Origin of the sequence: Amycolatopsis sp. lyj-108 (genome assembly GCF_046549005.1) — a bacterium.
GTDB lineage: Bacteria > Actinomycetota > Actinomycetes > Mycobacteriales > Pseudonocardiaceae > Amycolatopsis.
This window is the reverse complement of record NZ_JAJPWQ010000005.1, coordinates 112872-223828: the sequence shown is the minus strand read 5'-3', so window position 1 is coordinate 223828 and position 110957 is coordinate 112872. Positions and strand designations below refer to the sequence as shown.

The 110957-nt window shown below is 68.8% G+C and carries 110 protein-coding genes and 1 riboswitch (2 of these 111 cut by a window edge); of the genes, 44 read left to right on the top strand and 66 right to left on the bottom strand.

Annotation, left to right across the window (positions count from 1 at the left end):
* The 3 genes in view from ACLJO0_RS20420 to ACLJO0_RS20410 are tightly spaced (each overlapping or abutting the next) and all read right to left on the bottom strand, a layout consistent with a single transcriptional unit that may run on beyond the window.
* Window positions 1-597, bottom strand: partial view of a thiolase family protein gene (locus ACLJO0_RS20420; RefSeq protein WP_410580063.1) — the 5' portion only. 582 nt of this gene lie to the left of the window's left edge; 597 of the gene's 1179 nt are visible here — the first part of the coding sequence; it begins with the start codon at window positions 595-597; its stop codon lies beyond the left edge, outside the window.
* Window positions 594-1349, bottom strand: coding sequence for a CoA-transferase subunit beta (locus ACLJO0_RS20415; protein WP_410580062.1), 756 nt, complete (start codon window positions 1347-1349; stop codon window positions 594-596). The genes ACLJO0_RS20420 and ACLJO0_RS20415 overlap by 4 nt, the downstream gene beginning before the upstream one ends.
* Window positions 1346-2155 carry a CoA transferase subunit A gene (locus ACLJO0_RS20410; RefSeq protein WP_410580061.1) on the bottom strand — a complete coding sequence of 270 codons (810 nt, stop codon included), beginning with the start codon at window positions 2153-2155 and terminating at the stop codon, window positions 1346-1348. The genes ACLJO0_RS20415 and ACLJO0_RS20410 overlap by 4 nt, the downstream gene beginning before the upstream one ends.
* A gap of 211 nt (window positions 2156-2366) precedes the next feature.
* Here ACLJO0_RS20410 and ACLJO0_RS20405 point away from each other — a divergent pair, with 211 nt between their 5' ends.
* A complete protein-coding gene (locus ACLJO0_RS20405; RefSeq protein WP_410580060.1) occupies window positions 2367-3332 on the top strand; it encodes a 2-hydroxyacid dehydrogenase in 966 nt (321 codons plus the stop codon).
* On the top strand, window positions 3329-4453 hold the full coding sequence (locus ACLJO0_RS20400; RefSeq protein ID WP_410580059.1) for a glycerate kinase: 1125 nt from the start codon (window positions 3329-3331) through the stop codon (window positions 4451-4453). Before ACLJO0_RS20405 ends, ACLJO0_RS20400 begins: the two co-directional genes overlap by 4 nt.
* A gap of 235 nt (window positions 4454-4688) precedes the next feature.
* Here ACLJO0_RS20400 and ACLJO0_RS20395 read toward each other — a convergent pair whose 3' ends face one another.
* On the bottom strand, window positions 4689-5000 hold the full coding sequence (locus tag ACLJO0_RS20395) for a hypothetical protein (protein WP_005153325.1): 312 nt from the start codon (window positions 4998-5000) through the stop codon (window positions 4689-4691).
* Between the two features lie 81 nt (window positions 5001-5081).
* Window positions 5082-5297 (bottom strand): hypothetical protein, encoded by a 216-nt coding sequence (locus ACLJO0_RS20390; RefSeq protein WP_410580058.1) that lies wholly within the window; start codon window positions 5295-5297, stop codon window positions 5082-5084.
* A gap of 172 nt (window positions 5298-5469) precedes the next feature.
* Between ACLJO0_RS20390 and ACLJO0_RS20385 the strand changes: the two genes are divergently transcribed.
* From ACLJO0_RS20385 to shbA, 4 genes are all read left to right on the top strand, one after another.
* Entirely contained in the window at window positions 5470-5925 is a 456-nt protein-coding gene (locus tag ACLJO0_RS20385; protein ID WP_125792637.1) for a GtrA family protein, read from the top strand.
* Between the two features lie 10 nt (window positions 5926-5935).
* Entirely contained in the window at window positions 5936-6286 is a 351-nt protein-coding gene (locus tag ACLJO0_RS20380) for a YidH family protein (RefSeq protein WP_410580057.1), read from the top strand.
* Window positions 6283-6585, top strand: a complete 303-nt coding sequence (locus ACLJO0_RS20375; RefSeq protein WP_410580056.1) for a DUF202 domain-containing protein — start codon at window positions 6283-6285, stop codon at window positions 6583-6585. Before ACLJO0_RS20380 ends, ACLJO0_RS20375 begins: the two co-directional genes overlap by 4 nt.
* 250 nt (window positions 6586-6835) lie before the next feature.
* Entirely contained in the window at window positions 6836-7492 is a 657-nt protein-coding gene (gene shbA / locus ACLJO0_RS20370) for an RNA polymerase sigma factor ShbA (RefSeq protein WP_410580055.1), read from the top strand.
* 39 nt (window positions 7493-7531) lie between these two features.
* On the opposite strand, the gene ACLJO0_RS20365 is transcribed toward shbA, so the two are convergent.
* From ACLJO0_RS20365 to ACLJO0_RS20355, 3 genes are read right to left on the bottom strand one after another with little or no spacing between them, the layout of a single operon-like run.
* Window positions 7532-8431, bottom strand: coding sequence for an amidohydrolase family protein (locus ACLJO0_RS20365; protein WP_410580054.1), 900 nt, complete (start codon window positions 8429-8431; stop codon window positions 7532-7534).
* The gene (locus tag ACLJO0_RS20360) at window positions 8428-9399 is read right to left on the bottom strand and encodes an aldo/keto reductase (protein ID WP_410580053.1); all 972 of its coding nucleotides are present in this window, start codon (window positions 9397-9399) and stop codon (window positions 8428-8430) included. The genes ACLJO0_RS20365 and ACLJO0_RS20360 overlap by 4 nt, the downstream gene beginning before the upstream one ends.
* Entirely contained in the window at window positions 9396-9698 is a 303-nt protein-coding gene (locus ACLJO0_RS20355; protein WP_410580321.1) for an L-rhamnose mutarotase, read from the bottom strand. The genes ACLJO0_RS20360 and ACLJO0_RS20355 overlap by 4 nt, the downstream gene beginning before the upstream one ends.
* 106 nt (window positions 9699-9804) lie before the next feature.
* On the opposite strand from ACLJO0_RS20355, the gene ACLJO0_RS20350 reads away from it, so the two are divergent.
* Window positions 9805-10515 carry a FadR/GntR family transcriptional regulator gene (locus ACLJO0_RS20350; RefSeq protein ID WP_125792631.1) on the top strand — a complete coding sequence of 237 codons (711 nt, stop codon included), beginning with the start codon at window positions 9805-9807 and terminating at the stop codon, window positions 10513-10515.
* A gap of 105 nt (window positions 10516-10620) precedes the next feature.
* On the opposite strand, the gene ACLJO0_RS20345 is transcribed toward ACLJO0_RS20350, so the two are convergent.
* From ACLJO0_RS20345 to ACLJO0_RS20320, 6 genes are read right to left on the bottom strand one after another with little or no spacing between them, the layout of a single operon-like run.
* Window positions 10621-11640, bottom strand: coding sequence for an ABC transporter permease (locus tag ACLJO0_RS20345; RefSeq protein ID WP_410580052.1), 1020 nt, complete (start codon window positions 11638-11640; stop codon window positions 10621-10623).
* Window positions 11637-13160, bottom strand: a complete 1524-nt coding sequence (locus tag ACLJO0_RS20340) for a sugar ABC transporter ATP-binding protein (RefSeq protein WP_410580051.1) — start codon at window positions 13158-13160, stop codon at window positions 11637-11639. Before ACLJO0_RS20340 ends, ACLJO0_RS20345 begins: the two co-directional genes overlap by 4 nt.
* On the bottom strand, window positions 13157-14200 hold the full coding sequence (locus tag ACLJO0_RS20335) for a sugar ABC transporter substrate-binding protein (protein WP_410580050.1): 1044 nt from the start codon (window positions 14198-14200) through the stop codon (window positions 13157-13159). Before ACLJO0_RS20335 ends, ACLJO0_RS20340 begins: the two co-directional genes overlap by 4 nt.
* 27 nt (window positions 14201-14227) lie before the next feature.
* The gene (locus ACLJO0_RS20330) at window positions 14228-14986 is read right to left on the bottom strand and encodes an SDR family NAD(P)-dependent oxidoreductase (protein ID WP_410580049.1); all 759 of its coding nucleotides are present in this window, start codon (window positions 14984-14986) and stop codon (window positions 14228-14230) included.
* The gene (locus tag ACLJO0_RS20325) at window positions 14983-16284 is read right to left on the bottom strand and encodes an enolase C-terminal domain-like protein (RefSeq protein ID WP_410580048.1); all 1302 of its coding nucleotides are present in this window, start codon (window positions 16282-16284) and stop codon (window positions 14983-14985) included. The genes ACLJO0_RS20330 and ACLJO0_RS20325 overlap by 4 nt, the downstream gene beginning before the upstream one ends.
* On the bottom strand, window positions 16284-17144 hold the full coding sequence (locus tag ACLJO0_RS20320) for a fumarylacetoacetate hydrolase family protein (protein ID WP_410580047.1): 861 nt from the start codon (window positions 17142-17144) through the stop codon (window positions 16284-16286). The genes ACLJO0_RS20325 and ACLJO0_RS20320 overlap by 1 nt, the downstream gene beginning before the upstream one ends.
* Before the next feature lie 230 nt (window positions 17145-17374).
* Here ACLJO0_RS20320 and ACLJO0_RS20315 point away from each other — a divergent pair, with 230 nt between their 5' ends.
* Complete coding sequence (locus tag ACLJO0_RS20315) at window positions 17375-18628, top strand: Bcr/CflA family multidrug efflux MFS transporter (RefSeq protein ID WP_410580046.1); 1254 nt, start codon at window positions 17375-17377, stop codon at window positions 18626-18628.
* A gap of 77 nt (window positions 18629-18705) precedes the next feature.
* Here the strand turns inward: ACLJO0_RS20315 and ACLJO0_RS20310 are convergent, their stop codons facing one another.
* Window positions 18706-19929 (bottom strand): NAD(P)/FAD-dependent oxidoreductase, encoded by a 1224-nt coding sequence (locus ACLJO0_RS20310; RefSeq protein WP_410580045.1) that lies wholly within the window; start codon window positions 19927-19929, stop codon window positions 18706-18708.
* Window positions 19930-20126: 197 nt separating this feature from the next.
* Here ACLJO0_RS20310 and ACLJO0_RS20305 point away from each other — a divergent pair, with 197 nt between their 5' ends.
* The 3 genes from ACLJO0_RS20305 (at window position 20127) to ACLJO0_RS20295 (ending at window position 24300) form a co-directional block, all read left to right on the top strand.
* Window positions 20127-20345, top strand: coding sequence for a hypothetical protein (locus tag ACLJO0_RS20305; protein ID WP_039922712.1), 219 nt, complete (start codon window positions 20127-20129; stop codon window positions 20343-20345).
* A gap of 58 nt (window positions 20346-20403) precedes the next feature.
* Window positions 20404-22377: an SDR family oxidoreductase gene (locus tag ACLJO0_RS20300; protein ID WP_410580044.1), complete on the top strand. Its 1974-nt coding sequence runs from the start codon at window positions 20404-20406 to the stop codon at window positions 22375-22377.
* A 114-nt stretch (window positions 22378-22491) separates the two neighbouring features.
* Window positions 22492-24300 (top strand): hypothetical protein, encoded by a 1809-nt coding sequence (locus tag ACLJO0_RS20295; RefSeq protein WP_410580043.1) that lies wholly within the window; start codon window positions 22492-22494, stop codon window positions 24298-24300.
* Window positions 24301-24331: 31 nt separating this feature from the next.
* Here ACLJO0_RS20295 and ACLJO0_RS20290 read toward each other — a convergent pair whose 3' ends face one another.
* Complete coding sequence (locus tag ACLJO0_RS20290) at window positions 24332-25648, bottom strand: PLP-dependent aminotransferase family protein (protein WP_410580320.1); 1317 nt, start codon at window positions 25646-25648, stop codon at window positions 24332-24334.
* A 128-nt stretch (window positions 25649-25776) separates the two neighbouring features.
* Between ACLJO0_RS20290 and ACLJO0_RS20285 the strand changes: the two genes are divergently transcribed.
* Together ACLJO0_RS20285 and ACLJO0_RS20280 are read left to right on the top strand one after the other, a co-directional pair.
* A complete protein-coding gene (locus ACLJO0_RS20285) occupies window positions 25777-26604 on the top strand; it encodes an ABC transporter ATP-binding protein (RefSeq protein WP_410580042.1) in 828 nt (275 codons plus the stop codon).
* A 75-nt stretch (window positions 26605-26679) separates the two neighbouring features.
* Window positions 26680-27336, top strand: a complete 657-nt coding sequence (locus ACLJO0_RS20280) for an O-methyltransferase (RefSeq protein ID WP_410580041.1) — start codon at window positions 26680-26682, stop codon at window positions 27334-27336.
* A gap of 31 nt (window positions 27337-27367) precedes the next feature.
* Here ACLJO0_RS20280 and ACLJO0_RS20275 read toward each other — a convergent pair whose 3' ends face one another.
* The 13 genes from ACLJO0_RS20275 to ACLJO0_RS20215 form a co-directional block, all read right to left on the bottom strand.
* Entirely contained in the window at window positions 27368-29302 is a 1935-nt protein-coding gene (locus tag ACLJO0_RS20275; protein ID WP_410580040.1) for a transglycosylase domain-containing protein, read from the bottom strand.
* 155 nt (window positions 29303-29457) lie between these two features.
* Window positions 29458-30180, bottom strand: a complete 723-nt coding sequence (locus tag ACLJO0_RS20270) for a FadR/GntR family transcriptional regulator (protein WP_410580039.1) — start codon at window positions 30178-30180, stop codon at window positions 29458-29460.
* An 80-nt stretch (window positions 30181-30260) separates the two neighbouring features.
* Entirely contained in the window at window positions 30261-31634 is a 1374-nt protein-coding gene (locus ACLJO0_RS20265; protein ID WP_410580038.1) for an L-serine ammonia-lyase, read from the bottom strand.
* Window positions 31635-31650: 16 nt separating this feature from the next.
* Window positions 31651-32652, bottom strand: coding sequence for a lipoyl synthase (gene lipA / locus ACLJO0_RS20260; RefSeq protein ID WP_410580037.1), 1002 nt, complete (start codon window positions 32650-32652; stop codon window positions 31651-31653).
* Complete coding sequence (gene glyA, locus ACLJO0_RS20255) at window positions 32649-33917, bottom strand: serine hydroxymethyltransferase (RefSeq protein WP_410580036.1); 1269 nt, start codon at window positions 33915-33917, stop codon at window positions 32649-32651. The genes lipA and glyA overlap by 4 nt, the downstream gene beginning before the upstream one ends.
* A gap of 1 nt (window position 33918) precedes the next feature.
* Window positions 33919-34296, bottom strand: coding sequence for a glycine cleavage system protein GcvH (gene gcvH / locus ACLJO0_RS20250; RefSeq protein ID WP_016336369.1), 378 nt, complete (start codon window positions 34294-34296; stop codon window positions 33919-33921).
* A gap of 17 nt (window positions 34297-34313) precedes the next feature.
* Complete coding sequence (gcvT, locus tag ACLJO0_RS20245; RefSeq protein ID WP_410580035.1) at window positions 34314-35405, bottom strand: glycine cleavage system aminomethyltransferase GcvT; 1092 nt, start codon at window positions 35403-35405, stop codon at window positions 34314-34316.
* Window positions 35406-35413: 8 nt separating this feature from the next.
* Window positions 35414-38245 (bottom strand): aminomethyl-transferring glycine dehydrogenase, encoded by a 2832-nt coding sequence (gcvP, locus tag ACLJO0_RS20240; RefSeq protein ID WP_410580034.1) that lies wholly within the window; start codon window positions 38243-38245, stop codon window positions 35414-35416.
* A 43-nt stretch (window positions 38246-38288) separates the two neighbouring features.
* Window positions 38289-38389: riboswitch (glycine riboswitch) on the bottom strand.
* A gap of 257 nt (window positions 38390-38646) precedes the next feature.
* Window positions 38647-39021 carry a hypothetical protein gene (locus ACLJO0_RS20235; protein ID WP_410580033.1) on the bottom strand — a complete coding sequence of 125 codons (375 nt, stop codon included), beginning with the start codon at window positions 39019-39021 and terminating at the stop codon, window positions 38647-38649.
* Between the two features lie 297 nt (window positions 39022-39318).
* On the bottom strand, window positions 39319-40086 hold the full coding sequence (locus tag ACLJO0_RS20230) for a 3-oxoacyl-ACP reductase (RefSeq protein WP_125799122.1): 768 nt from the start codon (window positions 40084-40086) through the stop codon (window positions 39319-39321).
* Between the two features lie 2 nt (window positions 40087-40088).
* Window positions 40089-41453 carry an aldehyde dehydrogenase family protein gene (locus ACLJO0_RS20225; RefSeq protein ID WP_410580032.1) on the bottom strand — a complete coding sequence of 455 codons (1365 nt, stop codon included), beginning with the start codon at window positions 41451-41453 and terminating at the stop codon, window positions 40089-40091.
* Window positions 41450-42163, bottom strand: coding sequence for a gamma-glutamyl-gamma-aminobutyrate hydrolase family protein (locus ACLJO0_RS20220; protein WP_410580031.1), 714 nt, complete (start codon window positions 42161-42163; stop codon window positions 41450-41452). The genes ACLJO0_RS20225 and ACLJO0_RS20220 overlap by 4 nt, the downstream gene beginning before the upstream one ends.
* Window positions 42144-43508, bottom strand: coding sequence for a glutamine synthetase family protein (locus ACLJO0_RS20215; protein WP_410580030.1), 1365 nt, complete (start codon window positions 43506-43508; stop codon window positions 42144-42146). The genes ACLJO0_RS20220 and ACLJO0_RS20215 overlap by 20 nt, the downstream gene beginning before the upstream one ends.
* Window positions 43509-43735: 227 nt before the next feature.
* Between ACLJO0_RS20215 and ACLJO0_RS20210 the strand changes: the two genes are divergently transcribed.
* A complete protein-coding gene (locus tag ACLJO0_RS20210; RefSeq protein WP_125792606.1) occupies window positions 43736-44260 on the top strand; it encodes a general stress protein in 525 nt (174 codons plus the stop codon).
* 52 nt (window positions 44261-44312) lie between these two features.
* Here the strand turns inward: ACLJO0_RS20210 and aspS are convergent, their stop codons facing one another.
* From aspS to ACLJO0_RS20195, 3 genes are all read right to left on the bottom strand, one after another.
* Window positions 44313-45566, bottom strand: a complete 1254-nt coding sequence (gene aspS, locus ACLJO0_RS20205; RefSeq protein WP_410580029.1) for an aspartate--tRNA(Asn) ligase — start codon at window positions 45564-45566, stop codon at window positions 44313-44315.
* Between the two features lie 418 nt (window positions 45567-45984).
* Entirely contained in the window at window positions 45985-47214 is a 1230-nt protein-coding gene (locus ACLJO0_RS20200; RefSeq protein ID WP_410580028.1) for a DUF1700 domain-containing protein, read from the bottom strand.
* On the bottom strand, window positions 47211-47534 hold the full coding sequence (locus tag ACLJO0_RS20195) for a PadR family transcriptional regulator (RefSeq protein WP_034323457.1): 324 nt from the start codon (window positions 47532-47534) through the stop codon (window positions 47211-47213). Before ACLJO0_RS20195 ends, ACLJO0_RS20200 begins: the two co-directional genes overlap by 4 nt.
* A 164-nt stretch (window positions 47535-47698) precedes the next feature.
* On the opposite strand from ACLJO0_RS20195, the gene ACLJO0_RS20190 reads away from it, so the two are divergent.
* From ACLJO0_RS20190 to ACLJO0_RS20175, 4 genes are read left to right on the top strand one after another with little or no spacing between them, the layout of a single operon-like run.
* Complete coding sequence (locus ACLJO0_RS20190) at window positions 47699-48076, top strand: GntR family transcriptional regulator (protein ID WP_005160428.1); 378 nt, start codon at window positions 47699-47701, stop codon at window positions 48074-48076.
* The gene (locus tag ACLJO0_RS20185; RefSeq protein WP_410580027.1) at window positions 48073-48966 is read left to right on the top strand and encodes an ABC transporter ATP-binding protein; all 894 of its coding nucleotides are present in this window, start codon (window positions 48073-48075) and stop codon (window positions 48964-48966) included. Before ACLJO0_RS20190 ends, ACLJO0_RS20185 begins: the two co-directional genes overlap by 4 nt.
* On the top strand, window positions 48963-49652 hold the full coding sequence (locus ACLJO0_RS20180; RefSeq protein WP_410580026.1) for an ABC transporter permease: 690 nt from the start codon (window positions 48963-48965) through the stop codon (window positions 49650-49652). Before ACLJO0_RS20185 ends, ACLJO0_RS20180 begins: the two co-directional genes overlap by 4 nt.
* 27 nt (window positions 49653-49679) lie before the next feature.
* The gene (locus ACLJO0_RS20175) at window positions 49680-49889 is read left to right on the top strand and encodes a DoxX family protein (protein WP_410580025.1); all 210 of its coding nucleotides are present in this window, start codon (window positions 49680-49682) and stop codon (window positions 49887-49889) included.
* Here the strand turns inward: ACLJO0_RS20175 and ACLJO0_RS20170 are convergent.
* From ACLJO0_RS20170 to rsmD, 13 genes are all read right to left on the bottom strand, one after another.
* A complete protein-coding gene (locus ACLJO0_RS20170; protein WP_410580024.1) occupies window positions 49886-51070 on the bottom strand; it encodes an MAB_1171c family putative transporter in 1185 nt (394 codons plus the stop codon). The two genes, ACLJO0_RS20175 and ACLJO0_RS20170, sit on opposite strands and share 4 nt — an antisense overlap.
* Window positions 51067-51630 (bottom strand): hypothetical protein, encoded by a 564-nt coding sequence (locus ACLJO0_RS20165; protein WP_410580023.1) that lies wholly within the window; start codon window positions 51628-51630, stop codon window positions 51067-51069. Before ACLJO0_RS20165 ends, ACLJO0_RS20170 begins: the two co-directional genes overlap by 4 nt.
* A gap of 9 nt (window positions 51631-51639) precedes the next feature.
* Window positions 51640-52071 carry an XRE family transcriptional regulator gene (locus ACLJO0_RS20160; RefSeq protein ID WP_410580022.1) on the bottom strand — a complete coding sequence of 144 codons (432 nt, stop codon included), beginning with the start codon at window positions 52069-52071 and terminating at the stop codon, window positions 51640-51642.
* Between the two features lie 67 nt (window positions 52072-52138).
* On the bottom strand, window positions 52139-52999 hold the full coding sequence (gene mutM / locus ACLJO0_RS20155; protein WP_410580021.1) for a bifunctional DNA-formamidopyrimidine glycosylase/DNA-(apurinic or apyrimidinic site) lyase: 861 nt from the start codon (window positions 52997-52999) through the stop codon (window positions 52139-52141).
* A gap of 80 nt (window positions 53000-53079) precedes the next feature.
* Window positions 53080-53826 carry a ribonuclease III gene (gene rnc / locus ACLJO0_RS20150; protein ID WP_199748877.1) on the bottom strand — a complete coding sequence of 249 codons (747 nt, stop codon included), beginning with the start codon at window positions 53824-53826 and terminating at the stop codon, window positions 53080-53082.
* Between the two features lie 15 nt (window positions 53827-53841).
* The gene (rpmF, locus tag ACLJO0_RS20145) at window positions 53842-54024 is read right to left on the bottom strand and encodes a 50S ribosomal protein L32 (protein WP_005160412.1); all 183 of its coding nucleotides are present in this window, start codon (window positions 54022-54024) and stop codon (window positions 53842-53844) included.
* 72 nt (window positions 54025-54096) lie between these two features.
* Window positions 54097-54714, bottom strand: a complete 618-nt coding sequence (locus tag ACLJO0_RS20140) for a YceD family protein (protein WP_410580020.1) — start codon at window positions 54712-54714, stop codon at window positions 54097-54099.
* Between the two features lie 266 nt (window positions 54715-54980).
* Complete coding sequence (locus ACLJO0_RS20135; protein ID WP_410580019.1) at window positions 54981-55706, bottom strand: DivIVA domain-containing protein; 726 nt, start codon at window positions 55704-55706, stop codon at window positions 54981-54983.
* 124 nt (window positions 55707-55830) lie between these two features.
* Window positions 55831-56637, bottom strand: a complete 807-nt coding sequence (locus tag ACLJO0_RS20130) for a hypothetical protein (protein ID WP_410580018.1) — start codon at window positions 56635-56637, stop codon at window positions 55831-55833.
* Window positions 56637-57152, bottom strand: a complete 516-nt coding sequence (locus tag ACLJO0_RS20125; RefSeq protein ID WP_410580017.1) for an RNA polymerase sigma factor — start codon at window positions 57150-57152, stop codon at window positions 56637-56639. Before ACLJO0_RS20125 ends, ACLJO0_RS20130 begins: the two co-directional genes overlap by 1 nt.
* Before the next feature lie 67 nt (window positions 57153-57219).
* Window positions 57220-57912, bottom strand: coding sequence for a ribonuclease domain-containing protein (locus ACLJO0_RS20120; RefSeq protein ID WP_410580016.1), 693 nt, complete (start codon window positions 57910-57912; stop codon window positions 57220-57222).
* Between the two features lie 99 nt (window positions 57913-58011).
* Window positions 58012-58494, bottom strand: coding sequence for a pantetheine-phosphate adenylyltransferase (coaD, locus tag ACLJO0_RS20115; RefSeq protein ID WP_125792591.1), 483 nt, complete (start codon window positions 58492-58494; stop codon window positions 58012-58014).
* 53 nt (window positions 58495-58547) lie between these two features.
* Window positions 58548-59102, bottom strand: a complete 555-nt coding sequence (gene rsmD, locus ACLJO0_RS20110) for a 16S rRNA (guanine(966)-N(2))-methyltransferase RsmD (RefSeq protein WP_410580015.1) — start codon at window positions 59100-59102, stop codon at window positions 58548-58550.
* Window positions 59103-59224: 122 nt separating this feature from the next.
* On the opposite strand from rsmD, the gene ACLJO0_RS20105 reads away from it, so the two are divergent.
* Entirely contained in the window at window positions 59225-61339 is a 2115-nt protein-coding gene (locus tag ACLJO0_RS20105; RefSeq protein ID WP_410580014.1) for a HelD family protein, read from the top strand.
* A gap of 253 nt (window positions 61340-61592) precedes the next feature.
* Here the strand turns inward: ACLJO0_RS20105 and ACLJO0_RS20100 are convergent, their stop codons facing one another.
* Window positions 61593-65381, bottom strand: a complete 3789-nt coding sequence (locus ACLJO0_RS20100; RefSeq protein WP_410580319.1) for a helix-turn-helix domain-containing protein — start codon at window positions 65379-65381, stop codon at window positions 61593-61595.
* A 195-nt stretch (window positions 65382-65576) separates the two neighbouring features.
* Between ACLJO0_RS20100 and ACLJO0_RS20095 the strand changes: the two genes are divergently transcribed.
* From ACLJO0_RS20095 to ACLJO0_RS20040, 12 genes are all read left to right on the top strand, one after another.
* Complete coding sequence (locus ACLJO0_RS20095; protein ID WP_199746407.1) at window positions 65577-66572, top strand: LLM class flavin-dependent oxidoreductase; 996 nt, start codon at window positions 65577-65579, stop codon at window positions 66570-66572.
* A 494-nt stretch (window positions 66573-67066) separates the two neighbouring features.
* Window positions 67067-67861 carry an MlaE family ABC transporter permease gene (locus ACLJO0_RS20090; protein WP_037311541.1) on the top strand — a complete coding sequence of 265 codons (795 nt, stop codon included), beginning with the start codon at window positions 67067-67069 and terminating at the stop codon, window positions 67859-67861.
* Complete coding sequence (locus ACLJO0_RS20085; protein ID WP_125792589.1) at window positions 67861-68715, top strand: MlaE family ABC transporter permease; 855 nt, start codon at window positions 67861-67863, stop codon at window positions 68713-68715. Before ACLJO0_RS20090 ends, ACLJO0_RS20085 begins: the two co-directional genes overlap by 1 nt.
* Window positions 68712-69977, top strand: a complete 1266-nt coding sequence (locus ACLJO0_RS20080) for an MCE family protein (RefSeq protein ID WP_410580013.1) — start codon at window positions 68712-68714, stop codon at window positions 69975-69977. Before ACLJO0_RS20085 ends, ACLJO0_RS20080 begins: the two co-directional genes overlap by 4 nt.
* Window positions 69974-70981, top strand: coding sequence for an MCE family protein (locus ACLJO0_RS20075; RefSeq protein WP_410580012.1), 1008 nt, complete (start codon window positions 69974-69976; stop codon window positions 70979-70981). The genes ACLJO0_RS20080 and ACLJO0_RS20075 overlap by 4 nt, the downstream gene beginning before the upstream one ends.
* A complete protein-coding gene (locus ACLJO0_RS20070; protein ID WP_410580011.1) occupies window positions 70978-71967 on the top strand; it encodes an MCE family protein in 990 nt (329 codons plus the stop codon). The genes ACLJO0_RS20075 and ACLJO0_RS20070 overlap by 4 nt, the downstream gene beginning before the upstream one ends.
* On the top strand, window positions 71964-72956 hold the full coding sequence (locus tag ACLJO0_RS20065) for an MCE family protein (protein ID WP_410580010.1): 993 nt from the start codon (window positions 71964-71966) through the stop codon (window positions 72954-72956). Before ACLJO0_RS20070 ends, ACLJO0_RS20065 begins: the two co-directional genes overlap by 4 nt.
* Entirely contained in the window at window positions 72956-74011 is a 1056-nt protein-coding gene (locus ACLJO0_RS20060) for an MCE family protein (protein WP_410580009.1), read from the top strand. The genes ACLJO0_RS20065 and ACLJO0_RS20060 overlap by 1 nt, the downstream gene beginning before the upstream one ends.
* A complete protein-coding gene (locus ACLJO0_RS20055; protein WP_410580008.1) occupies window positions 74011-75204 on the top strand; it encodes an MCE family protein in 1194 nt (397 codons plus the stop codon). The genes ACLJO0_RS20060 and ACLJO0_RS20055 overlap by 1 nt, the downstream gene beginning before the upstream one ends.
* A complete protein-coding gene (locus ACLJO0_RS20050) occupies window positions 75189-75692 on the top strand; it encodes a hypothetical protein (protein ID WP_410580007.1) in 504 nt (167 codons plus the stop codon). Before ACLJO0_RS20055 ends, ACLJO0_RS20050 begins: the two co-directional genes overlap by 16 nt.
* Window positions 75689-76261 (top strand): hypothetical protein, encoded by a 573-nt coding sequence (locus ACLJO0_RS20045; protein WP_410580006.1) that lies wholly within the window; start codon window positions 75689-75691, stop codon window positions 76259-76261. The genes ACLJO0_RS20050 and ACLJO0_RS20045 overlap by 4 nt, the downstream gene beginning before the upstream one ends.
* A gap of 50 nt (window positions 76262-76311) precedes the next feature.
* Window positions 76312-76968, top strand: a complete 657-nt coding sequence (locus ACLJO0_RS20040) for a hypothetical protein (protein WP_410580005.1) — start codon at window positions 76312-76314, stop codon at window positions 76966-76968.
* A gap of 315 nt (window positions 76969-77283) precedes the next feature.
* On the opposite strand, the gene ACLJO0_RS20035 is transcribed toward ACLJO0_RS20040, so the two are convergent.
* Complete coding sequence (locus ACLJO0_RS20035; protein ID WP_410580004.1) at window positions 77284-78204, bottom strand: RCC1 domain-containing protein; 921 nt, start codon at window positions 78202-78204, stop codon at window positions 77284-77286.
* A 345-nt stretch (window positions 78205-78549) separates the two neighbouring features.
* On the opposite strand from ACLJO0_RS20035, the gene ACLJO0_RS20030 reads away from it, so the two are divergent.
* The 3 genes from ACLJO0_RS20030 (at window position 78550) to ACLJO0_RS20020 (ending at window position 81242) form a co-directional block, all read left to right on the top strand.
* Window positions 78550-79176, top strand: a complete 627-nt coding sequence (locus ACLJO0_RS20030) for a DUF6801 domain-containing protein (protein WP_410580003.1) — start codon at window positions 78550-78552, stop codon at window positions 79174-79176.
* A 70-nt stretch (window positions 79177-79246) separates the two neighbouring features.
* Window positions 79247-79867, top strand: a complete 621-nt coding sequence (locus tag ACLJO0_RS20025) for a DUF6801 domain-containing protein (RefSeq protein WP_410580002.1) — start codon at window positions 79247-79249, stop codon at window positions 79865-79867.
* 16 nt (window positions 79868-79883) lie between these two features.
* The gene (locus ACLJO0_RS20020; RefSeq protein ID WP_410580001.1) at window positions 79884-81242 is read left to right on the top strand and encodes a DUF6801 domain-containing protein; all 1359 of its coding nucleotides are present in this window, start codon (window positions 79884-79886) and stop codon (window positions 81240-81242) included.
* Window positions 81243-81269: 27 nt separating this feature from the next.
* Here ACLJO0_RS20020 and ACLJO0_RS20015 read toward each other — a convergent pair whose 3' ends face one another.
* The 5 genes from ACLJO0_RS20015 to ACLJO0_RS19995 form a co-directional block, all read right to left on the bottom strand.
* Window positions 81270-82550 carry a PucR family transcriptional regulator gene (locus ACLJO0_RS20015; protein ID WP_410580000.1) on the bottom strand — a complete coding sequence of 427 codons (1281 nt, stop codon included), beginning with the start codon at window positions 82548-82550 and terminating at the stop codon, window positions 81270-81272.
* A gap of 220 nt (window positions 82551-82770) precedes the next feature.
* Window positions 82771-83565: an arginase family protein gene (locus ACLJO0_RS20010; RefSeq protein ID WP_410579999.1), complete on the bottom strand. Its 795-nt coding sequence runs from the start codon at window positions 83563-83565 to the stop codon at window positions 82771-82773.
* Window positions 83566-83658: 93 nt separating this feature from the next.
* A complete protein-coding gene (locus ACLJO0_RS20005; protein ID WP_410579998.1) occupies window positions 83659-87036 on the bottom strand; it encodes a pyruvate carboxylase in 3378 nt (1125 codons plus the stop codon).
* Window positions 87037-87124: 88 nt separating this feature from the next.
* Window positions 87125-88048, bottom strand: coding sequence for a S8 family peptidase (locus ACLJO0_RS20000; RefSeq protein ID WP_410579997.1), 924 nt, complete (start codon window positions 88046-88048; stop codon window positions 87125-87127).
* 45 nt (window positions 88049-88093) lie between these two features.
* Complete coding sequence (locus tag ACLJO0_RS19995; protein WP_410579996.1) at window positions 88094-89254, bottom strand: erythromycin esterase family protein; 1161 nt, start codon at window positions 89252-89254, stop codon at window positions 88094-88096.
* Window positions 89255-89285: 31 nt separating this feature from the next.
* On the opposite strand from ACLJO0_RS19995, the gene ACLJO0_RS19990 reads away from it, so the two are divergent.
* Complete coding sequence (locus tag ACLJO0_RS19990; RefSeq protein WP_410579995.1) at window positions 89286-89894, top strand: TetR/AcrR family transcriptional regulator; 609 nt, start codon at window positions 89286-89288, stop codon at window positions 89892-89894.
* 48 nt (window positions 89895-89942) lie between these two features.
* Window positions 89943-90221 (top strand): hypothetical protein, encoded by a 279-nt coding sequence (locus tag ACLJO0_RS19985; RefSeq protein WP_410579994.1) that lies wholly within the window; start codon window positions 89943-89945, stop codon window positions 90219-90221.
* A gap of 298 nt (window positions 90222-90519) precedes the next feature.
* On the opposite strand, the gene ACLJO0_RS19980 is transcribed toward ACLJO0_RS19985, so the two are convergent.
* Complete coding sequence (locus ACLJO0_RS19980) at window positions 90520-91773, bottom strand: DUF222 domain-containing protein (protein ID WP_410579993.1); 1254 nt, start codon at window positions 91771-91773, stop codon at window positions 90520-90522.
* Between the two features lie 195 nt (window positions 91774-91968).
* Here ACLJO0_RS19980 and ACLJO0_RS19975 point away from each other — a divergent pair, with 195 nt between their 5' ends.
* Window positions 91969-92376: a hypothetical protein gene (locus ACLJO0_RS19975; protein ID WP_125792568.1), complete on the top strand. Its 408-nt coding sequence runs from the start codon at window positions 91969-91971 to the stop codon at window positions 92374-92376.
* On the opposite strand, the gene ACLJO0_RS19970 is transcribed toward ACLJO0_RS19975, so the two are convergent.
* The 5 genes from ACLJO0_RS19970 to ACLJO0_RS19950 all read right to left on the bottom strand — a co-directional run bounded on the left by ACLJO0_RS19970 (window position 92366) and on the right by ACLJO0_RS19950 (window position 99188).
* Window positions 92366-92869: a GNAT family N-acetyltransferase gene (locus tag ACLJO0_RS19970; protein ID WP_410579992.1), complete on the bottom strand. Its 504-nt coding sequence runs from the start codon at window positions 92867-92869 to the stop codon at window positions 92366-92368. The genes ACLJO0_RS19975 and ACLJO0_RS19970 overlap by 11 nt on opposite strands.
* Before the next feature lie 2 nt (window positions 92870-92871).
* Entirely contained in the window at window positions 92872-94971 is a 2100-nt protein-coding gene (locus ACLJO0_RS19965; RefSeq protein WP_410579991.1) for a caspase, EACC1-associated type, read from the bottom strand.
* Window positions 94968-95348: a hypothetical protein gene (locus ACLJO0_RS19960; protein ID WP_410579990.1), complete on the bottom strand. Its 381-nt coding sequence runs from the start codon at window positions 95346-95348 to the stop codon at window positions 94968-94970. The genes ACLJO0_RS19965 and ACLJO0_RS19960 overlap by 4 nt, the downstream gene beginning before the upstream one ends.
* Before the next feature lie 98 nt (window positions 95349-95446).
* The gene (recG, locus tag ACLJO0_RS19955) at window positions 95447-97600 is read right to left on the bottom strand and encodes an ATP-dependent DNA helicase RecG (protein ID WP_410579989.1); all 2154 of its coding nucleotides are present in this window, start codon (window positions 97598-97600) and stop codon (window positions 95447-95449) included.
* A gap of 4 nt (window positions 97601-97604) precedes the next feature.
* Window positions 97605-99188: a DAK2 domain-containing protein gene (locus ACLJO0_RS19950; protein ID WP_410579988.1), complete on the bottom strand. Its 1584-nt coding sequence runs from the start codon at window positions 99186-99188 to the stop codon at window positions 97605-97607.
* A gap of 133 nt (window positions 99189-99321) precedes the next feature.
* On the opposite strand from ACLJO0_RS19950, the gene rpmB reads away from it, so the two are divergent.
* Complete coding sequence (gene rpmB, locus ACLJO0_RS19945) at window positions 99322-99513, top strand: 50S ribosomal protein L28 (RefSeq protein ID WP_007031450.1); 192 nt, start codon at window positions 99322-99324, stop codon at window positions 99511-99513.
* A gap of 198 nt (window positions 99514-99711) precedes the next feature.
* Here the strand turns inward: rpmB and ACLJO0_RS19940 are convergent, their stop codons facing one another.
* The 3 genes from ACLJO0_RS19940 to ACLJO0_RS19930 are packed head-to-tail and all read right to left on the bottom strand — an operon-like array spanning window position 99712 to window position 101410.
* Complete coding sequence (locus ACLJO0_RS19940) at window positions 99712-100389, bottom strand: uracil-DNA glycosylase (protein WP_410579987.1); 678 nt, start codon at window positions 100387-100389, stop codon at window positions 99712-99714.
* 20 nt (window positions 100390-100409) lie between these two features.
* Window positions 100410-100931, bottom strand: coding sequence for a gamma carbonic anhydrase family protein (locus ACLJO0_RS19935; protein WP_125792561.1), 522 nt, complete (start codon window positions 100929-100931; stop codon window positions 100410-100412).
* A gap of 8 nt (window positions 100932-100939) precedes the next feature.
* The gene (locus ACLJO0_RS19930; RefSeq protein ID WP_410579986.1) at window positions 100940-101410 is read right to left on the bottom strand and encodes a GNAT family N-acetyltransferase; all 471 of its coding nucleotides are present in this window, start codon (window positions 101408-101410) and stop codon (window positions 100940-100942) included.
* Window positions 101411-101462: 52 nt separating this feature from the next.
* Between ACLJO0_RS19930 and ACLJO0_RS19925 the strand changes: the two genes are divergently transcribed.
* Window positions 101463-102209, top strand: coding sequence for a GNAT family N-acetyltransferase (locus tag ACLJO0_RS19925; RefSeq protein ID WP_410579985.1), 747 nt, complete (start codon window positions 101463-101465; stop codon window positions 102207-102209).
* Here the strand turns inward: ACLJO0_RS19925 and ACLJO0_RS19920 are convergent.
* The gene (locus ACLJO0_RS19920) at window positions 102206-103162 is read right to left on the bottom strand and encodes a thiamine-phosphate kinase (protein WP_125786685.1); all 957 of its coding nucleotides are present in this window, start codon (window positions 103160-103162) and stop codon (window positions 102206-102208) included. The two genes, ACLJO0_RS19925 and ACLJO0_RS19920, sit on opposite strands and share 4 nt — an antisense overlap.
* Window positions 103163-103295: 133 nt before the next feature.
* Here ACLJO0_RS19920 and ACLJO0_RS19915 point away from each other — a divergent pair, with 133 nt between their 5' ends.
* Entirely contained in the window at window positions 103296-103529 is a 234-nt protein-coding gene (locus tag ACLJO0_RS19915; protein WP_005160289.1) for an Lrp/AsnC ligand binding domain-containing protein, read from the top strand.
* Between the two features lie 19 nt (window positions 103530-103548).
* Window positions 103549-104091 carry a DUF3515 domain-containing protein gene (locus tag ACLJO0_RS19910; protein ID WP_410579984.1) on the top strand — a complete coding sequence of 181 codons (543 nt, stop codon included), beginning with the start codon at window positions 103549-103551 and terminating at the stop codon, window positions 104089-104091.
* On the opposite strand, the gene ACLJO0_RS19905 is transcribed toward ACLJO0_RS19910, so the two are convergent.
* Window positions 104092-105060 carry a zinc-binding dehydrogenase gene (locus tag ACLJO0_RS19905; RefSeq protein ID WP_410579983.1) on the bottom strand — a complete coding sequence of 323 codons (969 nt, stop codon included), beginning with the start codon at window positions 105058-105060 and terminating at the stop codon, window positions 104092-104094. It lies immediately after the preceding gene.
* Between the two features lie 33 nt (window positions 105061-105093).
* Entirely contained in the window at window positions 105094-106452 is a 1359-nt protein-coding gene (locus ACLJO0_RS19900; RefSeq protein WP_410579982.1) for a PLP-dependent aminotransferase family protein, read from the bottom strand.
* An 89-nt stretch (window positions 106453-106541) separates the two neighbouring features.
* On the opposite strand from ACLJO0_RS19900, the gene ACLJO0_RS19895 reads away from it, so the two are divergent.
* A complete protein-coding gene (locus ACLJO0_RS19895) occupies window positions 106542-107195 on the top strand; it encodes a pyridoxamine 5'-phosphate oxidase family protein (protein ID WP_410579981.1) in 654 nt (217 codons plus the stop codon).
* A 110-nt stretch (window positions 107196-107305) separates the two neighbouring features.
* Here ACLJO0_RS19895 and ACLJO0_RS19890 read toward each other — a convergent pair whose 3' ends face one another.
* The gene (locus ACLJO0_RS19890) at window positions 107306-108742 is read right to left on the bottom strand and encodes a sensor histidine kinase (protein ID WP_410579980.1); all 1437 of its coding nucleotides are present in this window, start codon (window positions 108740-108742) and stop codon (window positions 107306-107308) included.
* Complete coding sequence (locus ACLJO0_RS19885) at window positions 108739-109434, bottom strand: response regulator transcription factor (protein WP_410579979.1); 696 nt, start codon at window positions 109432-109434, stop codon at window positions 108739-108741. Before ACLJO0_RS19885 ends, ACLJO0_RS19890 begins: the two co-directional genes overlap by 4 nt.
* A gap of 136 nt (window positions 109435-109570) precedes the next feature.
* On the opposite strand from ACLJO0_RS19885, the gene ACLJO0_RS19880 reads away from it, so the two are divergent.
* On the top strand, window positions 109571-110926 hold the full coding sequence (locus ACLJO0_RS19880; protein WP_410579978.1) for a ferric reductase-like transmembrane domain-containing protein: 1356 nt from the start codon (window positions 109571-109573) through the stop codon (window positions 110924-110926).
* 17 nt (window positions 110927-110943) lie between these two features.
* Window positions 110944-110957, top strand: partial view of an FMN-binding protein gene (locus tag ACLJO0_RS19875; protein WP_410579977.1) — the 5' end (the start) only. It continues 403 nt past the right edge of the window; the window shows 14 of its 417 coding nt (coding positions 1-14); it begins with the start codon at window positions 110944-110946; its stop codon lies off the right edge, out of view.

Genomic DNA, 110957 nt, shown 5'->3' with positions numbered 1-110957 from the left:
GAACCCCTCGTCCCAGGCGCGGGCGGCGTTGACGTGACTGCGGACGGCGAACGCGTCCTGCTCGTCGCGGCCGATGCCGTAGCGCTCGGCGAGCTGTTCGGTGGACTCGCCGAGCGACACCGTCCACTGTTCGGGCATCTTCGGGTTGACCATGCGCCAGCCCAGCGCGGTGGAGTACAGCGTCTGATTGCCCGCCGGGAAGGCTTTCTCCGGCTTCTGCATGACCAGCGGCGAACGGCTCATCGATTCCACCCCGCCGGCGACGGCGAGTGAGGCGTCGCCGACCTGGACCGACCGGCTGGCCTGCATGACCGCGTCGAGGCCGGAGCCGCACAACCGGTTGACCGTGGCACCCGGCACCGTGGTCGGCCAGCCTGCCAGCAGCGCCGCCATCCGCGCGACGTTGCGGTTGTCCTCACCGGCGCCGTTGGCGTCGCCGAGCACGACCTCGTCGACGGTGGCCGGGTCGAGGTCGTTGCGTTCGGCCAGCGCCCGCAGCACGGTGGCGGCGAGGTCGTCCGGGCGGACCCCGGACAGGGCGCCGCCGTATTTGCCAAACGGGGTACGGATGGCGTCGAACAGGAAGACGTCGGTCATGCGCTCGCCCTTGTGAGGTCTCGGAGTATGCGGAGTTCTGCCTCGGTCGGCGCCGGGGTGGTCGCCAGGTCGCCGGACACCTTCAGTTTCCACCCGGTCGCTTCGACGACCTGATCGACCTCGACGCCGGGGTGCAGTTCGGTGAGGGTGAGCTCGGCGGTCGCCGGGTCGGGCCGCAGCAGGCCGAGGTCGGTGACCACCAGCGTCGGCCCGGCGCCGGGGAGGCCGAGGCGCTCGCGGTCGCCCTTGCCGGTGCCGTGGCCGAACGAGGTCACGAAGTCGACCTTCTCGACGAAGGTGCGGGTGCTCTGCCTGAGCACCACGAACACCTCGCGGCAGGAGGCGGCGATCTCCGGCGCGCCGCCCGCTCCTGGCAGGCGCACCTTGGGGTTGGCGTAGTCGGGGCCGATCACGGTGGTGTTGATGTTGCCGAACTTGTCCAGCTGGGCGGCGCCGAGGAAGCCGACGTCGATCCGGCCGGGCTGGAGCCAGTAGTTGAAGACCTCGGGGACGCTGACCACGGCGTCCGCGGTGTCGGCGAGTTCGCCGTCGCCGATGGACAGCGGGAGCCTGGTCGGTTTGGCGCCGAGGCAGCCGGATTCGTAGATCAGCGTGAGGTTCGGCGCGTGCCCGCGGCGGGCGAGGTTGGCGGCCGTACTGGGCAGGCCGATGCCCACGAAACAGGACGTCCCGTCGCCGAGGGCGCGAGCGGCGGCGACGCTCATCATCTCGTCGGAGGTGTACTCGGTCATGCCTTCACTCCCGTCAGCTCGTCGAGCCAGCGGGTGAAGCTCTCCCTGTCCCGGCCGATCTCGTCCCATGCCTGGTAGGCGTCGTTGTCCCGTTCGTAGTACCCCGCCGCGTACGACGGCTTCGCGCCGCCGGGAACCTCGGCGACGGCGGTGACCGCCCACGACGGCAGCACGATCGCGCCCGGCCGGGGTTCCAGCTCGTCCACGATCTCCTCGACGGTGACCAGCGAACGCTTCGCCGCGAGCACCGCCTCCTTCTGTACGCCCGTGATACCCCAGATCTGGACGTTGCCGGAGCTGTCGGCCCGCTGTGCGTGCACGATCGTGACGTCCGGGTTGAGCGCGGGGACGGCGGCGAGCCGCTCACCGGTGAACGGGCAGGTGATGGGCTTGATCGTGTCGGTCTGCGCGGGGAGATCGGTGCCGGTGTAGCCGCGCAGGACCGCGAACGGCAGGCCCGAGGCGCCGGCGACGTAGCGATTCGCCATGCCGGCGTGACTGTGTTCCTCTATTTCCAGTGGCACGGGCCAGGCGTGCTGGACCGCGTCACGGAAGCGGTGCAGCGAGCCGACACCGGGATTACCGCCCCACGAGAAGATCAGCTTGCTCGCGCAGCCCGCGCCGATGAGCTGGTCGTAGACGATGTCGGGGGTCATCCGCACCAGCGTCAGGCCGGTGCGGCGCTGACGGATGATCTCGTGGCCTGCGGCGACCGGGATGAGGTGCGTGAAGCCCTCGAGCGCGACAGTGTCCCCGTCGCGCACCAGCCGCGCCACGGCATCCTTCAACGACAGCAGCTCCGCCATCCCCACTCCCGGCTTGTTCGTATCGCGCACACATGTTCTGCATATGAACATAGCATGGTTCGACGAGGCCGCGCACTCCTTCTTCGGGCGGGGATCGCGCGACGACGCGAGCCCTGGACCGTGACGGCTCCCCCATGCAGGGGAAGCGCCTCCCTCACTTCGGGGATTCTCACGTTTGGGATACCAACCACTGCCCACTAGGCTGAGGGGCGTGACCTCGACGATCGCGGTGACCCGGTGGATCCCCGACGAAGCGCTGAAAGTGCTCGCCGAAGCCGGGGAGGTGAAACTGTCGCGCGCCGACCGGCCGCTGACGCCGGACGAACTGCGCGAGTTCGTGCGGGGCGCGTCCGCGATCGTCGGCATGCTGCACGACCGGATCGACGGCGAGGTCGCCGACGCGGCGGGCCCGGATCTGCGGGTCGTCGCGAACGTGGCCGTCGGCTACGACAACATCGACGTCCCGGCGCTGGCCGGACGCGGGATCACCGTCACCAACACGCCCGGCGTGCTCACCGGCGCCACCGCGGATCTGGCGTTCGGGCTGATCCTCGCGGTCACGCGGCGGCTCGGCGAGGGCGAACGGCTGATCCGCTCGCGCACCCCGTGGTCGTTCCATCTGGGTTTCCTGCTCGGCTCCTCCCTTCAGGACAAGACGCTCGGGGTCGTCGGGCTGGGCCAGATCGGGCAGGCGGTCGCGCGGCGGGCGCTCGGTTTCGGCATGCGGATCGTCTACTCAGGGCGGTCGCGGGCCGCCGAGGACGTCGAGAAGACCCTGGGCGCGAAGTACGTTCCCTTCGGCGAACTGCTGGAAAGCTCCGACGTCGTTTCGCTGCACTGTCCCCTGACGCCCGAAACCCGGCACCTCATCGACGCGGCCGCGCTGAGGTCGATGAAACCGGGCGCGTACCTGATCAACACCACGCGCGGCCCCGTCGTCCACGAAGCCGCGCTGGCGGACGCGCTCGAAGCCGGAGAGATCGCCGGCGCGGGACTCGACGTGTTCGAAGCCGAACCCGAGGTCGAGCCGCGCCTGCTGGACCGCGAAAACGTCGTCTTGACGCCTCACCTCGGATCGGCGACGGTCGAAACCCGAACTGCCATGGCCGTGCTCGCGGCCGAAAACGTCGCGTCGGTGCTCGCCGGCGGGAATCCGCTGACGGAGGTTCGTCCATGACTCGTGTGGTCATCGCGCCCGACAAGTTCAAGGGAAGTTTGACCGCGGTCGAGGCCGCGGAGGCGATCGCCCACGGCGTCCGCGACGCGCTGCCCGAGGCCGAGGTCTCCTCCTGCCCGGTCGCCGACGGCGGCGAAGGAACGCTCGACGTCCTCGTCGCGGCGGGCGGGCGCCTGGTGGAACTCCCGGTCCGCGGGCCGCTCGACGAAACCGTCGACGCGCGCTACGTGATCCTCGACGGAACGGCTTACATCGAATCGGCCCGCGCGTGCGGGATCGAGTTCGTCGAGCCGAGCCCGGAGGTGGCGCTCGCCGCGCACACCTGGGGTGTCGGCGAACTTCTCGCGCACGCGCTCGACAACGGCGCGCGGCGGCTGGTGCTGACCGTCGGCGGAACGGCGAGCACCGACGGCGGCGCCGGGATGCTGGCGGCATTGGGCGCCGGGGTCTTCGACGCGTTCGGCGCGCCGGTCGGACTCGGCGGCGGCACGCTGGGCCGCGTCGCGCTGGCCGAACTCGGCCCGGTGCGGGACAGGCTCGGCTCCGTCGAGGTCGCCGTCGCCACCGACGTGACGAACCCGTTGCTCGGCCCCCGTGGCGCGGCCGCGGTCTTCGGCCCGCAGAAAGGCGCGGGCCCGCGCGAGATCGAGCAACTGGACGAGGCCCTGTCCCGCTGGGCACAGGCGTTGCGGAACGCCGGGGCACCGGACGTCTCGGACCTGGCCGGCGCGGGGGCAGGCGGCGGAGTCGCCGCCGGCGCGATCGCGGGGCTCGGCGCGAGCGTCGGATCCGGTTTCCAGCTCATCGCCGGGCTCACCGGCGTCGCCGACGCCATCGAACGCGCCGACCTGGTCATCACCGGCGAGGGCTCGCTGGACGAACAGAGTCTCGACGGCAAGGCCCCGGCGGGCATCGCGGCCCGCGCACAGGAACACGCGGTACCGCTGATGGTGCTGGCCGGACGGATCCAGCTGGACCAGAGCCAGCTCGCCGGCCTCGGAGTCGTGGGCAGCGCCGCCCTGATCGATCACGCGCCTTCGCTCGACCACGCACGTGCGCACGCGGCGGAACTCCTGCGCGAGCGCGCCGGCGAACTGGTCCGCGCCTGGGCCCGCGGTTAAGCGGGAGAAGGTCAAAGGTGTCGTGACCCGATCTCTGTCGCTCCGCGGTACGCGTCCAACCAGGTCCGAAGGCGTCCATTTGCCTTACCCCTCATGAGTACATGAAGGGGCGCCTGGCGGCAGCTATTCAGTCGTCGCGAAAGCCACTTTCGCGACGTCGGACGTCCCGAAAGTGGCTTTCGCGACATCATCGTCGGAGGGCGACCAGGCTCGGCAAAGCCTGAATCCGCCGGGCTCAGCTGCCAGGCTGAGGCTGAGCCTGCGGGAGTACGGCGAAAGCGACTTCGCCGGTTTCGTCCTGCTGGACGTCGAGCACCTTGTCGTCGAGCAACGCGGCCGCTTCCGGCTCCAGGAACACCTTCGGGCCGCCGTCGGCGCCGAGCACCTTGTCGCCGCTTTCGGGTTCGGGAGCGACGGAAACCGCGAGCTGGGGACTGTCCCCCTGCTGGGAGTGCATCGCGAACCGCAGCCCGCCTCCGTCTTGCCCGTTCTCCTGCCCGGTCAGTGCCGTGATCGCCTCGGCGGCGGCTTCGGTGACTGTCAGCATCTCTGCCCTTCCTTCGTCGCGGTCTTGCACTTGACGGACCACGCTAGGGGGTCCCGGCGCGGCCTGCCGTCTGAGTGAAGATCATTTTTCGCCGACGTCGGGCACCTCCTCGGCCAGCCGCATGGCGTGCGACTCCCCCTCGCGGATTTCCGCGGGGGTGGTCCCGAACCGGTCGGCCCCGCTCCAGTGTTCGGGCGGCTCGACACCCTCTTCGAGCGGATCGACGCGGAGTTCGTCCTCGTCGAGGGCTTCGCTGGGATCCAGCGTTTCCGGCTCCGCGCTCTCACGGTCGTTCATCGGCCGCTCCCTCCTGGTCGGACGTCGACCGGGGCGTGCTGTACTCGACCCGGCTCCTGTGGCTTACCCGACGTCTCCGCAGGCCAAACAGCGGCGCTGTCGCGGGGATCACAGTTTCTCAGGTAGTTCATTAGCTTCACAAGTTTGTGAAACAAGGAGTAGCGTCGTCGGTATGACCACCACCAGGTGGGCGCCAGGGCACCGGATCATCCGGCGCGCGCCGGAGCGACACCACGAACTCGGCAACCATGCCGCTTGGTACGTCGTCGCCGGGGTGGCCGCCACCGGCCTGCAGGCCGTGCTGTTCCTTTTCCTCCAGTCGATCCTCGGCGCCCAGGTGGCCAATCTGGTCGCGCTCGCGGTCACCACCGTCGGCAACACCGAGTTCCATCGCCGGGTCACCTTCGCCGGCCGCAAGAGCAATGCGGGCAAACGGCACTTCCAGGACCTGGTGACGTTCGCCTTCTACGCCGCGTATGGCTCGATCGTGCTCGCATCCCTCGACGCGGTGATCACCGAGCCGACCGCGCTCGAGCAGACAGGCGCCCTGCTCGCGGCCAGTGTCGTGGGCGGCATCGCGCGCTTCGCGGTCCTTCGCTGGTGGGTCTTCGCGCGCCGGAGCGCCTAGGCTTCGCCGCGTGGCAGAGATCAACGGACCGCACGACGGCGGTTCGGAACCCGACTACCGATTCACGCTCGCCAACGAACGGACGTTCCTCGCCTGGCTCCGGACGGCGCTGGGCCTGCTCGCGGGCGGTGTCGCCGTCCATCAACTGGTGCCCGACCCGAGCACGCTGAGCACCGTCCTCGCGGGAATGTGCGTCATGCTGGCCGCCGTACTCGCGGCGAGCGCGTATCCGCGCTGGCGACAGGTGCAGGCCGCGATGCGCGCGGGACGGCCGCTGCCGAAGAGCGGGATGCTGATCCTGCTGAGTGCCGGAATCCTCGCGATCACGCTGACGGCCGCGGCGCTGGTGGTCTTCTCGTGAACGCCGGCGATCACGGAGCGCAAGCGGAGCGGACCGGGCTGGCCTGGCGCCGGACCGCGCTCGCGGCTACTGCCTGCACACTCCTGCTCTTGCACAGCTCGGCCCGGCAAGGCTGGGGGACGACGGTCATCCCGGTCGCGTTCGGCGGCGCCATGGTGATCACCTTCATCGCCGCGGGCGCGTTCCGTGAACGAGCACTGCGCCGTCCGGGATTCCCGAAATCTCTTAACCCAACCCTTGCTGTCACAACGTCGGCACTCGTCGTAGCGACAGCGGTCGCCCTGATCGCGGTGCGCTAACCGGCGCGCACATCCTGCAATCCCGGGAACCTTTTCCGCGACGCAGCGTCTCGGTTGTATTAAGCCGACTCCGGCGAATGGGCTATCTCTAGTTGAAATCTTTACTGCCGTCCGATCGGCGCCTACGATTACGCTGCGTCGCAACGGCGGCAGATGTATCTGATCTTACGGAGCATCTGCCGCCCTCAATCGTTACGGAGTGTCGACCCCTCGACTGCGACGGTCACAGGGTCTGCCGGGGAGGACGACCATGCAATCAATCTCCAGCGCGTCCAGAACCGTCACCCCCGATGCGGTCCCCGGATACACGACTCCGGAGAACCTGCCTCGACCGGGCGGACGGCTGACGAAGGAGGATCTCGATCCTCTCGTCAAGGACGCGGGCGACGGGAATCCCGCCGCCATCCAAGCATTGCTGCGGATGATCGGGCCGGTCGTGGTCCGGTACTGCCGCGCCAGAATGGGTGGGCGCGACCTGTCCTACCTGTCGGCGGACGACGTCGCGCAGGAAGTGTGCATGGCCGTATTGAAGGCGCTGCCCGGTTACCAGGATCGTGGCGGTTCGTTCCTCTACCTCGTGCACGCCATCGCGGCCAACAAGGTCGCCGACGCCTACCGCGCGGTCTCCCGCGACCGGTCGGAGCCGGTACCGGAACTGCCGGAACGGCCCATCGGCGACAACGAACCCGAAACGCACGCCCTGCACCTGGATCTCGGTGCCCGGCTCAGCCGCCTGCTCTCCACCCTGCCGCGGGTGCAGCAGGAGATCCTCGCCCTCCGCATCGCCGTCGGGCTCTCCGCCGCCGAAACCGCCGAGGCGCTCGGAATCTCCGCCGGCAACGTGCGCGTGACGCAGCACCGCGCACTGGCCCGCCTGCGGACAATGGTCAAGCAGGACGAATTCTGACCTTTTCTCCCCCTGCCGAAGGTCGTTGACCGGCGGCTCTCAGGCGCCAGGACCCCGCGCCTCCCACCTTCTTCCCTCCGGCTTCCGGCCGGGTCTCTGTCGTGAAGTCAGCTTGGGTCGTGAGTGGTAAGCGCGCTTCGCGGTGCCGTCGAAGAAATCGAGCCGCTCGGCGTCGCTCAGCGAGCCCGTCAGCGAGAACGCCGTGTCCACGACGACCTCGTACGCGGCCGCGAGTTCGCAGACCGGCCAGTCCGAGCCGAACATCAGCCGCGAAGCCCCGAAGGACTCCAGCACGTGCTCGGTCCAGCGCGCCAGCTGTCCGACCTTCCAGCGCGCCCAGTCCGCCTCGGTCACGAGCCCGGAAAGCTTGCAGTACACGTTGTCCAGCTCCCCCAGCGCCGCGACTCCGTCCGCCCACGGCTGCCATTCGCCCGAGGCGATCGGCGGCTTCGCGGCGTGGTCGAGCACGAACACCTGATCAGGCAACGCCTTCGCGGCGGCGAGGGCAGCCGGAAGCTGCGGTGACTTCACCAACAGGTCGTACGCCAGCCCGGCCTCTCCGAGAGCCGCGAGTCCGCGCAGGACCTCGGGTCGCGTCAGCCACGACGGGTCCGGCTCGTCCTCCACTTGATGCCGGATCCCCACCAGCGGCCCGGAAAACGAGGCCACGCGCTCGGCGACGTCGGGGGCGGTGAGGTCGGTCCAGCCGACGACGCCCGCGATGAGTGGTTCGGCCTGAGCCAGGGAAAGGAATTCGCGTGTCTCCTCCTCCGACGAGACCGTCTGCACCAGCACGGTCCCCTTCACCCCCGCCGCCTTCGTCACCGTGCGGAGATCGTCCACTGTGTACGGACGGCGGATCGGCTCCAGTGCCGTACCGGTCATCCACGGGTAGTCGCGCCGTGAGGGGTCCCACAGGTGATGGTGCGCGTCGATCACGGCTGTCCTTCCGGTCGCAGCACGGTGTCCTCACGTAACAGTCCCGCACGGATCAGGTCCGTCCACAACTCGCGCGGCACCGGGCGCCGGAACCGTTCGGCGTTGAGCCGGACCTGACCGGGATCGTGCGCGCCGACGACGACGGACACCACCGACGGATGCGCGGCGGGCAGCGCCAAGGCGGCCTGCGGGAGTTCGACGCCGTGCCGCGCGCACACCTCGGCGATCCGCTGGGCGCGCTCGACGAGTTCGGCCGGGGCCTCGGCGTAGTCGTACATCGTGCCGGGTGACGCGGTGGCGAGGATCCCGGCGTTGAACGCGCCGCCCGCCACCACGTCCACTCCGCGTTCGGTGCACAGCGGGAGGAGATCGTCGAGAGCGGGCTGGCTGAGCAGGGTGTACCGACCGGCCAGCAGGATCACGTCGAGATCGAACCGGCGGACGAACTCCGTGAGCATCGGCGCCTGGTTCATCCCGGCCCCGATGGCGTCGATGACGCCCTGCTCCCGCAATTCGAGCAACGCGGGGAACGCGCCGTTGACGGTGTCCTCGAAATGCTCGTCCGGGTCGTGTACGTAGACGACGTCCACGCGGTCGAGCCCGAGCCGCTCCAGACTGTCCTCAAGCGACCGGAGGATCCCGTCGCGGCTGAAGTCCCAGCGGCGTTTGTACGCGGCGGGAACGACGAATCCCTGCGAGTCGGTGCGCGAAGCACCGGCGGGATCGGGTTCCAGCACGCGGCCGACCTTGGTCGACACCACGAAATCCGCGCGGTCGTACGCCGAAAGCGCCGCGCCCAGCCGCCGTTCCGACAGCCCGAGACCGTAGTGCGGGGCGGTGTCGAAGTACCGGATGCCTTCGTCCCACGCCTGCCGGACGGTCGCTTCGGCCGTCTCGTCGGCGATGGCGTGGTACAGGTTGCCCAGCTGCGCGCAGCCGAGCCCCAGCGGGGACAGGGGGATCTTCACGGAAGCTCCCACACCAGGCCGAGGCCCGAATCGTTGCCCGAGTAGTCGTCTTCGACGTCGAGCAGTTCCGACATCCGCGCCTGCCACGGGATGTTGGCCGGATGATCGCGCAGGACCGCGCGCATCTTCGCGTAGTCCTCGACCTCCACGACGTGGAAAAGGTCGAGTCCGTCCCGCCAGATCCGCCACGAACGCACGCCCGCACCGCGCAGGGCTTCGTCCAGTTCAGGCGGGATGACGGCGTGGACGGACTCGTATTCGGCCTCCTTGCCCGGCTTCAGCCGGGTGTGGAGTGCCACTCTTTGTAGTGCGACATCGTGGGTCACCGCGCCTCCTCAGTTCGAAACATGGCACTCTGTCAATTGACACTCAAACATCCGAGGTCTTCGGGGAGGGCGGTGGAACATGCCGGTCACCGATGTCGCGATCGACAAGATCAAGGACATGATCATCTCCGGTGAGCTTGCTCCTGGCGACAGGCTGCCGAAGGAGGCCGAACTGGCCCAGCGGCTCGGCCTGTCCCGCAGCTCGCTGCGCGAAGCGGTGAAGGCGTTGTGCCTGATCCGCGTGCTCGACGTCCGCCAGGGCGACGGAACGTACGTCACCAGCCTCGAACCGAATCTCCTCCTCGACGCGATGACGTTCGTGGTGGACTTCCACCGGGACGACACCGTGCTGGACTTCCTCGCCGTCCGCCGGATCCTCGAACCGGCGGCGACGGCGATGGCCGCGATGCACATGAACGACGAGGACATCGCGGAACTAGGCCGCCTGCTCGACGAACTGGCCGACTCGCCGACGGTGGAGGCGCTGGTCGCGAACGACCTGCAGTTCCACCGCAAGATCGCCGACGGCTCCGGTAATCCGGTGCTGTGCTCGCTGCTGGACAGCCTGTCCGGCCCCACCGCGCGCGCCCGCATCTGGCGCGGCCTCACGCAGGAGGGCGCGGTCGCGAAGACCCGCGAGCAGCACACGGCGATCTACGAGGCCATCGCCGCCCGCGAACCCGAACTCGCGCGTTCGTGGGCGACCGTGCACGTGGCGGGGGTGGAGCAGTGGCTCCGCAACGCCCTCGGCACCGCCGACGACCCCACCACGGCCGCCGAAGCTTCCTGACACCGCTTCCTCCTCTGACGTCCTCGAACCGGCCTCCGGCGCGCTAGGAAAGGTCCTTTCCTGGCAAATTTTGCAAGGAAAGGACCTTTCATAGCGTCGGCAGGGCTACGTCTGCGCCTTCCCTCCGGCATAGCGGGAGATGATCAACGCGACCAGGATGATCACGCCGTAGATCGCCTTCAGCCATTCCGGCGGCACCTGCGCGACCTGCAGCAGGTTGGTGACCGTCTGCAGGAGCAGCACGCCGGTGAGCGCCCCGACAAGAGTGCCCTTCCCACCGTCGAGTGAGACACCGCCGATCACCGCAGCGGCGAACACCTGAAGGATCAATCCGTCGCCCTGATCGGCGCCGAGCGCACCGACGTAGCCGGTGAACGCGAGCCCGCCGAGCGCGGCCAGCACCCCGGCAACAACGAAGACACCCCACGAGATCCGGTCGACGCGGATACCGGCGGCCCGCGCGGCCTCCCGGTTGCCGCCGATGGCGTACAGCGAGCGGCCGATCCGGTGATACCGCAGCCCCAGCCCGAACACGGTGAACAGCGCCGCGGCCAGCCACACCGACATCGGCAGCCCGATGAACGTCGTCGTGGCCAGCGCGGTGAACACGTCCAGCTGGTCGAACAGCGTCTTCCCTTGGGTGGAGCCGATCTGCGTGCCGCGCAGCACCGTCAGCATCGCCAGCGTGACGATGAAGGCGTTCAGCTTCAGCTTGACGATCAGGAACCCGTTCACGAAACCGACCGCGGCACCGGCCACCAGCACGGCGAGGATCCCCGCGAAGCCGGGGATCTCCGTGCCGAAGCCCGAAGCCGCCACCGGGATGACCAGCATCGCGCCCAGCGCGGGCGCCATGCCCATGGTGGATTCCAGCGACAGGTCGAACTTCCCGGTCAGCAGCACGAGCGATTCGCCCAGCACCACCATCGACAGCGCCGCCGAAGCGGACAGGATCCCGACGATGCTGCCGAAGGTCAGGAACGTGTCACTGATCAGTCCTCCGATGATCAGCACCACGATCAGCGCCGGCACGAGGGCGAGTTCGCGCAGCCAGCGGAACTTCCGGCGGTTCGGCGGTGGTGGCCCCAGGGAGGCCGATTTCGGATCCGTCATCAGTTCGGTCATCCGCGCTCGACTCCTTCGATGTCGGCCACCAGGTCGCCGTCCGACCAGCCCGCCCGGTGTTCGGCGACCACCGCACCGGCGCGCAGCACCAGCACCCGGTCGCTCAGGCGGAGATCGTCGAGCTCGTCGCTGACGATCAGCACCGCCTTGCCCTCCGCCCGCACCCGGTCGACGACCGCGAGCAGCGCTTCCTTCGACTTCACGTCCACGCCCGCGGTCGGGTTGATCAGCACGACCAGGCGCGGATCACCGGCCAGCGCACGGGCAAGGACGACTTTCTGCTGGTTGCCACCGGAAAGGTCGGACACCGGCTGATCGGCGTCGGCCGCGACGATGTCGTAGTCCGTCAGCGCTTTCGACGCCTTCGAGTACCGGACGCCCGGTGGCGCGAGGCCACCCTTGCCGAGGCGATCCAAAATGGACAGTGTGGCGTTGTCCATGATCGAGTGTTCGAGCACCAGTCCTTCGTGGTGCCGGTCTCTCGGCACACAGCCGATCCCGGCGCGGATCGCGGCCGGGATGTCTCCCGGCTTCAACGGTTTCCCGTCCACCCTGATCGTGCCGGAGGCCGGGGAACGCAGTCCGTACACGGTTTCGGCGACCTGGTGTTTTCCGCTGGCATTGCTGCCCGCGAGGCCGATCACCTCACCGCGGTGGATTCGGAAGGTCACGTCGCCGAACCCGTCACCGGAAAGCCCGTCGACGGTCAGCACCTCGTCGGCGTCCGGCGCCAGCGCCTCCCGCGTCGAAGCGTCGCGGACGGAAAGTCCGCCCTGCTCGCCGGTCATCGCGTCGATCAGCTCGGCGCGGCCGACCTCCGAAACCGGCGCGGTCAGGATGTGCTTCGCGTCGCGCAGCACGGTGACCGCCTGGCACACCTCGTACACCTCGTGGAGGTGGTGCGAGATGAACAGGAACGTCACCCCGCTGTCCTGCATCTGGCGCATCCGCGCGAAGAGCCGCTCGATCGCCTGGCTGTCCAGCTGCGCCGTCGGCTCGTCGAGCACGATGAACCGGGCACCGTAGGACAACGCCCGCGCGATCTCGACGAACTGCCGGTCCTCGACCGAAAGCTCGCCGGCCGGGGTGTCGACGTCGACGTGGACGTCCCACGAGTCGAGCAGTTCCCTGGCCTGGCGGCGCAGACGCTGCCAGCCGATCGCGAAACCCTTGCCGGACTGGCGGTTGAGGAACAGGTTCTCCGCGACGGTCAGCTGCGGGACGACCATCGCGTGCTGGTAGACACAGGCGACCGCGCGTTTCCAGTCGTCCTGTTTGGACAACGGCGGCGCGGGCACGCCACCGAACTCGACGTGACCGGTGTCCGTTTTGGACAGTCCGGTGAGGATGGAGACGAGCGTCGACTTCCCCGCACCGTTGCGGCCGACGAGCGCGTGCGACTCGCCGGGATACACGGTGAGGCTGACGTCGGACAGCGCCACGGTCGGGCCGTAGCGTTTGCCGACGCCCTGTGCGCTGACCACCGGCACGGCGGCGGATCCGGCGGGCAGCGCGCTCACAGGTTGTTCCCCCAGAGGGCCTTGTCGTCCACGTTGTCCTTCGTGACGACGGGCGCGGGGAGCTGGTCTTCCAGTATCCCCGGCCGGACCTCGACGACGGTGCTGCCGTGATCGGTCGGCCCGGCCTTGAAGGTCTCCCCCGCCATCGCCTTCTTGATCCAGTACATGCCGTACTTGGCGTAGTCGTCGGCGGGCTGGGAGACGGTCGCGTCGAGTTCGCCCGCGCGGATCGCGGCGAGCTCCTGCGGGATGCCGTCGTTGCTGACCAACACGACATGCTTCGGGTCGCCGACCGGGAAGTAGAGGTTCTTGCGCTTGAGCGCCTGCTGTGTCGGCGCCAGGTAGACGCCGCCCGCCTGCATGTACACGGCCTTGATGTCCGGGTTCGCGGTCAGCAGACTGTCCAAACCGGACGAAGCCTTGTCCGCCTTCCACTCCGCGGCGACCTCCAGCACCTGGACCTGCGGGTACTTGGTCTTCATGCACTGCCGGAACGCCTCGGAGCGGTCGCGGCCGTTGACCGAAGCCAGGTCGCCCATGACCTGCACGACCTTGCCCGACGTGACCTTCGCGCCGATCGCCTCGCAGGCCTTGGTGCCGTACGCCTTGTTGTCCGCGCGCACCACCATCGCGACCTTGCCGCTCTCCGGCGCGACGTCGACCGCCACCACCGGGACACCCTTGTTCTCCGCCGCCTTGAGCCCCGCGACGACGGCGGCGGAGTCGAGCGGCGTCACGACCAGACCCTTGATGCCCTGGTTGAGCAGGGTGTTGATGTCGGTGATCTGCTTCGCCGGATCGCTGTCCGCGTTGACCGTCGGCAGCGCTTCGACGCCCTGCTCCTTGGCCTTCTGCGGTACGTAGTTGTTGTAGGCCTGCCAGAACGGCGAGGTCAGCAACGGGATCGTCGCGCCGACCTTGCCGCCCTGCGCCCCGCCGGACCCCGGCTTCGGCGCGTTGTCCTTCGTGGATCCACAGGCCGACAGGGCCAGCCCGAGCGCGGTGGCCGCGGCGGCCACCTTGATCACCCTCGTACGCACCGCATCCTCCTTGATGGCAGCGAAAACCTACTGCTGGACCGGACCGCGCGGACGCAGCCCGTACATCCCTCCGTCGACGGCGAGCGCCGTTCCGGTGGTCGAAGCCGACAGCGGACTGGCGAGGTACACGACCGCGTTCGCGACCTCGTCCGCGGTCACCAGCCTGCCCATCGGCTGGCGGGCGGCCAGCGCGGCCCGTTCGGCCTCCGGGTCGCCCGCGGCGTCGAGCAGCCTGCCGACCCACGGGGTGTCGGCGGTGCCGGGGCAGACGCAGTTGACCCGAATGCGGTCGGCGAGGTGGTCGGTCGCCATCGCCAGGGTCAGCGACAGCACCGCGCCCTTGCTGGCCGAGTACAGCGCGCGGTTGGGCAGGCCGGCCCACGCGGCGATCGAACAGGTGTTGACGATCGCGGCCGACGGCGAGTTCTTCAGCTGCGGCAACGCCGCCCGCGCCAGCCGCACCATGCCGACGACGTTGATGTCGAGCACGCGGTGCCATTCGTCGTCGCTGTTGGCGGTGACGTCACCCTGAGCGCCGATCCCCGCGTTGTTGACCAGGACGTCGAGCCTGCCGAAGCGCTCAGCGATCGCGTCGATCGCGGACCGGACCTCGTCGTCGGAACCGACGTCGCAGCGGAATCCGGTCAGGCCTTCGGGAAGGTCGCCGGGATTCAGGTCGAGCACCGCGACCTTCGCCCCGCGTGAGGCGAGCAGATCCGCGGTGGCCCTGCCGATTCCCGACGCGCCTCCGGTGACGGCCGCGACGAGGCCTTCGAACTCACTCACTTGCTTGTCTCCGTCCATTCAGGACCGTCGGGGAAGGTGAACCGGCGCAGCGTCGCGTCGTGCATCCGTGCCGAGAAGCCCGGCGCGGACGGGGCGACGTAGCGGCCGTCGATCACGGCTGCCGGGTCGGTGAAATGCTCGTGGAGGTGGTCGACCCATTCGATGGACCGGTCCACGTCGGAAGCGGACACGGCCACGTAGTCGAACATCGACAGATGCCGGACGAGTTCGCACAGCCCCACACCGCCTGCGTGCGGGCATACCGGGACACCGAATTTGGCCGCCAGCAACAGGATCGCCAGGTTCTCGTTGAATCCGCCGACCCTGGCGGCGTCCAGCTGCAGCACCGAGATCGCGCCCGCCTGCAGCAGCTGCTTGAACATCACGCGGTTCTGGACGTGCTCACCGGTGGCCACCCGGATCGGGGCGAGCGCCTTGGCGATCGCGGCGTGCCCGAGCACGTCGTCCGGTGAGGTGGGCTCCTCGATCCAGTACGGGTCGTACGGCGCCAGTGCGGTCATCCAGGTGATCGCGGTCGAAACGTCCCAGCGCTGGTTCGCGTCGACGGCGACCCGGATGTCCGGGCCGACAGTCTCGCGGGCGAGTTTCATCCGGCGGACGTCGTCCTCGAGATTGCCGCCGACCTTCAGTTTGATCATGTCGAAGCCGTCCGCGACCGCCTGTTCGGCGAGCCGGACGAGTTTCGCGTCCGCGTAGCCGAGCCAGCCGGGGGAAGTGCTGTACGCGCGGTACCCGTCACGCTCGATCCGGGCGATCCGCTCCGCGCGGCCCGGTTCGGCGGCGCGAAGGATGTCGAGCGCTTCCTGCTCGGTCAGCGCGTCGGACAGGTAGCGGAAGTCGACGAGGGAGACGAGGTCCTCGGGCGACATCTCGGCGGCGAACCGCCAGACAGGGAGCCCGGCGACGCGCGCGGCGAGGTCCCAGGCGGCGTTGACCACCGCGCCGATCGCCATATGCGCGACCCCCTTTTCCGGGCCGAGCCACCGCAGCTGCGAGTCACCGACCAGTGCCCTCGACAGGTCACCGAGCTCGGCGGCGCCGGTGGGCACCTCCCTGCCGACGACGTGTGATTCCAGCGCGCGGATCGCCGCGGCCTGGACGTCGTTGCCGCGGCCGATGGTGAAGGCGAGTCCGTAGCCGTCCGGGCCGCCGTCGGTGTGCAGCACGACGTACGCGGCCGAGTAGTCCGGGTCCGGGTTCATGGCGTCCGAACCGTCCAGCTCCCGAGAGGTCGGGAAGCGGACGTCGAGCACCTCCATGCCCACGATCTTGGCCATCACGCCTGCCTGACGGTCTGGCGCTGGCGGCCGAGGCCGTCGATCTCGAGCTCGATGACGTCCCCTTCGCGCAGGTACGGCTTGGGGTCCGGCTGCCCGAGGGCGACGCCCTGCGGAGTGCCGGTGTTGATGAGGTCGCCGGGGCGCAGCACCATGAACCGGCTCAGGTAGTGCACGATCTCGGCGACCGCGAAGATCATGTCCTTCGTCGACGAGTCCTGCTTCTTCTCGCCGTTGACCCACAGCCGCAGGCCGAGGGCCTGCGGGTCGGCCACCTCGTCGGCGGTGACCAGCCACGGGCCGAGCGGGTTGAAGTTCTCGCACGACTTGCCCTTGTCCCACTGGCCGCCGCGTTCGAGCTGGAACTCACGCTCGGAAACGTCGTTCGAGACGGTGTAGCCGGCGACGTATTCGAGGGCTTCTTCGACGCTTTCGAGGTAGCGCGCGGTCTTGCCGATGACGACGCCGAGCTCGACCTCCCAGTCGGTCTTGGTCGAACCGCGCGGGACGAGCACGTCGTCCTCCGGGCCGACGACCACGTCGGAAGCCTTCATGAAGACGACCGGCTCGGTCGGGACAGGGGCGCCGGACTCCTCGGCGTGCTGCCGGTAGTTGAGGCCGATGCAGACGACCTTGCCCGGTCGCGCGATCGGCGCGCCCACCCTGGCCCGCGTGGCTTCGGGACCGGCTTCGGGCAGCTCGCCGGCGGCCAGCGCGGCCGCGACCCTGGCGACGCCGTCACTCGCGAAGAAGCCGCCATCGATATCGGCGGTCAGCCCCGAGAGGTCGCGCAGCGTGCCGTCTCCAGCACGTACGAACGGACGCTCACTTCCCGGCTCCCCGAGACGCAACAGCTGCACGGATTTTCCCTTCCGGCCGAACCGCCAACAATCAACGGCTCCAACAGCAACGAACAGACATCCGATGTATACCCGACGACCTTCGACCAGATCTAGAGGTCGTCTCGATTTGGCTGGAAAATTGATCGGATCAGTCGCGACAACCCGGAGTGCCATGGGTCACAGCGGGAATAGTTACCTACTCTAAGCAAGTTGTTGTCGGCGGAACCATCCCTGGGGAGAGGAAGAGCATGACCATCGCGCCCGAGCGAGTGGAAGAGTCCGTCGCGCGACCGAACGTGACCGGCCGCGCCCGATTCGTTCTGATCCTCGGCGGCCTGTCCGCCTTCGGGCCCCTGTCCATCGACATGTACCTGCCCGCGCTGCCGCAGATGGCGGGAGAACTGCGCGCGGCGGACGCGACCGTCCAGCTGACGCTGAGCGCGTTCATCATCGGGCTCGCCCTCGGCCAGCTGGTCCTCGGACCGCTGTCCGACGCCATCGGCCGCCGCAAACCGCTCGTGGCAGGACTCGCCCTCTACATCGTCGGCTCGATCCTGTGCGCGGTCGCCCCGACCGCCGACCTGCTCATCGCCGCCCGCGGTGTCCAGGCCTTCGGCGCGGCCGCGGGCATCGTGATCGCCAGGGCGACCGTGCGCGACCTCTACTCCGGCACCGCGATGACGAAGTTCTTCTCGCTGCTCATGCTGGTCAACGGGCTCGCCCCGATCGTGGCGCCGATCATCGGCGGCCAGATCCTGAACTGGACCTCGTGGCGCGGCGTGTTCGTCTGCCTGACCGTGTTCGGCGCGATCCTGCTCGCCGTCGTCTTCTTCCTGCTGCCGGAACCCCTGCCCGAGGAACGCCGCACGCCCGCGCGATTCGGCTCGGTGATGCGGAAGTACGCGAGTCTGCTCCGCGACCGCAGCTTCCTCGGTTACGCGCTGGCTTCCGGGCTGATGTTCGGCAGCCTGTTCGCCTACATCTCCGGTTCGTCCTTCGCCCTGCAAGGCGTCTACGGCCTGAGCCCGCAGGCGTACAGCCTGGTGTTCGGGCTCAACGGCATCGGCATCGTGGCCGTCGGACAGCTGAACGGCCGCATCGTCGGCCGCTTCCCGGAACGGACCCTGCTGACCGTCGGCCTCGTCATCGCGGCGGTCGCCGGCTTCGGCGTACTGGCCGCGGCGATGCTGGACCTCGGCCTGATCGGGCTGCTGATCCCGCTGTTCATCCTGGTGTCGAGCATCGGCATGGTGGCGCCGAACGCGAGTTCGCTCGCGCTGGCCGAGCAGGCGCGGTCCGCCGGTTCGGCGTCGGCACTGCTGGGCGTGCTGCAGTTCGTCGTCGGCGGGCTGGCGACGCCGCTGGTCGGGCTGGGCGGCGCGGGCACCGCCGTCCCGATGGGGATCACGATGGCGGCCTTCGGCGTTCTCGCGCTGCTGGCCTTCGGGACCATGACGCGGCCTTCGCGTGCTTCGCGGGCCTTGGTCGCCCAGGAGGCCTAAGCCGCTTTCAAACGCTAGGAAAGGACCGTTCCTTGCAAAATTTGCAAGGAACGGTCCTTTCCTAGCATCCCGAGGGGTCAACCGAGCGACTTGAGGTCGCCGGTCCTCAACTGTTCCGCCGTCACCGCCGCGCGTCCCTCGACGAGGGCCTTCAACGCGTCCCCGTCGTCCCATTGGTTGACGTTCATCGCGGCGGTCACCTGTCCGTCCCGCAGCCAGAACGCCGTGAAGTCCCGCGCCGCGAGGTCGCCCCGCACCACGAGTTCGTCGCTTTCGGGATCGGCGAGGCCCCGGTATTCGCAGCCCAGGTCGTACTGATCCGAAAAGAAATAAGGACTCCGCAGGTACGGCTCGTTCTCCCCCAGCAGGTTCCCGGCGACGTGCTCACCCTGCCACTTCGCGTTCGACCAGTGCTCGACGCGGACGCGTTTTCCGTAGCGGGGATGGAAATGCGCGGCGATGTCGCCGATCGCGTAGACGTCGGGCGCCGCCGTCCGTAGGCCGGCGTCGGCGCAGACACCGCCGTCGTCGGACAGTTCCAGCCCGGCGGCGTGCGCGAGGTCGACCCGCGGCGCGGCGCCGACGGCCACCAGCACGACGTCCGCGGGAAGCTCGTCACCACTCTGCAAACGAACGCCCGTCACCCCGTCCGGGCCGCCGGTGAACCCGGCGACACCTTCACCCATCCGCCAGTTCACGCCGTGCTCCGTGTGCAGCTCCTTGAAGACCCCGGACACCTGGTCGCCCAGCACCGCGAGCAGCGGTGAACCGACCTGGTCGACCACCGTCACCTCGGCGCCGTGTTCCCTGGCGGCCGCCGCGGCCTCGGTCCCGATCCAGCCCGCGCCGACGATCACCACCCGTCCGGCGTCCTTGAACGCCGAACGCAGCGCCAGCGCGTCGTCGAGGGTGCGCAGGGTCCGCAGTCCCGGCAGGTCCCCACCGGGCACCGGCAGCGATCGCGGCCGGGAGCCGGTCGCGAGCACGAGACGGTCGAACTGGTGCTCGCCGCCCGCGTCGTCGAGCACGTGCCGCGCGCCGAGTTCGATCTTGGTCGCGGTCGCGCCGCTCTTGAACGCGATGTCCTTCTCTTCGTAGAAACCCGCGTCGTGCACCCAGTCGGGTTCATCGGTGTTGCCCATCAGGAGCCCTTTGGACAAGGGCGGCAGTTCATACGGGCGGTGCGTGTCGGTACCGAGCAGCAGGATCTCGCCCGGGTAGCCGCGTTCTCGCAGTGTCCCGGCGGCCGTCGCTCCCGCGAGACCGGCCCCGACGATGACGATTTTCCTGGGTTCGGACATCCATGACCTCCCAAGCAGTCCCCTCCCCCGGACGCTACTCCCGTTCCTCCCCTTCCGGCCTAGCGAGAGCGGAAGTCGATCACGATACGAAGGATCGGTTAACCCATCAGTAGGAATGTCGGGTAACCCGCGTCACGGGCCCGAAACCGCCCCGTCCCAGCCTCGGACGAGAAAGGGAGATCATGGGATACGGGAGGATGAGGACGTTGGCACCGCGGGACGAATGGTCGGTCGGCTGCCGGGATCTCGCGGGCAGGCGCAGGGACGTGACGGTGTTCGTGAGCAGCGACAAGATCGTGCTCGTCGCGCCGCCCGGCGAGGCCGCCGTGCTCGGGCCGCTGGACGTGGGGCGCCTGCGCGCCGCGCTCCGCGACGCCGTGGTCGCGGTGGCCGAACATCCGGATCACAGTGAATGACAACTACCGTTCCTACTTCTGAGTAGGTAGAGTCGGCCCCCTTCGGAAGGAGCCGGCCATGACCACCTACTTCGTGACGGGCGCGACGGGTTTTCTGGGCAAACGCCTGGTCGCGCGCCTACTACGGCGACCTGAGACCGTAGCCGTCCATGTTCTCGTGAGGGAGACCTCACGCGGGAAGCTCCCGAGCCACGAGAAGCTCGTTCCCGTCACCGGCGATCTGACCGAACCCTCGCTGGGCATCGATCCCGCCCGCGTGGGACCACTCGACCACGTCGTGCACCTCGGCGCGATCTACGACCTCACCGCGGACGAAGCGGCGAACCGCGCGGCCAACGTCGACGGCACCCGCAACGTCCTGGAGTTCGCCGCCGCCGCGAAGGCCGGGCTCTTCCACCACGTCTCGTCGATCGCGGTCGCCGGGAAGTACGCCGGACGCTTCACCGAAGCCGACTTCGACCTCGGCCAGAGCTTCGCGTCGCCGTACCACGCGACGAAGTTCGAGGCCGAGAAACTCGTGCGACGGCACGGGAAAACGCCGTTCCGCGTGTACCGGCCGTCCGCCGTGGCCGGTGATTCGCGCACCGGCGAGATGGACAAGATCGACGGCCCGTACTACTTCCTTCCCGCGATCTCGCGGCTCGCCACGCTGCCCCGCCGTCTTCCGCTGGCCGCCCCGGATCTCGGCGCCACGAACATCGTGCCGGTCGACTACGTCGTCGAAGCGATGGAACACCTCATGCACGTCGACGCGCCCAGTGGCAGCACGTACCACCTCGCGTCGCCGCGGCCTCAGCCCCTGCACGAGGTCTACAACGCCTTCGCGCGGGCCGCGGGCGCGCCGAAGATCTCCGCTGTCCTTCCCCCTCGTCCGTCCGGAGCGTTGAAGCGCGCCGGAACCCGGCTGGCGAAATCCGCGGCGGCCGGGTTCGACCGCGTTCCCGGCGGGCGGTCGGCCCGGGCGGCGGTACTGACCGAACTCGGCATCCCGCTCGAAGTCCTGCCCCATCTGAGCATGGACGTGGACTTCGACACGAGCGCGACCACGGCCGCGCTCGAAGGCAGCGGGATCACCTTGCCCCCGTTGAAGGAGTACGCCGGTCCGCTCTACCGATACTGGCTCGGGCACCTGGACCCCGATCGCGGCCGCCGCCGTCCGGGCCCGGAACCGCTCGACGGCCGCAAGGTCCTGATCACCGGCGCCTCGTCGGGCATCGGGCGCGCGTCCGCGCTGGCCGTCGCCGCGAAGGGCGGCGAAGTGATCCTCGTGGCCAGGCGCGCCGACGAACTCGAAGAGGTCCGCGAGCAGATCGTCGCGGCGGGCGGGAAGGCGTCGGCGTATCCGTGCGACCTCACCGACGGCGGCGCGGTCGACGCACTGGTCAAGGACGTACTCGCCGCGCACGGCGCCGTCGACATGCTGGTCAACAACGCGGGCCGCTCGATCCGGCGCTCGCTTTCGCTGTCCACCGAACGGTTCCACGACTTCGAACGCACGATGGCGATCAACTACTTCGGCCCCGTGCGGCTGACGCTCGGCCTGCTGCCGTCGATGACCGCGCGCGGGTTCGGCCACGTCGTCAACGTGACCACCCAAGGACTCCAGACCGACACCCCGCGGTTTTCCGCTTACCTGGCCTCGAAGGCCGCGCTGGAGGAGTTCGGGCTGACCGCCGGCCGGGAAACGCTTTCCGACGGCGTCACCTTCACCTCCGTCCGGATGCCGCTGGTACGCACCGACATGATCACGCCGACCGGGTCCTATCGCGGTATGCCGTCGAGCTCTCCCGAACGCGCCGCCGCGCTCGTGGTGAAGGCACTGGAGAAACGGCCCGAGATCCTGAACCTGCCCGAGGGCACGGCCGCCGAACTGGTGACGCTCGTCGCACCCAGGACGGCGCGGTTCTTCGCACACCTCGTCTACCGTGCGATGCCCGAATCCGCGCCGGAAACCCGTGGCCTGCCCCGGAAGGCTCCGCTCGCCTCGGTGGCGGGCGCGGTCACCAGGCTGGTCTGGCGCCGCCACCCCTGACGTCCTCGCCGCCGGGCTCGATCGGGGGACGCCCCCGGCCGCTACCATCGGTTTCCGATACGCCGGGGGGTCGGCGGACTCGGGCCGAGGCAGGACGAGGAGGGAAGGGGCAGTGTGGACGTCGCCAGTCCCCCGCTGACGACCGGACCGGACACCGGGGTGGTACGTCCGTCCAGGACAGTGCTGCGGCTTTCCCTGCACGTGGCGTGGGTGCTCGCGCTCGCCGTCGCCACCGAACTCCGGGTGGGGCGCTTCGGTTTCCACCCGTCGGACCAGGGTTTCATCCTCGCCCAGGCGTGGCGCGTGCGGCACGGCGAGGTCCCGCACTCCGACATCATCTCCGCACGGCCACTGGGTTCGGCGTACCTGCACATCGTCGACTTCGTGCTGCCCGGCCCGCTGTTCTTCGTCTCCAGCGTGCTCAGCATGCTGGAGATCATCCTGGCGACCATCGCGTTCGCCGTACTGGTCACCCGCCGCCGCGTCCGTGACTGGGGGCCGGGGCTCACCGGGCTGACGGCGGCCGCGTCGCTGCTGAACCTCAACGCCTTCCCGCTGATGGCCTGGCACACGATCGACGGGATCTTCCTGACCGCCTGCGGTGCCTGGGCGCTGGATTCGGGGCTGCGCAACGGGAAGGCGTGGCCGCGGCGGCTCGGCCTCGTACTGCTGGGCACCGCGGTGTTCGTCAAACAGAGTTTCGCGCCGGTGCCGCTGATCGCGTTGTGCTGGTTGCTGCTGCACCCGTCGCTGCGGGAAGGCGCGTTCCGCACCGGCCGCTGGTGGGGGCGCCTGGCCTGGGATCTGCTGGCGCTGGGCGCTTTTCTGGTGTTCTACCTCGGAATCGTCACGTTCGACGGTGGGCTCGGCGCGATGGCCGAGCAGCTCACCGGCGGTCTGCCCGCGTATGGCGAGCGGCTTCTCGGTCTGTGGCTGGAAAATCCCGAGACCCTGCTACAGCCGCCGGTGCGGGGCCTGACCTTCTTCGCGATCGCCGGGGTGCTTCTGGCCCTGCTCGGGGTCTTCCGCGAACGCGCCGGATTCGCCGGGGCGATCCTCGCGCGGCTGCTGCTCCTGGCGGGGGTGGCGGTGGTGGTCGGCACCGTCGTGGATGGACACTTCACCGGTGCTTCGCGCTGGGCGGACGTCCTCTGGTGGATCCTCGGTGTCGCGCTGCTGGTGAACTGGACGGCGAAACGGCGATTCCCGCGAATGGGCGCGCTCGTCTTCGCGACCGGCTTCATGACCAGCCTGTCCTGGGGGAACGACACCCCGACGCTGTTCACCGGAACGCTGGCGCTGACGGCGATCCTGGAACTGTCGGACGCGCTGCCCCCGCTGCCGGATCCGCCTCGCCGGATCGCCTTGGCGGGCGCCACCGCGATGGGCCTGGTCGCGGTGCTGGCGTCGGGCTGGGCCGTGGTCGTGCACCACGACGAAGCCGCGTACCTCGACATGGCGCGCGAGAAACTGACCGGTGACCTCGGCACGGTGACGCCGTCGATGCGCGGCATCCGGACGAACCCTGGCACTTTCACCTACATCTCCCAGATCCAGGACTGCGTCACGCGCTATCCCGCGGGGCGTACGGCGGTCCTGCCCGACAACCCGTTCGCCTATCCCGCCTTCGGCCTGCGCAACCCGTTCCCGCTGGAATGGCCGCTGCCGCTGGAGATCGTCGCCGACGCACCGCAGCGCATGCTCGCGAGGGCCGACGAGCTCAACCGCGAAGGCGACTACCTGGTGCTGTTCCAGACCGTGAGCATGCCGGTCCTGGCCAAGGGCGGTCCGGTGCCCGCCGAGGTCGCGGGCGACGCGCCGATCTTCGACTACCTCGGGCTGGAGAACGCGCTGCGGTCGCGGCTCACCGGGCAGACCGTCGCCTGCGGCAGCTTCGTCGGCAAGTGGGCTCCGCGCCCCTGACGCAATTCGTCACCTACTTGCGCTTGTCGGGTTACTCGACGCCGGCGTCCTCCGGGCGGCCGGAAGCGAGACCGGCGAGGACGTCCAACGCTGCCCCGAGTGTGTCGAGGGGCGGCGACGAGACGGCGAGGCGGACCGCGTTCGGCGCGTGGCCCGGAACGACGGCGAACGCGGCCGCCGGGGTGACCGCGATCCCGCGCCGCGCGGCCGCGGCGACGAAGGTCTCGGCGCGCCAGTGTTCGGGGAGTTCCCACCAGCAGTGGTACGCCTGGGGATCGGCGCGCACCGTGAACCCGGCCAGCCGCGCCGCCGTCACCCGCTGGCGTTCGGCGGCGTCGAGCCGTTTCGCCCGTTCGACGGTTTCCAGGGTGCCGCCGGTGATCCACCGGGTGGCGGCTTCGACGGCGAGCGTCGGCGCGACCCAGCCGCCCGAGCGCACGGCCGCGGCCAGCCGTTCCGTCCATTCCGCCGGGACGGCGAGGAATCCGGTGGTCAGCCCCGGGGCGAGCCGTTTCGACATGCTGTCGGCGAACACGGTGCGTTCCGGCGCGTATGCCGCGAAGGGGCGGACCTCGGGCCGGAGGAAGGTGTAGATCCCGTCCTCGATCACCGGGATGTCCATCCGCCGCACGGTTTCCGCCAGCTCGACGCGCCGTGCTTCGTCCATTGTGGACCCGAGCGGATTGTGCAGCGTCGGCTGGACGTACAGCGCGCGGACGGACGCGGCTTCGAGTGCCTCGGGAACGATCCCCATGTCGTCGGTCTCGATGGGCACCAGCTGGACGCCGAGCCGTCCGGCGAGCGCCTTGACCACCGGGTACGTGATGGCTTCGACGGCGAGCCGTTCCCCCATCGGCACGAAGGCGGCGATGGCGGCCGCGATGGCTTGACGCCCGCTTCCGGCGAAGAGGATTTCCGGCGCCCAGCCGTCCTTCGCGAACAGGCCGGCGGCGGCGTCCCGCGCCTGCTTCGAGCCGGACACGGCCCCCGGTCGTAGCGCCGCTGTCAGGACGTCTTCACGCAGCAGCGACTCCAGTGCCTTCCCGACCAGCGCCGTTTGCTCAGGCAGGACGGCGAAGTTGAGTTCGAGGTCGACGGTCGCGCCGCCCGGTTCGGCGAGCGCGGTCTCCAGCGGCGGCCTCCCGGCGCGGACGAACGTGCCGCGGCCGACCTCACCGACCACGACGCCTCTCCGGACGAGTTCGCCGTAGACCCTGGCCGCGGTCGAGTTGGCGATCCCGCGTTCGCGGGCGAACCGCCGCTGCGGGGGCAGCCGGTCACCAGGGCGGAGCCTGCCCGCCTCGACGTCGGCGGAGATCTCGTCCGCGACTATCCGGTAGTCCTCCATGCCGTCCTTCGATCGCACCGAGTGCATTCAGGGGATTGCACTGGGGATGATGCCATCGAAGACCGTTGTGAGCCGACTGCGACCTACGGAACATCACAACGGCGGAGTCCTAGGTTAGCCTAACCTGCGTGGAGACCGTGGAAACCCTCACCGAGCAGAGCACGACGTCCCGCCTGCACGCGGACGCGCTGACGCTCGCCTACGACGGCCGGACCGTGGCCCAGGACCTCGGGGTGGTCATCCCCGACCGGTCGTTCACCGTCATCGTCGGCCCGAACGCCTGTGGCAAGACGACCCTGCTGCGCGCGCTCGCGCGGATGCTCAAACCCCGCCAGGGTTCGGTGTTCCTCGACGGCCAGGTGATCAGCTCGTTCCCGGCCAAGGAGGTCGCCCGGCGGCTCGGCCTGCTGCCGCAGAGCTCGATCGCGCCCGACGGCATCACCGTCGCGGACCTCGTCGCGCGCGGCCGGTACCCGCATCAGCGGCTGCTGCGCCAGTGGTCCCTCGAGGACGCCACCGTGGTCGCGGAATCCATGCGCGCCACCGGGGTCGACGACCTCGCCGAGCGGCTGGTCGACGAACTGTCGGGCGGCCAGCGGCAGCGCGTGTGGATGGCGATGGCGCTCGCCCAGGAGACCGATCTCCTCCTGCTCGACGAGCCGACGACCTATCTGGACATCGCGCATCAGATGGACATCCTCGACCTGTGCGCGCAACTGCACCAGGAGCAGGGCCGGACGCTGGTCGCGGTGCTGCACGACCTCAACCACGCCGCCCGGTACGCGACGCACATGATCGCGATGCGGGACGGAGAGGTACTGGCGACCGGCGCACCCGAAGAGGTCGTCACCGCCGCCAACGTCGAAAAGATCTTCGAGCTGCCCTGCCGCGTCATGCCGTGCCCCGAGACCGGGACTCCGCTGGTGATCCCGAAAGCCGGGCGCCGCGCCGCCTGAGGTTCGTCCGGACGGTCGCCCCGATGGACGCTTTCATGACCGGCGGGCGGCATTAGGTTTGCGCGGGGAGGTTCCATGACTCAGGAAATCTGGTCCAAGGTCGACGAATACATCTTCGACGCGCTCATCCCGGCCGACCGCACCCTCGACGAGGCTCTTCTCGCCTCGGACGAGGCCGGGATGCCGCCCATCGCCGTCGCCCCCAACCAGGGCAAACTGCTCCATCTGCTGGCGAAGATGGTCGGTGCCCGCTCGATACTGGAGATCGGCACGCTCGGCGGCTACAGCACCATCTGGCTCGCCCGCGCCCTGCCACCCGAAGGGCGTCTCGTGACGCTCGAGTACTACCCGAAATTCGCCGAGGTCGCGCGGAAGAGCATCGACGCCGCCGGTGTCGGCGAGCTCGTCGACATCCGGATCGGGGAAGCACTGGACCTGCTGCCCGGAGTCGAAGGCCCGCTCGACCTGACGTTCATCGACGCGGACCGGGTCAACAACCCGGCCTACTTCGAGGCGGCGCTGAAGCTGACCAGGCCGGGCGGGGTGATCGTGATCGACAACGTCGTCCGCGCCGGGGCGGTGGCCGACCCGGCGAACACCTCCGACGAGATCGAAGGACTCCGGCGGATGCACGAACTGATCGCCGCCGAACCGCGGGTCGACGCGACCGCGTTGCAGACCGTCGGCAAGAAGGGGTACGACGGGCTGACGATCGTCCTCGTGACGTCCTAGCGGATGGCAGACACGTGAGATCGCCTTGGCGTCAGCGCGGGCGGGGAGCTGCCGTGGTCGCGGGGACCGGCCATCGCACCGGCAGTCCCTGGTGGAAGCCGTTCATGAAACGCTGCCACATCTCGGCCGGGATCGTCCTGCCGGTCAGCTTCTCCCCGGCGGCGTCCCGCATCCGGCGTGGTTCGTCGGAGCCGACCCAGACCGCGGTCGCGAGCTGGGGCGTGTACCCGACCGCCCAGCCGCCCGCGTTGTCGTCCGTCTCGTTGTACTGGAAGTCGCCGGTCTTCAGCGCCGCCGGACGGTCTTTCAGCCCGGTGGTCAGCACCTGGCTGATCGTGCCAGCGACCCGGCGGCTCAGCGCCTCGTCGCCCTTGAACGCGGGCGTCTTGTCCGGAGGCCGTTCCCAGACGATCTCACCGTTCTCGTCCCGGATCTTCGACACCAGATGCGGGGTGGCGCGCAGGCCGTCCGCGGCGAAGGTCGCGTAGGCACCGGCCATGTCGCTGGGGCGCAAGGGATACCGGCCGACCGCGATCCCGGGCCCGATCAGGAATCCGTCCTTTTCGCGCAGGGTGACGGCGCCGTCGACGGCCTCGGGGATCCCCGCCGCGCGGGCGCCGTTCCGGACCGTTTCCGCGCCGAGTTTCTTCGCCAGATCGACGAAGGGACCCTGCGCGTCCCGGCTCATAGCCTCACGCAGCGTGCATTTGCCGGTCTCGCCGCACTGGTCCTGGAACTTGAAGGTCTCGCCGAGGAAATCGACCTGCGCGGGCGCCTTCAGCGGTTCGTCCACGTTGACGCCCTGTTCGAGTCCGGCGGCGAGGGTGAACGGATGGAAGGCCGAGCCGGTGCCGTACGGGGTGCCGGCGTAGTCGTGCACGCTCCAGCCGCCGCCGTTGTAGGCGCGGATGGCACCGGTCCCCGGTTCGACGGCGACCAGCGACGCGCGGAAGTGCTCCGGCTGCCCCTGCAACCGCTCCTTGACCGCTTTCTCGGCTTCGGCCTGGGCACGCGGATCGATGGTCGTCTCGACCTTCATCGCGCCGCCGCGGAGCCGGTCCAGTGGGTAGCCGACCTGCTCCAGCTCGGCCAGGACCTGCTGCTTGACGTGGTACTTCTCGTAGGTGACGCGACCGGCGCGGGTCTCCGACGGCGCCTGGATCGCGTCCTCCGGATAGGTCATGCCGACCGCTTCGGCCTGGCTGACGTAACCCCGCGCGACCAGCTTGTTCACCACGTAGGACCAGCGCTTCATGGCGTGCTCGTGGGTGGAGGCATACGGGTCGTGCACCGACGGCGACTGGATCATGCCGGCGAGGAAGGCCGCCTCGCTCCAGGTCATCGAGTCGTCGAGTTTGCGGCCGAAGTAGGCGTTCATCGCCGACACCGGGCCGTAGGTGCCACGGCCGAACGAGATGATGTTGATGTAGCTCTCGAAGATCTCCTTCTTGGTCTGCTGCTGGGTGATCTTCGTGGCGAGCACCAGTTCGGAGAACTTGCGGGTGAGGGTGGCGTCCTCGTTGCCGGTGGATTTCTTGATGTACTGCTGCGTGATCCCCGAGCCGCCGCCGACGCCGGTCACCAGCGCGCGGCCGAGTCCGGTGAGATCGAAGCCCTCGTTGTCCCAGAAGGTCGGGTCCTCGGTCGCGACGATCGCGTCACGCAGCTTCGCGGGGATGGCGTCGTAGGGCACGAACAGCCGGTCTCCGGCGGGCGGGATCACCTTGAGCAGTTCGGAACCGTCCGCGTTCTGCAGGATGACGGTCTTGTCGAGCCCGGCGAGCACCTCCTCCGGGCTGCGGACGTCGAGCACGACGTACGCGATCCCGAACGTGACCACCGGGATGCCGATGAGCAGGCCGAGCGTCCAGGCGGCGATCCGGCGCCACCTGAGCTTCTTCCCTTTCGGCTCGGGGGTGGCCGTGGTCTCCGACTCGGGTGCGACTGACTCATCCGGGTTCTCCACGCCAGGTAAGACGCCCGAACGAGTGAAAAGGTTGTGGGAAAATCACCGAACCGTGTCCGGCTCTCCGCATTTCGTCACCTACATGCGGTAGTTGGCGACACGAACCACCGCAAGTAGGTGACGAATTGCGGGGGGTGAACTCCGCGCAAGTCACCTCAAGCGAGGAAGGCGCGAAGCAGCGAAGCCGTCCCTTCGACGTGCTCCGTCATCGCGCGCCGGGCCGCCTCCGGATCACCGGCCAGGATCGCGTCGACGATGGCCTCGTGCTGGGCGTTGGAATGCTCCAGATTCGGTTCGAGCAGCGGGATCATGTCGAGCAGCTGGTTGACCCGCATCCGCGCGTCGGCCATCGCCGTGGTCAGCGAGCCGGACGCGGTGACCTCGGCGATCGCCAGGTGCAGCCGCGAATCCTTGCGCCGGTAGTCGCCGACGTCGGCCGCCGCCGCCTCGGCGAGCGTGCTGGTCAGATGCTGCCGGTCGGCCGGGCTGAGGGACCGCGAAGCCGCCATCTCGGCGGCGCCGGTTTCCAGGACGTGCCGCAGGCCGAGCGCGTCTTCCAGGGTGGCGTTGTCGACCTTCCGCCCATCGGCGGCGGGCGGGTCGGGCAGGACGTCGTTGACGAAAGTGCCGCCGTAACGGCCACGCCGCGACTCGACGTAGCCCGCGTCGGACAGCGCGCGGATGGCCTCGCGCAGCGTCACCCGGCTGACCCCGAGCCGCTCGGCGAGCTCACGCTCCGACGGCAGCCGTTCACCCGCGCCCACCACTCCGAGCCGGATCGCCTGGAGCAGCCTTTCGACGGTCTCCTCGAAGGCGTTGCCCGCGCGCACCGGGCGGAACAGCGCGTCACCCGCGTTCGCGACCGTGCTCGTCTCCACTCTTCGAGTTTAGGCCGCCCGCAATTCGGCACCTGGTTGCGCACACGTGTATCGCAACCAGGTGCCGAATTGCGGAGCGGTCAGCACTCGATGACGTTCACGGCGAGGCCGCCGCGCGAGGTCTCCTTGTACTTCACGCTCATGTCGGCGCCGGTCTCACGCATGGTCTTGATCGCCTTGTCCAGCGTCACGATGTGCGAACCGTCGCCGCGCATCGCCATCCGCGCGGCGTGGATCGCCTTCGACGCGCCGACGGCGTTGCGTTCGATGCACGGGATCTGCACCAGCCCGCCGACCGGGTCGCAGGTCAGCCCCAGGTGGTGTTCGACGCCGATCTCGGCGGCGTTCTCCACCTGCGCCGGCGACCCGCCGAGGACCTCCGTGAGCGCGGCGGCGGCCATCGCGCTGGCCGAACCGACCTCGCCCTGGCAGCCGACCTCGGCGCCCGAAATCGAACCCGTCTGCTTGAGGATCGAGCCGATCGCGCCCGCGGTGAGCATGAACGTCACGATGCCGTCGTCCGACGAGCCCCGGATGAACCGCTGGTAGTAGTGCAGAACGGCCGGGATGATCCCCGCGGCGCCGTTGGTGGGCGCGGTGACGACGCGGCCGCCCGCGGCGTTCTCCTCGTTGACCGCCAGCGCGTACAGGCTCACCCAGTCCATCGCGTACAGCGGGTCGCCGACGCCGTCCTCGGCGAGCAGCTTCTCGTGCAACGCCTTCGCGCGCCGCGGTACCTTCAGCCCACCCGGCAGGACACCTTCGTGCTCGCAGCCGTTGCGCACGCATTCCACCATGACCTGCCAAATCTCCAGCAGACCTTCGCGGACCTCCTCGCGCGTGCGCCAGGAGAGTTCGTTGCGCAGCATGATCTCGCTGATCGGCAGCCCGGTGTCCTCGCAGTGTTTCAGCAGGTCCGCGCCGGTGCGGAACGGGAATTCCAGCCGCGTCGAGTCCTCGACGACGACAGTGTCGGTCTCGTAGGACTCATCGCGGACGAAGCCGCCGCCGACCGAATAGTAGGTCCGCTCGCGCAGCACCTTCCCGTCGGCGTCGAACGCGCGGAAGATCATCCCGTTCGGGTGCGCGGGCAACGACTTCCGCCGGTGCATGGTCAGGTCGGTGTCCTCGGTGAACACGATCTCGTGTTCACCGCGCAGCTTCAGCAGACAGGATTCGCGGATCTCCGCGATCTTGCCTGGCACCGTGTCAGTGTCGATCTCCTCCGGACGTTCCCCGGACAGCCCGAGCAGCACGGCCTTGTCGCTGCCGTGCCCGAACCCGGTCGCGCCGAGCGAGCCGAAAAGCTCACTCTGGACACGTGTCGTGGCCGTCAGGTCACCGTCCGCGGCCAGACCGTCCACAAAGGTCAATGCCGCCCGCATCGGGCCCACCGTATGGGAGCTGGAGGGGCCTATGCCGATCGAAAACAGGTCGAAGACGCTGATCGCCATTGATCTGCCCTCCTTCCTATCTGGCCAGCAGTGAGCTGGCTTCTTGGGCCGCGGGCCCTTCGGCGGCGAGATGGGCCAAGTTCTCCGACAGCGCTTCGCCGCGGTGGGCCTTCGTCTGCGCGAACAGCCGCCCGGCGCGGTACGAGGAGCGGACCAGCGGCCCGGCCATGACGCCGGCGAAGCCCATCGCCTCTGCGGCGTTCGAGTGCTCGACGAACTCTTCGGGCTTGACCCACCGGTCCACCGGGTGATGCCGGGGCGACGGACGCAGGTACTGGGTGATCGTCAGGATCTCGCAGCCCGCGTCGACCAGGTCCTTCATCGCCGGAGCCACCTCCTCCGGAGTCTCGCCCATGCCCAGGATCAAGTTCGACTTCGTCACCAAACCGGCCTCACGGGCCCGCGTGATCACTTCGAGCGACCGCGCGTACCGGAAACCGGGCCGGATCCGCTTGAAGATCCGCGGCACCGTCTCCACGTTGTGCGCCAGCACCTCGGGCCGCGAACCGAACACCTCGGCCAGCTGATCCGGATCCGCGTTGAAGTCCGGGATCAGCAACTCCACACCGGTACCCGGGTTCAGCGCGTGAATCTGCCGGACGGTTTCAGCGTACAGCCACGCGCCGCCGTCTTCGAGGTCGTCGCGCGCCACACCGGTCACCGTCGAGTAGCGCAACCCCATGGCCTGCACCGACTCCGCCACCTTGCGCGGCTCGGTCCTGTCCAGCGCCGCCGGCTTGCCCGTGTCGATCTGGCAGAAATCGCACCGACGGGTGCACTGGTCCCCACCGATCAGGAACGTGGCCTCACGGTCTTCCCAGCATTCGTAGATGTTGGGGCAACCGGCCTCCTCACACACGGTGTGGAGGCCTTCACGTTTGACCAGGCCCTTGAGCTCGGTGAACTCGGGGCCCATCCGCGCGCGGGTCTTGATCCACGGCGGCTTCTTCTCGATCGGGGTCTGCGCGTTGCGGACTTCGAGCCGGAGAAGTTTGCGCCCCTCGGGGACCGCGCTCATCGGTTGAGGTCCGCGTACAGCGGGTGCTTCTTGGCCAGCAGTTCGACCCTGGCGGACAGCGACTGGCGCAGGTCCTCGTCGAAGTCGGGGCGCAGCGCCTCGGCGATGATGTCGCCGACCTCGGCGAAGTCCTCGGCGCCGAAGCCGCGGGTCGCCAGCGCCGGGGTGCCGATGCGCAGGCCCGAGGTGATCATCGGCGGGCGCGGGTCGAACGGGACGGCGTTGCGGTTGACCGTGATGCCGACCGAGTGCAGCCGGTCCTCGGCCTGCTGACCGTCCAAAGTGGAGTTGACCAGATCGACGAGCACCAGGTGCACGTCGGTGCCGCCGGTCAGCACGCGGACACCGGCTTCGGCGCAGTCCGTGCGCGAGAGGCGGTCGGCCAGGATCTTCGCGCCTTCGAGCACACGCTGCTGACGCTCGCGGAACTCCTCGCTCGCGGCGATCTTGAGCGCGACGGCCTTGGCGGCGATGACGTGCTCCAGCGGACCGCCCTGCTGGCCGGGGAACACCGCCGAGTTGATCTTCTTGGCGAGTTCCTGACGGCACAGGATGATGCCGCCGCGCGGGCCGCCGAGGGTCTTGTGCGTGGTCGTGGTGACGATGTCCGCGTACGGCACCGGGCTGGGGTGCAGCCCGGCCGCGACGAGACCGGCGAAGTGCGCCATGTCGACCATGACCTTCGCGCCGACCTCGTCGGCGATGCGGCGGAACTCGGCGAAGTCGAGCTGACGCGGGTACGCCGACCAACCGGCGATGATCAGCTTCGGCTTGTGCTCCTTGGCGAGGCGCTCGATCTCCTCGACGTCGACGATCCCGGTCTCCTTGTCGACGTGGTAGGCGACGACGTTGTAGAGCTTGCCGGAAAAGTTGATCTTCATCCCGTGTGTCAGGTGCCCGCCGTGGGCGAGATCGAGACCCAGGATGGTGTCGCCGGGGTTGAGCACCGCGACCATGGCGGCGGCGTTGGCCTGCGCGCCCGAATGCGGCTGGACGTTGGCGTGCTCGGCGCCGAACAGGGCCTTCGCACGGTCGATCGCCAGCTGCTCGATGACGTCGACGTGCTCGCAACCGCCGTAGTAGCGGCGGCCGGGGTACCCCTCGGCGTACTTGTTGGTCAGCACCGAACCCTGTGCCTCGAGCACGCCCACCGGGGCGAAGTTCTCCGAGGCGATCATCTCCAGGGTCGACTGCTGCCGGTCGAGTTCGGCCGCGACGGCGGTGGCGACCTCGGGGTCCACATCGGACAAGGCAGCGTTGAACATCTCAGTTCTCCTGGGTCAGGACGGCGTAAGCCTGGGCGTCGAGCAGGGCGGGCACGTCGCCGGACAGACGCACCTTCAGGAGCCATCCTTCGGCGTACGGGTCCGAGTTGATGAGCTCGGGGGTGTCCGTTGTGGCCTCGTTCACCTCGACGACCTCGCCGTCCACGGGCGCGTACAGCTCGCTGACCGACTTGGTCGACTCGACCTCGCCGAACACCTCGCCCGCGGTGACGGTGTCGCCGACCGAGGGAAGCTGGACGAACACGATGTCACCGAGCGACTCGGCGGCGAAGGCGGTGATGCCCACGGTGGCGACGCCGTCGGCGACGTTCAGCCACTCGTGTTCCTTCGTGTACTTCAGGTCCTGGGGGATGCTCATGATCTCGGAAGGGCCTTTCAGGCGCGGGAGTAGAAGGGCAGGGCGACGACCTCGACAGGCTCGATGCGGCCCCGGATGTCGACGGAAAGCTCGGTGCCGGGCTCGGAGTGCTCCCGGTCCACATAGGCCATGGCGATCGGGTAACCCAGGGTCGGCGACAGGGCACCGCTGGTGACCTCGCCGATCTCGGTCTCGCCCGCCAGGACGGTGTAGCCGTGGCGCGGGGCGCGGCGGCCGGAGCCCTTGAGCCCCACACGCACGCGGGGAACGTCCTTCTTGGACAGTTCCTCGAGCGCTGCCTTGCCGACGAAGTCGCCGGGCTTCTCGAACTTGACGACGCGGCCGAGACCGGCTTCGAACGGGCTCAGCTGGAGGCTGAGTTCGTTGCCGTACAACGGCATCCCGGCTTCGAGGCGCAGGGTGTCGCGGCAGGCGAGACCGGCCGGGAGCAGACCGTGCGGCGCACCCGCGTCGGTCAGGATGCGCCAGACGGCGGGGGCCTCACCGGCCGGGACGTACAGCTCGAAGCCGTCCTCGCCGGTGTATCCGGTGCGGGCGAGCAGGACGTCGTGACCCTTCACGACGGCCGGGACGCTCGCGTAGTACTTGAGCGCGCCGAGGTCGGCGTCGGTGACGGCGCCGAGGATCTCGACGGCCTTCGGGCCCTGGACGGCGATCAGCGCGACGTCCTCGGACTTGTTCTCGACGACGGCGTCGAAGCCGGAGACCCGCTCGGCCAGTGCCTCCGCGACCACGGAGGCGTTGCCCGCGTTGGCCACGACCAGGAACTTCTCGTCGGCGAGGCGGTAGACGACCAGGTCGTCCAGCACGCCGCCGTTCTCGTCGCAGATCATCGTGTAGCGCGCCCGGCCCGGCTTGACGCCGGACAGGTTGCCGACCAGCGCGAAGTCGAGGGTGTCGGCGGCCTGCGGGCCGGTCACCTCGATCTCGGCCATATGGGAGAGGTCGAACAGGCCCGCGGTCTCGCGGACGGCCTTGTGCTCCGCCAGTTCGCTGCTGTAGCGGATCGGCATCGACCAGCCCGCGAAGTCGGTGAACAACGCACCCAGTCCTTTGTGGACTCCGTGCAGGGACGTCTCTTTCGACATCAAGTGCCTCAGTTCTCGTAGGCGTTGAGCGGCGGGCAGGAGCAGACGAGGTTACGGTCCCCGCGCGCACCGTCGATGCGGCGCACCGGAGGCCAGTACTTGGCCTTGCGATTCACTCCGGCGGGGTACACCGCCAGTTCGCGGTCATACGGCAGGTCCCAGTCGCCGACCAGGGTCTCGGCGGTGTGGGGGGCGTTGCGGAGCGGGCTGTTGTCCGCGGCCCAACGGCCCTGCGCGACGGCGTCGATCTCCGCGCGGATGGCGATCATCGCGTCGCAGAAGCGGTCGATCTCGCCGAGGTCCTCGGATTCGGTCGGCTCGACCATCAGCGTGCCCGCGACCGGGAACGACATGGTCGGCGCGTGGAAGCCGTAATCGATCAGGCGCTTCGCGACGTCGTCGACGCTGACGCCGGTCTCCTTGGTGAGCCCGCGCAGGTCGAGGATGCACTCGTGCGCGACAAGGCCGTCCTGGCCGGTGTACAGCACCGGGTAGTGCTGGTTGAGGCGTTTGGCCACGTAGTTCGCGGCGAGAACTGCGACCTGCGTCGCGGCGGTGAGCCCGCCCGCGCCCATCATGCGGACGTACGCCCACGAGATCGGCAGGATCGACGCCGAACCGAACGGGGCCGCGCTGATCGGGCCGACACCGGTTTCGGGGCCCGCCTTCGCCAGCATCGGGTGGTTCGGCAGGTACGGCGCGAGGTGCGCGCGGACCGCGACCGGGCCGACGCCGGGGCCGCCGCCACCGTGCGGGATGCAGAAGGTCTTGTGCAGGTTCAGGTGCGAGACGTCGCCACCGAACTCGCCCGGCTTGGCGAGACCGAGCAGGGCGTTGAGGTTCGCGCCGTCGACGTAGACCTGGCCGCCCGCGTCGTGCACGATCTTGGCCAGCTCGTCGATGCCGTGCTCGTAGACGCCGTGCGTGGACGGGTACGTGACCATGATCGCGGACAGCGTGTCGCGGTTGGCCTCGACCTTGGCCCGCAGGTCTTCGAGGTCGACGTTGCCCTCGTCGGTGCACTTGACCACGACGACGCGCATGCCCGCCATGACCGCGGAGGCGGCGTTCGTGCCGTGCGCGGACGAGGGGATCAGGCAGACCTCGCGCTCCTGCTGGCCGTTCGCGTGGTGGTACGCGCGGATCGCGAGCAGACCGGCGAGCTCGCCCTGGCTGCCCGCGTTCGGCTGCAACGACACCTTGTCGTAGCCGGTGACCTCGGCCAGCCAACCGGACAGCTGCTCGACGAGGACGTGGTAGCCCTCGGCCTGGTCAGCGGGGGCGAACGGGTGGATACCCGCGAACTCGCGCCAGCTGATCGGCTCCATCTCGGTGGTGGCGTTGAGCTTCATCGTGCAGGAGCCGAGCGGGATCATGCCGCGGTCGAGCGCGTAGTCGAGGTCGGACAGGCTGCGCAGGTACCGCAGCATCGCGGTCTCGGAGCGGTGCGAGTGGAAGACCTCGTGCGTGAGGTACTCGCTCTCACGGTGCAGCCCGGCGGGCAGTGCCTGTGCTTCGGCGGCCGGGTTGTCGATACCGAAGGCGTTGAGCACCTTGGCGATGATCGCGGGTGTGGTGACCTCGTCGACGGCGATGCGGACGTGGTCGGCGTCGACCGGGCCGAGGTTGATCCCGTTCTCGCGGGCGACCGCGACGACCGCTTCGGCCTGACCGGGCATGCGAGCGAGGACGGTGTCGAAGAAGCCCTCGTGGACGACCTCGACGCCGCCCGCGCGGAGGGCGTCCGCCAGGCCGCCGGCGAGTTCGTGGACGCGGGTCGCGATGCGCTTGAGGCCGTCCGGACCGTGGTAGACCGCGTACATCGCGGCGAGCACCGCGGGCAGCACCTGCGCGGTGCAGATGTTGGAGGTCGCCTTCTCGCGGCGGATGTGCTGCTCGCGGGTCTGCAGGGCGAGGCGGTACGCGGAGTTGCCGTCGGCGTCGACCGAGACCCCGACCAGGCGGCCCGGCAGCGAACGCTCGAGCCCGGCGCGGACGGCCATGTATCCGGCGTGCGGACCGCCGTAACCGAGCGGGACACCGAAGCGCTGGGTGGAACCGGCGGCGATGTCGGCGCCGAACTCACCCGGCGCGGTGATCAACGTGAGGGCGAGCAGGTCGGCGGCGACGGTGTACAGCGCGCCGGCGGCCTTCGCGGTCTCGGAGATGGCGGAGTAGAAGCCCGCGCCGCGCAGCACGCCGGAAGCGCCCGGGTACTGGACGACGACGCCGAAGAACTCGTCCGGCAAGCCGGTGAGCAGGTCGCGGACCTCGACCTCGACGCCCATCGCCTCGGCGCGGGTGCGGACGACGGCGATGGTCTGCGGCAGGCATTCGGCGTCGAGGACGACCTTGTTGGACTTGGACTTCGACACGCGGCGCATCAGCATGACGGCCTCGGCGACGGCGGTGGACTCGTCGAGCAGGGAGGCGTTCGCGGTGGTGAGACCGGCCAGCTCGGAGACCATGGTCTGGAAGTTGAGGAGGGCTTCGAGACGGCCCTGCGAGATCTCCGGCTGATACGGCGTGTACGCCGTGTACCAAGCCGGGTTCTCCAGCACGTTGCGGCGGATGACCGCCGGAGTGACCGTGTCGTGGAAGCCGAGGCCGATCATCTGCGTCATCGGCTTGTTGAGCGCGGCGAGCGCGCGAAGCTCCGCGATGGCGTCCTCTTCGGACGCGGCGGGGGGAAGTTCGAGGTCACGCGTGACCCGGATCGCGGACGGCACCGCGGCCTGCACCAAGGCGTCGAGGCTGCCGTAGCCGACCTCGGCGAGCATCTTGGCCTGCTCGGACTCCGAGGGGCCGATGTGCCGGTCGTCGAACGACGTACTGGTCAAGGGAGCTCCTTGGGTCAGGCGCCGGATAGACCGGTGCGCTGGGAACTCCCCCTCTGTCATGGCACCTGAGAGTTTCACCGCACGTGATGCGGCTTTCACCTTGGGTGAGGCGCACTTGCGCGCCTGCTTTCCAGAGTGGCCTCGCGGAAGCGGTAGTGAGTACCTGAGAGATTCCGGGGAGTTTGCTCCTTCGGTGCCCCACCACGTTCGTGAGGGCTCTCCCGCTCCAGCTCAACGGCCCTGTCTGTAGTTGTGCGCACACCGTACCTGGCGTGTTCAACGCACGTCTACTTCGACCCGACGACGTCACTTGCGTGTCCGGAGCCGTAACTCGCGTGCTTGGAGCCGTCACTCGTGAGTTACGCCTCCGATCACGCGAGTTACGGCTCCAAGCACGCGAGTTACGCGTTCTCCATCATCATCTCGGCGGTGATCGTGCCGCAGAGCTCGGCGCACCGCATCATCATGTCGGCCGCGTCGGCGAGTTCGGTGTCACCGGTCTTGGCGCACTCCTGGGCGCACATACGCATCATCTGGGAGGCGAGGCCGCACATCTTCGCGCACATGCGCATCATCTCGAGGTCGGCGACCATGGCGGAGCAGCGCATCATCATGTCGGCGCACATGCGGGACATGTCCGCGCAGGTCACCATCATCATCCCGAGTTTCGCGCCGCCCATCTCCATGCAGCGCGTCAACATCTCCTCGCACCTGACGTGGCACTCGTTGCACAGGTCGATGCAGTCACGCATGGCGGTGCTCATCTGCCGGGTCATTCTTCGGGCCTCCCGCGCTTTCGGATCGTGGAACCGTGCGGCTCCGCGTCTCAGGACTACAGCGCAGGTCAGCGGCCCGCCATCCCAGCCACCGGGACGAGTGACGGGGTGGCGGGCCAGCGGCCGCAATCAGGTGACGAGTTGCGCCGGGGGGTGGCGCCGCCGCCGAGGCTCCTGAGAGGACCGCACGTGCGGGAAGTCCGTGAGGGCCTCCTTCCCTACTCTCAAGGTAGGGAAAGAGGCCCTCACGGACAGCGCGACCGTGGGTGCCGCAATTAGGTGACGAATTGCGGACGGTCAGAGCGGAGTGACGTAGGCGCCCGAGATGCCGCCGTCCACCAGGAACTGCGAAGCGGTGATGAACGAGGCGTCGTCGCTCGCCAGGAAGGCGACCGCGGCCGCGATCTCCTCCGGCTCGGCGAACCGCCCGACCGGCACGTGCACCAGCCGCCGCGCCGCCCGCTCGGGGTCCTTCGCGAACAGTTCCTTCAGCAGCGGGGTGTTCACCGGACCCGGGCACAACGCGTTGACCCGGATGTTCTCCCGCGCGAACTGCACGCCCAGTTCCCGGCTCATCGCCAGCACCCCGCCCTTGGACGCGGTGTAGGAGATCTGCGACGTCGCCGCGCCCATCACCGCGACGAACGACGCCGTGTTGACGATCGAGCCCTTGCCCTGCCGTCGCATATGCGGCAGCGCCGCCTTGCAGCACAGGTACACCGAGGTCAGGTTGACCTTCTGCACCTTCTCCCACGCGTCGATGCCCGTGGTCAGGATCGAGTCGTCCTCGGGCGGGGAGATGCCCGCGTTGTTGAACGCGACGTCGACCGAGCCGAAAGTGTCCACTGTGGTCTGGAACAGGGCATCGACCTGTTCGGCGTCGGTGACGTCGGCCTGCACGAACAGGCCGCCGACCTCGTCGGCCGCGGCTTTGCCCGCCTCGGCGGAGATGTCGCCGATGACGACCTTCGCGCCCTCGCTCGCCAGCCGCCGCGCGGTGGCGAGGCCGATGCCGCTGCTGCCGCCGGTGATGACCGCGACGCGGCCTTCGAAACGCTGAACCATTCCTATTCCTCCGTGCTGATGAAGACGTTTTTGGTCTCGGTGAAGGCGTCGACGGCGTCCGGGCCGAGTTCCCGGCCCAGCCCGGACTGCTTGAACCCGCCGAACGGTGTCCAGTACCGGACGGACGAATGCGAGTTCACCGAAAGGTTCCCGGCCTCGACACCACGGGCGACGCGGAAGGCACGGCCGACGTCGCGCGTCCAGATCGAGCCGGACAGGCCGTACTCGGTGTCGTTGGCCATGGTCACCGCGTCGGCCTCCCCGTCGAACGGGACCACCGCGACGACCGGGCCGAAGATCTCCTCCGAGGCCAGCGGATGCCGCAGATCCGGCGGGGTGACGACGGTCGGCGCGAACCAGTACCCGGGGCCGACGGGCGCGTTTCCCCGGAAGGCCACCGGCGCGGCGTCGTCCACATAGGACGACACCTTCGCGTGGTGCCCCGCCGAGATCAGCGGCCCCATCTCGGTCACTTCCAGCCGCGGATCCCCCACGACCACACCGTTCACCGCGGGTTCCAGCAGTTCCATGAACTTCTCGTACACGCTCGACTGCACCAGGATCAGCGACCGCGCACAGCAGTCCTGCCCGGCGTTGTCGAAGACGCCGTACGGCGCGGTGGCCGCGGCCTTCTCCAGGTCGGCGTCGGCGAAGACGATGTTCGCGTTCTTGCCGCCGAGTTCCAGCGTCACCCGCTTCACCTGCGCGGCGCAGCCCGCCATGATCTGCTTGCCGACCTCGGTCGAGCCGGTGAACACCACTTTCCGCACCGCGGGATGGTCCACGAACCGCTGTCCCACCACGGATCCCTTGCCGGGGAGCACCTGGAAGACGTCTTCGGGGATCCCCGCTTCACGGGCGAGTTCGCCGAGGCGGATCGCGGTCAGCGGAGTGAGCTCGGCGGGTTTGAGGACGACGGTGTTCCCGGCGGCGAGCGCGGGCGCGAATCCCCAGCCCGCGATGGGCATCGGGAAGTTCCACGGCACGATCACCCCGACCACGCCGAGCGGCTCGTGGAACGTCATGTTCACTCCGCCGGGTACCGGGATCTGCTTGCCGCTCAACCGTTCGGGCGACGCGGAGTAGTACGTCAGCACGTCGCGGACGTTGCCGGCTTCCCAGCGCGCGTTGCCGATCGTGTGACCGGCGTTGGCGACCTCAAGCTGGGCGAGGTTCTCGATGTCGGCGTCGACGGCGTCGGCGAACCGGCGCAGCAGCCGCGCCCGGTCGCCGGGGGCCACCGCGCGCCATGCGGGGAACGCCGCGTGCGCGCGGGCGATCGCCGCGTCGGTCTCCTCGGCCGAGGTCAGCGAGACCGACCTCACCACCTCTTCGGTGGCGGGGTTGATCACCTCGAACGTGGTCATGCGCGCTCCTTAGCTGCTTCCACCAGCGCCTCGAAAAGCCTGATGTCGTCGGGATTCTGTTCGGGATGCCATTGGACGCCGAGGACGAATCCGTCACCGGGCAGTTCGGCCGCCTCGATGGTCCCGTCCGCCGCCCAGCCGACCGGGACCAGCCCGTCGCCGAGCTTGTCGATCGCCTGATGGTGGTAACACGGCACCTTGGTCTCGGTGCCGAGGATCGCCGCGACCCGGCTCCCCTCGGCAAGCGTCACCGTAGTGGTGCCGAAGGTCCCTGGCGCGGGCTGGTGATCCGCACTGTCCAAAGTGTCCGGCAGGTGCTGGGCGAGCGTGCCGCCCAGCGCGACGCTGAGCACCTGTAGACCGCGGCACACGCCGAGCACCGGTTTTCCCGTGTCCAAAGCGGACCGCAGCAGGCCGAACTCGAACGCGTCCCGGTTCGGCCTCGTGTACGTCGTCGCGTGTTGCTCCTGGCCGTAGCGCGCCGGGTCGACGTCGGCGCCGCCGACCAGCACGAGCCCGTCCACGGCGGACATCAGTCGATCGTGTGCCCCGCTCACCGGCGGCAACAGGACCGGGATCCCGCCCGCCGCGACGATCCCGTCGACGTAGACCCGGTGCAGCAGCGCTGCTTCGGTCTCCCAGACGAGGAACTTCGCGGGCTCCAGATAGGACGTGAGACCGATTATGGGGTCACAGCCGTTCGAAGCCACGGATCCTCTCCCAGTCGGTGACGGCGGCGTCGTACGCGGCGAGTTCGACCTTCGCCGCGTTCAGGTAGTGGTCGACGACCTCGTCCCCGAACGCGGTCCTGCCAAGTTCGCTCTTGTCCAGTAGCGCCGCGGCTTCCCGCAGAGTCGTCGGCACGGTCGGCTTGTCGGAACCGTAGGCGTTGCCGTGGAACTCCGGCTCCAGCTCCAGTTCGTTCTCGATGCCGTGCAAGCCCGCCGCGATCAGCGCGGCCACCGCGAGGTACGGGTTCACGTCGCCGCCGGGGACCCGGTTCTCGGTGCGCAGCGAGTCCCCGTGCCCGACGACGCGGAGCGCGCACGTGCGGTTGTCGGTGCCCCACGCGACGGCTGTCGGCGCGAAGCTGCCGGGGACGAAACGCTTGTAGGAGTTGATGTTCGGCGCGAGGAAGTAGGTCAGCTCACGCAGCCCGGCGAGCTGACCGGCGAGGAAGTGCTCCATCAGCGGCGAGAACCCGCCGGGACCGTCGCCTGCCAGGACGGGCTCGCCCTCGGCGGAGCGCAGGCTGATGTGGATATGGCAGGAGTTGCCCTCGCGTTCGTTGTACTTCGCCATGAACGTGAGGCTCTTGCCCTCCTGCGCGGCGATCTCCTTGGACCCGGTCTTGTAGACACTGTGGTTGTCGCAGGTGGTCAGCGCGTCGGCGTAGCGGAACGCGATCTCGTGCTGGCCGGGGTTGCACTCGCCCTTGGCCGACTCGACGTACAGTCCCGCCCCGCCCATGTCGTTCCGGATGCGGCGCAGCAGCGGCTCGATCCGCGAGGTGCCGAGCATCGAGTAGTCGACGTTGTACTGGTTGGCCGGGCGAAGGTCCTGATAACGCTTGTCCCAGGCCGCTTCGAAGGTGTCGTCGAAGACGATGAACTCCAGTTCGGTCCCGACGTACGCGGCGAGACCACGCGCGGCGAGCCGGTCGAGCTGACCGCGCAGGATCTGGCGCGGCGAAGGGGCCACGGCGCCGCCCTGCACCCGTTCGAGGTCGGCGAGGACGAGCGCGGTGCCCTCCTGCCACGGCAGCAGGCGAAGCGTGTCGAAGTCCGGGCGCATGACGAAGTCGCCGTAGCCGGTCTCCCACGACGACATCGCGTAGCCGTCGACAGTGTTCATGTCGACGTCGACGGCGAGCAGGTAGTTGCACGCTTCGGTGGCGTGCTCGACGACCTCGTTGAGGAAGTACTCGGCGGCGCAGCGTTTGCCCTGCAGCCTGCCCTGCATGTCGGTGATCGCCACCAGCACCGTGTCGACCGTGCCGTCCTCGACCAGTTCCCGGAGCCGATCCAGCGTGAGCATGCCGCGCCTGTTCGCCATCAGCCTCACCTAAAGGTTCGAAGCGGTACCTTTGCGGCTTCTTCCTACCGGGTGGGCCCGACCTGGTCAACTCGACCAATGGTCTGCTTCGTTACCCATTGCGGACTGTAGTTGATCCCTGGGCGGATTGTCTGCGATGCCCGGCTGAGAAGATGCTGTGAATCCCGCCGGACGGGAGGAGATCCGCACACCCGGAACGTTGTACGGATCAAGAGAGGTGAGAAGGAATGACACAGGCATTCACGCAGCAGACCACGTTCACCGAGCCCCAGGGGCGGGCTCAGCTCCCGACGCTGCCCAGCGGGTGGCCGATCGGCTCCTACGAGTCGTACTCCGAAGCGCAGCGTGCCGTCGACCACCTCGCGGGAACGGACTTCCCGATCACGGACGTCACCATCGTCGGTGTCGAGCCGATCCTGGTCGAGCGGATCGCCGGGCGGATGGGCTGGAGCAAGGTGCTGACCAGCTCGGCACTGTCGGGCGCGATGTTCGGTATGTTCCTCGGCCTCGTGCTGAGCCTGCTGAACCCGGGCGCCGGACTGGTGCCGATCCTCGTCGGCCTCGTCGGCGGTATCGCGTTCAACCTGCTGTTCGGCGCGTTGGGGTACGCGACTTCGAAGAACAAGCGCGGGTTCATCTCGCAGAGCCAGCTGGTCGCCCGGCGTTACGACGTCCTGGCCCAGCCGCGCAACGCCGAGAAGGGCCGCGCCCTGCTGGCCGACCTGGCCGCTAGGAGCGCGTTCCTCCACTGAGCCTCACCCCCACGCGAGCCGGCACCTCAGCACGAGGTGCCGGCTCGCGGCTTTACGGGGTCAGGCGGTGGAGGTCGCGTGGGAACAGCGTCGCCTGGCGGACGTTGGGCAGCCCGAGCAACCGGGCCGTCCAGCGTTCGAGCCCCAGCGCGAACCCGCCGTGCGGCGGCATCCCGTGCGCGAAGACGGACAGATAGTCCCGGTACGGCTCGGTGGACTCACCGCGCGCCGCCAGCGCGGCGACGTAGTCGGCGTGCCGATGCAGCCGCTGGCCGCCGGTCACCAGTTCCAGCCCGCGGAAAAGCAGGTCGAAACTGTTGGAATACCCGGGCCGCTCCGGGTCCGGATGTGTGTAGAACGGCCGCTTCACCATCGGATAGCCGGTGACGAACAGGAATTCCGATCCGTGTTCGCGCAGCGCCCACTCCGAAAGCAGCCGCTCGTGCGCGGGCGCGAGGTCCGGCTCGCCACGCGGGTCTTCGCCGGACAGCCGCGCGATCAGGTCCTGCGCCTCCGCGAAGTGGATCTCCGGAATCTCCTCGGGCACCACGACTTCCACCTCCGGAACCGCGGCGGCCATCCCGGCGACGACCTCCCGCAGCACCGCCATCACGTCGTGGTGGCCGTCGATGAAGCCGAGTTCGGCGTCGAGGCTGGTGTACTGCGCGAGATGCCGCGCCGTGTCGTGCGGTTCGGCGCGGAAGACCGGGCCGACCTCGTACACCCGCTCGAAGACCCCGACCAGCGCCTGTTTGTAGAACTGCGGCGACTGCGCCAAGAAGGCCCGCTTGCCGAAGTAGTCGATGCCGAAGACGTTCGCGCCGGATTCCGTGGCCGACGAGACGATCTTGGGCGTATGCGTTTCGGTGAACCCGAGTCCGTCCAGTGTCGACCGGAACCCGGCGACGCTCGCCGCCGCGACCGTGAACACCTTCTTCAGCCGCGGATGCCGCAGCGCGACGCCGGCGTTGTCCAGCACCGTGGGCAACGCCGCCGGAACCGACGGCCGGTAGAGGTCGAACGGCGGTGGTTCGGCGGGTTCGGAAAGCGGCTCGACCGACGGCTCGGTCAGTTCCACACCGTCCGGCGCCTGAGGGTTCGCCGTGACGAGGCCTTCGACCTCGACCACGGTCTCCTCCGGCGGGCCGCCGGGTTCGGCGAGCACGACCTGGCCGAGTCCGGAGCGGTCCCGGATCACCAGGAAGGTGACGGATTTCAAGCGGCGCCGGCGGTGCACCCAGCCGGCGATGCGGACGCGGCCGCCGACGTGCCGGGGCAGGTCGGCGACGAGGACACGCGAGATCATCACAACTCCTGCACGGATATGCGCGACCCCTTGGGAGTGCGGGCGAGAAGGGAACTCGCGGTACCACCGCACTTTCGCCGCAGCCCTGGACGAGCGGCGGCCTCGAAGGCCCGATGACGAGGGCCGGACGGCGGGGCATGGGGCGCGGACGCCGTTCCTCCCCGCACTCGGGAGGGTCTTCACTGCAAGGGCGCGAGGCCGCCTTCGCAGCTACCGGCGGCTCTCTGGGTCTCGCGTGGTCCTTCGGCTACTCGTCTCCGTCAACGCGTTGCCCCGGAGGTTACGTCTCCCGGGGCGATCGTCGCATCCGCATTTCGTCATCTGGATGCGGTGGTTGGGAACGCGAACTACCGCATCCAGATGACGAAATGCGAAACCGGGTGGAGGCGCCCCCGACGGCCGCCTCCACCCGGACCACCTAGCGCGTCGGCGGCGCCACCGAGGTGGACGACGGCGGAGCGGCCTGAGAAGTCGGCGGCACCGGCGCACCCTTCGGGATCGCCGCACTGAACGGGATGTCGGCCCGTTCCTGGCAGTAGCCGCGGGAACCGTTGTAGCCGTTCAGGTTTCCGTCGTTGTCCTGGACGCCTCGTTCGAGCCGCGGCCGCGGGTAGCGGTTGTCGTCACCGACCTTCCGCTTCTCGCCCGTGCTCCTCTCGCAGGCGTACCGCGTGGTGCTGAGCGGACGGCCGTTCTCGTCGTAGAGGTAGATCTCGGTCAGCGGCTTGCCTTCGGCGTCGAAGGCGTAGATGTTCTCCACGTCCTGGCTGCCGTACATCAACTGCGGGTTGCCGTAGTTGTCGTTGTAGCTCGGCGAGTAGGGGCTGTTGTAGGAACCGTTGCCGTAGGACCGTTTCGCGATCAGGTCGACCGCCGCACCCGCGCCGCCGAGCATGCTGCCGACGACGAACGCCGAGATCGGCACGGCCAGCCACAGCAGCCGCCGGTCGGCCTTCAGTTTCGGGCCCGCCCACACCACGGCGACGGCCGCCAGCAGCATCAGCGGCAGCAGCAAAACGGCCTCGGTGTCGCGGACCACGAGCAGCAGACCGAACACGACCAGCACCGCCGCGCACAGTATCCACCACGCCGGCTTGAGCGTGCGGAAGTAGTTCAGTCCCTTGCTGTTCCGGTCTTTCTGGAACGAGGCCGCGATCTCGCGGAGTTTGACCACCTCGGGCAGTTCCGCGATCGGGGCGACGCCCTTGCGGACCACGTAGGCGACGCTGATCGCGAACACGGGGGCGACGAAGAGCAGGCCCACCAACGGTTCCACCCGGACCCACACCGCGGCGGCGAAGCCGAACAGCGCGAAGCCGCCGACGGAGAACACCAGGCCCCAGAACGCGAACCGCGCTCCGCCGATCCCGGTCTTCGCCTTCAGCACGGTGGTCTGGTCACCCGCGTCGGCCGGACGCGGCGGATAGCCACCCGAAGCCCGCAGTTCGGCCGCATAGCTCTCGGGGCTGCCCAGCCGCTCGATCAAGGCGTCGACCTTGGGGTTCTCCCCCAGTTCCGCCTCCATCTCGGCGAGATGGGGCCGGACGTCTTCGAGGATCTCCTCGACTTCGCTCTCGGGAAGGTCGGCGAGCGCGCTCCTGACCCTCGCCAGATACACCCGCACGGCGGTCGGATTCTGCGTGCTCATGCTGCCTCTCCCAACAGGCTGTTCATTGTCGTGGCGAAAGTCCGCCAGGTCTGCCCCGACTCTTCGAGGCGCTGGCGACCCGGTTCGTTGAGGCTGTAGTACTTGCGGTGCGGGCCTTCTTCACTCGGCACCACGTACGACGTCAGCAGGCCTGCCTTGTAAAGCCGCCGAAGCGTTCCGTACACCGAAGCGTCGCCCACTTCCTGCAACCCCGCGATGCGAAGTCTTCGGAGCACGTCGTAGCCATAACCGTCCTCTCCGCGAAGTACCGCGAGAACGGCGAGGTCCAGCACGCCTTTAAGTAGCTGACTGATCTCCACAGTCGCGTCCCTCCCAGTCTTACGCAACAGAAGGTACCACGCATTGCACAGTAGTGCGCACGGCGGAACCCACTTGCGTCGAACGAGTGGTTCATGGGTTACTTACTCCAGTAATGAACCACAGCACCCGGCACGGGTGCACGAAGACTGGGAACGGAGGTGTCGTGCTCGACGAAGGAACACCCCTGTTCGTGCAGATCGCCGAACAGATCGCCGACGACATCGCCGAGGGAAGCCTGGCCGAGGGGGAACGCGTGCCGTCAACCAACGAACTCGCCGCCTTCTACCGGATCAATCCGGCGACGGCGGCCAAGGGGATCAACGTGCTCGCCGACGACGGACTGCTCGAAAAGCGGCGCGGTATCGGCATGTTCGTCGCCGGCGGCGCGCGGCAGAAGCTGCTCACCGACCGGCGGCAACGGTTCGCCGAGCAGTACCTCGACCCGATGCTCATCGAAGCGCGACGCCTCGGCATCGACGACGAAACCCTGATCTCGCTCATCCGCGGGAACGGACACCGGAACGGAGGACCCGCCGCATGACGCCGACCATTTCGACCACCGGCCTGACCCGGCGCTACGGCGACCACCTCGCACTCGGCGATGTCTCGGTCGACATCGAAGAAGGCAAGATCACCGGACTGCTCGGCCGCAACGGCGCGGGCAAGAGCACCTTTCTGCGCATCGTCACCGCGCAGGAGTTCGCCAGCACGGGCTCGGTCCGCGTGTTCGGCGAGAACCCGGTGGAGAACGAACGGGTGCTCCAGCGCCTGGTACTCGTCCGCGAAGACCAGCAGTTCCCGGACTTCAAGGTCCGGCACGCCCTTTCGGCGGCGTCGTGGTTCTATCCGAACTGGGACGCGGAACTGGCCGACACGCTGCTCCGCGACTTCGACCTGCCGACGAAGCGCCCGATCAAGAAGCTCTCGCGAGGGATGCGCTCGGCACTGTCGATCACGATCGGGCTGGCGGCCCGGGCGGAACTCACGCTGCTCGACGAGCCGTACGCGGGCCTCGACGCCGTCGCGCGCCAACTGTTCTACGACCGGTTGCTCGACGACTATTCGACTCATCCGCGCACGGTTCTGCTCTCCACGCACCTGATCGACGAGGTGGCGGATCTGCTGGAGCACGTGGTGATGATCGACAAGGGCCGCGTCGTGCTCGACGCGCCCGCCGACGAACTGCGCGGCTCGGCCGCCACGGTCAGCGGGCCCGCCACGGCGGTGGAATCCTTCGTCGCCGGCCGCCGCGTGCTGCACCGCCGCAAGATCGGTTCGCGGGCTTCGGTCACCGTCGCCGACGCGCTCGACGCCGCCGCAAAGGCACGGGCACAGGCCCTGCACCTGAAGCTCGAACCGCTTTCCCTGCAGCAGCTGATGGTGCACACCTCCAACACCGGACAGACGACAGCGGAGGAGGCGTCCGCATGAACACCCTGATCAAAGTCGCGCGCTACCACCTCGTCGACCGGCTCCAGTTCCTGGTCCTCCCGGTCGGCGTCACGTTCTTCGCGTTCTTGGTGAATCTCACCATCTTCTCGGTGATTCCCGAGACGCCCGAGGAGAACTACTCCGGCGGCCTGTTCACGCTGTACGTGTTCATGCTCGTCTGCGGTGCCTTGAGCATGACGAAGTCGCTGCCGTTCGGGCTCGCGCTCGGCGTGTCGAGGCGGTCGTACTACCTCGGTACGATCCTGCTGGTGGCCGGGCTTTCCGCGCTTTACGCGGTGGGGATCGTCGTGTTCCAGGCGATCGAGGAAGCGACCGGAGGCTGGGGGCTCGGCCTCAATTACTTCCGGGTGCCCTGGCTGCTCGACGGCTCCTGGTACCTGACCCTGCTCACGTCGTTCGTCTTCCTGACGCTGATGTTCGTCTACGGCATGTGGTACGGCCTGATCTACCGGCGTGCCGCGGTACTGGGCGTGGTCCTGTTCGCTGCCGCGCAGGTCCTGGTGCTGGTGGGCGGGGTGCTGCTGCTCAGCTGGACCGATTCCTGGCCGAAACTCGGCACGTTCTTCAGCACGCTGACCGTCGGCGGCGTGACCGGGGTGCTTGCCCTGCTGGTCTGCGTCGCGGGGGCCGGCGGTTTCGCCACGATGCGCCGCGTCACCGTCTGAAGTCCTTCCACACCAGGGAGTTCCGTTATGGCCGTGACTCATGTGGTGTTGTCGGTGCTGCTGGTCGCGATCTTCGCCGTACTGGGGGTGGCGAAGGTCCTGCGTCAGCCGTCGTTGATCTCCCGGACCGAGAGGCTCGGCTTCTCGGTCCGGGAGATCCAGGGGATCGGCGTTCTCGAGATCGCCGGCGCGGCGGGCCTGGTGACGGCCGCCGTCACCGCGATCGTTTCGGCTTAAGCAGCAAGCGTTTCACGGGCTCGGTCGCGAATGCGTCCGACCACAGTGGACCGTCGCCAGGCGCGCGTGACCTCCACCAGCCACGCCGCTTCGGTGGCGATGTCCGGCTCGTCGAGGTAGGCCGCCGGAACGTCGTCGGGGGCGTACCGGCGGCCCGCCTCGGAAGCGACGAGCGCGGCGGCCAAGGCCGCGGCTTCGATCGTCGCGGGGACCCGGGATTCGGGGATCTTCGCCTTGCGTGCTTCGGCTTCCGCGACCGGCGGCACGTCCGGATCGAAGTAGGGACGCAGCGCGAGATGGCCGTCTCGGATCTCGATCACCCTGCGGTACAAGGCGAACTCGACGCCGCCCGGCATACCGGGCCCCGGGTCCAGCGCGATTCCCGGGACGGCTTCGCGCATCGCGGTCCACAACGGCTCGATCCGGCGATACGTCCGGTACGTGCCGATCAGGCGGAACGGGGTGGCCAGCGCGGGCCCCCACACGCTGAGCGTCGCGCCCGCCCCGGCGAGCCCGACGCTCAGCGCCGCCAGGATCGACGAGACGGTTTCCTCACCGGCGTTGACTTCGCCGGTGGTGGCGAGGATGTAGATGTCGTCGACGTCCCAGAAGGTCCAGCCCAGCGCGGCGACCCCGCCGCCGACGAGCAGCCACAGCCCGGTGCGGAGCGAGCCCGGATCGGCATGGCGCGCGAAGCGGGCGAAGACGATCGAGAAGGTCAGCAGGCTGATCAGACCGTAGACGAGGAAAAGGACGTTGTACGCGACGAACCAGCCGAGCCTGCCCGGCCCGGCGGCGGTGTGCTCGCCGACGCGGTAACTGTCGGAGAGGAAGAAGAGCACGATCTCGGCGGCCACGACGATCCAGGACAGCAGCGCGTGCCAGCCGATCCGCTTGTCCTCCCCCAGTTTCAGCGAATGCGCGAACGCGACCGCGAAGGCCATCGCGCCGATCTTGAGCAGATCGGCCCCCAGGTTCAGCAGGCTTCCGATGGGTTCCTCGACGCCGACGGCGTTCTCCATGGCCGGGGTGAGCAGCATGATGCCGCCCGCGATGCACATCCCGAACGCGCTGAGGAACCACATCCGCCGCAGCGGCTGGGTGTGCCGGGCCTGGATGAGCTTGTACCCGAAGCCCGCGAAAGCCACCACGCAGCAGAAATACGCGATGGTCTCGGTCACGGCCGGCGCCGTTTCCGGCTGCCGAAGAGGTCGTCGACCCTGGCCATGCCACCGGCGAGGTCGCTCCCGCTCTCGTCGAGACGCGCCGCTCCGCGCACCGTCGTCCGTGCGACGCGTTGCGCGAGCAGACTGGCGAGCAATTCGGCCTCCTGCTCCTCGACGGCGCTGTAACTCGTACGGCCGAGGACACGGCGGACGAGTTCTGGCGACAGGTTCGGCATGAGGGTCTTGCTGGCGGCGGCGTCGAGCGCGATCCCGTCGGTGCCGACGTCCGAACCGGTGTGGCCGCACAACAGGTGGCCGACCTCGTGCAGGAGGATATGCCGCCGGTGCAGGGCGGTGGTGTTGGTCGGATAGAGGATGTAATCCGCGCGCTCGGTACTCATCAGCAGCCCGCACGGGCCGCTGGAAGGGACGCTGACCTGCATCAGCTCGATCGGGCGGCCGCGTTCGGCGGCCAATTCGGCGGTGAAAGCCTCGGCGTCGAAGGGTTCGGGAAGAGCGACGCCGTCGGCGAGACCCCGGCAGCGGCGCCACAGCTCTTTACGGCGGCGGTCCACTCACGTCTCCTACTTCGTGCCGCCCCGTCCGGATTCCCTGCGGGCGATCGCGTCGATCATGTCGCTGATGGTGTCGAGTCCATCGGGGGAAAGTGTTACGGCCCGCAGCGCGACATCCCGGACACCGGCGTCGCGGAGGGCGCCGAGCAGCGCGAGCTCCTCGGCGATCTTGGCGCTCTGCTCGTCGTCGAAGAAGTACGCCGGCGAGACACCGAAGAACTGGGCGAGCGCCTCGAGGTGGCGTTTCGTGGGATTGTCGCGGCGACCTGTGCGCAACTGCCACAGGTACGTCGTCGAGAAGCTCTCGCCGGTGGCTTCCCGGCACGCCTTGGCGACCTCTTCGTGGCTGTACGGCTCACGATCGGGTCTCAGCACGATCTGGAACAGCTTGTCGATCTTCTCGGCGAGCGTCGTCTTGCCGGGCTCGGTCGCGGCCACCATCCCACTCCCTCAATGTCGTGCCCGTTCATGCTAGTTGACGCGACACCCGCGCCGTACACGACAGTTTTCACCTCAAACGAGGACGCGGCTGGCACCGGGGGCACGAAAAGGACGAGCGGTTCATGAAGGGATCGCGCCGGATCGCGGTTCCGCACCGGCCGCAGGGCAGGCCTTCCTGTCCATAGGCGTCGAGCGACCGGTCGAAATACCCGGATTCACCGTTGATGTTGACGTACAAGGCGTCGAACGACGTCCCGCCCGCGACGAGCGCGGCGTCCATGACCTCACCGGCGGCGGTGAGGACCGTCCGGCCCTGTGCCGCGGTGAGCTTTTCGGTGGGCCGGGCCCAGTGGAGTTTGGATCGCCAGAGGGCTTCGTCGGCGTAGATGTTGCCGATACCGGAGACGAGGGTCTGGTCGAGCAGGGCGCGTTTGAGCTCCGTCCGCCTCGACCGCAGCGCGCGGACGGCCTGGTCGAGGTCGAAGCGCGGGTCCATCGGGTCGCGGGCGATATGCGCGATGGTGGACGGCAACGCGGTCCCGTCGACCTCGGTGAGTTCCGCGAGCGCGAGACCACCGAAAGTCCGCTGATCGACGAAGCGCAGCTCGGGCCCGTTATCGGCGAAGCGGAATCGCACGCGAAGGTGCTTCTCGTCAGGCGCTTCTTCGGGCTGTACCAGCATCTGGCCGCTCATGCCCAGGTGCGCGAGCATGGCCTGGCCGTCGGAAAGCTCCAGCCACAGGTACTTGCCGCGACGACGGGCGGCGGTGATCTTGGTGCCGGAAAGGCGTCCGGTGAAATCCTCGGCGCCGAGTTCGTGACGGCGGATCGCGCGGGCGTGGAGAACTTCGACCTCGGTGATCGTCCGGCCGGAGGCATGCGCCTCGAGCCCGGCTCGGACCACCTCGACCTCGGGGAGTTCGGGCATGACGTCGATTCTCCCACCGGCCCTCGTGAGTGGTAATGACGGTCAGAACCGTTATTACCACTCACGAGGGAGTGCGGGACTCAGGTGGTCTTCGGCGGCTGTTCGACGTCGAGTTCGGCCGAAAGCTGTCGCCAGGCCGTCTCGGCGGCCTTCTGCTCGGCTTCCTTCTTGGTCGTTCCCGAGCCGTAGCCGAGTTCACGCCCGCCGACGAGGACGGTCGCGGTGAACTCCTTGCGGTGATCGGGACCGGTGTCCTCGACCTTGTACTCGGGCACGCCGAGCCCGGCCGACGCGGTCAGCTCCTGGAGGCTGGTCTTCCAGTCCAGTCCGGCGCCACGCAGCGGCGCTTCGGCGAGCAGACCGTCGAACAGGTGATGCACGAGCTTGCGCGCGATGTCGATGCCGTGCTGCTGGTACGCGGCGCCGATGACGGCTTCGAGACCGTCGGCGAGGATGCTCGCCTTGTCCCGGCCACCGGTGAGCTCTTCGCCCTTGCCCAGCAACAGGTGCTTGCCGAGCCCACCTTCGCCGAGGCCGCGCGCGACCCTGGCCAGCGCGTGCATGTTGACCACGCTGGCACGGAGCTTCGCGAGCTGACCTTCGGCCAGGTCGGGATGGGTGTTGTAGAGGTGGTCGGTGACGACCAGACCCAGCACCGCGTCCCCGAGGAATTCCAGGCGCTCGTTCGGTGGCAACCCACCGTTCTCATACGCATAAGAACGGTGGGTCAACGACAACGTCAGCAGCTCGGGTTCGATCGTGATCCCGAGTGCTTCGAGCAGTGGTGCGGTGTCCACGGGTGGTCCACCGGCCGACTTGCCCCCCATGTCGTCAGCTGCCGATCAGGCGGGCTCGACGACCTGGCGACCGTTGTGCTGGCCGCAGGCCGGGCACGCGATGTGCTGGAGCTTCGGCTGCTTGCAGGCGCGGTTGGAGCAGGGCACCAGCTGAACCGGAGCCGCCTTCCACTGGCTGCGGCGCGCGCGGGTGTTGGATCGCGACATCTTCCGCTTCGGGACGGCCACGAGTAGATCTCCTTCAGACGGTCTGCCCGCGGTCGCGAGCGAACTTGCTTCTCCGGAACGAGCTGGTGCTCGTCAGGCTTGCTTTCCGGGGCCATCAGCCTGGTCATCGGCCGTTTCGTCGCCGAAACGCCTCACCAGCGTGGCCCACCGAGGGTCTATCTTCTCATGCCCGTGCCCGGGCTCGAGATCGGCCCACTTGACACCGCATTCGATGCACAGTCCCCGGCAGTCCTCGGTGCACAGCGGGGCCAGCGGCAGCGCCAGCACCACCGCGTCCCGGACCGTCGGCTCGAGGTCGATCCGGTCGTCCACCAGGCGAGGGATCTCGTCCTCGTCGGTGGTCTCCTCGGTCGCGGAGCCGGGGTAGGCGAAGAGCTCGGTCAGGTCGACCTCGACGTCTTCCGTGATCGGGTCGAGGCACCGCGAGCAGTGCCCCGTCGCGACGGCGGACGCCGTACCGCTGACGAGCACACCCTCGACGACGGATTCGAGCATCAGGTCGAGTTCCAGGCCGGAGCCGGCGTCGATGGTGATGACGTCGGGCACACCGAGCGCGGTCTCGACGGGAATGGTGCGTTGGACGGCCTTGCTCAGGCCGGCGTGACGGCCGAGTTCGCGGGTGTCGAGCACCCACGGGTTCCGGCCGTCCAGTTGCGCAGGCCTGGCCTGCGGCGACTTGTTCTCAGACATCGGTGACCAGGGTACGCAGTCCCCGCCACTTCTTTACGGGCACGTCCATGAAGGCTCCTTGAGGGACCCAGAGACCGTGAAGGCCTCCTTACCTACCCTCAAAGTAGTGAAGGAGGCCCTCACTACCTCCGCTGCCGAACGGACCAGCTGTCGAGCTATAGCGCAGGTCCCTTGCTCTCCGTGCTCCCGGGAGCAACCTTCAAGTACATGAAGGCCCCCTTCCTGTACCTAGGCGCAAGGAAGGGGGCCTTCATGTACTTGAGGGATTAAGACTGGTAGTCGTACAGCGACGTCCGGCTGTTGCCCGGCAGGTTGACCGGGGACCGCAGGTGGTTGCGCCCGGAGTCGACCGTCCGCAGCGTGGTCGCCAACAGTTCGGAGAACTCGGCCAGCTTGCCGTCGACGTAGGCGTCGCAGTCGCTGCGCTGCTTGTCTGCCTCGACGTGCGCTTCGTCGACGATGCGGGCCGCCTCGCCGTGCGCGGCCTGGACGACCTCGGTCTGGGCGACGAGCCGGGCCTGTTCGGCGCGGCCGTCCTCGATGGCGCGCTCGTAGGCGTCGCGGCCGGCCTGGATCATCCGCTCCGACTCCGCGCGGGAGCGGTCGGTGAGGTTCTGGAATTCGGCCTGTCCGGCGGCGACCATGCGCTCGGCCTCGCCGTGCGCGTCGCTCATCATCTGCTCGGCGCGGGCGCGGGCGTCGGCGAGGATGCGCTCGGCCTCGGCCTGCGCTTCGGCGACCGTGCGGTCGGCCTCGGTGTTCGCCGTCGAGACGGTCTCCGCCGCTTCGGTGCGGGCGGTCTGGATCAGCTGGTCGCGCTTGTCGAGGACGTCCTGCGCGTCGTCCACTTCACCCGGGAGGGCGTCGCGGATGTCGTCGAGCAGTTCGAGGGTGTCGCCGCGTGGAACGACACAACTGGAGGTCATCGGCACGCCGCGGGCTTCCTCCACGATGGTGACGAGCTCGTCGAGCGCCTCGAAAACCCGGTACACGGCCCACTCCCTACCTACTGCTACAGCGATCCCCACATTCCCTGAGATCAGTTTGCCCTCATCGCCGCCGTAAGGGGTGAAAGCGCGCGGTACCGGGCGTGTCCCCGCCGGTACCGCGCGCCACCTACCGGAGGTTGAGCTCCGGATCCGTGACCAGTCCGACCAGCTGGTCATCGGCCGGAATCGAGCCGCCGTCGCCCGTGCCGGCGGTCACGGCGACCGACGTGCCGTCGGCTCGGTACAGCGTCACGCCCCGGGCGGGCTCGACGTCGCCGGCGGGCAACGACGGGACGATTCCGGAGACGACGACGGTGCTTCCGTCGGCTCGGGGCGTCTTCACGCAGTCCACCGGTTCCCCGGTCGTCACCCCGGCGATGTCCGCATCGAATCCGTTGATGGCCTTCCGGCCCGGTTCGCAGCTGTCTTCGAGGGAGAAGCCCAGTTTGGCGGCCTCGGTTCCGCTGATCGTGAGCACCAAGGGCCGTTCGGCGCCGGAAGCGTCCCGGTAGCCGACCATGAAGACGAGCACGTCCCAGTCGTTCTCGGTCCGCAGCTGATGTACGGAGCGGACATGGATATCCCTGGCCCCGGCGAGCACGGTGGGCAGGCTGGCCGCCAGATGCCCGGTGATCCGCGCTTTCTGAGCCGTCAGATTCACCTTCGGCGACACCGGCGGTTTCCGGGTTTTCTCCGGGATCGCTTGGACGGTCGTCGGGGATGGCGGCCCGGCGGGGGTGGCCACCGGGTCGTCTCCCGGCGCCACGAACACCACCGCCGCCACGATCACCGCCAGCGTCGCGGCACCCGTCGACGCCACCGCCCGCCGGTTCCGCGTCCTCTTCGCCGCCGTCACGGCGAGCTCGTCCGGGTCGAAGCCGAGCGGCGGCTCGGCCAATTTGATCCCGCGCAGCCTGTTTTCGAGTTCGTCCATCACGCGCTCCTCCCGGAGACAGCCTCGTCGTGCTGTCTCTGCAGGGCCGCGCGGAGGGCGTCGAGCCCTCGCGCGGCCTGGCTCCTGACCGTCCCTTCCGAACAGCGCAGCGCGACGGCGACCTCCGCGACCGGGAGATCGGCGCAGTAGCGCAGCACGACGGTGGCGCGCTGTTTCGGCGGAACTTCGGCGAGGGCGTGAAGCAGCGAATCCGAGACCCCGGTATCGGCCGGGATGGCGGGCTCTTCGGGGACGACGCCGTCGCGGTTCTCTCTGCTCCGCCAAGGTCGTCGCCGCTCGTCGAGCCAGCAGCGCATCAGGATCTGCCTCGTGTAGTTGTCGACGGGCCCTTTCCGGCGGACCTTCGGCCAGACCCGGTAGAGCTTGATGAGCGCGGTTTGGACCAGATCCTCCGCGAGATGCCAGTCGCCGCAGAGCAGATACGCCGTCCGCCTGAGCGGTAGCGCCTTCTCCCTGGCGAACTCCCTGAAGCTCGCATCGTCCCCAGACCGCATCGTGCCTCCTCGTCCGTGTTCCGGTGTATCTCACGGACGGGGAGGCACGAAATGTTGCCTGAGCGGATCAGCCGTTGAGGTTCACCAGCTTGAAGGTCGCGTAACGGTCCGGGGTGTAGATGATCTCCCCGCCCTTGCCGGAGATCACGCGGTCGCTCGTGCCCACCGGGAACAGCTGGTAGTAGCCGGCGGCGCACGACGGCAGCACACCTTCGCGGTTCTCGTAGACCGTGCCGGTCGCGCCGCCGCGGGCCTTGTCCACCACGGACTTCGCCGCGGAAGACAGCGTCGAGTAGCCGACCTTCGTCAGCTTCGAGGTGTCACCGCACTTCGGAGCGGGCGTGCCGTCGGCGTCGATCACGGAGAAGGTCTTGTAGTGGTCGGCGGTGTAGAAGTGCTCGCCGGCGTTACCGGTGACGATGCGGCGCGCACCGCGATCGGGTGAGCCCGGCGTCGGGACCGTGTACTCGCGGTAGTAGCCCGAAGCGCACTTCGGGAGGATGTTCTCGCGGTTGGAGAAGACCGTGCCGTCCTTGTCCGGGTACGGGAACGGGCCACCCTTCTGGATGAGGTTGTAGGTCGTCGTCGCCTCGGCGGGCAGCGACGAGAGCGACACGTGCTTGAACCCGGTGAGATCCCCGCACGGATTCTGCTGGATCGAGACGGGGGCGGCCGTGGCCTGCGCGGCACTCAGCCCGCCGAAGAACGTGACAAGCAGAACGAGCAGCGCGGCGGCGATCCGCGATCGTTTGTTGGTCATTTTCGGACCGTAACCCGATCGTGTATTCACCAGAAGGCGCCGAGATGAACTCTTCACCGCCGTTCACCGTTGACCGACCAACGGCTTCGGCCGTTCGGGTCAACCTCGTTCGGAGTGCTTCTCCATGAGGCGTTTGAACACTATCGGCGGGACGAGGTGCTCGATGTCGCCCCCGAGCGCGGAGACCTCTTTGACCAGCGAACTCGACACGAACCCGTACGCCGGGTTGTTCGCCATCAGCAGGGTTTCGAGCCCGGTCAGCTCACGGTTCATCTGTGCCATCTGGAGCTCGTAGTCGAAGTCGCTGACCGAACGCAGCCCCTTCGCGACCGCGATGATGTCGTTCTCGCGGCAGTAGTCGACCAAGAGTCCTTGCCAGGAATCCACGCGCACGTTCGGCAGCTTCGCGGTGATCTCGCGCAGCATGTCCATCCGCTCCTCGGTGGTGAACAGGCCTTTCTTGCTCTTGTTCACCCCCACCGCGACGACGACCTCGTCGAACAGCTTGGCCGCCCGCTCGATGATGTCGAGATGTCCATTGGTGGCCGGGTCGTAGGACCCGGGACAGACCGCACGCCGCATGCGCGGACGCTACCAAGGAGAAGGGACCCCTGCGCGTTCATCAGTGTGCCGTCTCACACCTGATACTCCGCCCAGTAGAGCGCGGTGTCGCCGTAGCGCTTCGTGCGCATCGGTTCGAAGCCGGGCGGCCAGTCCGGTTCGCCGTCCCGCGCGGCCCGTTCGATCACCACCAGCGCCCCGTCCACGACCCACCGGCCCGCCGCGAGCGCGGCCATGACCTCCCCCAGGCGGGTGGAATCGACAGCGTACGGCGGATCCGCGAGGACGATGTCGAACGTTTCCGGCGCCGGAGCGGCGACGACGGACTCGACGGTCCCGGCCCGGACCGTGCCGCCGAGGCCCAGCGTGGCGACGTTCCCCTTGAGCACTTCGACCGCGCGCCGGTCGTGTTCGACGAACAGCGCGCCCGACGCGCCGCGGGACAACGCCTCCAGCCCGAGCGCACCCGAACCGGCGTAAAGGTCGAGGACCTGGGCCCCCTGCAGCTCGCCGGCGACCTCCAGCGCGTTGAACAGCGCCTCGCGCACGCGTTCCGACGTGGGCCGCGTGCCCTTCGGAGGGACCTTCAACCGCCTGCCGCCCGCGGTCCCCGCCACGATCCTGGTCATTGGAGCATCGTGCCTCAACGCCTTCGGCCGTGACGTTGGCCGGGACTTGGTGAAGCCGCCGCCCAGCTCGCGTAGAGTCGTCCTTCGCCCTCGGAGGCGATAGAAGCGTTTAGGAGCGTTGCGTGTCCGAACCTCGGGTCAGACGGGCCGAGATCGCCATCGAGCAAGCCCATGTGGACACGGTCTACACCCGGCTCGCCGAATTGCGAGCCCAGGCAGAGGCCATGCGTACCAAGGGCTATGAAATCGGCCATGGCGCCGGGCGGGAAGCGATCTTCGAGCAGGCGTCGATGCTGTTCGAACGGGACATGATGGTGTACCACGCCAATCAGACCCTGCAGACCCTCGACGCGGAGTACGAAGGCCTGGTCTTCGGCAGGCTCGACCATCTCGACAACGACCACATCTACGTCGGCCGTCTCGGCATCCGCGACGCCGAGTTCGACAACCTCGTCACCGACTGGCGCGCGCCCGCGGCGGCGGCGTTCTACCAGGCGACGGCCGAGGAGCCGATGGACGTCGTCCGGCGCCGGGTGATCCGGTGCTCCGGCCAGAACGTGCTCGACGTCGACGACGACGTCCTGATCGCCGACGCGGTCCCCGAGAACATGCAGATCGTCGGCGAAGGCGCGCTGATGGCCGCGCTCGGGCGGTCGCGCGGCGAGAAGATGCGGGACATCGTCGCCACCATCCAGAAGGAGCAGGACGAGGTCATCCGGGCGCCGTGGCGCGGGGTCACGGAGATCACCGGCGGCCCCGGCACCGGCAAGACCGCGGTCGCGCTGCACCGCGCGGCGTACCTGCTCTACCGCCACCGTCGCCAGCTCGGCGGCGCCGGCGTGCTGGTGATCGGCCCGTCCGGGGTGTTCACCAGCTACATCTCGCGGGTGCTGCCGTCGATGGGTGAGACGAACGTCGAACTGCGCGCGCTCGGCGAGGTCCTCGACGGCCTCGAAGCGACCCGTCAGGACCCGGCGCCGCTGGCGGCGATCAAGGGATCGCTGCGGATGCGCAAGATCCTGCTGCGCGCGCTGCGGGACACCCCGGAAGACGCGCCCGAGGACATGAAGATGGTCTACCGCGGCGAGGTGCTGCGGCTCGACGCGCGCGAACTCGACAAGGTGCGCCGCAAGGTGCACACCGCGGGCGGGCCGCCGAACCGGTCGCGGATCCGCGCCGCCGAACTGCTGCTCGACGCGCTCGCCGCGAAGGCCGACCAGCACGCGAAGGACGACGGCCGTCAGATCGACAAGGCCGAGCTGATCAGCGAACTCGGCGAGCGCATCGAGTTCCACCGGTTCCTGGTGGTCTGGTGGCCGATCCTGTACCCGGCGCAGATCCTGCGGTGGCTCGGCGTGGAGAAGCGGCTCGCCGCCGCGGCGAAGGGCCTGCTCAACCGCAACGAGATCAGCCTGCTCGCGGCCGACTTCGCCGACCGTTCGCGCGGCTGGACCATCGCGGACGTCGCACTGCTCGACGAGCTGCGCGTCCTGATCGGCGAGCCGCCGAAGCGGCGCAAGGGCAGGCAGACCATCGAGGTCAACCCGGAACGCGGCGGCGCCCCGACCCGGCCCCAGCACTACGACGAGTACTCGCACGTGGTCGTCGACGAGTCGCAGGACCTCTCGCCGATGCAGTGGCGGATGGTCGGGCGGCGCGGGAAGTACGCGAGCTGGACCGTGGTCGGCGACCCGGTGCAGAGTTCGTGGCCGGATCCGGCCGAGGCCGCGATGGCACGTGACCAGGCCTTCGGGCTCAAGACGACGCGGCGGCGGTTCACCCTGCGCACCAACTACCGGAACTCGGCGGAGATCTTCGACCTGGCCGCGAAGGTCGTCGCCGGGCACGCCGAGGCCGACGAGCTCCCGCGCGCGGTGCGGCAGACCGGTATCACGCCGGAGGTCCGGCCGGTCGAGGCCGCCGGCCTGGAGGCGGCCACGCAGGCCGCGGTGAAGGAGCTGATGGGGGCCGTCGAAGGCACCGTCGGCGTGATCACCGCCATGGACCGGGTGCCCGAGGTCGAGGGCTGGCTCGCCGAACTTTCGGACGAGCGGCTCAAGGTCGTCGGCAGCCTCGACTCCAAGGGCCTCGAATACGACGCGGTCGTCCTGGTGGAGCCCAACGACCTCATCACGGAGTCGACCACCGGACGCCGCGTGCTGTACGTCGCGCTGACCCGCGCGACCCAGCAGCTGACCGTCCTCGCCTCGAACCCGGACTGGATCCCGGCCGCCTGACCCCCCGCAATTCGGCACCAGGTTGCGGTAGTTCGCATCGCCGACTACCGCAACCTGGTGCCGAATTGCGTGAAAAAAGCTGAAGGGCTCCTTCAGGACACTGGTGAATGCCCTGAAGGAGCCCTTCAGACCCCCGGTGAGTGAACGATGTGGGGACGCATCGCACGTCCAGGGGTATTTCTAGCGCCTCTTCGTTGTTCGGTGTCACGGCCGATCCACCGAACAACAACGCCGAACAACGAATCGGCCGTGGTCACGGGCACGGAGGCCGGTAATCGAGCCCCGGCAGGTGTTGTTCCCACTCTTCGGGTGTGATCCGCGGGTACACGGTCGCGCAGATGCGTTCGGCGGCCCGTTCGGGGCTGGTTTCCCACAACCGCACGCTGCCGTCCGCGACAGAGCCCGCGAGGGTGTGCCCGTCGGGAGCGAACGCCACCGCGTTGACCCGATCGACGTCGTCGGTCAGGTTCGCCGATTCCCGGACGGCTCCGGGATCGGAGACATCCCATAGTCGCACGGACCGGTCGTAGCTGCCGGTCGCGAGCGTCTTCCCGTCCCCGCCGAACGCGACCGAGATGACGTTGTCCGTGTGCCCGGACAGCAGCGCCGCCTGCCGGGGAGCCGCCGGATTCGTCACGTCCCACAGCCTGCCGGTGCGATCGGCGCTCCCGGTGGCGGCGAGTTTTCCGTCCGGGCTGTAGGCCACCGAGAACACCGTGTCGGAATGTCCCTCCAGCACCGAAAGCTGCTTCGGCGCCTTCGCCATCGAGACGTCCCACAGCCGCGCGGTGTGGTCCCAGCCGCCGCTCAGCACGGTGCGGCCGTCCGGGCTGAACGCGATCGAATGGACGTCGTCCTCGTGCCCGGTGAGGGTCGCGAGTTCGACGGGCCGCCGGATGTCGGCCACGTCCCACAGTTTCACCGTGTGCCCGCTGCCCGCGGTCGCGAGCGTGCGGCCGTCCGGACTGAACGCGACCGGGTCGATCTCCTCCTCCGGCCGGTAGAAGACGCCGGTGTCGACCGGCTTCCGCGGATCGGTGACGTCGATCAGCCGCATCGTGTGGTCCCAGGAGCCGGCGGCGAGCGTCCGGCCGTCCGGACTGAACGCGAGTCCGCAGACACCTTGGCCGAAGCCCGCGATCTTGCCGAGCTCACGCGGGTTCCGGGTGTCGGCGACGTCGACCAGGCGCACCGCGCCGTCCTGACTGCCGGTGGCCAGCAGTTTCCCGTCGGAGCTGTAGACCGCCCGGCAGGCCGACCTCGCCGGGCCGCTGATCGCGGGCCCCGGCAGATCCCACAGCCGCACCGTCTGGTCGTCGCTCGCGGTCACCAGTGTGCGGCCGTCCGGCGAGAACACCGCCCAGACCACGGCCGCGGTATGCCCGACGAGCGCCGGTTTCTCGCGCGGCTTCCCCGGATCGGTGATGTCCCACAGCCGCGCGGCGCGGTCGAAACCGGTGGTGACCAGCGTCGTCCCGTCCGGGCTGAACGCCACGGACCGCACGATGGTCCTGTGCGCGGCCATCGTCCCCAGCGTCGTCGGCGCCATCGGGTCGGCGACGTTCCACAGGCGCGCGGTCTGGTCGATGCTCGCGGTGGCGAGCGTCCGGCCGTCCGGGCCGAACGTCGCGGAGTGGACCCCGGCCGTGTGCCCGTTCACCACGCCGAGTGGCTTGGTCTTGAGCGGGTCGGCGACGTCCCACAACCGCGCGGTCTTGTCGGCGCCGGTCGAGACGAGCGTCCGCCCATCGGGGGCGTACGCGAGACCGTTGACGTTGCCGGTGTGCCCGGCGAGGGTGGCCGCGAGCACCGGTTTCGCGGGATCGCGGACGTCGAACAGGCGCACCGTGCCGCCGCCGTCCGCGGTGGCGAGCACCGCCGCCTTCGGGCTGAACGCCACCGCGTTGACCCGGCTCGGATGCTCCCCGACCACGACGCCCGGCCCGGGTTTCGCCGGATCGGCGACGTTCCACAGCCGCACGATCTTGTCCCAGCCCGCCGTCGCGACCACGCCGGCGCCGAACGCCACCGAGTTGACGTTCTCGGTGTGCCCGGACAACGTGGCCAGTTCCCTCGGGCGATGGGGATCGCCGACGTCCCACAGCTTGGCCGTATGGTCCCAGCTGCCGGTCACCATCACCTGGCCGTCGCCGCGCAGGGCGGCCGCGTTGACGCGGTGGCCGTGGCCGCTGACCCGGGTCGAGTACGGCGATTCGAACATCCCGAGGACGCTGCCGCGGGTGTCCACGCTCGGATCGACGCGGTATGCCGCCAGCGCGAGCTGCGCGGCCAGCGCCGGATTCGTCGGCCGCATCTCGATGGCCTGCCCGGCGACCTTCTGCGCGAGGGCGTTGTTGCGCTGGCTCGTCGCGGTCTGCTCGGCTCGCACGGCGTACGCCATCGCGGCCGTCGCCAGCACCAGCAGCACGGCCAGGAGTGCGACCAGCTGGCGTAGCCGCCGGGTGCGTCGCCGCGCGACGGTCTGTTCGTGGTTTTCGATCGCCACGCTCGCGTCGAGGAACCGGCGTTCGCGCTGGGAAAGCGCGCTGTCGTGCTCCCCCGCCCACTCCCTGGCGATGGACAGCCGCGCGCCGCGGTAGAGCCAGCCGTCGTCGCGGCCGACCGATTCCCACGCGTCGGTCGCCTCGGTGAGCTGACGGTGCACGCGCAGGCCCTCACGGTCTTCGGCGAGCCACTCGCGCAGGCGCGGCCAGCCCCGGATCAGCGCCTCGTGCGCGATCTCGATGCCGTTGTCGTCGAGGGTGACCAGCCGCGACGACGCCAGCCTGTCCAGCACGACGGCGACGTCCGGGTCGTCCGCGTCCACCTCGTCGCGGGTGATGCGGCGTTTGGTGTCCTCGGTGCCTTCGCCGAGCGCGGTCATCCGCAGGAAGATCTGGTTCGCCAGCCGTTGCTGGTGCTCGCTCAGCGCGGTGAAGGTGTGCTCGGAGGTCTGCGCGACCGACCGTTCGATCCCGCCGCTGGATTCGTAGCCGGTGAGGGTGAGGGTGTTGCCGTGGCGGCGGCGCCAGGTCTCCAGCAGCGCGTGCGAGAGCAGCGGCAGCACGCCGGGCTGCCCGGTCGCGTCGGCGACGAGCCGCGAGACCAGCGCGTTCTCGACGCGGTACCCGGCGTCGATGGCCGGCCGTGAGATGGCCTGCCGCAGCTCTTCGGTGCTCATCGGGCCGACGAGGATCTGCGCGTCCTGCATGGCCTCGACCAGCTCGGGATGCCGCGCGCAGTGCGTGTAGAAGTCGGTGCGGATGCCGAGGACGACCCTGGTCCGGCTCTCCGGTTCGGTCGTCGCGGTGACGAGCGCGGACAGGAAGGCGGCCCGCTCGTCGACGTCCTGGCACAGCGTGAAGACCTCTTCGAACTGGTCGACGACCAGCACGACGTCACCCTCGCGGTCGGCGACCAGCTGACGGGCGGCGAGGCCGAGGTTGCGCGGATGTCCGGTGAACTCGGCGAGCAGGCCGCCGGGCGCGAGCCCGAGCGCGGCGCCGAACTGGACGGCGCACTCCTGCAGCGGCCGTGAACCGGGAGTCATCAGCAGGGTCACGGACGTCTCGCCCGCCGCCGGGAGCAGACCCGCCCGGAGCAAGGACGACTTACCGGAACCGGAAGCGCCCAGAACCGCCAAGAATCGTTGGTCCGAAAGCCTCGTGACGAGTTTTCGGACGAGTCGTTCGCGACCGAAGAATCGGCTCGCGTCAGCCGCCCCGAATGCGGTCAGACCGATATAAGGGGCAGATTCCCCATTCAGTGGAGCAACCCGTGAATCGCTGACTCCGGCGCGCGTCCGCTCGGTCACGTCGTGCCAGCGGGCCTCCCACTCCTCCTCGGGGCCGTCGCACGCCCGGACGTAGGCCAACGTCACCGCCAAGCTGGGCATCTTCTTCCCGCCGGCCGCTTCGGAGAGGGTGCCCGCGGAGTAATGGGCACGCCTGCCCAGCTCGCGGTACGTCGGATTTCCGGCCTTCTCCCGCAGACGCCGGAGATCGGCGGCGAACTCCAGTAACGGATCGTCCCCGGGGTCCAAAGGTCGCTCCGGACGCGGCACCCTTAATCCTTTCTTTTCAGTGGTTTTCCCACGATCGCATTCGGGGGCAACCGTACCTTGGAAACGGGGGAACTCCGCCGAGTACCGGGTACATCGAGTCGGTTAATTTCGATCGATTGACAGGTGCTCGACGTCACGGGAAGGGATCGGGGGCCCGCCGCGTTGTACCGATGCGTGACCTCTTTGCCTGACATCCCGCTGTCCGTGCTCGACCTCTCGCCCGTCGTGGCCGGGGGCGGCGTGAGCGACTCACTGCGCAACACCCTCGACCTCGCGCGCCGGACCGAGGCGCTCGGCTATCACCGGTACTGGCTCGCCGAGCACCACAACATGCCAGGGATCGCCAGCTCCGCGACCGCCGTGATGATCGGCCAGGTCGCCGCCGCCACCGAACGCATCCGGGTCGGCTCCGGCGGGGTCATGCTGCCGAACCACGCGCCGCTGGTGGTGGCCGAGCAGTTCGGCACCCTGGAGGCGTTCCACCCCGGCCGGATCGACCTCGGCATCGGCCGCGCGCCGGGCACCGACCAGCGGACCGCGCTGGCGCTGCGTGGACCCGGCGGGCTCTCCGCGGAGAACTTCCCGCAGCAGTTCGCGGAACTACTGGCCTACTTCGAGCACTCCGACCAGCGCGCGGTCAACGCCGTGACCGCCGAAGGCAACAAGCCGCCGGTGTGGCTGCTCGGGTCAAGCGGCTTCAGCGCGCGGATGGCGGGCGAACTGGGCCTGCCGTTCTCGTTCGCGCACCACTTCAGCGCCGAGAACACGCTTCCCGCCGTGGCGCTCTACCGCGACGCGTTCAAACCGTCGGACGTCCTGGACGAGCCGTACGTCATGCTCGGCGTCTCCGTGGTCGCCGCCGAGACCGACGAGCGCGCCCAGTACCTGGCCGCTCCGAGTGGCCTGACCTTCCTCAGCCTGCGCAAGGGCCGCCCCATCCCGCTTCCGACGCCGGAAGAGGCCGCGGCCTACCCGTACACCGACATCGAGCGCGTGTTCATCGAGGACCGGGCCGCGAGCAGCATCATCGGCTCGCCCGAGACCGTCCACAAGGGACTCGAGACACTGCTCGCCGACACGGGCGCGAACGAGCTGATGATCACGACCATGGTGCACGACCAGGCGGACCGGGTGCGGTCGTACGAGCTGGTGGCCGACCTGGCGCGCTGACGGGCGGTCCCGGTGCCATGAAAGGTCCTTTACTTGCAAATTTTGCAAGTAAAGGACCTTTCATGGCGTCCGCAGGCCTGCCGGCGGCGCGCGGTGAGGGCCTCCTTGCCTACCTTGAGGGTAGGGAAGGAGGCCCTCACGGACTTTCACGACACTTGGCGCCCAGGCTGGTTCCGTGAAGCGACCTAAGCGAGCGCCGAGCCGCCCCCCACGCCACGAATGGACCAACGCGCCGCCGAGCACGAAAGAACGGACAAGATCCCCGTTCGCCTTTGTCAAAAAAGAACAAGAATTCACCGGTTACCAGGACGTGACGTCTTGATCACACCGAAGTTCTTGTCACCAGGCAGGCACGTGATTAGCGTACCGACCAGTAGCAAACAGCACGGTAACACCCCGTTGACCCTATTCAACGATTCCGTTCCGCCATTCGGAGCAAAGGAATTGCGCAAGCTGGGGTGTATTCGCCGTGCCCGGAAAACTGGAGGGTCGGCGTGGGCGTCCGCACTAACGCACCCTCATTCCCCGGCGCGGGTGCGCTCCGGGAGACCGGCAGGCTCTACTCACTCGGTCTCGACGTCGTCCGCCTGACCTTCCGGCGGCCGTTCCAGGCCCGCGAGCTGATCCAGCAGTTCTGGTTCATCGCGAGTGTGTCGATCCTGCCGACGGCGCTGGTCGCGATCCCGTTCGGCGCGGTGATCGCGTTGCACATCGGTTCGCTGACCGCGCAGATCGGCGCGCAGTCCTTCACCGGCGCGGCCAGTGTGCTGGCGATCATCCAGCAGGCCAGTCCGATCGTGACGGCGTTGCTGATCGCGGGCGCCGGCGGGTCGGCGATGTGCGCGGACCTCGGGTCGCGCACGATCCGCGAGGAGATCGACGCGATGGAGGTGCTCGGGGTCTCCCCGATCCAGCGCCTGATCGTGCCGAGGGTGCTCGCCGCGATGGGGGTCGCCGCATTCCTGAACGGAATGGTCAGCGTGGTCGGTGTCCTCGGCGGCTATTTTTTCAACGTCATCATGCAGAACGGGACACCGGGTGCGTATCTGGCCAGTTTCTCCGCGCTCGCGCAACTTCCGGACCTCTGGATCAGCGAGATCAAGGCGGTCATCTTCGGTTTCGTCGCGGCGATCGTCGCCTCTTATCGCGGGCTCAATCCGAAAGGTGGCCCGAAAGGCGTCGGTGACGCGGTGAACCAATCCGTGGTGATCACGTTCCTGCTCCTGTTCCTGTTGAACCTCGTGCTGACGACGCTTTACCTGCAGCTCGTCCCGGCGAAGGGCAGCTGATGGTCACGACGACTCCCCCCAAACGCGCGGAGCGGGTCCGCGAGGCCGTGGACCGCCGGTTCGGGTTCCTGGACACGCTCGGCGACCAGATCCTCTTCTTCCTCAAGGCACTCGCCTGGGTGCCGCGCGCGCTGCGCCGCTATCTCCGCGAGATCACCCGTCTGCTGGCCGAAGTCAGCTTCGGCAGCGGCGCGCTGGCGGTCATCGGCGGCACGATCGGCGTGATGATCGGGATGACCGTGTTCACCGGCACGGTCGTCGGGCTCCAGGGTTACTCGGCGCTCAACCAGGTCGGCACGTCGGCGTTCGCCGGGTTCGTCTCCGCGTACTTCAACACCCGCGAGATCGCGCCGCTCGTGGCCGGGCTGGCTTTGTCGGCCACCGTGGGCTGCGGCTTCACCGCACAGCTGGGCGCGATGCGCATCTCCGAGGAGATCGACGCGCTGGAAGTGATGGGCATCCCCAGCGTCCCGTACCTGGTGACCACCCGGATCATCGCGGGGTTCCTCGCGGTCATCCCGTTGTACGCGATCGGCCTGCTGACCTCGTATCTCGCGTCACGCCAGATCACCGTCTGGTTCTACGGCCAGTCCGCGGGCACCTACGACCACTACTTCCTGCTGTTCCTGCCACCGGGCGACGTGCTCTGGTCGTTCGGCAAGGTGCTGGTGTTCAGTGTCGTGATCGTGCTCGCCCACTGCTATTACGGCTTCCGCGCGAGCGGCGGCCCGGCGGGCGTCGGTGTCGCCGTCGGACGTGGGGTGCGGACCGCGATCGTGGCGGTCAGCGTGCTGGACTTCTTCCTCAGCCTCGCGATCTGGGGCGCGACCACGACGGTGCAGGTGGCCGGATGAGCCGGCGCGGGCTGCGCAAGGCCGGGGTCAGGACCGCCGGGGTGCTGTTCCTCGTGGTGATGTCCGCCCTCGTGCTGCTGTCGATCAAGATCTACCGGAAGGATTTCGTCGAATCCGTGCCGGTGACGCTGCAGGCGGACCGGGTCGGCAACCAGTTGCGAACGGGCGGGCAGGTCAAGGCACGCGGCGTGGTGGTCGGTGAGATCCGCGACGTCCGCGCGACGCCGGGCGGCGCGGAGATCGACCTGGCGATGGAGCCCGGAAAAGTTTCGCAGCTGCCCAAGAACGTGTCCGCGCTGCTCGTGCCGAAGACCCTGTTCGGTGAGCGGTACGTGCAACTGTCCATTCCGGACGGATCATCCGCCGGACCGTTGAGCGCGGGCGACGTGATCACCCAGGACCGCTCGGCCAACGCGATCGAACTCGAGCGGGTCTTCGACAATCTGTTGCCGCTGCTCAAGGCGGTGCAGCCGCAGAAGCTCGCCACCACGCTGACCACGGTCGCCACCGCGCTGGAGGGCCGCGGCGACCAGATCGGCGACACGCTCGCCACCGCGGCCGCCTATCTGAAGGACTTCAACCCGAACCTCCCGAAGCTGAACGACAACATCCGTGACCTCGCCACGGTCACGAAGCTGTACGGCGACATCGCGCCGGATCTGCTCGACGCGCTGAGCGCCTCGGCGGTCACCCTCGACACCGTCAAGGAGAAACGTGCCGAACTGGCGACGGTGTACCAGCAGGTGACGTCGTCTTCCCAGCACGTCACGACGTTCCTCCTCAACAACCGCGCCAACATCATCGCGCTCGCCGCCGACAGCAGGGCACCGCTGGAGGTCGGCGCGAAGTACTCGCCGAGTTTCGCCTGCACCCTGGACGCGCTCGCCAAGCTCAAGCCGCAGATGGACAAGGTGCTGGGCGCCGGCACGGACGAACCCGGGCTGCACGCGGAGATCATCGTCAGCCAGCCCCGCGGCAAGTACGTGCCGGGCAAGGACGACCCGGTCTACAACGCCACCGGCGAACCGCGCTGCTACCCGTCGAACGGCCTGATCGGCCAAGGGATCGTGGCGACCGGGGAGAAGACGGCGGTGCTCCCTGGCGAGCAGGGTGACCTCGGCCTGGCGAACTCGCCGCAGGAACGGGAACTGATCTCCACGCTGGTCGCGCCCTCGATCGGTGTCCCGGCCAATCAGGTTCCCGCGTGGGGCAGCGTGCTCGTCGGGCCGCTCTACCGGGGTACGGAGGTGTCCGTGCGATGAGGAACTTCGTGAGCCCGCTGATCAAGGGGCTGATCTTCGTCGTCGTCACGACGCTGGCCACGGTGCTCCTGGCGGTGTCCATCACGAACACCGGCCTCGGCGACACCAAGACCTACAGCGCCAAATTCCTCGACGCGACGTCGCTGAACGTCGGCGACGACGTCCGGATCTCCGGGGTGCGGGTCGGCCAGATCGAGGAACTCGAGATCGCCGACCACAGCCTGGCCCGCGTCCGGTTCTCCCTCGACTCCCAGCGCAGTCTGCCCGCCGACGTGAACGCGGTGATCAAGTACCGCAACATGGTCGGCCAGCGCTACATCGCGCTCGAACGGGGCAAGGGCACCCGCGAAACCCTGGCGCCCGGAGCGGAGATCCCGCTGGAGCGCACGACGCCCGCGCTGGATCTCACGGAACTGTTCAACGGCTTCAAACCGCTGTTCCAGGCCCTGTCCCCCACGGACGTCAACCAGCTCTCCGGCGAGATCGTCCAGGTGCTGCAGGGCGAAGGCGGCACGGTGGAAAGCCTCCTGGCGCACACCGGTTCGCTGACGACCACGCTCGCCGGCCGCGACAAGGTGATCGGCGACGTGATCACGAATCTGGACACCGTGCTGAAGAGCATCAACGGCAAGGGCGACGCACTGTCCACTTTGGTCTCCACACTGAAGGAGCTGGTGTCCGGCCTCGCCGGTGACCGCACCGAGATCGGGGAGGCCGTCTCCGGGCTCGCCGACCTCACCACCGCCACGGCCGGTCTGCTCGAACAGGGCAGGAAACCGCTCAAGGACAGCATCGAGGGCCTCGGCCTGCTGGCCGGTCAGCTGACGACCGACGAGGCCAAGATCGAAGTCGACCGCGTCCTGACCGTGCTCCCTGGGAAACTGAACGACCTGGGCCGGCTCGGCTCCTACGGATCGTGGATGAACTTCTACCTGTGCTCGTCCGTCCTGCAGACCGACCCTCCGCGCGGGGTCCCGGCGACGGCGAAGAGGTGCACGGAGTGAAACCCTTCAAGGAACGGAACCCGATCGTCATCGGTGTCGTCGGCAGCGTCATCGCCGCCGGGCTGCTGACCGCGACGCTCAACTACGAGGCCCTGCCGATCATCGGCTCGGGAACCACCTACCAGGCCGAATTCTCCGAAGCGGCCGGGTTGCAGGCCGACGACGAGGTCCGCATCGCCGGGATCAAGGTCGGCGAGGTGAGCGACGTCCGGCTCGCCGAAGACCACGTGGTGGTCAGCTTCCGGGTCAAGGACGCCTGGGTCGGCGACAGGACCGCCGCCGAGATCAAGATCAAGACCCTGCTCGGCCGGAAGTTCCTCGCGCTGCGCCCGACCGGAGAGACGGTGCAGAACCCGAAGCAGGTCATCCCGCGCACCCGGACCGTGACGCCCTACGACGTCACCGAGGCGTTCAACGGGCTGGCCGACACCGCGGGCGCGATCGACACGGATCAGCTCGCGGAAAGCTTCACCACGCTCAGCGACACGTTCAAGAACTCGCCCGAGCACATCAAGAAGGCGCTCGAAGGGCTGACGTCGCTGTCGAAGACCGTGTCCTCCAGGGACAACGAGCTCGCCAGCCTGCTGTCGAACGCGCACGGTCTCACCACGACACTCGCGAACTCGAACGACGACTTCGCCAAGCTCCTCTCGGACGGCAACCTGCTGCTGACCGAACTCGACACCCGGCGACAGGCGATCCACGACCTGCTGACCGGCTCGCAGGAGCTCGCCACCCAGCTTTCGGGACTGGTGAAGGACAACAAGGACCAGCTCGGCGGCGCGCTCGCCCGGCTCGGAGAGGTGACCGACATCCTGCAGCGGCAGAACGACAATCTCGCCAAGAGCCTCGAACTCGCCGCGCCGTACTTCCGTGTGGTGAACAACTCGCTCGGCAACGGACGCTGGGTGGACAGCTACCTGTGCGGGCTCGTCCCGGAGAACCGGGACCCGTGCCTGCCGAAGATCCCGGGAGGTGGCCGATGACCAGCCGCTTCGTCACCCTCGCACTGGTACTCGCGCTGACCGTCGTCGGTGGTCTCTGGTGGATCTTCTCCGGTAACGGGCTCGACCGCGTCACCGTGTACTTCTCGCGCGCCGTCGGTGTCTACAGTGGATCGGACGTACGGGTGCTCGGCGTCCGCGTCGGCCAGGTCGAATCGGTGACCCCGGAAGGGGAACAGGTCAAGGTCGTCCTGACCGTCGACGGGTCGACGCCGATCGCCGCCGACACGAACGTGCTGGTCGTGGCACCGAGCGTGGTGGCCGACCGCTACGTCCAGTTCACCAAGCTCACCCGCGCCGGGAACCGGCTGGACGACGGCGCGGTGATCCCGGTGGAGCGCACCGGCACGCCGGTGGAGCTCGACCAGCTCTACTCCAGCCTCGACACCCTCGCCAAGGCGCTCGGCCCCAAGGGCGCGAACGCCGACGGCGCGCTTTCGGAACTGCTGCGCACCGGCGCGAAGAACCTGCAGGGCAACGGCAAGCCGTTCAACGAGTCGGTGCGCAACTTCGCCGACCTCGCCAGGACCTTGTCCGGCAACTCGCAGAACCTGTTCGCCACCGTCGACGAACTGCAGCGCTTCACCTCGATGCTGGCGACCAACGACCGGAACGTCAGCGAGGTCAACAAGCAGCTCGCTTCGGTGACCGGCACGCTCGCGCAGAACAAGGACGAGCTCGCCCGCGCGCTCAACGGCCTAGGCGGCGCGCTCGCGGAGATCCAGCAGTTCATCAAGGACAACCGCGCGCTGATCAAGTCCAATGTGGACAAGCTCGCGGTGACAACCGGGACGCTGGTCGGCAAACGCGCCGCGCTGGCCGAAACCCTCGACACGATCCCGCTGGCGGTGACGAACGTGCTCGGCGCCGTCGACCCGAAGACCGGGAAGCTGCAGAGCCGCGGCAACATGCTCGAATACGCCCCGCTCCCACTGCCGGTCGCCGGTGACACCTACACCGGGGGGCGCTGATGGCCACGAAACGGTCGATCGCCGTACTCGCCGCGTGCTGTGTCGCGCTCACCGCCTGTTCCTCCGATTTCAAGGGCGTCTACGATCTGCCGCTGCCCGGCGGCGCGGACATCGGCGACCATCCGTACCGGGTGACCGTGCAGTTCGCCGACGTACTCGACCTGGTCCCGCAGGCCGCGGTGAAGGTGGGCGACGTGCCGGTCGGCCGGGTCGAGAAGATCCAGCTCGGCGAGGACGGCTGGACGGCCGAGACCGTCTTGGCGCTCAACGGCGACGTCCACCTGCCCGCCAACGCCATCGCGCGGCTGCGGCAGTCCAGCCTGCTCGGCGAGAAGTTCATCGAGCTCGCCCCGAGCGCGGCGAAGGCCGAAGGCAGGCTGGGCGACGGCGGGGTGATCCCGGTCGCGAGCACGAACCGCAACCCGGAGTTCGAAGAGGTTTTCGGCGCGCTGTCCCTGCTGCTCAACGGCGGCGGGATCGGCCAGTTGCAGACCATCAACCGCGAGCTGTCGAAGGTGATGGACGGCAACGAGGAGGAGATCCGCTCCTTCCTGTCCACTGTGGAACAGCTCGTGTCCAATCTGGACTCGCATCGGTCGGAGATCACCTCGGCGCTCGACGGGCTCAACCAGCTCTCGACGACACTGGCCAACCGGAAAAAGCAGGTCGAAGGCGCGCTCACCGATCTCACCCCCGGTCTTCAGAGCCTTTCCGACCAGCGCACGCAGCTCGTCTCGATGTTGCAGGCGCTGGACCGGCTTTCCGGGGTCGGCGTCGACGTGATCAAGAAGAGCAAGGCCGACCTCGTCGCGGACCTCACCGCGCTCGCGCCGATCCTCAAACGGCTGGCCGACGCCGGCGAGAACCTGCCCAAATCGCTCGAGATCCTGCCGACGTTCCCGTTCACCGACGCCGTCCGCGACGGGATCAAGGGCGACTACCTGAACGTCTACGCCTCGATGATCCCCGCACCGGGCGTCGAACTCCCGCCACCGGGCGAAGGCGTTCCGCCGGACCTCCCGACCCTGCCGCTGCCGTCCTCCGGAGGTAGCTGATGCTCACCGCCCGTATCCGGATCCAGGTGATCGCGTTCGTCGTCCTCGCGCTGGCGACGACGGCGTTCGTCGGCGCCAACTACGCGGGGCTCGACCGGCTCTTCGGGGCCAGCGGGTACACCGTGAAGCTCGCGCTGACCGACGGCGGCGGCCTGTTCACCAACGGCGAGGTGACCTATCGCGGCGTCGCCGTCGGCCGGGTCGGCGAACTGCGGCTCACCGCGGGTGGCATGGAAGCGGATCTCCTGATCGACGACGACGCGCCGCGGATCCCGGCGAACTCGCGGGCGGTCGTGGCGAACCGGTCCGCGGTCGGCGAGCAGTTCGTCGACCTGCAGCCGCGAACCGGCGACGGGCCGTTCCTCGCCGAAGGTTCGGTCATCCCGCGTGAGGCGACGAGTGTGCCACTGCCGGTGCAGCATCTGCTGACCGATCTGGACTCGCTGACCGCGTCCGTGCCGACCGAGGATCTGCGGACCGTGGTCGACGAACTCGACAACGCCCTGCGTGGTTCCGGCGCGAACCTCCAGGTGCTGCTGGATTCCAGCACCGACTTCACCAAACAGGCCGCCGATCACCTGCCGCAGACGGAGAGCCTGCTCACCGACGGCTCGACCGTGCTGAAGACCCAGGTCGACTCGTCACAGGCTTGGCGGCAGTTCAGCGGCAACGCCAAGCAGTTCGCCGAACAGCTGTCCCGTTCGGACGGTGACCTGCGACGGCTGATCACGACCGCGCCCGAAGCGGCCACCCAGCTCTCCGGACTGTTGCGGGACAACGAGCCGGGCCTGCCGATCCTGCTGGCGAACCTGCTCACCACGTCGCAGGTGTTCTCCGCGCGCACCGACGGCCTCCGCCAGCTGCTGATCAACACCCCGAAGGCGGTGTCCGCGGTCGACGCCTCCGTCGACGAGCAGTCCGGGAAGATCGAACTGGTACTGACCTTCTTCGACCCGATGCCCTGCACCAAGGGCTACGAGGGCACGAAGATCCGCAGCAGCGCGGACCTCTCGCCGCTGCCGTTCAACACCGGTGCCGCGTGCACGCTCGACAAGGGCAACCCGAGTTCGGTCCGCGGCTCGCAGAACGCGCCGAAGGGCGGCGTCCCGCCCGCCGCGATCCCCGGCGGCTTCGGCGCCGACGGCCAGCCGACGTCCACCAGCCTCGAGGAGATGTTGTGGCTGCGCAACTGAAGATCGCGATCGCCGTGTTCGCCGCGGCCTGCGCGTTCGCGGGATGGGCCGGGTACACCTGGTTCACCGCGACGGGTTCGACGGCGGTGGCCTACGGGAACTCGCGCGACGAAGCGCTGAAGAGCGGACGTGAACTCGTCGCCCGGCTGACCAGCCTCGATCACCATCGGGTCGACCAGGGCATCGCCGACTGGCTCGCCGCGTCCACCGGCCCGCTGCGGGATCAGCTCGACAAGACCGACGACGCGACCAAGCAGACGCTCACCAAGGACGCGACGGTCTCGACGGGCAAGGTGCTGGACGCGGCCATCAGCGAACTGGACGACCACGCCGGAACGGCCAAGATGCTGGCTTCGGTGGAGATCACGATGGCGAAGGAAGGCGCGGCGCCGACGACGAAGCGCAACCGGTTCGCCGCCGGCCTGACCAGGACCGGCGAGGGCTGGAAGCTCAGCGCGCTCGACCAGCTCCCGGTGGGTGCGCGATGACCGCCACGGCCGACGCTTCCGTCGAACCCGAAGCCGAACCCGAAGTCGTCGCCGAGAAGCCGTCGCGCCGCCCGAAGCTGCCGTTGATCCTGCTGGTCGCGGCGGCCGTACTGGTGGCGGCGGGCGCGTGGTTCACGCTGGAGGCGAGGTCGATCTCGGCGGCGCCGTCGGCGGCCAACACCGCGCTCACCGACGTCGGCGCGACGGCCGAGGTGAACTCCGCGGTGACGGTGGCGCTCAACAAGATCTTCTCCTATTCCTACGACCGGACCGACGTCACCGAAAAGGCGGCCGCTTCGGCGCTGAGAGGTAAGGCGCTGGAGTCGTACAACCAGTTGTTCGCCCAAGTCCGGGAAAAGGCGCCGGCACAGAAACTCGTCCTCACGACCCGCGTCTCCTCATCCGCCGTCCAGGAACTCGGCGGCGGTAAAGCGAGGCTGCTGGTATTCCTCGATCAAGCGGCGACAAGGGCCGACAACAATTCGTCGACGACGGCCGCGGCGCAGCTTTCGGTCACCGCTGAACGCGAAGGCGAGAACTGGGTCATCACCGACCTCGTCCCCCGATGATCCCTCATTCGTCCGCTTTGTAAAACAGGAGAGAAAACGAGGAGAATCCCATGTTCGGTCGAACGCGCCCGAAAACCGCTCGTCGCCGTCTCGGCACGGTCGTCGCGCTCACTTCCGCGATCGCCGTGGCGGGCAGCCTCGCCGCGTCGCCCGCCCTGGCGGACGACCCGGTGGAGATCCCGGTGTCCTACACCGTCACCGGGAAGACCACGGTCAAGAAGACCGGCGGCACCCTCGACCTCGGCCCCGGCCAGCTCGACGGTGCCCTCGTCATCGACGGTGACAACGTCGGCATCCGAGGCAACCTGTCCCTGCCGCCCTCGACGGCGAACATCTCGCTGGTCTCGGGGGTCTTCAAGATCAAGGCCCGCGTGCGGATCGAGCCGACCGGCCCGGTCACCGGCACCCTCGCCAACGGCGACCTGACCACCCATTCGCAGGCGAACATGCTGATCGACAACATCGTGGTCGGCCTGTTCTGGCCGGTCATCCCGCTGCCGACGGTGCCGAACGCCTGCAAGACCGTCAAGCCGCTGGACCTGACGCTGGTGTCGAAGAACGTCGACCTGTTCGCCCCGTCGATCCCGTCTTCGGGGACGTTCACCATCCCGGAGTTCAAGGACTGCTTCATCAACGACCTCGCGCTGGGGGCGTTGATCTCCGGTCCGGACAACACCATCAACCTGAACATGAAGTCCAACGTCTGAGGCTCAAGTCCGGTCCGTGAAGGCCTCCTTGAGGGACTCTGGGTCCCTCAAGGAGGCCTTCACGGACTCGAGAGAGTGGTCGCGCCGAGCTCATCGGAAGCGCTCTCTTATGTACCTGCTGCGTGACCTGCGGCGCTTCTTGCGTGCTGCCAGGTTCGAAGTACATGAAGGACCCCTTCCTGTACCTAGGCGCAAGGATGGGGTCCTTCATGTACTTGGGAAGGTGTGAAGGAGCCCTTCACGGACCTGCGATCCCGACTCCCACCGTAGGTACCTAGAACCGTCCTTACCACTCACGAGGCCTACCTCGCAGTCTCAGCAGAACTGCGGCGCGGCAGGGTCGACCAGCGCGACACCGGTGCCGTCACCTGCGGAAACAGCGTAGACCGGAGCACAGACGCCCGAGAACTTCCACATGTCCATCGGCGGTTCCGAGCTGGTGTCCCGGCTCTCCTGTTTCAGGTTGCTGCCCCAGGCGAAGACGCTTCCGTCCGCCTTCAAAGCCACGTTGTGGTTGTAGCCGGCGTCGATGGCGACGACGTCCGATTGCGCCTCGGGCGGCACGGAAGTTTGGCCGTAGGTGTTGTCGCCCCAGGCGAGGACGCCGCCGTTCTTCAGCGCGATGCTGTGGCGGAACCCGCCCGAGATCGCCGTCACCCCGGAGGTCGCCGCCGCCGGCACGGTGATCTGGCCCTTCGAGTTGCTGCCCCACCCGATCACGCCGCCGTTCTTGAGCGCGAGGCCGTGGTCGACACCCGCCGAGATCGCGGTGACCCCCGAAGAGACCGTCGCGGGGACGGCGGTCCGCGAACCCCAGCTCAGCACGCTGCCGTTCGTCTTGAGCGCGAGGTTGAAGTAGGCGCTGGTGGAGATGGCCTTGACGCCAGAGGTGGCGGCGGCGGGCACGACGTTCTGGCCGTAGAAACCGTTGCCCCAGGCGATCACACCGCCGTTCTTGAGGGCCAGTTCGTGCGCCCAGCCCGCGGCGATCGCCGACACACCCGACGTGGCCGCGGCCGGAACGGTGACCTGGCCGTAGTTGTCGTTACCCCAGGCGACCACGCCTCCGTCCTTCAGGGCCAGATGGGTGATCCCGCCCGCGGAGACCGCGCTCGCGCCGAACGCCGAGGCAGGCACGGTGCCCTGCCCCTGCCCGTAGTCGTTGCTCCCCCACGGCCGCGGTTCGCCGGTCGGCGCGGCGTCGGCGATACCGGAAAGGGAAACCGTGGCGATCATTACGGCTATCGTGGATGTCGTCACGCGCCGTGTCGTGGATCGTCGATTGACTGAAGCCATGCGAGAAATGTTAACCCGGCTCCACCGATCGGCCCCATCTTTGTCATCGGCGGACAAACTTCATAATCGCATTCAGCGCGGACTGACAAGAAAGAACGGCTTCCGCCCCCACTGCGAAACCTGTCGACATGGATACTTGTTACGTACATAACTCGCGGGTAACCTCGGTTTACCCCACCACCGAGAAAGCCGCTCAAGTCGAGCATATTTGATCAGAAAAATTCGCCGAAAGGCGCATGGGGAAAGCCGTCCGAGACGTAAACTGGATCAAAGGAGATGACAGGTATGTCCCGCAGACTTGGCAAGTTGTCAGCCGGTGTCGCCACCACCACCGTCGTGATGGGCGCCGTCGCCGTGCTCACCGCCGGCACAGCCGCCGCCGCGACCACCTACGCCACCGGCACGGTCGCGTACATGTGCAACTTCCCCGCTATCGGCCAGCAGCAGCTGGACGTGAAGGCCCAGTTCACCGGGCCCGATTCGGTCGCCTCGGGCGGCACCTTCACGCCGTCGAACATCAGTGGCACCGCGACGATCAGCGCCACCATCAACGCGCTGCTCAACAGCGCCAACTACGACGGTGTCCGCGGCAAGGTGAACATGCCGGTCACCGTCACCAACGCCACCCCCGCCTCGGCGTCGGTGACGAACCTCGACGTCCCGACCCAGATCAACCCGTACGTGCCGGGGCCGCGGACGTTCAACATCCTCCAGGACGCGGGCACCGGCGTTCCCACGTTCACGGCAGGCACGCCCGGCTCCGCGACTGCCTCGCTCGGCACCACGATCAGCGCGCCGCTGGAGTTCCACAAGAAGGACGGTTCCTGGACCAAGTGGAGCTTCAACTGCACGGTGAAGAACACCAACCCGGCGCAGAACCGCGCGTTCAGCCCGGCCGTCCCCATCACCTGATGAACCATCCGTGCGGGGCGGGGACGCCCGTCCCGCACGGTCTCCATCACCGGCCATGAGAGGAACCCTTATGGGGCAGCAGGTCCGCCGGGCAGGCGTCGTCTCCGCCATCGTGCTCGGCGCGACCTCCCTGCTCACCGTCGGGCAGGCTTCGGCCGCCACCTCTCACACGACCGGGACCGTCACGTACATGTGCGGCTTCCCGATGATCGGCCAGCAACCGCTCGACATCACGGCGAGGTTCGACAGCCCGGGCCCGGTGTCCGCGGGCGGCGCCTTCACACCGGCCGCGATCGCCGGAACCGCGACCTTCAGCGCCATCCACAACGCGACGATCTTCAGCGCCGCCAACTACGACGGCCTCCGCGGCAAGGTGAAAGCGCCGGTGACCGCGACGAACGCCACCCCGGCTTCGGCGACCGTCACCGGGCTGGACCTGCCCGAGCAGATCACCCCGTACGTACCCGGGCCGCGCACGGTCGGCTTCACCCAGGACGCGGCCACCGCCGTTCCCGTTTTCACCGCGGGTGCCCCCGGCCAGGCGACCTTCGCGCTCGGCACCACGTTCCAACTCGAAGTCGAATTCCACAAGCGGGACAACACGTGGACCCCGTGGACACTCGGCTGTACGGTCAAAAACACCAACCCGGCACAGAACCGCGCGTTCGCCCCGGCGATCCCCGTCGTTTGACGCGAGAGGAAACCAGATGACGCAGCAGGTTCGCCGGACGCTCGGGAGGCTTCCCGTACTGGCGGGCGTGATCCTGCTCGCGGGTGTGAACGGCGCCTTGGCCTCCTCGGCGGCGACCGATCCGGCGACCCCGCCGAAAGCGCCCTTGCAGGGGGCTTCCCCCGCGCACCAGACCCTGGCGAACACCTGTGTCTTCCCGGATCCGGTCGGCGAACGTCCGGTCACCATGGACGTTCGGGCCACTCTGCCCAAGGTCGTCCAAACCGGAAAACCGGTGCAGGTCAAGGACTTCTCTGTCACCTTCACCCTCGGCGAGGGAGCGCTGGGCGCGCTCACCGAGGTGGCAGGCACGGCGAAGATCGAGCTCACGGCCACGCGCGAGGACAAGAAGGCCCAGATCCCGGTGGCGCTCGAGATCCCGGCGACCAAGGTGCCCGCCACCGGTGAGCTGAAGCTGGTCGCGACGGGCAAGGTTCCCGACATCATGGCGACCCGCCCCGGCGAACTCCGGCTCACCACGGGCGCGCCTTCCCTCGCGCTTTCCGCAGCGCAGGCGGAGGCGCCGCGGAATCCGATCACCTGCACGCAGACCCCGGATCAGGACACCAAGCTGGGCAGCGTCACGATGCTCGAGATGGGCATCGCCAAACCGAAGACCGTCAAACCCGGGCAGAAACCCGGCGCCGGAGCGCACGCCACGAACGAAGACCCGCCGCCGGACGCCGTGTTCCCCTTGCAGCCCTTCGAATCGCAAGGCACGTCGTCGGTGAAGAAGCTCGGTGCCTTCGTCCGGTTGACCCCGTCGTTCATCTTCAACGCCTTCTACTACCTCTACCCGGCGCCTCCCCATCGCAGCACCGGCTCCACCATCCTGCCGCCGAGCAAGATGACGATCCTCGGCTTCGGTTTCGTCCCGATCAACGGGACGATGGAGCTCCTGCCCGCCGACTACAAAACGGGCAACACCGTCATCGACGTCGAGACCATGCTGCACGGGGACACCACGACGACGGCCACCTTGCGGCTCGAACTCTTCGGGAAACTGAAGGATCTCACCATCAACGGTGTCCCCCTCGACGTCGGCGACAACTGCATGACCAGCGAACCGATCGTGCTGAACCTGCGCGGGCCGAACTGGAACGCGTTCACCGGCGGCGTGCTGCGGACCGATCGGACCGACCCGGACCCCGCCTACAAGGGCTTCACCCTGCCCCAGTTCTCCGGCTGCGGGGTCAAGGAGAACCTCGACTCCCTGCTGAGCGGAATGGGGTCAGGGCCGGACAACCAGGCGTGTATCGGGGTCAACCAGGTGGGCCTGCCCTGGGAAGCGGAACGCAAATGCCCGAACACGGACCCGCCGGTGGGGCGCCGCTGACCCGCGGCTCGGCGGCAGTCACGCTCGCTACGAGCCGCTCGGCGTCCACTGTGGACTCTTGCGCGGCGACGGCAGCAACTCCGGCAGCGCGAACCCCGCTGACGCCGACGCACTGACACCGGCCCGCAGCGCGAGTTCCATCTCGAACCGCGCCCCCGGGTCGCGCAGGTGCTCGCCGAAAGTCGCCTGCAACTGCCGCATGCGGTACCGGACGGTCTGCGGGTGCACCTGGAGGCGCTCGGCGATGTCGACGACGTTGCCCTGGCTGTCGAGCCAGGCGCGAAGGGTTTCGAGCAGCCTTTCCTGCTGTTTCCCGGTCATCTCGGCGAGCGGGGCGAACAGGCGATCGCGCAGCTGGCAGGTCAGCGCCGCGTCGGCGTTCACGAGCAAGGTGGCGAGGTGGTCTTCGGCGCGGATCACCCGCCGGGCCTGGATGATGCCGCGTTCGGAGAGGTGCAGGGCGTCACGCGCCCAGCGGAGGGAATCGGCGACGGAGTCCAGCGGGCGGCACGGGCCGATCGACAGCCGGTAGTCCGGCAGCGCGGCCTGCAAGGTGGCCAGGCGGGCGCCGGAGATCTCGCCGGGGACGAGCAGACGCGGCTCAGCGGAGTCGAGTTCGGCGAGGACGTCCGAGTCGACGGCGTTGTGCCGCCGGGGTCTGGCGTTGTCGCCGAGCGGATGCAGCACCACCGGCGTCGCTCGCTCGGGCACCGTCCAGCCGGTCAGCTGCGCGAGTTCCGCGATCGCCTTGGACGGCGCCGGCGGGGTTTCCAGCACCAGGTGCAGCAGTTTGCGGCGCCACGTGTCCAGTGCCCCCGCGGTGCGCGCCTTCGCTTCGAGGTACCCGTCCAGCGCGACGGACGCGAGTTCGTCCATGAAGGCGAGCATCGCGTCGGCCAGTTGCGACATCACCGCGGACGAAAGCCCGCTGCGGCGGCCGACGCGCATGATGCGCCGCCACGAGACGCGGGCGCCGACCCGGTACGCCGACTGGAGGGTGTCGAGGCTGCGGCCTTCCCGCATCTCGTTCTGCCCGAGCCGATGGTGGACCTCGTGCGACTGTTCCTTGGAGACGCTCGGATCCGCGATCTGCGCGACGAACAACGTGATCGCGTATTCGACGCCTGCCCGGATGGACTTGCCGTAGGGCCCGTCGAGCGGGCGCGCGTACGCGGGGATGGTCGCCCGGATCTCGTCGACGATCTCGTTGGCGAGACTGCCCAGTTCCGGTCGCAAAATGTCGGCGAGCTTACGCGGCAGTGCTGCTGGAGGCTGCGCAGCGTGTTCGATCCCGCGCTCCACCGACATCGCAGCTCCTTTGCTCCGCCCAGCGTCCTGACATCCCACGATCGTCGTGAGGTGACAACGAACACATCGCGCGGTCGCTCGTGAATGTGTCACCTTTCGCAGAAGAAACCGATTTCTTGTCATCATCGTGACAAAATCACGGGTCATCCCTGAATTTTGATGACAAGTGCCCGGCAAACGCCTCGCGCGGTACGTACGAACGGCCGATGAATACGGAGCGTCACCGCTTTCCGGTGAGCAATTCCCCGAGTACTTCCAGCACGGGCTCCAGCACGCGGACCTCGGTGCCGACGCATTCGGTGATTCCCGCGCCGACGACTTCGAAGCCGCTAAGCCCGCGAAGCATCGCCACCAGACGCTCGATCGTCAAGCCACCGGGCTCCGGATAGTTCAGCCCGTCGAACTCCGCCGGGTCGAGCACGTCGAGGTCGAGATGGACGTAGACCTTGTCCGCGCCCGCCAGCCCGGCGGCGACGTCGGCGATCTCGACGACGAGCCCGCGATCGACCACGGCCCGCTCGGCGTCGTCGAAAGCCCTTGTCCCGGCGAGGACGACGCGTCCGGGTTCGACCGGCGGGTTCGCGGCGAACTCCGGGTCGCCCTCGCCGAGCAGCGATCGCAGCACCATGCCGTGGAACGCGCCGGACGGCGACGTCTCCGCGGTGTTGAGGTCGGAATGCGCGTCGAACCAGGCGACGCCGAGGCCGGGCCCGAAGCGGTAGCGCGCGACGCCGATCGGGATCAGCTCGACGCCGCAGTCCCCGCCGATGGTGAGCACCGGCCCGCCCGGTGCTTCGAGGGCGGCGAGCTGTGCGGCGCGGTTCGCGCCGGTGAGCACCGCGCGGTTGGCGATGCCGTCGACCGCGGGCGACGTCTCGCGGGTCTGCAGGATGTGGTGCACCGGCGCGCCCAGCACGTGGCCCGCCAGCTCGGCGAGCGCGACGCAGCCTTCGGGCAACTCGGGCGCGCGCTCGGTCAGAGCGCCCTGGAACTGGGGTACGGCGTTGATCAGCACCCGGTCCAGGTTAGCGGCGGCCGCAAGTCCGTGAGGGCCTCCTTCCCTACCCTGAAGGTAGTGAAGGAGGCCCTCACGGCACTCCGGGGAAGGTCACTCCAGGACGAGCAGCAGGTCTCCGCCTTCCACCTGCTGGACGGCGTTGATCGCGCGCCGCGACACCTTGCCGCCGGTCGACGCCGTGATCGACGCCTCCATCTTCATCGCCTCGATGGTCGCGACCGTCGCGCCGGCCTCGACCTCGTCACCCTCGGACACCTGCAGCGTGACCACGCCCGCGAACGGCGCGGCGATCTGCTTCGGGTCGCCCTTGGCTGCCTTCTCCGTCGCCGGGATGTCCGACGCGATCGAGGTGTCGCGCACCTGGATCGGCCGCAGCTGGCCGTTGAGCGTGGACATCACCGTGCGCAGGCCGCGTTCGTCGGCCTCGCCGATGGCCTCCAGCTCGATCAGCAGCCGGACACCCTGTTCCAGGTCGACCGAGTACTCCTCGCCGGGGCGCAGACCGTAGAAGAAGTCCTTGGACGGCAGGACCGAGGTGTCACCGTACTGCTCGCGGTGCGCCTCGAAGTCCTTCGTGGGCCCGGGGAACAGCAGCCGGTTCAGCGTCGCGCGCCGGTTCTCGGCCAGCCCCTTGCGGTCCTCTTCGGACAGTTCCTGCACCGGCTTCGGCTGCGCGCGGCCTTCGAGGGCCTTGGTGCGGAACGGTTCCGGCCAGCCGCCGGGCGGGTCGCCCAGTTCGCCGCGCAGGAAGCCGATCACCGAGTCGGGGATGTCGAACTTGTTCGGCTCCGCCTCGAAATCCGACGGCGAGACACCCGCGCCGACGAGGTGCAGCGCGAGGTCACCGACCACTTTGGACGAAGGCGTGACCTTGACCAGATGCCCGAGGATCTTGTCCGCGGCCGCGTACATCGCCTCGATGTCCTCGAACCGCTCCCCGAGGCCGAGCGAGATCGCCTGCGTGCGCAGGTTCGACAGCTGACCGCCTGGGATCTCGTGGTGGTACACCCGCCCGGTCGGCGACGAGAGCCCGGCCTCGAACGGCGCGTAGATCTTGCGCACGCTCTCCCAGTACGGCTCCAGGTCGCCGATGGCCGGCAGATCCAGCCCGGTCGGCCGGTCCGAGTGGTCGGTGGCGGCGACGAGCGCCGAAAGCGACGGCTGCGACGTCGTGCCGGCCATGGACGCGACGGCACCGTCGACGGCGTCCGCCCCGGCCTGGATCGCGGCGAGGTACGTCGCCAGCTGGCCACCCGCGGTGTCATGCGTGTGGATATGCACCGGGAGGTCGAACTCCTTGCGCAGCGCGGAAACCAGCCGCGCCGCCGCCGGCGCCCGCAGCAGGCCCGCCATATCCTTGATGGCCAGGACGTGCGCCCCCGCGCCGACGATCTGCTCCGCCAGCTTGAGGTAGTAGTCCAGCGTGTACAGCTTCTCGGCCGGGTCCGACAGGTCCGAGGTGTAGCAGAGCGCCACCTCGGCGACCGCGGATCCGGTCTCACGGACGGCTTCGATCGCCGGGCGCATCTGCTCGACGTCGTTGAGCGCGTCGAAGATCCGGAAGATGTCGATACCGGTCGCCGTCGCCTCCTCGACGAAGGCGTGGGTCACCTCGGTGGGGTACGGCGTGTAGCCGACGGTGTTGCGGCCGCGCAGCAGCATCTGCAGGCAGATGTTCGGCACCGCTTCCCGCAGCTTCGCCAGCCGCTCCCACGGATCCTCGGCGAGGAACCTCAGCGCGACGTCGTAGGTCGCGCCGCCCCAGCACTCCAGCGAGAGCAGCTGCGGCGTGGTCCGCGCGACGACCGGCGCGACCGCGAGCAGGTCCTTCGTCCGCACGCGGGTGGCGAGCAGCGACTGGTGCGCGTCACGGAAGGTGGTGTCGGTGACGCCGATGGTCGGCGACTCCCGCAGCCAGCGGGCGAAGCCTTCCGGGCCGAGTTCGGTGAGCCTCTGCTTCGAGCCGGGCGCCGGTTCGAGGCCCTTGGGCAGCTTCGGCAGTTTGACCTGCGGGTCGAGGGTGCGCGGACGCTCGCCATGCGGTTTGTTGACCGTCTTGTCGGCGAGGTAGGTCAGCAGCCTGGTCCCGCGGTCGGCCGAATGGCGCGCGGTGAGCAGATGCGGGCGCTCCTCGATGAACGACGTCGTGACGCGGCCTTCGCGGAAGTCCGGGTCGTCGAGGACGGCCTGCAGGAACGGGATGTTCGTGGCCACACCACGGATCCGGAACTCGGCGACGGCGCGGCGGGCGCGGCCGACGGCGGTCTTGAAGTCGCGGCCGCGGCAGCTGAGCTTCACCAGCAGCGAGTCGAAGTGCGCGCTGATCTCGGTGCCGGCGAACGCCGTCCCGCCGTCGAGGCGGATGCCGGAGCCGCCGGGCGAGCGGTAGGCGCTGATCATCCCGGTGTCCGGGCGGAAGCCGTTGGCGGGATCCTCGGTGGTGATGCGGCACTGCAGGGCGGCACCGCGCAGGTACACCTTGTCCTGCGACAGCCCGAGGTCGTCGAGGGTCTCGCCGGAGGCGATGCGCAGCTGCGACTGGACGAGGTCGACGTCGGTGACCTCCTCGGTCACCGTGTGCTCGACCTGGATGCGCGGGTTCATCTCGATGAAGACGTGGTTGCCGTCCTTGTCGAGCAGGAACTCGACGGTGCCGGCGTTGCGGTAGCCGATCTGGCGGGCGAACTTCACCGCGTCGGCACAGATCCGGTCCCGCAGTTCCGACGGCAGGTTCGGCGCCGGGGCCAGCTCGATGACCTTCTGGTGCCGCCGCTGGACCGAACAGTCGCGCTCGTAGAGGTGGATCACGTTGCCCTCGCCGTCGGCGAGGATCTGGACCTCGATGTGGCGCGGCTCGACGACGGCCTTCTCGATGAACACCGTCGGGTCGCCGAAGGCCGACTCGGCCTCGCGCGCGGCGGCCTCGATGGACTCGCGCAGCTGTGCGGGGTCCTGGACGCGGCGCATACCGCGTCCGCCACCACCGGCGACGGCCTTGACGAAGACCGGGAAGCCGATCTCCTCGGCCGCGGCGACCAGCGCGTCGATGTCGGAGGACGGTTCGGAGGAGCCCAGCACCGGCACGCCCGCCTCGCGCGCGGCCTTGACCGCGCGGGCCTTGTTGCCGGTCAGCTCGAGGATGTCCGCGCTCGGCCCGACGAAGGTGATGCCTTCGTCCTCGCACGCGCGCGCGAGGTCCGGGTTCTCGGAGAGGAAGCCATAGCCGGGGTAAACGGCGTCCGCGCCCGCCTTCTTGGCGGCCGCGACGATCTCCTCGACCGACAGATAGGCCCGCACCGGGTGACCGGGTTCGCCGATCTCATAGGCCTCGTCGGCCTTCAGCCGGTGGAGCGAATTGCGGTCTTCGTGCGGGAACACAGCCACCGTGCCCGCGCCGAGCTCGAATCCGGCGCGGAACGCGCGGATGGCGATCTCACCCCGGTTGGCGACCAGTACCTTGCGGAACATGCCGGTCCTTCCCATCATCGGATCGGTAGGTGAGGCACGTTACCTGCTCGGTCCCGCAGGGCGGGAGTTGTCGTCCAGGTGATGGACGTCATCCCCGCCTGAGTTGCGCGCCAGGGCTCTGCAACACCCGGTTCGCGGTGCCTTCGTGGACACCGGTCAGCACGTCGACCGAAGCGGTGTCCACGAGCGCCTTCGCGACGTCCGCCGCCGACACCGCGGGATGCAGGGACCGGTACAGCGCGGCCACCCCGGCGACGTGCGCGGCGGCCGACGACGTCCCGCTGAGCACCCTGCCGCCGCTGCCCCCGGCGTTGGGTCCCGGCACGTCCACCCCTGGTGCGAACAGGTCGACGACCTCGCCGTAGTTCGACGTCGACCCGACCTGGTCGCTCGCGTCGATCGAGCCGACGGTGAGCGCCTCGGTGACCCGGCCGGGTGAGAACTTCCCGGCGTCGGTGGCCTCGCCGCCCGCAGGAAGGGCGATCGGGACGACCGCCGCGAGCGCGCGGACGGCGGCGTCGAGCTGGTCGTTGGCCGTGCCGCCGATGCCGAGGACGGCCACGGCGGGCTGCTGTGCGTTCTGCGTCACCCAGTCGATCCCGGCGATGATCTTGTCCGTCGCGCCGCCGCCCTGTGCGTCGATCACCCGGACCGGGACGATCTGCGCGCCTTTCGCGACACCGAAGGTCCTCGACGCGGCGACACCGGCCAAGTACGTGCCGTGACCGTTGGTGTCGGCGGTGTCCGTGCCGCCGTTGAGGAAGTCCTTACCGGGCTTCACCCGGCCGCCGAAGTCCGGATGCGCCGCGTCGACCCCGCTGTCGATCACGTAGACCGTGACGTCCTTGGCCTCGGTCTCGTAGTGGTAGAGCTGGTCGAGGCCCGTTCGCTGGTCGATCCGGTCCAGTCCCCAGTTCGGCGGGTTCTGCTGGACTTCCGTCGCGGAGGCGGGCTGCGCCACGAAGACCAGGAGCGCGAGCGCGGCCATGACCCGTACCAGTCGAATGATCATGCCTTGGCTCTACGCCTGTACCCCGGGGGCGGCAACCCCGGAGCGTCACCCGTTCGACTGGTCTTGCCCGATGTGACCGCTGACCGTCGACTTCGGGAAGCAGACCAGCGCGTCGAAGGCGTTGACGACGTCGACGGCGTTGAACAGATGCGCGTGCCGGATGCTCTGGGGTCCCGCGGTTCCGCGTCGCGGGCGGAGATCCACGAGCCCGGGGCCTTCGGCTTCGACGCTGCCTTCCGCCGGTGCGTCCAGTTCCTGGCGGTACACGGTGAACCCGAGTCGCGCGGCCGGATCCGGCTTGAGCCCGGTGGTCTCGCCCTCGACCGCGGTGAGGCCCAGCGCGAAGTAGTCGTCGCCGAACTCGGCCGCCAGATGCGTGCCGGCCGAAGGTGAGGTGAGGCCGGGGAACGGCGAGAACGGGACGCGCTGGAGGTGTCCGTTGTGGAGCATCACGACGATCTTCGTGTCGTCGCCGTGCAGCCGCCGGATCAACCGGACGGTTTCGGCCATGTACGCGTCGCGCGAACCACTCTGCAGGGCGGGCGCGTCGCCGGACATCATCGCGGCGACCTCGGCGAGGTAGGCATCGACACGCAACGCGCCTTCGACGTGATGCTCCGCGACGGCGGTGTTCCCGTAGACGGGACGCAACGAGGTGAGGTGCGTCTTGAGCCGGGTGAGCGCCGCGGTCGCCTTGTCCTTGACCGCGGCGTCGAGCGCGGCGTACTTCGCGGGCGCCTCCGCGCTGCTGACCGACGCGTACCCCTTGGTCGCCTCGATCGCCGCGTCGACAAGGCCCACCGCGGCCTCGTCCACAGTGGACAGGTACGCGCGGACCGCGTCGAGCGACGGCACGGGCGAGCCCGCCGAACTCGGCACGTCGAGACCGAAGTACCGGACGTCACCCCGTTCGCGGAGCCACGTCAGCATTTCGTGCGCCTCGGGCGACTCCCCGAGCGAGAACGTGAAACCGTCGCGGCCGATGTCGGCGACGTCGCCCGGGGCGCCCTTCAGCCAGTCTTCGACGAGCTTTCCCTCGGCGAAGCCGGATTCGAAGGCCACCACCCGGAAGCCGTGCTGCTCGACGAGGTGCTGGAGCAAACGCTTGCGCAGGTCGCCGAACTCGTGGATGTGGTGGTTGTTCTCACCGATGGCGACGATCTTCGCGTCCCCGATGAGTTCGGCGATCTTCGCTGGGTCTGACATACTGGCCACACTAACGCAACAGGAGTAGCAATTGGCAACCTCCGGTACCCAACGACCCGGCGGCCGGACGGAACGCACCCGCCAGGCCGTCCTGCACGCCACCCTCGACCTGCTGGCCGAACGCGGTTTCGGCGAACTGACCGTGGACGCGGTCGCCGAACGGTCCGGCGTGCACAAGACCACGGTGTACCGGCGCTGGTCCTCACCGGACGGCCTCGTCGCCGCCGCGCTCCAGATGGGCGCCGAGGACGACTGGACCGCGCCCGACACCGGGTCGCTCGAGGACGATCTGTACGAGGTGGCGGCGGAGGTCGTGCGGTACTTCACCGAGCCCTCGCTGAAGGAACTGCCCACGGCGTCGGTGCTGGCGGCGTTCCAGTCGCCGCCGGCGGCCGAGGCACTGCACGACTTCTACGCCGACCGGCACGTACGCATGGCGCCGATCGCGGAGCGGGCCGCCGCGCGGGGCGAGATCCCTTCCGGCACGGACGGGGACGAACTGGTGCGGACGGTGTGCGGGCCGATGTTCTACCGGCTCTTTCTGTCGCGGGAAAGCGTCACGGTGGCGGAGGCGCGGGTCGCGGCGCGGGCGGTGGCTGTCGCGGCGCGTGAAGGCGCTTTCGTGCGGTCGCGTGATTAGTCGTGGGATGGGTGGCAACCTGCCGTGGCCGGCGGGCGTATTTCGGTCATGACCAGGGAAGAGCTGCCGCGACCGAAGAACCGCAGGCAACGGCAAGCCGCGCGGGAAGTCCGTCAGGACAGGACCGCGGTCCACGCCGTCATGATCGTTCTCGGCTCCTTCGCCGCGGTGATCTTCGTCGCGGTCGGAATCGCGGGTCTGACAAAGGTGTCGGAAGCGGCGGACCGGGAGGACGCGCTCGAAACAGTGTTCTACTGCTTCGTCCTCGCGGCCCTCGGTGTGGGGTTCGCCTTCGATGGACTCAGAAGGCGTAAGAAGCGCGGTTGAGCCTTGGGGGAAGGTGGTCGCGGGACCCGCTTCGGTGGTGCCGCACCAGTCCTCTCGCTGTGGACAATGCGGGACCGTGTGGATTTTGGTGCGTTGGATGACCCGAAATCCACACGGTCGAGCGTGAACGGTCCGGTCACGCAGGTGGGAGTGGCGAGGCAGTCCAGAGGTTGGCAGTTTCCCGAGTACGTGAAGGACCCCTTCCTGTACCTAGGCGCAAGGAAGGACCCCTTCATGTACTTCGAGCTGGGCATGCCGAGGGGCCCGTCGCCGGTGTGGCTGGCGGGCTCCTCGGGGGTCACGCGTGGTGGAGGGTGTTGCGTCGGGGTTTTCGGAGCGGGTCTCGGTATTGGGGTGGGATGAACTCCGGTAATCCATCGGCCGCCATCTGTACTTCCCAGTCGCCGTGGTGGATCAGCCGGTGGTGGAAACCGCACAGCAGAACGAGATTCCGGAGATCCGTAGGGCCTCCGTCTGCCCAGTGATGAATGTGGTGTGCGTGACAGTTCTTCGGCCGCCGGTGACAGCCGGGGAAGGCGCAGCCACCGTCGCGGATGTTCAAGGCGCGGCGTTGGCCGGGGGTGACGAACCGCCGCAGCCGTCCCACATCCAAGGGTTCCCCTGCGGCGCTCATCACGACCGGCAGCATCAGACAGTCGCAGGCCGCCAGCCGGGCCTCGCGAGCCGTCATGGTCCCGACAAAGTCCAAGCAGGCGGTCCCGAGACCGGACTTGAGTTCGTCGAGGCCGATGGTGACATGCAAGAGGGTGCGGTAGCCGCTGGTGCCGGGTTGGTCGGGGCAGGCGATCGCGAGGTCGAGGATGTCGACCCAGGCATCACCCATGCGTTCGCACTTCATCCGCAGATCCGCCTGGCCGAACTCGTCCACCGGCCGCGGTTGCGCGTAGGCCTCCAGAGCCGCCGCGGTGCGGGCACCGGTCTCGTCATCGAGGAGACCGGTGAGTTTCCAGAAGCCGTCTTTGCGGCGCTCCAGGGTGATCTCGCGGCGCGGCTGAGCGGGTTCGGGATCCTTCGGCTCATTGCCATCCGGATCGAGCCAGGCGAGCAGGTTCACTTCGGCGTCCGCGAGTTGGCGAGGTCCGGCGTCGCGGGCGAGGTCGGCGAGAATCTTCTCCGCACTCGCCCGATCCTCAACAGAGGTATCGGCCGGGAGCTTCTTCAAGACCTCCAGGATCTGGTCGATCCGCTCATCCCCAACCAGTCCTTCCGCGGCGACAGCAGCGGTAGCCGGTGCGACAGGCGGAACCTCGGTGCCATCCAAGGCCCGGGTCGGGTTCAGGGCGATGGCCCGATTCACCACCGCACCCGCCTCACCGACCGACAACCCCGCTACATCAGCGAACCAGTTCGCCGTACGGCCATACCCGTACAAGTCCTTGACACCACGAGACTCGACCTCCGCCAAGAACCGCCCCAAACCGGCGGTGGCCATCCTGATCACCTGCAACGACTGCTGCACACCATGAGCAAGCTCCAGCTTGCCAGCGCGCCACAAGTCCTGCGGCAACTCGGGAAGGAAAGTCTCGGACACCCCTCAAGAATACCGCAAAACAATCGAACACGCGTTCGTAATTTTAAGCAACAATTAAATCGAACTAACAACACTGAAGAGTGAGCGAGCTCGAACCACGAGCTCAGCGCCGAAGGAATGAGGACAGTTTTACCGTCAACACCAACGCCTTCCAGGCCCCACACTGGCATCTCCATGTCAAGAGAGGGAGCCGTCATGACCGAAGAGGTCCGGAACCGGCCGCTGGAGATGCCGCGCCAGCTCAAGTTCGTCCGTGTTTTCCTTTGGGTGCAGGCGGTTCTCAACATCCTCGTCAGCGCGCTGGTGACCGCGCTCGCGATCAACGAGCTCGACCACGGCAACGAGGAAGCGGGGCTCGCGCTGGCGTTGGCGCTCCTCGGTTTCGTTGTCGCCGTCGTGTTGATCGCTTGCGCGATAAGGATTTCCCGCGGTTCGGCCTGGGTGCGGCCGACGGTGATCGCCGTGGAGGGGCTGGCCGTGGTCATGGGGGTGATCAGCCTGGTCAACGGCGGGGCGATCACTCAGCTGATCGGGATGGGCATCGCCATCGGCATCATCGTCACCCTCAACAAGCCCGAGGAACGTGCCTGGTTCACCCGCTGACGAGGTCGATCCGGTAGCGCACTTCGGAGAGCGGGATGTCTTCGCCGGGCATGGTGTCGGTCTTCGTCGCCCCGTCCGGCAGCCATCCCGCGGCCGCGTAGAAGCGCTGGGCGCGATCGTTGGTGTCGAGCACCCAGAGTGTCGCCTCGCGGTGCCCCGAATCACGCAGCGCGGCGACGGCGGTGTCGAGCAGCTGCCTGCCCAGTCCCGTACCCCAGCGGTCGGGTTCGAGGTAGATCGCGCGCAGTTCCCCGCGGATCCGGTCGACGGCGGTGAAGCCGAGGAGCGAGCCGTTCTCGACGAGGACCAGGATGTCGCCCTGGTTGGCGGGATCGGCGAGGGTCCGCTGCCAGCGGGCGGCCCGGCCTTCGACCGACAGATCGCGCAGGTACAGCTCGGGCAGCAGGCCTTGGTACGCCGCCTGCCATGACCGGACGTTCACCTCGGCGATGGGCCAGGCGTCGTCGACGGTCGCGGGGCGGATCGTCGCCATCGTCAGCCGTTCACCTTGCGGGCGGCGAGACCGGTCACGACGGCGAGCGCGAGCACCATCGCCAGCGCGATCCCCCAGCCCGCGCCGGTCACGCTCGAACTGCTCGGCATCGCGTAGAAGAGCATGCACACCATGACGATGCCGCCTCCGGCCACACCGCCGAGGAACGCGACCCCGAACGCCGCCGGCCTCAGGGAGACGCCGAGCAGCGTCCCGATGAGGAGGGTCACCGAGACGACGAGGTAGACCGCGCCCTCGTCGGCCCGGCTCGACGAGTAGCCGACGAGTTCGATCGCCTCCACCACGAGTCCGACGGCGCCGCAGGTCCCGGAAACGAGCGCCGCCACGGCGAGGGCGCCTCGCGGTTTCCCCAGCCCGAGCCGGAAACTCCGGTCACTCCGCACCGACACCAGCGCGCAGACGGCCGCGGCGAACAGGCAGCCGTCGGCGAGGACGAGGACGACCGGCCCGGACGGCATCACTGTGAGCAGCGCCAGCCCGCACAGCGTTCCCGGGCCCGCCATCCGGCGCGTCTTCGGCAGGAACATCGCGATCCCCGCACCGATCGCGAAGACGACGAGCGGCAAGGCGGTCCAGCCACCGTCTTCGAAGAAGTCCTCCACGCTGCTGCTGAACTGGAAGCCGATGACCACCAGGTACACCGCTGCCGCGAAGGCGAGCAGCCCGGCGGCGACAGCGAACGAGTCGCGTTTCGGTCGCGCGGGCACGGCCGGTCCGGGTTCCGGGAGCGCGGGCACGGCCGGTTCAGGCATCGGGAGTACGGGTGGGTCAGGGTTCCTGGAGGGCTCCGGAGTCGGCGCGGGCGTGTGCACCGGCCGCGGTTCCGGCACCGGTTCGGGTTCCTGGACGACCTGCCCCTCGACCCGCACCTCCACCTCACCGGTCGGTCCGGTCACGGTGATCCGTCCGTCGAACGCCCCGAGTTCCGCCAGGTCCAGGGAGAGCTCGGCCCCGTCGCCGGTCTCGGTCACCCGCAACCAGGAATGCGACGACGCGAACCGGCAGGCCCGTGCGATCGGCGGCCCTTCCAACCTGATCCGCGCCACCGGCGCCGTTCCCCGGACGACCTCGCCGAACCGCACCACGTCGGGCTCGGTCCGCACGCGCGCTTCCCGCCGCGCCAGGTCGGCGGCCTCGGCGATGTGCTGGATGTCGGTCTGCGCCATCGTGGTGAGGACTTCGTGCGCGCCGATGGCGACGGAGAGGTTCTCGCTCGTCAGCCGTCGCTGGAGTTCCGTCACCGCGCCGAGGCGGGTGAACATGTTCGGATCCTCGCTCGCCGCGCGCAGGTCGGCCGGGACCGGCGACGGTTTGATCCGGCGGCGTCTGCTCCTGGCGAGGTAAAGCTCGCCCTGCATCTCGATGTCGCGGCTGGGCGTCTGGTTCGGGTTCCGTTCGCGGACGCTGTCGAACAGGTAGTCGTAGAGCTCGCTGAGCGCGACCCAGCCGTCTTCGTCGCGATCCGCGTCCCCCGTCCGGAGCCCTTCGACCAGCGCCGAGGTGAACACCGACGGCCGGGCGTGGTCGTCGGCGAGGTGATCGCCCTCGAAGGCGTATTCGATGGAGTTCGACGCGGTGATCACCGCACGGCCGCGGCCGCCGAAACCACCGCCGGGAAACGCGTCGAGCACGTTGGCCTCACCGGAGGCGCGCACCGCGACCCCTTGGCTGAAAGCGCCGCCGTAGCAGCAGTCCAGCAGGAGGACGATGCTCCGCGATCGGCTCATCCGCATGCAACGCTGGACGAAATCGGCGGGAACGGCGCTCGACGCCAGCCGCTCCGGGCGGGTGTTGCGGGCGGCGAAGAACAGCTCCCCCGATTCGCTTTTCAAGCCGTGACAGGAGAAATGCACCAGCAGGACGTCGTCCGGCGCGCTGTCGGCGAACAGGTCCTCGACCCGGCTCGCGATCACGTGGGCGGTCTCGTCGCGCACCACCTGGACGTCGAACTCGCTGATGTTGCGATCGGAGAGGACCTCGGCGAGCGCTTCGGCGTCAGCCGCCGGGGACCGCAGCGCGCTCAACCCGGGGTTGTCGTACTCCCCGTTGGCGATGATCAAGGCACGCCGCTCGCCGGTCATGACCCCGAATGCCTGCCCACGAAGAGGTCGACGAGCTTGTCCTGATCGGTGACGCTCGCTTCGGACAGCTCCAGCACATCGCCGTCGATCTCCAGCCGCACTGTGCGTTTGACCCGGCCGCCGCGCGAAAGCCATTCCCGCACGGCCGCGACGACCGAGCGCAGGCCTTCGGCGGACTGTCCCAGCGTGACCAGCAGTCCGCCCACCGTCGCGACGTCGAAGGCACGTGAGCCGGGCGGCGGCGGACCGGCGGGCAGCGCCTTGACCTCGGCGACCCCGCGATCGATCAGTTCGCTTCGGAGATACCCGGTGAGCTGGTCGACGCGCTCGGCGTCGGCCCCGTCCTCACCGAGCTGGACACGAACCGCTGACGTCATCCCCGGCCTCCCTCGCCCGCACAGAACGAGGCTGTGCAGAACAAGGGAACCCCTCGGCCCGCCCGGCGGCAAGGTCCGATCGGGCAGAGATGTCCATGTCAGCTTTTTTCCAGATACTCCACGCGATCTTCGTCGACGACGTCGGCGATCATATGCGCCAGCCCCAAGTAATTCCCCAGAGCCGGGTCCTTCTCGACGATTTCCAACGCGCGTGCCCTCGCTTCGGCGATGACGTCCTCGTCGCGCAGCAGCGACAGCAGTTTCAGGGTCGACTTCTTCCCCGACTGCGCGGCACCGAGGATGTCGCCCTCGCGGCGCAGTTCCAAGTCCATTCTGGACAGTTCGAAACCGTCCGTCGTGGACTCGACGGCGGCCAGCCGCTCGCGGGTCGTCGTCCCGTCCAGGGTTTCGGTGACCAGCAGGCAAAGCCCCGGCACGCTGCCCCGGCCGACCCGGCCGCGCAGCTGGTGCAGCTGGCTGATGCCGAACCGGTCGGCGTCCATGATCACCATCGCGGTCGCGTTCGGCACGTTCACACCGACCTCGATCACGGTGGTGGCGACGAGCACGTCCAGCTCGCCCCTGGAGAACGCCTGCATCACGGCGTCCTTGTCGTCACTGGGCATCCGGCCGTGCAGGACGCCGATCTTCAACCCCTTCAACTGTCCTTCGGCCAGCTCGGGCGCCACGTCGAGGACGGCGAGCGCGGGGCGCTTGTCGCCCTTGTCCGAGGCCGGTTCGTCGCCGATGCGCGGGCAGACGATGTAGGCCTGGTGGCCCTTGCCGCATTCCTCGCGGACCCGCTGCCACGCCCTGTCCAGCCAGGCGGGCCGCTCCGCGACCGGCACGACCGACGTCTTGATCGGCGACCGGCCGACGGGCATCTCGCGCAGCGCGGAGATCTCCAGATCGCCGTAGACGGTCATCGCGACCGTGCGCGGGATGGGCGTCGCGGTCATGACGAGCACGTGCGGGCTGGTCTCGTCAGAGCCGCGGGAACGCAGCGCGTCCCGCTGCTCCACCCCGAACCGGTGCTGTTCGTCGACCACGGCCAGGCCAAGATCCGCGAAGGAAACCGTGTCCTGGATGAGCGCGTGCGTGCCGACGATGATCCCGGCCTCGCCGCTGACCGTCTCCAGCAACGCCTTCTTGCGTTCCTTGGCGCCCATCGAACCGGTCAGCAGGGTCACGCGCGTCGCGTTCTCCGCGGCGCCGAGCTCACCCGCCTGCCCGAGGTCGCCGAGCATCTCGCGCAGCGACCGGGCGTGCTGCGCGGCGAGGACCTCCGTCGGCGCGAGCATCGCCGCCTGCCGCCCGGAATCGACGACCTGCAGCATGGCGCGCAGCGCGACCACGGTCTTGCCGGAACCGACCTCACCCTGCAGCAGCCGGTTCATCGGATGTTCGGTGGACAGGTCTCCGGCGATCTCCTCACCGATCTCCTGCTGGCCGGAGGTCAGCGCGAACGGGAGCCGTTTGTCGAAGGCGTCGAGGATGCCGCCCTCGGCGTGCGGACAGGCTTTCGCGGGCCGCGAGACCAGGGAATGCCGTCGCTGCGCGAAAATCAGCTGCACCGCCATGGCTTCGTCCCATTTGAGCCTGTCCCGCGCGGAGTTCAGTGCCTGCCAGCTCGACGGCCGGTGGATACCGCGCAGCGCGCTTTCCAGGCTGGGCAGGCCGTACCGGGCCAGCAGCTCGATCGGCATCGGGTCCTCGTCGACCTCCAGCACGTCCAGCACCTGCCGGACGGCCTTGCCGATCACCCAGGTCGGGATCCCCTGCGCCGCCGGGTACACCGGGATGATCTCGGCGAGGAAGTCGTCCATCGCCTCGGCCTGGCGCTCGGCGTCGAAGAGTTCGTACTCGGGATTCGCCAGTTGCAGGACGTCGCGGAACGCGGTGACCTTGCCCGCGAAGAGGCCGTTCTTGCCGGGCACGAGTTCCTTTTCGCGCCAGGCCTGATTGAAGAAGGTGCACTGAAGACGACGTTTGCCGTCGGTGATCACCATTTCGAGCAGCGTGCCGCTGCGTGCCTTCATCCGGCGTTTGCTGACCCGCTCGATCCGCGCCATCACGGTCGCGTGCTCGCCGAGTTCGAGCCCGGCGATGTCGGTGAGCTGGCCTCGTTCGGCGTAGCGGCGCGGGTAGTGGCGCAGGAGGTCGCTGACCGTCTCGATCTTGAGGCCCTTGGCGAGTGCCTTCGCCGTCGCCGCGCCCACGACCAGTTTGAGGTCCGCGCGCAGGTTGGTCATGCGGTCACTCCACCCCCATCAGCAGCACGGCGTCGGATTGGCCGCCGGCGTAACTCGTCAGCTCGACCTCGGGATGTTCCAGGCGCAGCTGATCGGCCAGCTCACCGGGCAACCGGACCGGCACGTCCACCCCGGTCAGCACGGTGACCAGTTCGCCGCCGAGGGCCAGCATCCGGTTCAGCACGCCGACCGCGGCCGCGACCAGGCTCGTCTCCGAGGCGGGCGCGGGCTCGATCAGGACGACCTCGCCGTCGACGAGGCCGACGACGTCACCGGCCTGCGCCCGGCCCACCCAGGTTAGCGACTCCTCCTGCGCGATCCGCAGTTCGCCACGCCTCGTGGCGGCGGCCGCTTCGGCCATCGCGACCACGTCGTCGTTGGTGCGGCGGTCCTTGTCGTGGACGGCCAGCGCGGCGAGCACCTGGACGGGTGACACGCAGGGGATGACCACGACATCGCGATCCGCGGCCATCGCGTGACCCGCCGCCGCGTCGGCCGCCGCGGTCAGCTCCTGACCACCCGGAAGGACGGTGACGTGATGCCCGGCCGCCTCGTTGATCAGGCCCAGCATCTCCTCGACCGTCGGCGCGCCACCCGGCGCCACGGACAGCACCGCGACCCCCTCGGCCCGCAGCAGTTCGGCCAGCGGCCCGCCGTGGACCACGGCGACCACCGAACGGTCGATACCGCCGCCGACCTCGACCGGCGTGGGCGTGATCAGCGGCTCGACCCGGACCCGGCGGGGACGGCCGAGCTCGATCCCGGCCTCCAGCGCCGCGCCGATGTCCGCGCAGTGCACGTGGACGGCGTACGCGCCGGCGCCGTCCCCGGCGACCGTCACGCTGTCGCCGAGGCCGCTGAGGGTCTTGCGAAGCCCGGGGAGACTGCCTTCGTCGACGTCGTCGAGCAGGTACATGACCTCCCAGGCCGTCGGCGCGTCGACCGTGTGATGGTGATGTGCCTCGAGCGGGTGCTCCGGCTCGACGAGGCTGCCGGAGATCACGCCGGCAAGGGCATCGAGGACCGCGACCAGGCCACGGGCGCCCGCGTCGACCACACCGGCCACCGCCAGGACGGGCAGCTGCTTCGGGGTCTCTTCGAGGGCTTCGGCGGCGACGCTGGCCGCCGCGGCGGCTACCTCTTCGAGTGACCCTGTCGCGTCACGGACGGACGCGGCGACAGTGTGAAGCACGGTCAGGATGGTCCCGGCCACCGGACGGCTCACCGCCCCCGTAGCGGCCCTGTCCGCGCATCCGAGCGCCTCCGCGAGCCCGGGCCCGTCGATTTCCCTGGCCGCCGCCGACTCGGCGATCCCGCGCACGACCTGCGACATGATCACGCCCGAATTGCCCTTGGCCGCCGCGACCGCGCCCTTGGCGAACACCGACAGCGCCTCCGCGGCCGTCGCCGGCTCGGCCTCCGCCAGCGCCTCACGGGCCGCGGTCAGGGTGAACAGCAGGTTGGAACCGGTGTCGGAATCGGCGACCGGGTAGACGTTGATGCCGTCGATCGCCGGCCGGAGCACCGCCAAGCTGTGCACGCAGGCCGCCGACCAGGCCGACACCGCCGCCACGTCCAGCACCCGCACGCCGTAACCTCCTAGCTGTTCCAGCGAGGGTATCGACCCGGTGCCGGAGGGCTCTGAGCCACTGGTTACTATGGTCGAGTTGCCCAGCATGCTGGGCGCATCATTCTTTGTCCCAGATCCAGAGGAGTTCGACGTGGCTGCCGTGTGCGACGTCTGTGGCAAGGGACCGGGCTTTGGCAAGTCGGTCTCGCACTCCCACCGGCGTACCAACCGCCGGTGGAACCCGAACATCCAGACCGTTCACGCCAAGATCGGTCTGTCCCAGCGCAAGCGCTTGAACGCCTGCACCTCGTGCATCAAGGCGGGCAAGGTCGTTCGCGGCTGAGCCAGGTTTTTGGGGAATGGCGGGTGCTCTTCGGAGCACCCGCCATTTTTTATGGGCAGGTTCGCCGTACTCCGAAGCGCCCGCCCCAGCCAGGAGTCCGTGAGGGCCTCCTTCCCTACCCTCAAGGTAGTGAAGGAGGCCCTCACGGACTTTGGTGTCACCTCAGGAGTCACACCGGTCACTTGCTGCAACGAAAGGTCAGGGAAGCTTCCAGTCCACGGCACCGGCGCCCTGCTGCTCCAGCAGCTCGTTCGCCCGGCTGAAAGGGCGCGAGCCGAAGAAGCCGGCGTGCGCCGAAAGCGGGCTCGGGTGCGCCGACTCGATGCACGGCACCTTCCCCAGCATCGGCTTCAGGTTCCGCGCGTTGCGGCCCCACAGGATCGCCACCATCGGCTCGTCCCGCGCGGCGAGGGCCTTGATGGCCTGCTCGGTGACCGCTTCCCAGCCCTTGCCCTGGTGCGAGTTCGACTTGCCGGGCTGCACCGTCAGCGACCTGTTGAGCAGCAGCACACCCTGGTCGGCCCACGGCGTCAGGTCGCCGTTCGACGGCAACGGGTGCCCGAGGTCTTCGCAGTACTCCTTGTAGATGTTGATCAGGCTCTTCGGGATCGGCCGGACGTCCGGCGCCACCGAGAAGCTCAGCCCGACGGCGTGCCCGGGCGTCGGGTACGGGTCCTGGCCGACGATCAGCACCCGCACGTCGTGAAACGGCTGCTGGAACGCCCGCAGCACGTGTTCACCCGCCGGGAGGTAGGTCCGGCCCGCGGCGATCTCCGCGCGGAGGAACTCTCCCATCGCGGCGACCTGCGGCGCCACCGGTTCGAGGGCTTGCGCCCAGCCTGCTTCGACGATGTCCTGCAGCGGTCGTGCGGTCACGGCGTGCGAGCTTACTCACGTCACCCGAGCCGGCGAAGTTCGACCCGGAACCGGGCCGCACGCTCGACATAACCATCGACGACGAGCTTGATCATGTCCGGCCCGAAAGAAGTGTTCGGCCGCGTTTTCGCCGGGACGCCGAGCGCGATGTGCCCACTGTCCACATGGGACCCGTAGGAGAGAACCGCGCCCGCGCCGACCATCCCGCCGTCCTCGACGACGGTTCCGTTCAGCACCACCGAGCCCGACGCGATCAGGCAGCCCTCGCCGATCCGCGCGCCCTCGATGTGCACGGAATGCCCGACGGCGGAGGACTTCCCGATGATCGTCGGCTCCTTGCGGGTGCAGTGCAGGACGCAGCCGTCCTGGACGTTCGACCGCTCACCGATCTCGATGTGGCCGTGGTCGCCGCGCAGCACCGTCTGCGGCCACACCGACGCGAACGCCGCGATCCGGACGTCGCCGATCACGGTCGCGTCGGGGTGGACGTAGGCGTCGGGGTGGATCGACGGTTCGAGGTCACCCAGTGCGTAGATCGGCATGCGTTCTCCTAGACCAGCGACTTGCCGAAGCAGATGCTCTCCGGTTCGTCCTTGTAGTACCCGAAACCCGGGATTTCCCGGTACCCCGCCGACAGGTACAGCGCGATGGCTTCCGGCTGTTTGTCACCGGTCTCCAGCACCATACGCAGCCGTCCGGCCTCGGCGGCCGTCCGTTCCAGGTCGGCGAGGATCGCCCTCGCGAGGCCTCGTCCCCGTGCCGAAGCCAGCACGAACATGCGCTTGATCTCGGCGTCACCGGGCAGCAGGGGATCCGGCCCGTCGTGCGCCCGCCAGGCACCGCACGCGACCGGGGCGTCGTCCAGGTAGGCGGCCAGGAACAGCCCCCTCGGCGAGGCGAACTGCGCCGCGTCCATCGGCGTCTCGTCTTCGCTGCCGTACCGGGCGGCCAGTTCGAACTGGGCTTCGGCCAGCAGCTTCACCGCGTCGGGGTGGTCGTAGGGCAGCACGCGAAGGTCCATGAGCGCGAGATTAGCGAGTGGACGAGCCGTCCCCCAACGTAGATTCGCACTCATGTCGATCGAGACGTCCATCACCGGCCTCGCCGAGGCTCCACTGCGCCAGGCCCGCAACTCCGCCGCGTTCTGGGCCGCGACCGGCCGTTCCCGCGGCCACGAGGTGATCCGCCGTCGTGGCTTTCTCGCCGTCGCCGGTGACGAGCGCGCGGGGCTGCGCGTCCTGATCCAGGAGCCCGACCTCACCGCCGCGGAACTGGCGGAGATCACCGAGCTCGCGGCGCGGGCGACGGGGCCGGTGGAGGCCGAGGATCCCTTCAGTGTCACCGATCTGAACCATCTCGGGGATATGCGCAGCTGGCAGATGCCCGTCATGCTGCGTCCGCCCGCACCGGTCGCCGAACCCGCCATGGAAGTGGTCCGAGTGCACGAGGAAGCGGATCTGCGGGCGGCCGAACGCGCGGTGACCGAAGGTTTCGAACTCGCGCGGTTCCGGCCGGGCGAGATGTTCCCGATGGCCATCCTCGATCAGCCGGGGGTCGCCGTGTTCGTCGCGCGACTCGACGGCGAGGTCGCCGGCGCGTGCGTCACGGTCGTCGAAGACGGCTTCGGCAGCCACTACTGGGTCGGCACGCCGGAAGCCTTCCGCTCTCGCGGCGTCGGACGGGCGGTGATGCTCGGCTCCCTCGCCCCGCTGGCGGAGCTGCCGGTCACCCTCACCGCGTCCCGGCTCGGCAAGCCGCTGTACGAATCGCTCGGTTTCACCGCCGCCGCGCCCTCGACCTGGTGGGCCCCACGGTCCTAGCGCCAGTGCTGCCAGCCGCTGTCGTGCCCGTACCGCTTCCCGTCCACCGTCACCCCCGAATCCGGCATGGTGACGACGCCGATCTCGGTCCAGCCCTCCGGCAGGTCGGCGAACGAGGGGAAGGTCGCCGCGAACGCGTGGTCCTCGCCGCCGGTGAGGACCCATTTCAGCGGGTCGGCGCCGAGCGCGGTGCCGACCTCGGTCAGCCTGCTCGACACGTCGAGATCCGCCGTGCGCACGTCGATCCCGACGCCGGAGGCCGCGGCGATGTGGCCGAGGTCGGACAGGAGCCCGTCGGACACGTCGATCATGGACGTCGCGCCGCCGTCGGCCGCGCGGATACCCGCCTCGTAGTCCGGTTCGGGGCAGCGTTGCGCGTTGACCACGCTGACCGGTGAGCGGAAACCCCGCCCGAGCACGGCGAGCCCGGCGGCGGCCCAGCCGAGCCGTCCGCAGACCGCGACGACGTCGCCGGGGCGGGCACCGGAGCGCGTCACCGGTTCCCTGCCGCCGAGGTCGCCGAGGGCGGTGACACTGATCACGATCTGATCGGCGCGCACCATGTCGCCGCCGACGATCCCGACGCCCGCGCGGTCGGCTTCGAGCCACATGCCCCGCGTGAGTTCGGTGACGAGTGCCGTCTCGGTGTCCGGCGGGCACGCGAATCCCATGAGGACGGACGTCGGGCGCGCGCCCATGGCGGCGATGTCGGTGAGGTTCACCGCGACCGCCTTGCGCCCCACCTGTTCGGCGCTGGACCAGTCGAGCCGGAAGTGGACGCCCTGCACGAGGACGTCGGTGGAGGCCACCGTCCGGCCGTCGGGGCTGGCCACGACGGCCGCGTCGTCTCCCGGTCCGAGCAGTGTCGTCTCCGGTTGTTTCCGGTCGGCGGTCACCGCCTCGATCAACCGGAATTCACCGGTCCCGGCGACCGTGCCGTCTTTCGGTGACACCCGTCACCTCCACTTTCCCTTGTCCGGACAAATGTCGATCACCGATAGTCGGATGCCCTAGGTTTTTCCCGGGGCTGGCGATACGTTGCTACAACGTTCCTACCTTGAGCCGACTTTTACGAAGGGGCGCGCCGTGGTCCACGCATACATCCTCATCCAGACCGAGGTCGGCAAAGCCGCCGCGGTCGCCGCGGAGATCTCCACCATCTCCGGTGTCACCAGTTCGGAGGATGTCACCGGCCCTTACGACGTCATCGTCAAGGCCGCCGCCGACACCGTCGACCAGCTCGGTCAGCTCGTGGTCGCCAAGGTGCAGAACGTGGAAGGCATCACGCGGACGCTGACCTGCCCGGTCGTGCATCTGTAAGAGATGGTGTAGTGGTCCGGTGGCTGACACGGACACCGGCGCTCCCCCGAAACCCCTGCTGATCGCGGCCGCCTGCCTGGCGGTGCTGCTCGTCGCGGGCGTGGCCGTCTTCGGGCTGACCCGCGGCGCGGATCCCGTCGCCCCGGCCGCCGACGGCCCGCTCCCGCTCGTCCCGGTCCCGGCACCGCAGTCGGGGTCGCCCGAGTGCGCGAAACTCGTCGGCGCGCTCCCGCACGAGCTCACGTCGTCCGGGAACACGCTGGTCCGCCGGAAGCTGGCCGATCCCGCGCCCGAGGCGACGGTCGGCTGGGGCACCGGCGACCCGGTGGTCCTGCGGTGCGGGCTCGGCAAGCCGCCGGAGCTCACCCGGACCTCGCAGCTGCGGACGATCAACGGCGTCCAGTGGCTGCAGGTCGAGGGTGAGGGCACCGCGACGTGGTTCGTGGTGGACCGTCCTGCTTACACGGCGCTCACCGTGCCGGACACCGCGGGGACCGGGCCGCTCCAGACCGTTTCCGAGGTCATCGCCGCCAACCTCCCCGCGGTGCCGCTGCGCTTCTGATCAAGGCAGCAGAAGACTCTTCCCGGTGTATCGCCGCGCCTCGATGTCCGAGTGCGCGACGGACGCGTCCGCCAGCGGATACGTCCGGCCGATGATCGGCGTCAGCTTCCCGTCGGCCGCCTGCCGCAGCACTTCCCGCACCCGGCGCGGGTTGTCGGGCCAGAACCCGACCAGCTGCGCCATGTCCACAACGGACAGCCGGGCGCGGTCGGCGTCGCCGATCGCGGTCTCCGCACCGCTGGACATGCCGTAGCCGGAGAAGCGGCCGCCGTTCTTCAGCAGTGCCAACGAGGCGGCGCCGAGTTCGCCGCCGACGCCGTCGAAGACCACGTCCAGGCGGTGACCGCCGGTGCGGGCGAGGACCTCTCCCGTCCAGTCCGCCGCCGAGTAGTCGACCGGCTCGGCCCCCAGTTTCCGCGCGATCGCCGCCTTTTCGTCACCGCGGACCGCCGCGATGACCGTCGCTCCCGCCGCGCGGGCGAGCTGCACCAGCACGCTGCCGAGCCCGCCGACGCCAGGCGCCACCAGGATCCGCTCCCCGGCCTTGACCGGGGTCTTCTCCAGCAACGCGAGTGCGGTGCTGCCGTCGTCGAAAAGCGCCACCGCGTGCTGGGGATCCAGCCCGTCCGGAATCGGGAAGGTGTCGTCCGGCAGCGCGACGACCGTGTCCGCGTATCCCCCGCCGTAGCCGCCGGGCGCGTGGCTGAGGACCTGCTTGCCGAGCCAGGCTTCGTCGACTCCGGCACCCACGGCGTCGACGGTGCCCGCCACCGACCCGCCCGGTACGTACGGCGGTTCGATCGCGAACACGTCGGGTCCGTCGCCTCGCCTGATGAGGGCGTCGAGCCAGCCGACTCCGGCCGCTGTCACCGCGACGCGGAGCTCACCCTCCGCCGGTTCGGGGGTCGGCACTTCGACCTGTTCGAGAACGCCGGGATCGCCGAACCGGGACACTCTGATCTCACGCATGATCGCAAGCTATGACCTCCAGTTCGCTGGAGGTCAACCGAGCACGGCGATCAGCGGTTTGAGGGCGGATCGCAGTGCCTCCCGCGAGCAGCCCGCGTAGCCGATGAGGTTCCCGAACACCGTCGGCGTCCCGGCGAAATGCCGGGCCAGGCCGTCGAGCCGGATCCCGGCGCGTTCCGCCGCCGCCATCCGCGCCGCCTCGTCGGCCGCCGAGCCGCACGGGACGACCAGATGCGCGCCCGCGTCGTCGCCGAGCACCGGGATCCCCGCCGACGTCAGCGCGGCCGAGACCAGGGAGCGGCGCTCCGACAGTTCCCGCCGGAGCTTCCGCAGGTGCCGCCCCAGATCACCGTGCCGCGCCAGCTCGGCGAGTACTCGCTGCCCCGCGGGCGAAGGGCGTGTCCCAGTCGCTTCGCGGTACTCCAGCACCGCGGCCGCGACCGGGGACGGCGCGACCATCCAGCCCGCGCCCAGCGCCGGGGTGAGGATCTTGCTCGTGGTGCCGAGATGCGCGACGACGTCGGGCGCGAGCGCGGCCAGCAGCGGCAGTGGCGCGACGTCGAACCGCAGCTCGCCGTCGTAGTCGTCCTCGATCACCAGCATGCCCTCGGCGCGGGCGAGTTCGACGAGGTCGACCCGGCGGGACGCGCTCATCCGGCTGCCGAGCGGATACTGGTGCGCGGGCGAGCAGTACACGGCGCGCACGTCGGCGGGGACGGCGTCCGGGCGCAGTCCTTCTTCGTCCACCGGGACGGGCACGACCTCCATCCCCGCCCGCCGGAACGCCTGCACCGCGCGCTGATAACCCGGCTCCTCGATCGCGACCCGGTCGCCGCGCGAGAGCACCGCTCCCGCGAGTTCGATCACCGCCGCCGTCGTCCCGCCGGTGGCCAGCACCGTTCCGGCCGCGAGGCCGCGGTGGCGCAGGAGATGTTCGGACACGGCGTCCCGGTACGCGGGCAGGCCCGCCCTGTCCTCGCGATAGGTCGGGCGCGGATCGGCGGCGGCCCGCCACGCCCGGCGCCAGGCGGCCTTCTCGATGCCGTCGGCCCACGGGACACCCGGGGTGAGGTCGACCAGCGTGGGTGGTTTGGCGGGGGTGCCGGGCACAGGACCTTTCGACGGCCTGTCCGCGGGCGGCGTGGTGGTGACATACGTGCCCGAGCCATGGCGGCCCGCGATCCAGCCCTCCGCGTGAAGCTGCTCGTACGCCGCCGACGTCACCGTGCGGCTGACGCCGAGCCTGCTCGCGAGCGCCCTGGTCGAGGGCAGCCTGTCGCCACCGCGCAGATGCCCGTCGCCGGCGGCCGCGCGCAACGCGTCGGCCAGCTGGACCGCGAGCGGGACGAGCGAATCGCGGTCGAGGCTGACCGGCAGGGCGGTGTCGGACATGCTGTACTCCACACTTCCAGAAGTGGCCTTCTCAAGTATAGGAGAATTGGCCGTTATTACAGGCCACTCTGGTGGGTGAGACTGCTCGCATGTCCACCCCGCTCTCACCCACCGACAGGACCACTCTCGGCCGCAAGAAGAACCGCGCGCTCAGCGACCGCTCGGCGCTGTACGCGGTGCTCGACGAAGGCCTGATCTGCCACCTCGGCGTCGTGCGCGACGGCGCCCCGGTGGTCATCCCGACCGGCTACGGCCGCGACGGGAACACGCTCTACCTGCACGGATCCACCGGGGCGAAGAGTATGCGCGATTCCGACGGCGTCGAGATCTGCGTCACGGTGACCCTGCTCGACGGCATCGTCTACGCGCGCTCGATCAACAACCACTCGATGAACTACCGCAGCGCCGTGATCCTGGGCAAGGCCGCCGCGGTCACCGACGCCGACCGGAAGATGCACGCCCTCCGCGTGCTGACCGACCACCTCGCGCCCGGTTCGTGGGAGCACGCGCGCGACGTCAACGCGAAGGAGTTCGCGTCCGTTTCGGTGCTGGAACTGGACCTCACCGAGGCGTCGGTGAAGATGCGCGGCGAGGGCCCCGACGATCCCGAGGACGAGGTCGCGGCCGACCTCTCGTGGGCGGGGGTGCTGCCGGTGCGGACCGTGTTCGGGGAACCGGAGCCGTCGGCGGACCTGGTTTCGGAGTGGACGGTGCCGGAGCATGTGAAGGGGCGGGTCGGGTAGCGCTCACCAACGCTAGGAAAGGACCTTTCCTTGCAAATTTTGCAAGGAAAGGACCTTTCATAGCACGCGCGGGAGGGGTCGCGCGGGAGGGGGTCACGCGCGAAAGCGGGTCACGCGCGGTGGCGCGGCAGCCGCACTGTGAACGTCGTCGCCCCCGGCACGCTCGCGACCCCGATCGTCCCGCCGTGCGCGGAGACCAGCGAGAGCACCACCGAAAGCCCGAGCCCGGTCCCGCCGTTGCCGCGCGTGCGGGCGGTGTCGACGCGGTAGAACCGGTCGAAGATCCGCTCCCGCGCTTCCGGCGGGATCCCCGGCCCGGCATCGCTCACCCGCAACACGACCTCCGAGTCCGAAGCCGAAGCCGACAAAGCGACCGCCGTCCCGGGCGGCGTGTGCACCGCGGCGTTGGCGAGCAGGTTGTCGAGCACCTGCCGCAGGCGCACCGGATCCGCTTGCAGGACAACACCTTCCGGTAGCGCGCCGAGGCTCAGCGGATGCTCCGGGCGGCCGGCGGCGAAGGCCTCCCCCGCGTCGGTGATCAGCTCGGCGATGTCGACGTCGACCAGCCGCAGCGGCGCCTCGGTCTCCGGCGCGTCGAGGCGCGCGAGGAGCAGGAGGTCGTCGACGAGCACGCTCATCCGCTCGGTCTCTTCCCGGATCTTCGACAGATGCGCGTCGCGTTCGGCGGGTTCGTTCGCCGCGGCGTAGCGGAAAAGCTCGGCATAGCCCCGGATCGACGTCAGCGGTGTGCGCAGCTCGTGGGAGGCGTCGGCGATGAACCGCCGCAGCCGTTCGTTCGCCTCCCGGCGCGCGACCAGTGAGGAATCGAGGTGCGCCAGCATCAGGTTGAACGCCGTCCGCAGCTCCTCGACCTCCGCGCCGCCGCCGTTCGCCCGCGCGCGCACCGGGAGATCGGCGTTCGTGGTGAGGTCGTGCGACGCGATGTCGTGTGCCGTCCCGGCCATGTCGCTCAGCGGCCGCAGCCCGCGCCGCAGCACCAGCCGTCCCGCGATCACCAGCACCGCCAGCGCCAGCAGGAACGCGACGACCTCGACCATCACCAGCTGGCTCACCGTCCGGTCCAGATCGGCCTGCGGGGCGGCGCTGACCAGCACGATGTTCCGGTCCGGCTCGATCGGGCAGGCCCGGACCCGGTAGGTGCCCTTGTCCTCGATGTAGACGGTGCGCAGCACTTCGGTCCGCGTCGCGTCCTCGGCGACCTTTTCGAGCGCCTTCGTGTCCGGTGGCAGGGAACCGCCGGCCTGCGGCAGCGCGTCGCCGTCCTGCACCGCGAACACCGCGGAGAACCAGCCGTAGGCCTGCTGCGGTTTCCCGCCGTGCGTGGAGCGCAGCGACGGCACCTGGCTGATCTGGGTCTTGGCGAGCTGTTCGTCGAGCCGGTCGTTCAGATAGCCCTTCATGATGCCGACCATCACGGTGCCGACGACGGCGAACACGACCAGCGCCAGCACCCCGAGCCCGAGCGCCAGCCGGGTCCCGAGCCTCGATCGGCGCCAGGCGTCGTACCACCGGCGCAGCATGGTCATCTCGCCGCCTGCCGGACGACGTAGCCGACTCCGCGCACGGTGTGGATCAGCGGTTCGTTGCCCGCGTCGAGTTTGCGGCGCAGATGCGAGATGACGAGTTCGACCACATTGGACCGGCCGCCGAAGTCGTACTCCCAGACGTGGTCGAGGATCTGGGCCTTGGTCAGCACCGACGGCGAACGCCGCATGAGGTAGCGCAGCAGTTCGTACTCGGTCGGGGTCAGCTCCGCGGGTTCACCATTGCGGACGACTTCGCGGGTGTCCTCGTTCAGGGTCAGGTCGCCGACCCGCAGCACCGCCGCCTTGGCCTGGTTGGTGCTGCGCCGCAGGACCGCGCGCAGGCGCGCCATCAGTTCCTCGACGGAGAACGGCTTGACGAGGTAGTCGTCGCCGCCTCGGGTGAGCCCGGCGACACGATCCGCCGTCGCGTCCTTCGCGGTGAGGAAGACGACGGGCACCGCCGTCCCGGACTCGCGCAGCTTGTCCAGCACGGTGAACCCGTCGATGCCCGGCAGCATCAGGTCGAGCACGACGATGTCGGGCGCGAATTCGGCGGCGCGTTCGAGCGCGGCCTCGCCAGATCCGGCGGTGACGGCCTGCCAGCCCTCGTAACGGGCGACGGTGGCCACGAGGTCGGCGATATGCGGCTCGTCGTCCACCACCAGCAGGCGGACGGGGTTCTCGGTGTTCACAACGCCATCCTCCGTTAACGCGCGCGCGAGGGCGAGGCGGGAGCGCACACGACAGGAAGCCGACAGCTTCCGCCAAGAAAGGTCACAGGTTGGCACAGCAGGCTCAGCACTTGAACCGGCAAGGAAGGGACCACGTGTGACCACCATGACGCAGACCGCCGTGAGGCCGCGCCCGGCGATCCGTCCCAGGATCGCCGCACGCGCCGGGCTCTTCACCTTCCTCGGGGCCAACGTGGCCACCGTCACCATGCTCTTCTTCGCAGCCGGGCCCTCGGACAACGTGCTCATCGGCATCGGCAGGCTCGCCGGGCTGTACGGGGCGCTGGCGATGGCGTTCCAGCTGCTGCTGGTCGCCCGGCTGCCGTGGTTCGACCGCCGCCTCGGCATGGACAAGCTCACCGGCTGGCACCGCTGGACCGGGTTCAGCCTGCTGTGGACGTTGCTCGCCCACTTCGTGTTCATCGTCCTCGGCTACGCACAGGTCGAGGACAGCGGCGTCGTGGACGAATTCGTCACGATGGTGACCAAACTGGAGGGGATCCTGCGCGCTGTCGTCGCGTTCGCGCTGATCCTGCTCGTCGGCGCCGTTTCCGCCCGCTTCGCCCGCCGCCGGCTGGCGTACGAGACCTGGCATTTCCTCCATCTCTACACCTATGCCGCGGTCGTGCTGGCGTTCAGCCATCAGATCGCGCTGGGCGGCTCGTTCGCGTCGTCGCCGGGGGCCCAGGTCTATTGGTGGGCGGTGTGGGGTGTCGCGCTCGGCTCGGTCTTCGCCGGGCGTGTGGCGCTGCCGCTGGCGCGAAACCTGCGTCACAAGTTGAGGGTCGTCGCCGTGGTCCCGGAATCCGACGACGTCGTCTCGGTGTACATCTCCGGCGAGCACCTCGACAAGATGCCTGCGCGGGCGGGCCAGTTCTTCCTGTGGCGCTTCATGACCAGGGATCGCTGGTGGCAGGCCAACCCGTTCTCGCTGTCGGCCGCGCCGGACGGCCGCACCCTGCGGCTGACCGCGAAAGCCGCCGGTGACGGCAGCGCGTCCTTGCGGTCGCTGAAGGTCGGCACCCGCGTGTTCGCAGAAGGCCCGTACGGCGCGTTCACCACGATGCACCAACAGAAACCGGACGCGCTGCTGGTCGCGGGCGGCGTCGGGATCACGCCGATCCGCGCGCTGCTGGAGGAGATCTCCGGCCACGTCGTCGTGCTCTACCGGGTCCGCACCCAGTTCGACGCCGTCCTGCTGCCGGAGCTGATCGGGCTCGCGCGGGCGCGCGGCGCGGTCGTCCGGGTCCTCAGTGGACCGTCCGATCAGGCCGGTCCGCACGGTCCGGTGCTCGGCGCGCACAGCCTGCGGCAGCTGGTGCCGGACATCCGGGAACGGGACGTCTTCGTCTGCGGTCCGCCCGGGATGACGTCGGCGACGCTGCGCAGCCTGCGGGAACTACGGGTGCCGAACCAGCAGGTCCACGCCGAACGCTTCAGCCTCGCCGCCTGAGTCAGGGAGTCCCGATCATGAAGAAGACCAT

What these genes read in the sequence shown, in the direction of transcription:
- ACLJO0_RS20415 (WP_410580062.1), bottom strand. Translation starts at nt 1,349, where the DNA reads ATGACCGAGTACACCTCCGACGAGATGATGAGCGTCGCCGCCGCTCGC.
- ACLJO0_RS20410 (WP_410580061.1), bottom strand. Translation starts at nt 2,155, where the DNA reads ATGGCGGAGCTGCTGTCGTTGAAGGATGCCGTGGCGCGGCTGGTGCGC.
- ACLJO0_RS20400 (WP_410580059.1), top strand. Translation starts at nt 3,329, where the DNA reads ATGACTCGTGTGGTCATCGCGCCCGACAAGTTCAAGGGAAGTTTGACC.
- ACLJO0_RS20395 (WP_005153325.1), bottom strand. Translation starts at nt 5,000, where the DNA reads ATGCTGACAGTCACCGAAGCCGCCGCCGAGGCGATCACGGCACTGACC.
- ACLJO0_RS20390 (WP_410580058.1), bottom strand. Translation starts at nt 5,297, where the DNA reads ATGAACGACCGTGAGAGCGCGGAGCCGGAAACGCTGGATCCCAGCGAA.
- ACLJO0_RS20385 (WP_125792637.1), top strand. Translation starts at nt 5,470, where the DNA reads ATGACCACCACCAGGTGGGCGCCAGGGCACCGGATCATCCGGCGCGCG.
- shbA (WP_410580055.1), top strand. Translation starts at nt 6,836, where the DNA reads ATGCAATCAATCTCCAGCGCGTCCAGAACCGTCACCCCCGATGCGGTC.
- ACLJO0_RS20350 (WP_125792631.1), top strand. Translation starts at nt 9,805, where the DNA reads ATGCCGGTCACCGATGTCGCGATCGACAAGATCAAGGACATGATCATC.
- ACLJO0_RS20345 (WP_410580052.1), bottom strand. Translation starts at nt 11,640, where the DNA reads ATGACCGAACTGATGACGGATCCGAAATCGGCCTCCCTGGGGCCACCA.
- ACLJO0_RS20325 (WP_410580048.1), bottom strand. Translation starts at nt 16,284, where the DNA reads ATGGCCAAGATCGTGGGCATGGAGGTGCTCGACGTCCGCTTCCCGACC.
- ACLJO0_RS20315 (WP_410580046.1), top strand. Translation starts at nt 17,375, where the DNA reads ATGACCATCGCGCCCGAGCGAGTGGAAGAGTCCGTCGCGCGACCGAAC.
- ACLJO0_RS20310 (WP_410580045.1), bottom strand. Translation starts at nt 19,929, where the DNA reads ATGTCCGAACCCAGGAAAATCGTCATCGTCGGGGCCGGTCTCGCGGGA.
- ACLJO0_RS20305 (WP_039922712.1), top strand. Translation starts at nt 20,127, where the DNA reads ATGAGGACGTTGGCACCGCGGGACGAATGGTCGGTCGGCTGCCGGGAT.
- ACLJO0_RS20300 (WP_410580044.1), top strand. Translation starts at nt 20,404, where the DNA reads ATGACCACCTACTTCGTGACGGGCGCGACGGGTTTTCTGGGCAAACGC.
- ACLJO0_RS20290 (WP_410580320.1), bottom strand. Translation starts at nt 25,648, where the DNA reads ATGGAGGACTACCGGATAGTCGCGGACGAGATCTCCGCCGACGTCGAG.
- ACLJO0_RS20280 (WP_410580041.1), top strand. Translation starts at nt 26,680, where the DNA reads ATGACTCAGGAAATCTGGTCCAAGGTCGACGAATACATCTTCGACGCG.
- ACLJO0_RS20265 (WP_410580038.1), bottom strand. Translation starts at nt 31,634, where the DNA reads ATGGCGATCAGCGTCTTCGACCTGTTTTCGATCGGCATAGGCCCCTCC.
- lipA (WP_410580037.1), bottom strand. Translation starts at nt 32,652, where the DNA reads ATGAGCGCGGTCCCCGAGGGGCGCAAACTTCTCCGGCTCGAAGTCCGC.
- glyA (WP_410580036.1), bottom strand. Translation starts at nt 33,917, where the DNA reads ATGTTCAACGCTGCCTTGTCCGATGTGGACCCCGAGGTCGCCACCGCC.
- gcvH (WP_016336369.1), bottom strand. Translation starts at nt 34,296, where the DNA reads ATGAGCATCCCCCAGGACCTGAAGTACACGAAGGAACACGAGTGGCTG.
- gcvT (WP_410580035.1), bottom strand. Translation starts at nt 35,405, where the DNA reads ATGTCGAAAGAGACGTCCCTGCACGGAGTCCACAAAGGACTGGGTGCG.
- ACLJO0_RS20235 (WP_410580033.1), bottom strand. Translation starts at nt 39,021, where the DNA reads ATGACCCGGCAGATGAGCACCGCCATGCGTGACTGCATCGACCTGTGC.
- ACLJO0_RS20230 (WP_125799122.1), bottom strand. Translation starts at nt 40,086, where the DNA reads ATGGTTCAGCGTTTCGAAGGCCGCGTCGCGGTCATCACCGGCGGCAGC.
- ACLJO0_RS20225 (WP_410580032.1), bottom strand. Translation starts at nt 41,453, where the DNA reads ATGACCACGTTCGAGGTGATCAACCCCGCCACCGAAGAGGTGGTGAGG.
- ACLJO0_RS20215 (WP_410580030.1), bottom strand. Translation starts at nt 43,508, where the DNA reads ATGGCGAACAGGCGCGGCATGCTCACGCTGGATCGGCTCCGGGAACTG.
- ACLJO0_RS20210 (WP_125792606.1), top strand. Translation starts at nt 43,736, where the DNA reads ATGACACAGGCATTCACGCAGCAGACCACGTTCACCGAGCCCCAGGGG.
- aspS (WP_410580029.1), bottom strand. Translation starts at nt 45,566, where the DNA reads ATGATCTCGCGTGTCCTCGTCGCCGACCTGCCCCGGCACGTCGGCGGC.
- ACLJO0_RS20200 (WP_410580028.1), bottom strand. Translation starts at nt 47,214, where the DNA reads ATGAGCACGCAGAATCCGACCGCCGTGCGGGTGTATCTGGCGAGGGTC.
- ACLJO0_RS20185 (WP_410580027.1), top strand. Translation starts at nt 48,073, where the DNA reads ATGACGCCGACCATTTCGACCACCGGCCTGACCCGGCGCTACGGCGAC.
- ACLJO0_RS20180 (WP_410580026.1), top strand. Translation starts at nt 48,963, where the DNA reads ATGAACACCCTGATCAAAGTCGCGCGCTACCACCTCGTCGACCGGCTC.
- ACLJO0_RS20175 (WP_410580025.1), top strand. Translation starts at nt 49,680, where the DNA reads ATGGCCGTGACTCATGTGGTGTTGTCGGTGCTGCTGGTCGCGATCTTC.
- ACLJO0_RS20160 (WP_410580022.1), bottom strand. Translation starts at nt 52,071, where the DNA reads ATGGTGGCCGCGACCGAGCCCGGCAAGACGACGCTCGCCGAGAAGATC.
- mutM (WP_410580021.1), bottom strand. Translation starts at nt 52,999, where the DNA reads ATGCCCGAACTCCCCGAGGTCGAGGTGGTCCGAGCCGGGCTCGAGGCG.
- rnc (WP_199748877.1), bottom strand. Translation starts at nt 53,826, where the DNA reads ATGGGGGGCAAGTCGGCCGGTGGACCACCCGTGGACACCGCACCACTG.
- ACLJO0_RS20140 (WP_410580020.1), bottom strand. Translation starts at nt 54,714, where the DNA reads ATGTCTGAGAACAAGTCGCCGCAGGCCAGGCCTGCGCAACTGGACGGC.
- ACLJO0_RS20130 (WP_410580018.1), bottom strand. Translation starts at nt 56,637, where the DNA reads ATGGACGAACTCGAAAACAGGCTGCGCGGGATCAAATTGGCCGAGCCG.
- ACLJO0_RS20125 (WP_410580017.1), bottom strand. Translation starts at nt 57,152, where the DNA reads ATGCGGTCTGGGGACGATGCGAGCTTCAGGGAGTTCGCCAGGGAGAAG.
- ACLJO0_RS20120 (WP_410580016.1), bottom strand. Translation starts at nt 57,912, where the DNA reads ATGACCAACAAACGATCGCGGATCGCCGCCGCGCTGCTCGTTCTGCTT.
- coaD (WP_125792591.1), bottom strand. Translation starts at nt 58,494, where the DNA reads ATGCGGCGTGCGGTCTGTCCCGGGTCCTACGACCCGGCCACCAATGGA.
- rsmD (WP_410580015.1), bottom strand. Translation starts at nt 59,102, where the DNA reads ATGACCAGGATCGTGGCGGGGACCGCGGGCGGCAGGCGGTTGAAGGTC.
- ACLJO0_RS20085 (WP_125792589.1), top strand. Translation starts at nt 67,861, where the DNA reads ATGGTCACGACGACTCCCCCCAAACGCGCGGAGCGGGTCCGCGAGGCC.
- ACLJO0_RS20080 (WP_410580013.1), top strand. Translation starts at nt 68,712, where the DNA reads ATGAGCCGGCGCGGGCTGCGCAAGGCCGGGGTCAGGACCGCCGGGGTG.
- ACLJO0_RS20075 (WP_410580012.1), top strand. Translation starts at nt 69,974, where the DNA reads ATGAGGAACTTCGTGAGCCCGCTGATCAAGGGGCTGATCTTCGTCGTC.
- ACLJO0_RS20065 (WP_410580010.1), top strand. Translation starts at nt 71,964, where the DNA reads ATGACCAGCCGCTTCGTCACCCTCGCACTGGTACTCGCGCTGACCGTC.
- ACLJO0_RS20060 (WP_410580009.1), top strand. Translation starts at nt 72,956, where the DNA reads ATGGCCACGAAACGGTCGATCGCCGTACTCGCCGCGTGCTGTGTCGCG.
- ACLJO0_RS20055 (WP_410580008.1), top strand. Translation starts at nt 74,011, where the DNA reads ATGCTCACCGCCCGTATCCGGATCCAGGTGATCGCGTTCGTCGTCCTC.
- ACLJO0_RS20045 (WP_410580006.1), top strand. Translation starts at nt 75,689, where the DNA reads ATGACCGCCACGGCCGACGCTTCCGTCGAACCCGAAGCCGAACCCGAA.
- ACLJO0_RS20040 (WP_410580005.1), top strand. Translation starts at nt 76,312, where the DNA reads ATGTTCGGTCGAACGCGCCCGAAAACCGCTCGTCGCCGTCTCGGCACG.
- ACLJO0_RS20035 (WP_410580004.1), bottom strand. Translation starts at nt 78,204, where the DNA reads ATGATCGCCACGGTTTCCCTTTCCGGTATCGCCGACGCCGCGCCGACC.
- ACLJO0_RS20030 (WP_410580003.1), top strand. Translation starts at nt 78,550, where the DNA reads ATGTCCCGCAGACTTGGCAAGTTGTCAGCCGGTGTCGCCACCACCACC.
- ACLJO0_RS20025 (WP_410580002.1), top strand. Translation starts at nt 79,247, where the DNA reads ATGGGGCAGCAGGTCCGCCGGGCAGGCGTCGTCTCCGCCATCGTGCTC.
- ACLJO0_RS20020 (WP_410580001.1), top strand. Translation starts at nt 79,884, where the DNA reads ATGACGCAGCAGGTTCGCCGGACGCTCGGGAGGCTTCCCGTACTGGCG.
- ACLJO0_RS20015 (WP_410580000.1), bottom strand. Translation starts at nt 82,550, where the DNA reads ATGTCGGTGGAGCGCGGGATCGAACACGCTGCGCAGCCTCCAGCAGCA.
- ACLJO0_RS20005 (WP_410579998.1), bottom strand. Translation starts at nt 87,036, where the DNA reads ATGTTCCGCAAGGTACTGGTCGCCAACCGGGGTGAGATCGCCATCCGC.
- ACLJO0_RS20000 (WP_410579997.1), bottom strand. Translation starts at nt 88,048, where the DNA reads ATGATCATTCGACTGGTACGGGTCATGGCCGCGCTCGCGCTCCTGGTC.
- ACLJO0_RS19995 (WP_410579996.1), bottom strand. Translation starts at nt 89,254, where the DNA reads ATGTCAGACCCAGCGAAGATCGCCGAACTCATCGGGGACGCGAAGATC.
- ACLJO0_RS19985 (WP_410579994.1), top strand. Translation starts at nt 89,943, where the DNA reads ATGACCAGGGAAGAGCTGCCGCGACCGAAGAACCGCAGGCAACGGCAA.
- ACLJO0_RS19975 (WP_125792568.1), top strand. Translation starts at nt 91,969, where the DNA reads ATGACCGAAGAGGTCCGGAACCGGCCGCTGGAGATGCCGCGCCAGCTC.
- ACLJO0_RS19970 (WP_410579992.1), bottom strand. Translation starts at nt 92,869, where the DNA reads ATGGCGACGATCCGCCCCGCGACCGTCGACGACGCCTGGCCCATCGCC.
- ACLJO0_RS19965 (WP_410579991.1), bottom strand. Translation starts at nt 94,971, where the DNA reads ATGACCGGCGAGCGGCGTGCCTTGATCATCGCCAACGGGGAGTACGAC.
- ACLJO0_RS19960 (WP_410579990.1), bottom strand. Translation starts at nt 95,348, where the DNA reads ATGACGTCAGCGGTTCGTGTCCAGCTCGGTGAGGACGGGGCCGACGCC.
- recG (WP_410579989.1), bottom strand. Translation starts at nt 97,600, where the DNA reads ATGACCAACCTGCGCGCGGACCTCAAACTGGTCGTGGGCGCGGCGACG.
- ACLJO0_RS19935 (WP_125792561.1), bottom strand. Translation starts at nt 100,931, where the DNA reads ATGCCGATCTACGCACTGGGTGACCTCGAACCGTCGATCCACCCCGAC.
- ACLJO0_RS19930 (WP_410579986.1), bottom strand. Translation starts at nt 101,410, where the DNA reads ATGGACCTTCGCGTGCTGCCCTACGACCACCCCGACGCGGTGAAGCTG.
- ACLJO0_RS19925 (WP_410579985.1), top strand. Translation starts at nt 101,463, where the DNA reads ATGTCGATCGAGACGTCCATCACCGGCCTCGCCGAGGCTCCACTGCGC.
- ACLJO0_RS19905 (WP_410579983.1), bottom strand. Translation starts at nt 105,060, where the DNA reads ATGCGTGAGATCAGAGTGTCCCGGTTCGGCGATCCCGGCGTTCTCGAA.
- ACLJO0_RS19900 (WP_410579982.1), bottom strand. Translation starts at nt 106,452, where the DNA reads ATGTCCGACACCGCCCTGCCGGTCAGCCTCGACCGCGATTCGCTCGTC.
- ACLJO0_RS19895 (WP_410579981.1), top strand. Translation starts at nt 106,542, where the DNA reads ATGTCCACCCCGCTCTCACCCACCGACAGGACCACTCTCGGCCGCAAG.
- ACLJO0_RS19890 (WP_410579980.1), bottom strand. Translation starts at nt 108,742, where the DNA reads ATGACCATGCTGCGCCGGTGGTACGACGCCTGGCGCCGATCGAGGCTC.